General features: G+C 69.4%; 93 protein-coding genes and 2 pseudogenes (2 of these 95 running past the window's edge). 40 read left to right on the top strand and 55 right to left on the bottom strand.

The genetic code is table 11. The features are described 5' to 3' along the window. Positions 1–721: the 3' portion of a tripartite tricarboxylate transporter substrate-binding protein gene (locus BO996_RS05955; protein WP_012203083.1), read on the top strand. The gene continues 269 nt to the left of window position 1, outside the view; 721 of the gene's 990 nt are visible here — the last part of the coding sequence; its start codon lies off the left edge, out of view; it ends in the stop codon at positions 719–721. A gap of 108 nt (positions 722–829) precedes the next feature. Here the strand turns inward: BO996_RS05955 and BO996_RS05950 are convergent, their stop codons facing one another. Together BO996_RS05950 and BO996_RS05945 are read right to left on the bottom strand one after the other, a co-directional pair. Then, on the bottom strand, positions 830–1345 hold the full coding sequence (locus tag BO996_RS05950; protein WP_071954259.1) for a hypothetical protein: 516 nt from the start codon (positions 1343–1345) through the stop codon (positions 830–832). A 64-nt stretch (positions 1346–1409) separates the two neighbouring features. Then, positions 1410–2312, bottom strand: coding sequence for a LysR family transcriptional regulator (locus BO996_RS05945; RefSeq protein WP_071954258.1), 903 nt, complete (start codon positions 2310–2312; stop codon positions 1410–1412). A gap of 148 nt (positions 2313–2460) precedes the next feature. Between BO996_RS05945 and BO996_RS05940 the strand changes: the two genes are divergently transcribed. Next, complete coding sequence (locus BO996_RS05940; RefSeq protein ID WP_071954257.1) at positions 2461–3444, top strand: aldo/keto reductase; 984 nt, start codon at positions 2461–2463, stop codon at positions 3442–3444. Positions 3445–3464: 20 nt separating this feature from the next. Here the strand turns inward: BO996_RS05940 and BO996_RS05935 are convergent, their stop codons facing one another. Genes BO996_RS05935 through BO996_RS05925 form a run of 3 tightly spaced genes read right to left on the bottom strand, consistent with a single transcriptional unit; the run spans position 3465 to position 5789 of the window. Further along, the gene (locus BO996_RS05935; protein ID WP_013804357.1) at positions 3465–3794 is read right to left on the bottom strand and encodes a DUF1840 domain-containing protein; all 330 of its coding nucleotides are present in this window, start codon (positions 3792–3794) and stop codon (positions 3465–3467) included. Positions 3795–3827: 33 nt separating this feature from the next. Further along, positions 3828–5156, bottom strand: coding sequence for a class I SAM-dependent methyltransferase (locus tag BO996_RS05930; RefSeq protein ID WP_071954256.1), 1329 nt, complete (start codon positions 5154–5156; stop codon positions 3828–3830). Between the two features lie 24 nt (positions 5157–5180). Next, positions 5181–5789, bottom strand: a complete 609-nt coding sequence (locus tag BO996_RS05925) for a hypothetical protein (protein ID WP_043825798.1) — start codon at positions 5787–5789, stop codon at positions 5181–5183. Positions 5790–5811: 22 nt separating this feature from the next. Between BO996_RS05925 and BO996_RS05920 the strand changes: the two genes are divergently transcribed. After that, complete coding sequence (locus tag BO996_RS05920; RefSeq protein ID WP_071954255.1) at positions 5812–7083, top strand: aminopeptidase; 1272 nt, start codon at positions 5812–5814, stop codon at positions 7081–7083. On the opposite strand, the gene BO996_RS05915 is transcribed toward BO996_RS05920, so the two are convergent. Continuing rightward, positions 7035–8462 (bottom strand): ATP-binding protein, encoded by a 1428-nt coding sequence (locus tag BO996_RS05915; RefSeq protein ID WP_071954254.1) that lies wholly within the window; start codon positions 8460–8462, stop codon positions 7035–7037. The genes BO996_RS05920 and BO996_RS05915 overlap by 49 nt on opposite strands. Continuing rightward, positions 8455–9129: a response regulator gene (locus tag BO996_RS05910; protein ID WP_013804362.1), complete on the bottom strand. Its 675-nt coding sequence runs from the start codon at positions 9127–9129 to the stop codon at positions 8455–8457. The genes BO996_RS05915 and BO996_RS05910 overlap by 8 nt, the downstream gene beginning before the upstream one ends. Positions 9130–9264: 135 nt before the next feature. Between BO996_RS05910 and BO996_RS05905 the strand changes: the two genes are divergently transcribed. Then, positions 9265–11022, top strand: a complete 1758-nt coding sequence (locus BO996_RS05905) for a phosphoethanolamine transferase (protein WP_063327381.1) — start codon at positions 9265–9267, stop codon at positions 11020–11022. 30 nt (positions 11023–11052) lie between these two features. Here BO996_RS05905 and BO996_RS05900 read toward each other — a convergent pair whose 3' ends face one another. The 6 genes from BO996_RS05900 to BO996_RS05875 form a co-directional block, all read right to left on the bottom strand. Next, positions 11053–11538: a nucleoside deaminase gene (locus tag BO996_RS05900; RefSeq protein WP_071954253.1), complete on the bottom strand. Its 486-nt coding sequence runs from the start codon at positions 11536–11538 to the stop codon at positions 11053–11055. Between the two features lie 14 nt (positions 11539–11552). Beyond that, on the bottom strand, positions 11553–12320 hold the full coding sequence (locus BO996_RS05895; RefSeq protein ID WP_012203071.1) for an ABC transporter permease: 768 nt from the start codon (positions 12318–12320) through the stop codon (positions 11553–11555). Positions 12321–12336: 16 nt separating this feature from the next. Beyond that, positions 12337–13179 (bottom strand): ABC transporter ATP-binding protein, encoded by an 843-nt coding sequence (locus BO996_RS05890; protein WP_012203070.1) that lies wholly within the window; start codon positions 13177–13179, stop codon positions 12337–12339. Between the two features lie 68 nt (positions 13180–13247). After that, positions 13248–14285, bottom strand: a complete 1038-nt coding sequence (locus tag BO996_RS05885) for an ABC transporter substrate-binding protein (RefSeq protein ID WP_071954252.1) — start codon at positions 14283–14285, stop codon at positions 13248–13250. 55 nt (positions 14286–14340) lie between these two features. Next, positions 14341–14856 (bottom strand): nucleoside deaminase, encoded by a 516-nt coding sequence (locus tag BO996_RS05880; RefSeq protein ID WP_071954251.1) that lies wholly within the window; start codon positions 14854–14856, stop codon positions 14341–14343. Between the two features lie 10 nt (positions 14857–14866). Then, positions 14867–15895, bottom strand: a complete 1029-nt coding sequence (locus BO996_RS05875; protein ID WP_071954250.1) for an ABC transporter substrate-binding protein — start codon at positions 15893–15895, stop codon at positions 14867–14869. A 597-nt stretch (positions 15896–16492) separates the two neighbouring features. On the opposite strand from BO996_RS05875, the gene BO996_RS05870 reads away from it, so the two are divergent. Beyond that, positions 16493–17515 carry an isopenicillin N synthase family dioxygenase gene (locus BO996_RS05870; RefSeq protein ID WP_071954249.1) on the top strand — a complete coding sequence of 341 codons (1023 nt, stop codon included), beginning with the start codon at positions 16493–16495 and terminating at the stop codon, positions 17513–17515. An 82-nt stretch (positions 17516–17597) separates the two neighbouring features. Here the strand turns inward: BO996_RS05870 and BO996_RS05865 are convergent, their stop codons facing one another. From BO996_RS05865 to BO996_RS05850, 4 genes are all read right to left on the bottom strand, one after another. Next, positions 17598–17852 carry an acyl-CoA-binding protein gene (locus BO996_RS05865; RefSeq protein WP_012203065.1) on the bottom strand — a complete coding sequence of 85 codons (255 nt, stop codon included), beginning with the start codon at positions 17850–17852 and terminating at the stop codon, positions 17598–17600. Between the two features lie 137 nt (positions 17853–17989). Beyond that, positions 17990–18769, bottom strand: coding sequence for an ABC transporter ATP-binding protein (locus tag BO996_RS05860; protein WP_071954248.1), 780 nt, complete (start codon positions 18767–18769; stop codon positions 17990–17992). A 61-nt stretch (positions 18770–18830) separates the two neighbouring features. Then, complete coding sequence (locus BO996_RS05855; RefSeq protein WP_013804369.1) at positions 18831–20039, bottom strand: M20 aminoacylase family protein; 1209 nt, start codon at positions 20037–20039, stop codon at positions 18831–18833. A 26-nt stretch (positions 20040–20065) separates the two neighbouring features. Next, positions 20066–21223, bottom strand: a complete 1158-nt coding sequence (locus BO996_RS05850) for an ABC transporter substrate-binding protein (protein WP_013804370.1) — start codon at positions 21221–21223, stop codon at positions 20066–20068. Positions 21224–21420: 197 nt separating this feature from the next. Here BO996_RS05850 and BO996_RS05845 point away from each other — a divergent pair, with 197 nt between their 5' ends. After that, entirely contained in the window at positions 21421–23499 is a 2079-nt protein-coding gene (locus BO996_RS05845; RefSeq protein WP_071954247.1) for a molybdopterin-containing oxidoreductase family protein, read from the top strand. A 90-nt stretch (positions 23500–23589) separates the two neighbouring features. After that, positions 23590–25347 (top strand): ABC1 kinase family protein, encoded by a 1758-nt coding sequence (locus BO996_RS05840; RefSeq protein WP_043825833.1) that lies wholly within the window; start codon positions 23590–23592, stop codon positions 25345–25347. A 180-nt stretch (positions 25348–25527) separates the two neighbouring features. Here BO996_RS05840 and BO996_RS05835 read toward each other — a convergent pair whose 3' ends face one another. From BO996_RS05835 to BO996_RS05825, 3 genes are all read right to left on the bottom strand, one after another. Further along, positions 25528–26502, bottom strand: a complete 975-nt coding sequence (locus BO996_RS05835) for a Bug family tripartite tricarboxylate transporter substrate binding protein (protein ID WP_071954246.1) — start codon at positions 26500–26502, stop codon at positions 25528–25530. A gap of 82 nt (positions 26503–26584) precedes the next feature. Next, complete coding sequence (locus BO996_RS05830; protein ID WP_071954245.1) at positions 26585–27598, bottom strand: TraB/GumN family protein; 1014 nt, start codon at positions 27596–27598, stop codon at positions 26585–26587. Then, positions 27595–28617 (bottom strand): fumarylacetoacetate hydrolase family protein, encoded by a 1023-nt coding sequence (locus BO996_RS05825; protein ID WP_034390060.1) that lies wholly within the window; start codon positions 28615–28617, stop codon positions 27595–27597. Before BO996_RS05825 ends, BO996_RS05830 begins: the two co-directional genes overlap by 4 nt. Positions 28618–28743: 126 nt before the next feature. On the opposite strand from BO996_RS05825, the gene BO996_RS05820 reads away from it, so the two are divergent. The 8 genes from BO996_RS05820 (at position 28744) to BO996_RS05785 (ending at position 38380) form a co-directional block, all read left to right on the top strand. Beyond that, entirely contained in the window at positions 28744–29523 is a 780-nt protein-coding gene (locus tag BO996_RS05820) for an IclR family transcriptional regulator (protein WP_071954244.1), read from the top strand. Positions 29524–29690: 167 nt separating this feature from the next. Continuing rightward, positions 29691–30842, top strand: coding sequence for a DUF3108 domain-containing protein (locus BO996_RS05815; RefSeq protein ID WP_198041271.1), 1152 nt, complete (start codon positions 29691–29693; stop codon positions 30840–30842). A gap of 205 nt (positions 30843–31047) precedes the next feature. After that, complete coding sequence (locus tag BO996_RS05810; protein ID WP_012203054.1) at positions 31048–31341, top strand: BTH_I0359 family protein; 294 nt, start codon at positions 31048–31050, stop codon at positions 31339–31341. A gap of 244 nt (positions 31342–31585) precedes the next feature. Further along, the gene (locus BO996_RS05805; RefSeq protein ID WP_071954243.1) at positions 31586–33034 is read left to right on the top strand and encodes an MFS transporter; all 1449 of its coding nucleotides are present in this window, start codon (positions 31586–31588) and stop codon (positions 33032–33034) included. A gap of 13 nt (positions 33035–33047) precedes the next feature. Next, positions 33048–34589, top strand: coding sequence for an FGGY family carbohydrate kinase (locus BO996_RS05800; protein WP_071954242.1), 1542 nt, complete (start codon positions 33048–33050; stop codon positions 34587–34589). Further along, positions 34586–36268: a glycerol-3-phosphate dehydrogenase/oxidase gene (locus tag BO996_RS05795; RefSeq protein ID WP_071954241.1), complete on the top strand. Its 1683-nt coding sequence runs from the start codon at positions 34586–34588 to the stop codon at positions 36266–36268. Before BO996_RS05800 ends, BO996_RS05795 begins: the two co-directional genes overlap by 4 nt. Next, positions 36262–37812, top strand: coding sequence for an FAD-binding oxidoreductase (locus tag BO996_RS05790; protein ID WP_071954240.1), 1551 nt, complete (start codon positions 36262–36264; stop codon positions 37810–37812). The genes BO996_RS05795 and BO996_RS05790 overlap by 7 nt, the downstream gene beginning before the upstream one ends. A 1-nt stretch (position 37813) precedes the next feature. Then, positions 37814–38380: a glycerol-3-phosphate responsive antiterminator gene (locus BO996_RS05785; protein WP_012203049.1), complete on the top strand. Its 567-nt coding sequence runs from the start codon at positions 37814–37816 to the stop codon at positions 38378–38380. A gap of 8 nt (positions 38381–38388) precedes the next feature. Here BO996_RS05785 and BO996_RS05780 read toward each other — a convergent pair whose 3' ends face one another. The 15 genes and pseudogenes from BO996_RS05780 to BO996_RS05710 all read right to left on the bottom strand — a co-directional run bounded on the left by BO996_RS05780 (position 38389) and on the right by BO996_RS05710 (position 58410). Beyond that, the gene (locus BO996_RS05780) at positions 38389–39483 is read right to left on the bottom strand and encodes an AbrB family transcriptional regulator (RefSeq protein WP_034390043.1); all 1095 of its coding nucleotides are present in this window, start codon (positions 39481–39483) and stop codon (positions 38389–38391) included. 72 nt (positions 39484–39555) lie between these two features. After that, positions 39556–40122 (bottom strand): hemerythrin domain-containing protein, encoded by a 567-nt coding sequence (locus tag BO996_RS05775; protein WP_071957035.1) that lies wholly within the window; start codon positions 40120–40122, stop codon positions 39556–39558. A 101-nt stretch (positions 40123–40223) separates the two neighbouring features. Then, positions 40224–41086 (bottom strand): annotated as a pseudogene (locus BO996_RS05770) (nucleotidyl transferase AbiEii/AbiGii toxin family protein). Further along, positions 41074–41889: a type IV toxin-antitoxin system AbiEi family antitoxin gene (locus BO996_RS05765; RefSeq protein WP_269667646.1), complete on the bottom strand. Its 816-nt coding sequence runs from the start codon at positions 41887–41889 to the stop codon at positions 41074–41076. Before BO996_RS05765 ends, BO996_RS05770 begins: the two are co-directional and overlap by 13 nt. Positions 41890–41969: 80 nt before the next feature. Next, on the bottom strand, positions 41970–42137 hold the full coding sequence (locus BO996_RS29925; RefSeq protein ID WP_269667645.1) for a hypothetical protein: 168 nt from the start codon (positions 42135–42137) through the stop codon (positions 41970–41972). A 146-nt stretch (positions 42138–42283) separates the two neighbouring features. Next, positions 42284–45877, bottom strand: coding sequence for an LAGLIDADG family homing endonuclease (locus BO996_RS05755; RefSeq protein WP_071954237.1), 3594 nt, complete (start codon positions 45875–45877; stop codon positions 42284–42286). Between the two features lie 55 nt (positions 45878–45932). Next, positions 45933–46610 (bottom strand): carbonic anhydrase, encoded by a 678-nt coding sequence (locus tag BO996_RS05750; protein ID WP_034390039.1) that lies wholly within the window; start codon positions 46608–46610, stop codon positions 45933–45935. Positions 46611–46625: 15 nt separating this feature from the next. Beyond that, positions 46626–47447 (bottom strand): peptidylprolyl isomerase, encoded by an 822-nt coding sequence (locus tag BO996_RS05745; RefSeq protein WP_017405246.1) that lies wholly within the window; start codon positions 47445–47447, stop codon positions 46626–46628. A gap of 94 nt (positions 47448–47541) precedes the next feature. After that, positions 47542–48279 carry a respiratory nitrate reductase subunit gamma gene (gene narI / locus BO996_RS05740; RefSeq protein ID WP_071954236.1) on the bottom strand — a complete coding sequence of 246 codons (738 nt, stop codon included), beginning with the start codon at positions 48277–48279 and terminating at the stop codon, positions 47542–47544. After that, positions 48276–48989 (bottom strand): nitrate reductase molybdenum cofactor assembly chaperone, encoded by a 714-nt coding sequence (narJ, locus tag BO996_RS05735; protein ID WP_071954235.1) that lies wholly within the window; start codon positions 48987–48989, stop codon positions 48276–48278. The genes narI and narJ overlap by 4 nt, the downstream gene beginning before the upstream one ends. 11 nt (positions 48990–49000) lie before the next feature. Next, positions 49001–50542 carry a nitrate reductase subunit beta gene (gene narH / locus BO996_RS05730; RefSeq protein ID WP_012203041.1) on the bottom strand — a complete coding sequence of 514 codons (1542 nt, stop codon included), beginning with the start codon at positions 50540–50542 and terminating at the stop codon, positions 49001–49003. An 18-nt stretch (positions 50543–50560) separates the two neighbouring features. Continuing rightward, positions 50561–54424, bottom strand: coding sequence for a nitrate reductase subunit alpha (locus BO996_RS05725; RefSeq protein ID WP_071954234.1), 3864 nt, complete (start codon positions 54422–54424; stop codon positions 50561–50563). A gap of 67 nt (positions 54425–54491) precedes the next feature. Next, a complete protein-coding gene (locus BO996_RS05720; RefSeq protein WP_071954233.1) occupies positions 54492–55952 on the bottom strand; it encodes an MFS transporter in 1461 nt (486 codons plus the stop codon). 16 nt (positions 55953–55968) lie between these two features. Further along, entirely contained in the window at positions 55969–57291 is a 1323-nt protein-coding gene (locus BO996_RS05715) for an MFS transporter (RefSeq protein ID WP_012203038.1), read from the bottom strand. Positions 57292–57447: 156 nt separating this feature from the next. Then, entirely contained in the window at positions 57448–58410 is a 963-nt protein-coding gene (locus BO996_RS05710) for a helix-turn-helix transcriptional regulator (protein WP_071954232.1), read from the bottom strand. 130 nt (positions 58411–58540) lie between these two features. On the opposite strand from BO996_RS05710, the gene BO996_RS05705 reads away from it, so the two are divergent. Genes BO996_RS05705 through BO996_RS05695 form a run of 3 tightly spaced genes read left to right on the top strand, consistent with a single transcriptional unit; the run spans position 58541 to position 62867 of the window. Further along, positions 58541–60535 carry a TonB-dependent receptor gene (locus BO996_RS05705; RefSeq protein WP_071954231.1) on the top strand — a complete coding sequence of 665 codons (1995 nt, stop codon included), beginning with the start codon at positions 58541–58543 and terminating at the stop codon, positions 60533–60535. Between the two features lie 26 nt (positions 60536–60561). Beyond that, positions 60562–61629, top strand: coding sequence for a class I SAM-dependent methyltransferase (locus tag BO996_RS05700; RefSeq protein WP_071954230.1), 1068 nt, complete (start codon positions 60562–60564; stop codon positions 61627–61629). Then, positions 61626–62867 carry an MFS transporter gene (locus tag BO996_RS05695; protein WP_071954229.1) on the top strand — a complete coding sequence of 414 codons (1242 nt, stop codon included), beginning with the start codon at positions 61626–61628 and terminating at the stop codon, positions 62865–62867. The genes BO996_RS05700 and BO996_RS05695 overlap by 4 nt, the downstream gene beginning before the upstream one ends. A gap of 4 nt (positions 62868–62871) precedes the next feature. Here the strand turns inward: BO996_RS05695 and BO996_RS05690 are convergent, their stop codons facing one another. Together BO996_RS05690 and BO996_RS05685 are read right to left on the bottom strand one after the other, a co-directional pair. After that, positions 62872–63543, bottom strand: coding sequence for a response regulator (locus tag BO996_RS05690; protein WP_012203037.1), 672 nt, complete (start codon positions 63541–63543; stop codon positions 62872–62874). 28 nt (positions 63544–63571) lie between these two features. Continuing rightward, positions 63572–65470, bottom strand: a complete 1899-nt coding sequence (locus tag BO996_RS05685; protein WP_071957034.1) for a type IV pili methyl-accepting chemotaxis transducer N-terminal domain-containing protein — start codon at positions 65468–65470, stop codon at positions 63572–63574. A gap of 161 nt (positions 65471–65631) precedes the next feature. On the opposite strand from BO996_RS05685, the gene BO996_RS05680 reads away from it, so the two are divergent. Beyond that, positions 65632–66507: a ChaN family lipoprotein gene (locus BO996_RS05680; RefSeq protein ID WP_071954228.1), complete on the top strand. Its 876-nt coding sequence runs from the start codon at positions 65632–65634 to the stop codon at positions 66505–66507. A gap of 51 nt (positions 66508–66558) precedes the next feature. Here BO996_RS05680 and BO996_RS05675 read toward each other — a convergent pair whose 3' ends face one another. Next, positions 66559–66816, bottom strand: coding sequence for a DUF3297 family protein (locus tag BO996_RS05675; RefSeq protein ID WP_013804396.1), 258 nt, complete (start codon positions 66814–66816; stop codon positions 66559–66561). A gap of 121 nt (positions 66817–66937) precedes the next feature. On the opposite strand from BO996_RS05675, the gene BO996_RS05670 reads away from it, so the two are divergent. Beyond that, entirely contained in the window at positions 66938–68242 is a 1305-nt protein-coding gene (locus BO996_RS05670) for a DUF445 domain-containing protein (protein ID WP_081816128.1), read from the top strand. A 166-nt stretch (positions 68243–68408) separates the two neighbouring features. On the opposite strand, the gene BO996_RS28900 is transcribed toward BO996_RS05670, so the two are convergent. After that, positions 68409–68576 (bottom strand): hypothetical protein, encoded by a 168-nt coding sequence (locus BO996_RS28900; RefSeq protein ID WP_156517036.1) that lies wholly within the window; start codon positions 68574–68576, stop codon positions 68409–68411. Here BO996_RS28900 and BO996_RS05665 point away from each other — a divergent pair. Then, the gene (locus BO996_RS05665) at positions 68575–70602 is read left to right on the top strand and encodes a ligand-gated channel protein (RefSeq protein WP_071954227.1); all 2028 of its coding nucleotides are present in this window, start codon (positions 68575–68577) and stop codon (positions 70600–70602) included. The two genes, BO996_RS28900 and BO996_RS05665, sit on opposite strands and share 2 nt — an antisense overlap. A 121-nt stretch (positions 70603–70723) precedes the next feature. Beyond that, positions 70724–71668: a siderophore ABC transporter substrate-binding protein gene (locus BO996_RS05660; protein ID WP_071954226.1), complete on the top strand. Its 945-nt coding sequence runs from the start codon at positions 70724–70726 to the stop codon at positions 71666–71668. On the opposite strand, the gene BO996_RS05655 is transcribed toward BO996_RS05660, so the two are convergent. Both BO996_RS05655 and BO996_RS05650 read right to left on the bottom strand, forming a co-directional pair. Beyond that, the gene (locus tag BO996_RS05655) at positions 71644–72645 is read right to left on the bottom strand and encodes an arsenic resistance protein (RefSeq protein ID WP_071954225.1); all 1002 of its coding nucleotides are present in this window, start codon (positions 72643–72645) and stop codon (positions 71644–71646) included. The genes BO996_RS05660 and BO996_RS05655 overlap by 25 nt on opposite strands. Before the next feature lie 114 nt (positions 72646–72759). Beyond that, on the bottom strand, positions 72760–74442 hold the full coding sequence (locus BO996_RS05650) for a sigma-54 interaction domain-containing protein (protein ID WP_071957033.1): 1683 nt from the start codon (positions 74440–74442) through the stop codon (positions 72760–72762). Between the two features lie 222 nt (positions 74443–74664). Here BO996_RS05650 and BO996_RS05645 point away from each other — a divergent pair, with 222 nt between their 5' ends. From BO996_RS05645 to BO996_RS05620, 6 genes are read left to right on the top strand one after another with little or no spacing between them, the layout of a single operon-like run. Then, the gene (locus tag BO996_RS05645; RefSeq protein ID WP_012203030.1) at positions 74665–76212 is read left to right on the top strand and encodes an acyl-CoA carboxylase subunit beta; all 1548 of its coding nucleotides are present in this window, start codon (positions 74665–74667) and stop codon (positions 76210–76212) included. Positions 76213–76240: 28 nt separating this feature from the next. Beyond that, positions 76241–77260 (top strand): tripartite tricarboxylate transporter substrate binding protein, encoded by a 1020-nt coding sequence (locus tag BO996_RS05640; protein WP_016451976.1) that lies wholly within the window; start codon positions 76241–76243, stop codon positions 77258–77260. Between the two features lie 10 nt (positions 77261–77270). Continuing rightward, the gene (locus tag BO996_RS05635) at positions 77271–79379 is read left to right on the top strand and encodes an acetate--CoA ligase family protein (protein WP_071954224.1); all 2109 of its coding nucleotides are present in this window, start codon (positions 77271–77273) and stop codon (positions 79377–79379) included. Beyond that, positions 79376–80737: an acetyl-CoA carboxylase biotin carboxylase subunit gene (locus tag BO996_RS05630; protein WP_071954223.1), complete on the top strand. Its 1362-nt coding sequence runs from the start codon at positions 79376–79378 to the stop codon at positions 80735–80737. Before BO996_RS05635 ends, BO996_RS05630 begins: the two co-directional genes overlap by 4 nt. 11 nt (positions 80738–80748) lie before the next feature. Continuing rightward, positions 80749–80973 carry an acetyl-CoA carboxylase biotin carboxyl carrier protein subunit gene (locus BO996_RS05625; protein WP_012203026.1) on the top strand — a complete coding sequence of 75 codons (225 nt, stop codon included), beginning with the start codon at positions 80749–80751 and terminating at the stop codon, positions 80971–80973. After that, positions 80970–81407, top strand: a complete 438-nt coding sequence (locus BO996_RS05620; protein WP_013804406.1) for a PaaI family thioesterase — start codon at positions 80970–80972, stop codon at positions 81405–81407. The genes BO996_RS05625 and BO996_RS05620 overlap by 4 nt, the downstream gene beginning before the upstream one ends. A gap of 7 nt (positions 81408–81414) precedes the next feature. On the opposite strand, the gene BO996_RS05615 is transcribed toward BO996_RS05620, so the two are convergent. The 3 genes from BO996_RS05615 to BO996_RS05605 are packed head-to-tail and all read right to left on the bottom strand — an operon-like array spanning position 81415 to position 83947. Next, positions 81415–81843, bottom strand: coding sequence for a hypothetical protein (locus BO996_RS05615; protein ID WP_013804407.1), 429 nt, complete (start codon positions 81841–81843; stop codon positions 81415–81417). A 35-nt stretch (positions 81844–81878) separates the two neighbouring features. Further along, a complete protein-coding gene (locus tag BO996_RS05610) occupies positions 81879–83261 on the bottom strand; it encodes a heavy metal sensor histidine kinase (RefSeq protein WP_071954222.1) in 1383 nt (460 codons plus the stop codon). Next, a complete protein-coding gene (locus tag BO996_RS05605) occupies positions 83258–83947 on the bottom strand; it encodes a heavy metal response regulator transcription factor (RefSeq protein ID WP_169807217.1) in 690 nt (229 codons plus the stop codon). The genes BO996_RS05610 and BO996_RS05605 overlap by 4 nt, the downstream gene beginning before the upstream one ends. Before the next feature lie 152 nt (positions 83948–84099). On the opposite strand from BO996_RS05605, the gene BO996_RS05600 reads away from it, so the two are divergent. From BO996_RS05600 to BO996_RS05570, 7 genes are all read left to right on the top strand, one after another. After that, entirely contained in the window at positions 84100–84516 is a 417-nt protein-coding gene (locus tag BO996_RS05600; protein ID WP_232240467.1) for a hypothetical protein, read from the top strand. Between the two features lie 167 nt (positions 84517–84683). Further along, on the top strand, positions 84684–86018 hold the full coding sequence (locus BO996_RS05595; RefSeq protein ID WP_071954221.1) for a TolC family protein: 1335 nt from the start codon (positions 84684–84686) through the stop codon (positions 86016–86018). Between the two features lie 30 nt (positions 86019–86048). Beyond that, on the top strand, positions 86049–87419 hold the full coding sequence (locus BO996_RS05590; RefSeq protein WP_071954220.1) for an efflux RND transporter periplasmic adaptor subunit: 1371 nt from the start codon (positions 86049–86051) through the stop codon (positions 87417–87419). 23 nt (positions 87420–87442) lie between these two features. Continuing rightward, the gene (locus BO996_RS05585; protein WP_043820374.1) at positions 87443–90616 is read left to right on the top strand and encodes an efflux RND transporter permease subunit; all 3174 of its coding nucleotides are present in this window, start codon (positions 87443–87445) and stop codon (positions 90614–90616) included. A 228-nt stretch (positions 90617–90844) separates the two neighbouring features. Continuing rightward, positions 90845–92368, top strand: coding sequence for a purine-cytosine permease family protein (locus BO996_RS05580; protein ID WP_071954219.1), 1524 nt, complete (start codon positions 90845–90847; stop codon positions 92366–92368). Then, positions 92365–93117, top strand: coding sequence for a carbon-nitrogen hydrolase family protein (locus BO996_RS05575; protein WP_071954218.1), 753 nt, complete (start codon positions 92365–92367; stop codon positions 93115–93117). The genes BO996_RS05580 and BO996_RS05575 overlap by 4 nt, the downstream gene beginning before the upstream one ends. 186 nt (positions 93118–93303) lie before the next feature. Next, positions 93304–93654 (top strand): DUF4148 domain-containing protein, encoded by a 351-nt coding sequence (locus tag BO996_RS05570; RefSeq protein ID WP_012203017.1) that lies wholly within the window; start codon positions 93304–93306, stop codon positions 93652–93654. 62 nt (positions 93655–93716) lie between these two features. On the opposite strand, the gene BO996_RS05565 is transcribed toward BO996_RS05570, so the two are convergent. Then, the gene (locus BO996_RS05565; RefSeq protein ID WP_063327414.1) at positions 93717–94139 is read right to left on the bottom strand and encodes a hypothetical protein; all 423 of its coding nucleotides are present in this window, start codon (positions 94137–94139) and stop codon (positions 93717–93719) included. 118 nt (positions 94140–94257) lie between these two features. On the opposite strand from BO996_RS05565, the gene BO996_RS05560 reads away from it, so the two are divergent. Next, the gene (locus BO996_RS05560) at positions 94258–95280 is read left to right on the top strand and encodes a hypothetical protein (RefSeq protein ID WP_071954217.1); all 1023 of its coding nucleotides are present in this window, start codon (positions 94258–94260) and stop codon (positions 95278–95280) included. A gap of 76 nt (positions 95281–95356) precedes the next feature. On the opposite strand, the gene BO996_RS05555 is transcribed toward BO996_RS05560, so the two are convergent. From BO996_RS05555 to purU, 3 genes are all read right to left on the bottom strand, one after another. Continuing rightward, entirely contained in the window at positions 95357–96868 is a 1512-nt protein-coding gene (locus BO996_RS05555) for an FAD-linked oxidase C-terminal domain-containing protein (protein WP_013804417.1), read from the bottom strand. 142 nt (positions 96869–97010) lie between these two features. Continuing rightward, positions 97011–97934, bottom strand: a complete 924-nt coding sequence (locus BO996_RS05550; protein WP_012203013.1) for a LysR substrate-binding domain-containing protein — start codon at positions 97932–97934, stop codon at positions 97011–97013. Positions 97935–97953: 19 nt separating this feature from the next. Beyond that, on the bottom strand, positions 97954–98802 hold the full coding sequence (gene purU, locus BO996_RS05545; RefSeq protein WP_013804418.1) for a formyltetrahydrofolate deformylase: 849 nt from the start codon (positions 98800–98802) through the stop codon (positions 97954–97956). 73 nt (positions 98803–98875) lie between these two features. Between purU and BO996_RS05540 the strand changes: the two genes are divergently transcribed. Next, positions 98876–100831: a putative bifunctional diguanylate cyclase/phosphodiesterase gene (locus tag BO996_RS05540; RefSeq protein ID WP_180318231.1), complete on the top strand. Its 1956-nt coding sequence runs from the start codon at positions 98876–98878 to the stop codon at positions 100829–100831. A 79-nt stretch (positions 100832–100910) separates the two neighbouring features. Here the strand turns inward: BO996_RS05540 and hmpA are convergent, their stop codons facing one another. Beyond that, positions 100911–102137, bottom strand: a complete 1227-nt coding sequence (gene hmpA / locus BO996_RS05535) for an NO-inducible flavohemoprotein (protein WP_071954216.1) — start codon at positions 102135–102137, stop codon at positions 100911–100913. A 120-nt stretch (positions 102138–102257) separates the two neighbouring features. Here hmpA and norR point away from each other — a divergent pair. Further along, positions 102258–103840 (top strand): annotated as a pseudogene (norR, locus tag BO996_RS05530) (nitric oxide reductase transcriptional regulator NorR). On the opposite strand, the gene BO996_RS05525 reads toward norR, so the two are convergent. The 5 genes from BO996_RS05525 to BO996_RS05505 all read right to left on the bottom strand — a co-directional run bounded on the left by BO996_RS05525 (position 103824) and on the right by BO996_RS05505 (position 111567). Continuing rightward, positions 103824–104744 carry a DMT family transporter gene (locus BO996_RS05525; RefSeq protein WP_034389992.1) on the bottom strand — a complete coding sequence of 307 codons (921 nt, stop codon included), beginning with the start codon at positions 104742–104744 and terminating at the stop codon, positions 103824–103826. The pseudogene norR and the gene BO996_RS05525 sit on opposite strands and share 17 nt — an antisense overlap. Before the next feature lie 88 nt (positions 104745–104832). After that, entirely contained in the window at positions 104833–105252 is a 420-nt protein-coding gene (locus tag BO996_RS05520) for an FKBP-type peptidyl-prolyl cis-trans isomerase (RefSeq protein WP_071954215.1), read from the bottom strand. 33 nt (positions 105253–105285) lie between these two features. Next, positions 105286–106428 (bottom strand): pyridoxal-phosphate-dependent aminotransferase family protein, encoded by a 1143-nt coding sequence (locus BO996_RS05515; protein WP_071954214.1) that lies wholly within the window; start codon positions 106426–106428, stop codon positions 105286–105288. A 100-nt stretch (positions 106429–106528) separates the two neighbouring features. After that, a complete protein-coding gene (locus tag BO996_RS05510) occupies positions 106529–109822 on the bottom strand; it encodes a carboxyl transferase domain-containing protein (protein ID WP_071954213.1) in 3294 nt (1097 codons plus the stop codon). 146 nt (positions 109823–109968) lie between these two features. Further along, entirely contained in the window at positions 109969–111567 is a 1599-nt protein-coding gene (locus tag BO996_RS05505; RefSeq protein WP_071954212.1) for an AMP-binding protein, read from the bottom strand. Between the two features lie 159 nt (positions 111568–111726). On the opposite strand from BO996_RS05505, the gene BO996_RS05500 reads away from it, so the two are divergent. Next, positions 111727–112449, top strand: coding sequence for a TetR/AcrR family transcriptional regulator (locus BO996_RS05500; protein ID WP_013804427.1), 723 nt, complete (start codon positions 111727–111729; stop codon positions 112447–112449). A gap of 26 nt (positions 112450–112475) precedes the next feature. Further along, positions 112476–113759: a branched-chain amino acid ABC transporter substrate-binding protein gene (locus BO996_RS05495; protein WP_071954211.1), complete on the top strand. Its 1284-nt coding sequence runs from the start codon at positions 112476–112478 to the stop codon at positions 113757–113759. Positions 113760–113797: 38 nt separating this feature from the next. On the opposite strand, the gene BO996_RS05490 is transcribed toward BO996_RS05495, so the two are convergent. After that, positions 113798–114003 carry the 3' portion of a YggS family pyridoxal phosphate-dependent enzyme gene (locus BO996_RS05490; RefSeq protein ID WP_071954210.1) on the bottom strand. It continues 520 nt past the right edge of the window, so 206 of the gene's 726 nt are visible here — the last part of the coding sequence; the start codon falls outside the window, past its right edge — the gene reads right to left on this strand; the stop codon is at positions 113798–113800.

Genomic DNA, 114003 nt, shown 5'->3' with positions numbered 1-114003 from the left:
GCTGCTGATCAACCACATCGGCATGTCCACGATCCCGTCGCTGTACCGCAAGCTGTCGTTCAACGTGCTCAACGACTTCGAGTACGCCGGCATCATCAACGACGTGCCCATGACCCTGATCGGCCGCCCCAGCCTGCCGGCCAAGAACTTCGCCGAGGTCAAGGACTGGATCGGCAAGAACCAGGGCAAGGTCAACCTGGCCAATGCCGGCATCGGTTCCGCCTCCCACCTGTGCGGCCTGATGCTGCAGGCGTCCATGAAGACGGAAATGACGCCCGTGCCCTACAAGGGCGCCGCCCCCGCGATTGCCGACCTGATCGGCAACCAGGTGGACCTGCTGTGCGACCAGACCACCAACACCACGGGCCAGATCACGGCCAAGAAGGTGCAGGCCTATGCCGTCACCACGCCCAAGCGCCTGACCATGCCCGCGCTCAAGGACCTGCCGACGCTGGCCGAAGTGGGCGTGCCCGACTTCCAGGTCACCATCTGGCACGGCCTGTACGCACCCAAGGGCACGCCGGCCGACATCGTCAAGAAGGTCAACGAGGCCATGAAGGCCGCCCTGAAGGACCCCGAGTTCATCAAGCGCCAGGAAGCCCTGGGCGCCGTGATCGCCAGCGACGGCCGCATCGAGCCCGAAGGCCACAAGAAGTTCGTCCAGGCCGAAATCGAGAAGTGGGGCAAGGTCATCAAGGCAGCCGGCACCTACGCCGACTGATCCCGAGGACCACCACCGCGACGGATCGCCCGGTTGCAACCACGATCAAGCCCGGCTTCGGCCGGGCTTTTTCGTTGGCGGGAGCCGCGCGACAGCAGCGGTGCAGTCTCAGGGCGCCGGCCCGCGCAGCGCCATCACGGCCTGCCAGCTGCCGCCGCGCTGGCTTGCGTTGTAGAGGTTGCTCTGCGTGTTGCCGGGACCTTCGTAGTAGCTGCCGCGCAGCAGGCATTGCGATCCCGAGGCCGTGCAGTGCACGAGTTCGACGCCGAACATCAGCGCCGGCCGTCCGCTGGCCCGGTCCAGCACCTGCTCGCCGCCCTTGCCCACGTCGCAGGCCGAAGCCGGCCGCACCTGGCTCTGGCCGCTGAGCAAGGCCAGCGTGCCCGCATCGGGGTCCAGCAGCGCCCAGCCCCGGCCGTTGCCTATGCAGTAGGCCGCCGCCTTGGGGCCGAGGTTGGAGGCGTTGTCCAGAAACAGCAGCGAATACACGGCAGCCGCCGCTCCCGGGGGCGCCTGCGGGCCGGTGGGCGCCTTGGGCCTGTCGGCACAGGCGGCCAGTGCCAGCGTGGCGGCCAGCGCGCCCAGCCAGGGCAGGAATCGGGAGGAATGACGGAGGCGGTGCATGGAAGTCCTTTCTTTCTCGCAATCTGCGTGCGTGTTTAACACGGCGCGCGGCCCCTGCTGCGGCTCAGGCCGGGCCTTCGAGTTCGGCATGCCGCCGCTCGAACAGTTCAATGAGGTGATCGGCCACGGCACGCACGCGCCGCGAATGGGCAAGGTCGGCATGCATGGCAAGCCAGATCGGCTGGTCGGCGCCCAGCTGCGGCTCCACGCAGACCAGCCCCGCCTGCCGCGCCAGGAAATGCGGCAGCACGGCCAGGCCCAGGCCGGCCTGGGCCGCGGCCAGCTGCGCGGACAGGGTATTGGTCTCCAGCCGGCAGGGCCGCCCGTGCAGGGCGCGCGCCATCCAGCGTGCGGCGGGCAGGTGGGCATGGCTGTCGTCCCAGCCGATGAAGGCATCGCCCTCGAACGGGTCCGAGCCGTGGGTGCCCGCGCTTCCGTTTTCGCCTGCGCGGCCTTGCACATAGCCGGCCGATCCGTACAGGCCGAAGCCCAGCGTGCCCAGGCGCCGTATCGTGAGGTGGCCGGCCTCGGGCTGGGTCATGCGCACGGCCAGGTCGGCGTCGCGCCGATGCAGGTTCAGCGTCTGCACGCCGCTGACCAGCTGCACGCGCAGACCCGGGTGGCGGGCGAACAGAGGGACCAGCGAGGGCGCGATCAGCGGGTTGGCCAGGTTCTCGGCCGTGGCCAGCCGCACCACGCCCGCCACCTGTGCCTGGCTTTGCGCGGCATCGCCCAGGGCCTGGGCCGCCTGCTCCAGCGCCTCGGCCGGGGCCAGCAGCGCCTGGCCGTCGGCCGTGAGCCGATAGCCGCTCTGGTGGCGGCTGAACAGCGGCATGGACAGCGCGGACTCCAGCCGGTCCAGCCGGCGCGAGACCGTGGCCACGCCCAGCCCCAGCGCGGCCGAGGCACCGCTCAGGCTGCCGGCGCGGGCAATGGCCAGGAAGATGCGGGCGTCGTCCCACTGCAATGGAATGCTCCTTTGTTTTCGGGAATGTTTTTCGGGAATTTTTTCGGGAATGCTTTCCGAAAATGGAAGATCAAAGCGCGATTTTGTCAGTAGGCAAGGCCGCTTCGGAAAACCATACTGGCCCCTTGTTTCAGCAAGAGGATATGCAATGCAACAACGCAAACTTGGCCACGATCTGCAGGTGTCCGCCCTGGGCCTGGGCTGCATGGGCATGAGCGAGTTCTATGGTCCGCGCGACGACGCTCTGGCGCTGCAGGCGCTGGACCACGCCGTGGAGTCCGGCATCGATTTCCTGGACACGGCCGATGTCTACGGGCCGCACCACAACGAGGAGCTGATCGGCCGCTTCCTGGCCACGCGCCGGCCGCGCGTGAAGATCGCCACCAAGTTCGGCATCGTGCGCAAGGCCGGCGAGTACCGGCGCAGCATCGACAACAGCGCGCAGTACGCACGGCAAAGCTGCGAGGATTCGCTGCGGCGCCTGGGCGTGGAGCGCATCGACCTGTACTACGTGCACCGCGTCGATGCCACGCGCCCCATCGAAGAGACCATGCAAGGCCTGGCGCAGCTGGTGCAGGAGGGCAAGATCGCCCGCATCGGCCTGTGCGAGGTCAGCGCGGCCACGCTGCGCCGTGCCCATGCCGTGCACCCGGTGGCGGCGGTGCAGACCGAGTATTCGCTGTGGACGCGCGAGGTGGAGGACGAGGTGCTGCCCGCCTGCCGCGAGCTGGGCGTGGGGCTGGTGGCCTATTCGCCGCTGGGGCGCGGCTTTCTCACGGGGCGCTTTCATGGCGGCACGGCCTTCGAGCAGGGTGATTTCCGCGCCAGCCTGCCGCGCTTTCAGCCTGGCAACATCGACACCAACCAGGCCCTGGTGGGCGCCGTATCGGCCCTGGCGCAGCGCAAGGGCAGCACGCCCGCGCAGATCGCCCTCGCCTGGCTGCTGGCCCAGGGGCCGGACGTGGTGCCCATTCCGGGCACCCGGCGCATCGCCCATCTGCAGGACAACCTGGGCGCGCTGTCCGTGGCACTGACCCCCGCCGAGCTGGACGAGCTGCAGCGCGCCAGCGACGAGCTGCCCGTGGCCGGGCAGCGCTATACGGAGGAAGGCATGAAGGGCATCAACGCCTGAAGGGGCAGCGGGAGGCGCCGCTACCAGGTAACGTCGCTGTTCTCGGCGGCGCTGCGTCGCAGCATGTCGATCATGGGCGCGGCGCGCTGGCGCAGGCTGACGGCGTCGCGCGCGCCCGCTGCGGCGCTGTCCTGCTCGCCGTCCTGGGACTCGTCTTCATGGCTGGCCTTGCGGCGGGCGTCGTCGTCGGCGACGGCGGCCTCCAGCGCCTCGATGGCGGCGGGAATCTGCTGCACCGTGATGATGCCGCTGGCGCCGGGCGTCTTGCCGACGATCTCCAGGACCTGGCGGCCGTTGGATTCGAGCATGATGACGTCGGCCGTGGCACGGGACTTGAACTTGTAGAGCATGGCTATCCTTTTTCTGTGTGGCGTGTCATGCACTCAGCGGTACATGTACTCGCGGTTGAAAGCATAGTCCGATTGAGCCCCCACCATGGGTCCCGACTGGAGCCGTCCATCGGGATGCGTGCACAGCATCTGGTGCAGGGCGATCCAGCCGCGCTCGAATCCCATGGCGCAACCCGCCAGATAGAGCCGGTAGGCGCGCAGCACCTTGGCGGCACCTTCGGCATCGGCATGCTGCTCAAGGATACGCTGCGCCTGCGGCAGCCGGGCTTCCAGTGCGTCGGACCAGTTCCACAGCGTGCGTGCGTAGTGGGGCCGCAGGTTCTCCGTGTCCACCATTTCCAGCCCGCTGTGGCCCATGTCGTGCAGCACGCGGCTCACATGCATCAGCTCGCCGCCGGGGAAGATATAGCGGTCGATGAACTCGCCCATGCCCGCGCCCAGCTCGGTGTTGTCCACGCCGCCCGCCGTGATGCCGTGGATCAGCGCCATGCCGCCCGGGCGTAGCAGCCGGTGCACGGTCTGGAAGTACTCGGGCAGCTGGGCCTGGCCCACATGCTCGAACATGCCCACCGAGCCTATCTTGTCGAAGGGCTGGCCGGGCGCCAGCGCGCGGTAGTCCAGCAGTTGCATGTCCACCTTGCCCTGCAGGCCGCGCTCGGCAATCAGCTGCTGCACGTAGCGGTGCTGGTTGTGCGAGAGCGTGATGCCCGTGGCCGTGACGCCGTAGTGCTCGGCCGCCCACACCAGCAGCGCGCCCCAGCCCGCGCCGATGTCCAGGAAGCGCTCGCCGGGCCGCAGGTCCAGCTTGCGGCAGATGTGGTCCAGCTTGGCCTCCTGGGCCTGGGCCAGCGTCATCTGCGGGTCGCGGAAGTAGGCGCAGGAATAGACGCGGCGCGGGTCCAGCCACAGGCCGTAGAAGTCGTCGGAGATGTCGTAGTGGAACTGGATCTGCTGGGCATCGCGCGCCAGCGTGTGCGCGGCCATGGAGCGCATGCGGGCCATGGCATGCCCCCACCAGTGCGATGTGCCGCGCACCGGATCGGACTGCAGCAGGCTGGCGGCCACCGCCATCACGTCGCGCATGCGGCCGTCGATGCGCACCAGCCCTTCCACGATGGCACCGCCCAGTGTCCCTATCTGCCCGGCCGCCAGGCTGGCCATGGCCGACATGGTCTGGAAATGCAGCACCACCTGCGCATCCGCAGGACCAGCGCGCTGGCCGGAGGGCAGGATCACGGCCACGGGGACAGGGAGAGACGCCAGCCGCGCCTCGATGGAGCTCAGCACTTGTGTCATGGCGTTCATTTTTGACAGCAAGGCGCACTGCGTCAATCGCAGCCTGGGCTGTGCATGGCGGGGCATGGCGCCCCGCCACAGCGGGAGTGATCAGGCGATCAGCTGCCTGTAGTCGCGCCGTGTCTGATCCGTCACCGAAGCAAGCACTTGCTCGAAGGGTGTCTTGTGCCGTGCGACCAGCCGCAGGGATGCCACGGCGCGCGATTTGCAAAACCAATGACAGGTGTACTGCATGAGCAACAGCTCGGCCGTCATCGTGAAGGCGCGCGCACGACGTTCGTCCTCGTTGCGGCTGTCGGCCACGCGCACGGAGGCAATGCCGCGCGCATGCAGCTGCATGGCGTCGCGCAGATCGAAGGACGACGAGGGAAAGAGCCGGTCCAGATAGGGCAGCGCCACGGGCAGCGTGCTCACGCGCGTGAGCTGCGGATCGGCCGTGGCCATCTCCTTGGCAAAGCGCTGGAACTGCTCGGCCAGGTTGGCCTCGGTGTTGTCCAGCACGGTCCAGATCTGGGCACGGCGCTGCTCGTCGCTCTCACCCAGGACGCGCAGATAGCCTTCGATCAGGCCGCCCATCAGCTTCTCGATCTGGAATCGCCCCAGATACTGGGCCAGCAGCAGGGTATGCCGGCGCTGTTGCTGCGTCTTGAGCAGGTAGATTGCGATGAAGACAATGATCGCCAGCGTGAAGAAGTCCATGAAAGCAGCAAGGGGGCCAAGGGTGCGAGAAGGCTTGAGTGTAGTCAGGCGCGGCCTGCCCGCGATTTTGGTGGGCATAGGCCTGCTTCTGGGCGGCTGTGCCAGCCGGGGGGCCGGTGGCGACGGACTGGGCTATTACTGGCAAAGCCTGCGCGGGCAAATGCACCTGCTGCAGGCCAGCCGCCCGATTGACGACTGGCTGCAGGACGAGAGCCTTGCGCCCGCACTGCGCGAGCGCCTGCTGTCGGCCCGGCGCATGCGCGCCTTTGCCGTGGAGCGCCTGGGCCTGCCCGACAACGCCAGCTACCGCCGCTATGCCGATCTGCAGCGGCCGTTTGCCGTATGGAACGTGGTGGCCGCGCCGCCCGACAGCCTGGAGCTGCACCGCTGGTGCTTTCCGGTGGCCGGCTGCGTGGGCTACCGGGGCTACTTTGCCGAGGCCGACGCCATGGCCCAGGCAAGGCAACTGGCCGACCAGGGCCTGGAGTCCGGCAGCTACGGCGTGCCCGCCTATTCCACGCTGGGCTACCTGAACTGGCTGGGCGGCGATCCGTTGCTCAACACCTTCATCGGCTGGGGCGAGGGCGAGTTCGCCGGCCTGCTGTTCCACGAACTGGCCCACCAGGTGGTCTATGTGGCCGGCGACACGGCCTTCAACGAATCCTTTGCCACCACCGTGGAGCGCCTGGGCACGCCGCTGTGGCTGGCCACCGAGGCCGGCCCCGCCGCCCGCGCACGCTGGGATGCAGGCCAGCTGCGGCGCGCGCAGTGGCGGGCGCTGACCGGCCACACGCGCCAGGCGCTGCAGCAGCTCTACCAGGACCCGCAGCAGCGCGGCCCCGCCATGCCGCAGGCCAAGGCGCAGATCTACCAGCAGTTCCGCAGCGACTACGCTGCGCTGCGCGCGCAATGGCGCAGCGCCGATGCCGCTCTGCTGACCACCGATGCACAGCGCCAGCTCTACGACCGCAACCAGGCGCGGCTGGACCAGTGGGTGGCCGATGCCAACAACGCCAGCTTTGGCGCGCTGGCCGCCTACGACGACTGGGTGCCTGCCTTCACCGCGCTGTGGAAAAAGGCGCAGACCCAGGCGCCGGCCCAGGCCGGCGGCGAGGCCGCCCAGGGCTGGCAGCGTTTCTATGCCGAGGTAGAGAAACTGGCCGCCCTGCCTGCCTTGCAGCGCAACACAAGGCTGTGCGGTCTCATGCCCGCCGATGCGCTCCTGCCGCCTGCCTGCGCCCCGGATCAGGCCGGGGCGTCGGAATCCGCGGACGGATCGCGCCCCGGCAACTGAATGCGTGCCAGCAGGCCGCTGGAGCTGCCAGGCGGTGGTGACTGCAGCTCCAGGCTGCCGCCATGCTGGGCCACGATCATGGACACGATGGACAGGCCCAGGCCGTAGCCCGGCGACGCCAGCTCCCGCACGGTGCCCTGGGGCAGGCGCAGGTCGTCCACATGGCGCACATGGCGCTCGCGCGCGGTGCTCAGCGCCGCCGCATCCATGCCCGGCCCCTCGTCGCGCACCTGGACGGTGTGGCTGTCGCAGACTTCGAGCAGCACCTCCGAGCCATCGCTGTAGCGCAGCGCGTTCTCCACCAGGTTGCGCAAGGCGATGGCCAGCGTGTCCACGTCGCCCGCCACCGGCCCGCAGGGCTGCTCGGGCAGCACCACGTCCAGCCGCAGCTGGGTGGATTCGTCCTGCTGCCAGAACTCGGAGGCCACCATGCTGGCCAGCGCGTCCAGCCGCACCTCGTCCTGCGCCAGCGCCGAGCCCGAGGCCGCGCGCGACAGCTGCAGCAGCTTTTCCGTGCGCTGGCGCAGCCGCTCCAGCGCCTCATAGGCCGCGCGCACATCGGTGTTGTCCACGCCCCTGTCCAGGGCCGTCTGCAGGCGCAGCGTGGCCACGGCCAGCGGCGTGCGCAGCTCGTGGGCCGCATTGGCAGCCATGGAGCGCTCCACCTGCAGCGCATGCGACAGGCGCTGCATCAGGTGGTTGATGCCCCGGCCCAGCCGCCACAGCTCGCGCGGCATGGCGTCAAGGTCCAGCGGCTCCAGGTTGGAGCCGCCGCGCTCACTCAGCTGCAGCTGCATGTCGCGCAGCACGCGCAGGCGCCGCCGCGCGGTCACGCGCAGCGCCCAGCCCATGAGGGCGAGCATGACCAGCATCACCGCGCCCAGCGCCAGCAGCGCCCGCTGCAACGCCTCGCTGCGCTCGACCATGGGATCGGCCAGCATCAGGAACAGCGGCTGCCGGGGATGGGCCACCACATAGATGCGCCAGCCCTCGCGCTCGTAGAAGCCCTCGCGCATGGGCACGGCAAAGGCCGCCACGGGGGCGGCCTGGGTGCGCAGCAGCACGTTGCCGCGGCCGTCCTGCAGCTGGTAGACCAGATCCTCGGCCTCGTCGCCCGGCTGCGAGGCCACATGCGGGCGCTGCACGCCCTCTCGCGAGTGGTCTTCCTGTTCCAGCTGGTGCACGGCCACCTCCAGCAGGCGGTGGCCGCTGTCGATCATTTCCTGGTCGAAGTTGTGGTGCACGATGTGGCTGACATACCAGGCCAGCGCCAGCACGCAGGCCAGCCAGACGGCGGCCAGGGCCAGTGTCAGCTCGCGGGCCAGCTGGTCGGCCAGACGGGGCGGCAGCGCCAGGCTGTAGCGCTGCTGCTCATCCATGCTCAAGGGCCAGGCGGTAGCCGGTACCGCGCACGGTCAGGATGCGGTCGCGCCCGAGCTTGCGGCGCAGCCGGCTGATGAATACTTCCAGCGTGTTGCTGTCGGCCTCGGCATCGAAGCCGTAGAGCGCATCGAGCAGATGCTCGCGCGCGTGCACACGCTGCGGCTGGGCCGTGAGCACGCGCAGCAGCGCCCATTCCTTGGGCGTGAGCAGCAGGGTGCGGCCGGCATCGCGCACCATTTCGCGGGCCAGGTCGATCTCCAGCGTGCCCATGCGCAGCACGGCGTCCTGCCCGGCCTGCATGCCGCCGCCGCGCCGGCTCACGGCGCGCAGGCGGGCCAGCAGTTCCTCGGGGTCGTAGGGCTTGACCAGATAGTCGTCGGCCCCCGCGTCCAGCCCGCGGATGCGGTCGCTGACCTGGTCGCGGGCCGTCAGCACGATGGTGACGGGAGGCTGCTCCAGCCGGCGCAGCGTGGGCATGAGCGCCAGGCCGTCGCCGTCGGACAGGTGCAGGTCCAGCAGCACGGCCGCGTAGCTGGCACCGGCCAGGCAGGCGCGCGCCTGGGCCAGAGAAGGCACGCTGTCGATCAGAAAGGCCTTGGAGCGCAGATAGCTGCCCACCGCCTGGGCCAGCGCCTCATCGTCTTCGACCAGCAGGATTCGCATGGGAGGCTGGGCCTTCGCACATCAGGGTGTGCACCGGGTACGGGCGCAACAGAGGGGACGGGAGGGGTTCAAGCTGAACGGAGTCTGAACGCGGGGTTCAGATGTTCTTAAGCTGCGAATTCTACGCTCGCGGCCATGTCAGAACGCCTGCTCGCCCGCCCCCCCTTTGCCGGCTCCTCCGGCACCGGCCAAGCCCCGGCCCCATCCTCTGCCCAGCCTGCCCCCGCCAGCCTCCCGGCACGGCTGCGCACGGCCTGGAGCGCCCCGCGCTCGCCCCAGGCCGTGGCCCTGGTGCTGGCGCTGTGGCTGCTGGCCACCGCGAACTGGGCGCTGTGGCTGCGCCTGCCCCACCTGGAAGGCTATGACGGCAGCCTGGCCACCCTGGTGCTGCGCCTGCTGCCGCTGGGCCTGGGCGGCATCCTGCTGCTGCTGTCGCTGACGGCCTGGCCGCGCGGCATGAAGCCGCTGTGGATCGCCCTGCCCTGGATTGCCGGCTCGGCCCAGTACTTCATGACCGCCTACGGCACGGTGATGGACGGCGGCATGATCAACAACATCCTGCAGACCGACCTGCGCGAAAGCAGCGACCTGTTCAACCCCCAGTTGCTGCTGCAGCTGCTGCTGGTGGCCGGCCTGCCCACGGCCTGGCTGCTGCGGCTGCGCATCATCCGCCCGCGCCGCAGCACGCAGACGGTGCTGCGCACGCTGGGGCTGCTGGCCGCCTCGGTGGTGCTGCTGGCGGCATCGGTCTTTGTCTCGTACCGCGAGCTGGCCCCCGTGATCCGCAACAACCTGTGGATGCGCCACATGCTCAACCCCGTGAGCCCCGTGCTGGCCTCGCTGGATGCGGTGCTCAAGCCCATCCTGCGGCCCAAGCGCCCGTTTGCCAGCATTGCGGCCGGCGCCACGCTGGGCGCCACCTATGCGGCCGAGCGCAAGCCGCCGCTGTTCGTCATCGTGGTGGGCGAGACGGCGCGCGCCGCCAACTGGGGCCTGAACGGCTATGCCCGCGACACCACGCCCGAGCTGGCCAGGCGCAAGGTGCTCAACTGGAGCAACGTGACCTCCTGCGGCACCAGCACGCGCGAATCCGTGCCCTGCATGTTCTCGCACCTGGGCCGCACGGGCTTCTACAAGAGCAAGGTGGACTACGACAACCTGGTGGACGTGCTGTACAACGCCGGCCTGGCCGTGCTGTGGGTGGACAACCAGGCTGGCTGCAAGGGCGTGTGCGAACGCATTCCCAACGCCAGCACGGCTGACCGCCTGAACACGCCCGACGGCAAGGCCCTGTGCTCCAGCGACGGCGAATGCCTGGACGGCATCCTGCTCAGCGGCATCGACGAACGCATCGCCGCCCTGCCGCGCGAGCGCCGCGAGCGCGGCGTGGTGCTGGTCATGCACGAGATGGGCAGCCACGGGCCGGCCTACTACAAGCGCTCCACGCCCGAGACCAAGGTCTTCCAGCCCGAATGCCTGACCAATGCGCTGTCCAGCTGCACGCGCGAGCAGGTGGTCAACGTCTACGACAACTCCATCCGCTACAACGACCATTTCCTGTCGCAGACCATCGACTGGCTGGCAAGCCAGCAGTCGCGCTACCAGACCGGCATGGTCTACATGTCGGACCATGGCGAGTCGCTGGGCGAGATGGGCATCTACCTGCACGGCATGCCCTACGCCATGGCGCCCGACGAGCAAAAGCACATTCCCATGATTGCCTGGCTGGGCAACCTGGGCGAGCGCACCGGCGTGTCCGAGCGCTGCGTGCGCGGCCAGCTGGACGCGCCGCTGTCGCACGACAACCTCTACCACACCACCCTGGGCCTGCTGGACGTGACCAGCCCCACCTACCAGAAGCCCCTGGACGCGCTGGCCGGCTGCCGCAGTTGAGCGGGCGCGGGGCGCAGCCGCCGTTGCCGTTCAGCGCTGCTGCCAGAAGCCCCGGTGCGGCTCCAGCATCTCCTCGTGCAGCGCAGGCACCGGGCCGATGACCTGCACGGCGCGCTGCCCGCGCGCAAAGACCTCGCGGCAAGGCAGGGACAGCGTGGGGTTCTCGGGATGGTCGCCCGTCAGCGCCAGCAGCGCCGTTTCCTCGGCGCCGTAGAGCACACGGCCTATGCCGGCCCAGTAGATGGTTCCGGCGCACATGGCGCAGGGCTCGAAGGTGGTGACCAGGGTGCACTGCGCCAGGTAGGCGCCCGGATAGTTGGCGGCCGCCGTGCGCGCCAGCGTGGACTCCGCATGGTTCACCGTGTCGATGTTGCCCTGCTCGGCCAGCACGGTCTCGCCGTCGGGCGCCAGCAGCAGCGCGCCAAAGGGGTGGCGGCCCATGGCCATGGCCCGCTCGGCCACGGCGCCTGCGCGGCGCAGCTGGCGGGCCGCCTGTTCGTCGGTCAGGGGCGTCATGGCCGGATTCTCCATCACTCGCCCTGCGAGCCGCGCCGGGCCCAGCCGGTGGTGCGCTTTTCGATGGCGCTGAACAGCTCGTACATCACCATGGCCATGGCGCCCACCACGATCAGGCCGGCAAAGGCCAGGCCCATCTGCATGGACGAGCCGGCCGACACCAGCAGGTAGCCGATGCCTTCGTTGGCCGCCGTCATCTCGCTGACCGTGGTGCCCACGAAGGCCAGGGTGATCGCCACCTTCAGCGAGCCGTAGAAGTAGGGCATGGAGCGCGGCAGGCCGACCTTGATCAGCACGTCCCAGCGCCGGGCGCCCAGCACGCGCAGCACATCCTCCAGCTCGGGCTCCAGCGTGGCCAGGCCCGTGGCGATGTTGACCATGATGGGAAAGAAGCTGATCAGGAAGGCCGTGAGGATGGCCGGTCCCGCGCCGATGCCGAACCAGACCACCAGGATGGGCACGAAGGCCGCCTTGGGCAGCGCGTTGAAGGCCGTCATCAGCGGATAGAACGCCGCATAGGCCAGGCGCGAGGAGCCGATCAGAAAGCCCAGCAGCACGCCCACCACGATGGCGATGCCGAAGCCCGCCATGGTCACCCAGTAGGTGCGCCAGGCGTGGGCGGCGATGATGCCGCTGAACTCGGCCAGCTGCCGGCCGATGGCCCAGGGGCTGGGGAAGATGAATTCCGAGACCTCGAAGGCCGAGCAGATGACCTGCCACAGCAGGATGACCGCCAGCAGCAGCACCCAGGGCGCCCAGCGTTCCGCGTATTTCTTGTGCATGTGAATCTCCCCCGTTCTATTGTTGGATGGCCGCGCCGGTCTTGCGCATGGCGCCGATGTGGCCGCGCAGCTCGTGCACGATGTCGGTGAATTCGCGCGTGTAGGTCAGCTCCAGCTCGCGCGGGCGCGGCAGCTCGATGTCGCGGCGCACCACGAAGCGGCCCGGGCTCTTGCTCATCACGTACACGGTGTCGGCCAGGAAGACGCTCTCGCGCAGGTCGTGCGTGACCAGGATGACGTTGAAGCGCTGCTCGGCCTGCAGGTCGCGCAGCACGCACCACAGCTCCTCGCGCGTGAAGGCGTCCAGCGCGCCGAAGGGTTCGTCCAGCAGCAGCATCTGGGGCTCGTGGATCAGCGCGCGGCAGATGCTGGCGCGCTGCTGCATGCCGCCCGACAGCTGCCAGGGGTACTTGTCCTCGTAGCCGCCCAGGCCCACCTTCTGCAGCAGTGCGCGCGCACGCGCCTCGTACTCCTTGCGCTTTTGGCGGAACAGCGAGCGGTGCGGCTCCACGATCTCCAGCGGCAGCAGCACGTTGTCCACCGTGGTGCGCCAGGGCAGCAGCGACGGCGCCTGGAAGGCCATGCCCGAGATCTTCAGCGGCCCCGTCACGCGCTCGCCGTTGACCATGACACGGCCCATGGAGGGCATCTTCAGCCCCGTGGTCAGCTTCATGAAGGTGGACTTGCCGCAGCCCGAGGGGCCGACGATGGCGATGAACTCGCCGCGCCGCACCTGCAGGTCGATGGCCTCGACCGCGAAGTGGTTGGCGCGCAGCAGCTCCTCGTTGTAGGCAAGCCAGACGTCGCGGAACTCGACGAAGAAGGCGTCGTCATCGCCGTGGGATGTGGAGGAATTCATGGCAGGCAGCAGGCAAGGGCCGGCGCGTCGCCCGCTGGCGCACGCGCACGGTGTCAATCACTTTGTCGTCACTTCTTGGGCAGGATGTTCAGCTCGGCCGCAGACGGCAGGAAGCTGCCGTTCCAGACCTCGGACGGGTTCACGCGCGTCTTGGTGGCATAGACATCGGAGACCTGCGACGCCATCAGCGACAGGCGTGTGGGCACGACCTGGCCAAAGCCTTCGGCACGCGCGTCGGCGCTGTTGACCACGGTGTCGATGGCCAGTTGCAGGCGGCGCGTCTCCAGCTGGGTGTTGACGATGCCGTCGCGCTCCTTCACGTAGGCAATGGCCGCGCCCGGGTTGGCGATGACTTCCTTGGCCCCCTTGGCGAAGGCCTGCAGGAAGGCCTTGATGGCGGCCGGGTTCTCCTTGATCAGCTTCGGGCTGGCGATGATGGCGTTGCCGTACAGCTTCACGCCGAAGTCCGCATAGGGCATGACCACCACGTCGGCGGCCTTGATGCCGCGCGCCTCCAGGTTCAGCAGCGAGGTGAAGGTGAAGCCCGTGATGGCATCCACATCACCGCGCACCAGCATGGTCTCGCGCAGCGGCGGGTCCATGGCCGTCCACTGCACGGTGCCGACCTGGTTGGCCTTGGCGAACAGCGGGAAGGCGCGGCGGCCCGCATCGAACACGGGCGCGCCCAGCTTCTTGCCGGTGAGGTCGGCCGTCTTGGCGATGCCGCTTTTCTTGAGCGCCATCACCGAGGCCGGCGTGTTGTTGTAGACCATCATCACGGCCACGGGCTTGTTGGGCATGTCCGGGTTGTTGGCCTGGAACTCCATCAGCGCCGCGATGTCGGCAAAGCCCAGGTCATAGGCGCCCGAGGCCACGCGCTGCACCACGCCGCCCGAGCCGCTGCCGGCATCGACCGTGACATCCAGGCCCGCGTCCTTGAAGTAGCCCTTGGCCACCGGCTGCAGGAAGAAGGCGGCCGGCCCCTCGAAGCGCCAGTCCAGCTGGAACTTCAGCGGCGTGGCCGCGTGGGCCTGTGTCTGGGCCGTTGCCAGGCCCGCGCTGGCGGACAGGGCCAGGACGGTGTGCAGGAACAGTCGTTTTTGCATGGTGGGCTTCCTCTCTGATGGTCAAAAGAAACGGTGGGGACGGAACGGGGCCGGGTCAGCTTTTCCAGGCGCCCTGGTGCGATGCGGCGGCCTCGCCGATCAGCGCCGGGCCTATGCATTCGATGGCGTGGGACGAGGCGGCGAACACATCGCGGCAGGACAGCTCGGCATCCTTCTGGTCCAGGCGCTCGCCGCGGAATTCGCGCAGGCGCACGGCATCTATGCCGTAGACCACGCGGCCGATGGCCGACCAGAAGATGGCGCCCGCGCACATCACGCAGGGCTCGGCCGATGAATACAAGGTGGCTGCGGACAGCGCCTCGCGGTCATGCAGGGGGCTGGCCAGGCGGATGGCCGACAGCTCGGCATGGGCCGTGCAGTCGCCGCTCTCGCCATTGGCGTTGGAGGCCTCGGCCAGCACGCGGCCATCGGCGGCCACGATGAGCGCGCCGAACGGGCGGTTGCCGCGTTGGCGCGCGCGGTCGGCCATGGCGATGGCGCGGCGCAGGTACCGGCCGTCGCGCTCGTCGAGCGAGGCCTCAAGGGGCAGTGAAACGGTGGCGTGGTCCATGTGCGCTCCCTCAGGCCTTGGCCATGCGCGCGGCCAGCGGCGGCAGCAGGCTGCGGTTGAACAGCGCATCGGCCGACACGGGTGCCTTCAGGCCGAAGGCCTGGCTGACCTGCTCGGCCTGGCGGGCCAGCAGCTGCGGGTCGATGTCGCCCAGGCCGTGGCGCTGCGTATCGGGCGCGGCCAGGTACTGCGAGGTGATGGCCCAGCGCGCCAGTTCCAGCTTTTCATCCAGGATGGGCTCGCGCTGGCGCACGGCGGCCACGGCCAGCGCGGGCTGGGCCAGGCATTCGATGAGGGCGCGGTTGCTGGCGCGCAGGAATCCCGCCACCACGCCGGGCTGCTCGGCCACCAGCGCGCTGGAAGCCAGGATGGCATTGCCGTACAGCTGCACGCCCGCATCGGTATAGCGCAGCACCGACAGCTCCTCGGGCTTGATGCGTGCGAACAGCGACACGGCCGAGTCATGGAAATAGGTGGCCGCATCCACATCGCCGCGCACCACCACGTTGTCGCGCGCCGAGAACTCCGTCGTGGTCCAGGCGAACAGGTCGGCCGGCAGGTTCTGGCGCTGCGCGACCAGGGGCCAGACGCGGCGCGTGGACTCCACGGCGGCGGCGGCCACCTTCTTGCCCTTGAGGCTGGCGAACTCGCCCGTGATGCCCCGGTCCTTGCGGCCGATGATGGCGAACGGCGCGCGGTTGTAGTACTGGTAGACGGCCTGCACGCGCGCCGCGCCCGCGTTCTGCGCCTGGAACTCGATCAGCGAGCTGATGTCGCCCAGGCCCAGCTGGTAGGCGCCGCTGGCCACCCGCGTGATGGATGCCACCGAGCCCGAGCCCACGTCGATGCTCACGTCCAGCCCCTCGTCGCGGTAGTAGCCCTTTTGCAGCGCCACGAAAAAGGGCGCGGTCTGCGAGGTCACGCGAAAGTCCAGCGTGAACTTCAGCGGTGTCAGCGCCTTGCCCTGGGCGAAGGCACCGGGCATCACGGCACTGGCAGCGGGAAGGGCGGCGGCGGCAAGGAAATGGCGGCGTTGCATGGTGGAACTCTCAGTCGCTATCAACATGGGGACCGGCCGCTGGCATGGGGCCGGGCGGCTGGCGTGACATGAGCAATTTCCGGGCAACGCGCACTGGGCGCGTGCTGAACGCTTCTACTCAGTGATGCTTGTATGCAAAGTGCGTACCACCCCCTGAGTCGCTTCGCGCCTTCCCCCTCTCTCGCTGCGCGGGAGGGGGACGACACCCTCGGTGCGGGGCGGCCCTTCCTCGGTGTCACTGGGCTGGGCCGCGCCGGTTTTCGACGCGGCGGGCATGCATCAGATTGGTGCCAGACGGTTCCGATGCGGCGCGTGCACCAAGCTGCCCGGCCCTCTTGCACCACGATGGAACGCAGGTGGCCTTGAACAGGCCTGCGCGGGCTGGCGCGCTGTTTGCTTGGGTGGTTGGCAAGAGTAGAAGCGTTCAGCTTGCCGGTCTGTGCCGGCGCGGGTCATTGCTCTTGAAGCGGGTGCGGGAGCGGCGTGGCTGCGACCTGTGCCCTGTCAGCCACTTCAAGAGCGACGGGCGGGATCGGTGTCTTTTTGCGCCGGCCGCCGCGTGCCTTGCCACTGCCTTTGCGGCAAAGGAAACAGACCATGAACATGCTTGCCAACTCCACCCTGCCTTCGGCACCGGCTTCAGATTACGCGCTGGGTGAACTCGCCAAGGAGGCCCGCATGGGCGGCCAGGGGCAGGAGACGCGCGCTCGGGAGGTGCGGGTGATCGATATCTCCGACTTTGACCGCCGCAAGGCCGAGATCGCCGATGCGATCTGGCAGGCCTCGGTGGAGATCGGCTTCTTCCAGGTGTCGGGCCACGGCATTCCCCAGCCCGATATCGATGCGGCCTTCGGGCGTGCCGAGCAGTTGTTCGCCCTGCCGCGCGAGGTGAAGGCGCAGTGGCCGCTGTCGCGCAATGCGGGCTGGGAGCACAAGGCGCAGATCCGGCCTTCCACGCGCACGCCCGACCAGAAGGAGTCCTACCAGATGACGCGCCCGCGCATGGCCGGTCTGTGGCCCACGGAGCAGGAGCTGCCGGGCTTTCAGCAGGCCACGCTGGGCTTCGAGCGCCAGTGCTGGCAGGTGGGCATGCAGCTGCTGTCGTGCTTTGCGCACAAGCTGGGCTTTGATGCGGACTTCTTCACGCGCGCCCACGACCCTTCGGTGCCCGCCTACCAGAGCACGCTGCGCATGCTGCATTACTTCGCGGTCGATCCCGCGCTCAAGGACGAGCTGGGCCTGTGGCGCGCAGGCGCCCACACCGACTTCGACTGCCTGACCCTGCTGTTCCAGCGCGCAGGCCAGGGCGGCCTGCAGGTGCTGCCGGGCAAGGAGATGGAAGGCCAGCAATGGACGCCCGTGGACCCTGTGGAAGGCGTGATCACCTGCAACATCGGCGACATGCTCACGCGATGGAGCGACGACCAGCTGCCCAGCAACTTCCACCGCGTGCGCAATCCCCTGCCCCATGAATACCAGGGCGCGCGCTACAGCCTGGCCTTCTTCTGCCAGGCCAACGAGGACGCGGTGATCGAAGGGCCGCAAAAGAAGTACCCGCCGATCACGGGCGCGGAGTACCTGCGCCAGCGCATCAGCGCGAACTTTTCCAACAAGTACTGAGCCCGGCCGGGACCGTGGCCGGAAACGACAAGGCCCCGGAGTCCGGGGCCTTGTCTGTGTCTGCGATCGGTGGTGGTGTTGATCAGCGCAGCGATTCGATCAGGTCGATGTACTGCTGCTTGGCGTCGTCGGCCGAGGTGTCCTTGAGCTTTTCCCAGGCGTCCCACTTGGCGCGGCCGACCATGTCGGTGAAGCTGGGCTTCTTGGCCTCGTTGTCGCCTTCGGTGGCCTGCTTGTACAGCGCGTAGAGCTTGAGCAGCGTGGCGTTGTCGGGGCGCTCGCTGATCGAGGTGGAGTTCTTGACGGCGGCCTCGAAGGCGGCATTCAGATCGGACATGGCGGGTCTCCTGGTGGGCGGTTCGTGTAGCGGCACAGTGTAGCCAAAAAAGCAGGAATTTAGAACGATCGTGCTTTTTTCTCAGTCAACCGCACCGAGACCGGCCACGCCGCCCCTATGGCGCTCCCATGCCGCTCCTACGCTGCGCTGCACAGGTGCTCGGCCACGGGCCATCGGTCGGCCTCGCAAGGCGTGGGGGCCGGCGGCTGGCCCCGGGCGCTGCCCGGTTGCAGGATGCGGCCGTGCTCCATCACGACCACGCGGTCGGCGACGGCGAAGGCCTGCTGGTGGTCCTGGGTCGCATAGACGGCCGTACAACCCAGGCTGCGCAGCAGCCGGGGAATTTCCTCGCACAGGCGCTCGCGCAGATTGCAGTCGAGGCCGGACAGGGGTTCGTCCAGCAGCACCAGGCGCGGGCGCTCCACCACGGCGCAGGCCAGCGCTGCACGCTGCTGCTGGCCGCCCGACAGGCTGCCGGGAAGGCGCTCGCCCATGCCCTGCAGCCCGACCAGGCCCAGGGTCTGCTGCACCCGCTCGTGGATCTGCGCGCGAGGCAGGCCGCGCATTTCCAGCGCGAAGGCCACGTTGGCCTGCAGGCTCATATGGGGCCAGAGCGCATGGTCCTGGAGCACCAGGCCCAGCTCGCGCCGCTCGGGCGGCAGGGACTGCGAGGCGCTGGCCACGCACTGCCCGCCCATCCAGACTTCGCCGCGGCTGGGCTGCTCCAGCCCGGCCAGGATCCTGAGCAGGGTGGTCTTGCCGCAGCCCGAAGGACCCAGCAGGGCCAGCACCTCGCCGGGGGCGATCTGCAGGCTGATGTCCTGGAGCACGGCACGCTCGCCGTGGATGCGCTTGAGCTGCCGGGCTTGGACGGCCACGCCCTGCGCGGCGGCCGTGGAGGATTCGATGGAGGTCACAGGGACCGCATGCTAGGTGCGGTGTGTGACATGCCGGTGTCGGCCGGACCCTGCAAGGGCCTCAGCGCGTGGGCTCGCTCAGCCAGCGCTGGGCCAGCTTCACCCAGAACGTGGCGCCCTGCGGGATCAGCTGGTCGTTGAAGTCGTAGCTGGGGTTGTGCAGCGTGCAGGGACCGCCGCCGTGGCCGATGGCGCGGTGGTCGCCGTCGCCATTGGCGATGAAGCAGTAGGCGCCGGGCTTTTCCAGCAGCATGAAGGCGAAGTCCTCGGCGCCCATCGAGGGCTCCTGGGGCAGCACATTGGCCTCGCCCACGACCTCGGCCATGACGCGGCGCGCGAACTCGGCCTCGGGCGCGGAGTTGATGGTGGGCGGGTAGTTGCGCACGAACTCGAACTCGCAGCGCGTGTCATGCGCGGCGCAGATGCTCTCGGCCAGGGTCTTCATGCGCCGCTCGATCAGGTCCAGCACCTCCAGCGTGAAGGTACGCACCGTGCCCTGCAGCTCCACGCTGTCGGGCACCACGTTCGTGGCCTCGCCCGCATGGACCATGGTGACCGAGACCACGCCCGCCTCGATGGGCTTGACGTTGCGGCTGACGATGGTCTGCAGGCCCAGGATCAGCTGGGCCGCCACGGGCAGCGGGTCGATCACCATGTGCGGCATGGCCGCGTGGCCGCCCTTGCCGCGCACGACGATGCGGAACTCGTTGCTGGACGCCATGGCCGGGCCCGGGCCCACGGCCATGGTGCCGGCCTTCATGCCCGGCCAGTTGTGCATGCCGAACACGGCCTGCATGGGGAACTGGGTGAACAGGCCGCCCTCGACCATCTCGCGCGCGCCGCCGCCGCCCTCTTCGGCCGGCTGGAAGATCAGGTGCACCGTGCCCTCGAAGCTGTCGCGGTGCGCGGCCAGGTACTGCGCGGCGGCGAGCAGCATGGCGACATGGCCGTCATGCCCGCAGGCATGCATTTTTCCGGCGTGGCGGCTGGCGTGCTCGAAGGTGTTGAACTCCTGCATGGGCAGGGCGTCCATGTCGGCGCGCAGCCCGACGGCGCGGCCGCTGGCGCCGCCGTCACGGCCGTGGATGGTGCCCACCACGCCCGTGCGGCCCAGGCCGCGGTGCACGGCAATGCCCCATCCCTCCAATTGCCGGGCCACGAGGTCGGCGGTGCGGATCTCCTCGAAGCACAGTTCGGGATGGGCATGTATGTCGCGGCGCAGCGCGGTGATCTCGGGCGCGCGGTCCAGCAGTTCCTGCAGCAAGGCCATGGGGTTCTCCTTCTAGAGCTGCAAGCCTACACCCGGACCTTGCCGTCGCCGGTCAGCATGGACAACTCCACGAAGCGCGGCTTGCCGGACTGCGGCTTGAAGACCAGCGGGAAGCCGGCCACCTGCTGGCCGTGCATGGCGTCGAGCGCGGCCACCAGGCCGTCGCGCGTGGGCTTGCCCGAGGCCGAGGCCTGGCGCAGCGCATCGGCGAACACGCGCGCCGCCAGATAGCCTTCCATGCTGGAATAGTTGGGCGTCAGCTTGCCGCCGCCCTTCTGGATGGCCGCCAGGAAATCGCGCGTGATCTGGCGCGAGGTCTGGAAAGGCGAGGGCACCACCTGGGTGACCACCACGCCTTCGGCATCCTTGCCCAGCGTCTCCGACAAAGCCTGGGCACCCACGAAGGACACGTTGTAGAACTGCCCGCCAAAGCCCGCCTGGCGCGCCGCGCGCACAAAGGCCGCGCTGGCCGAGTAGGTGACGATCTGCACGATCACATCGGCGCCCAGCGGCACCAGCGTCTTGACGGCCGCCGCCACATTGTTCGAGTTGCGCTCCACCGTGGCCGCGCCCACGGGCTCCAGCCCCTTGGCGGCCAGCGCCGCCTTGACACCGGCCAGGCCCGACTCGCCATAGGCATCGTTCTGGTGCAGCACGGCCACCTTCTTGAGACCCAGGCCCGTGAGGTGGCGCACCATCAGCGCCGTCTCGTCGGCATAGGATGCGCGCACATTGAAGACCAGGTGGGCCAGCTGGGGCTGGCGCAGCGCGTCGGCGCCCGTCAACGGTGCGAACAGGGGCACGCGCGCCTTTTGCAGCAGCGGCAGCGCGGCCATGCTGGTGGAGGTGCCCACGTAGCCGAACAGGGCGAACACGTCGTCGGAAAGGAAGCGCTGGGTATTGGCCGCGCAGCGCTCGGGCTCGTAGCCGTCGTCCATCACGCGCAGTTCGATGTTGCGCCGGGCAATGCCCCCCTGCGCGTTGAGCTGCTCGAAGTACAGCTTGGCGCCTTCATGGAAGGGCTGGCCGATCTGCGCTGCAGACCCGGTCAACGGGCAGGACTGGCCCAGCACGATGGTGCCACCCGCGTCCTGGGCGCGCACTGCGCCGGTCCAGGTGGCGGCGGCAGCCGTGCTGGCTGCGATGAACTGTCTGCGGCTGAACGCCGTCTTGGGTCGGAGCATGAACTTGCCTGTTTTTGTCGCTGGAATCGGCGCCGTTGCTGCGTGCAGCCGGCTGCAAGGGTCCGCATAATAAAGACAAGCGGCGATTGCGGCATGCAAGACCGGCACCGCCCCTTGCCCGTGACGGCCTTTTCCCGTTTTCCCGGCTTTCACGGTTTTTTCGCAAAGTACCCACCCTGTCCGAGACCGCTGCCACCATGTCCTCCGCCACGCCCCCACTCCAGGCCACCTCACAGGTGCTGGGCGCCTGCCCCCATGACTGCCCCGATACCTGCTCGCTGGTGACCACGGTCGAAGACGGCATCGCCAAAAGAGTCCAGGGCAACCCCGACCATCCGCACACGGGCGGCGTGCTCTGCGCCAAGGTCAGCAAATACACCGAGCGCAGCTACCACCCCGAGCGCGTGCTCACCCCGCTGCGCCGCGTGGGCCCCAAGGGTTCCGGGCAGTTCGAGCCCGTGGGCTGGGACGAGGCGCTGGCCGACATCGCCGCGCGCCTGCAGTCCCTGGCGGCGCGCGATCCCGAAACCATCCTGCCCTATAGCTACGCAGGCACCATGGGCCTGGTGCAGGGTGAGAGCATGGACCGGCGCTTCTTCCACCAGCTCGGCGCCTCGCTGCTGGACCGCACCATCTGCTCCAGCGCCGGGGGCGAGGCCCTGAACCTGACCTATGGCGGCAAGCTGGGCATGCGCGTGGAGCATTTCACCGAAAGCCGGCTCATCCTCATCTGGGGCAGCAACAGCATCGGCAGCAGCCTGCATTTCTGGCGCTATGCGCTGGAGGCCAAGCGCAACGGCGCACGCCTGGTGTGCATCGACCCGCGCAAGACCGAGACCGCCGACAAATGCCACGAGCACCTGCAGCTGCTGCCCGGCACCGATGCCGCCCTGGCACTGGCCCTGATGCACGAGCTGATCACGCACGGCTGGCTGGACCATGACTACATTGCGCGCCACACGCTGGGCTGGGAGGAACTCAAGGCCCGCGCCCTGCAGTGGCCGCCCGAGCGCGCGGCCCAGGTCTGCGGCCTGCCCGTGGAGCAGATCCGCCAGCTGGCGCGCGACTACGGCACCACCACGCCCGCCGCCATCCGCCTGAACTACGGCGTGCAGCGCGCGCGCGGCGGCGGCAATGCCGTGCGCGCCATCGCCTGCCTGCCGGCCCTGGTGGGCGCCTGGCGCCACCGTGCGGGCGGCCTGCTGCTGTCCGCCTCGGGCGCCCTGCCCGCGCAGCGCGCCCGACTGCAGATGCCGCATCTGCTGGGCGAGCGCCGCCCGCGCACCATCAACATGAGCACCATCGGCGACGCCTTGCTGCACAAAGGCGGCAACGGCTTCGGACCGCGCGTGGATGCCATCGTGGTCTACAACAGCAATCCCGTGGCCGTGGCGCCCGAGTCGGCCAAGGTCGTGGCCGGCTTTGCGCGCGAGGACCTGTTCACCGTCGTGCTGGAGCAGTTCATGACCGACACGGCCGACCTGGCCGACTACGTGCTGCCGGCCACCACGCAGATCGAACACTGGGACATCCACGGCAGCTACGGCCATACCGACGTGCTGCTCAACCGCCCCGCCATCGCGCCGCTGGGCCAGGCGCGCAGCAACGGCCAGATCTTCCGCGACCTGGCCGCGCACATGGCGCGGCATGACGACGCCTTTGCCGCCGCCCATTTCCAGACGGGAGACGAGCAACTGTGCCGCGAAGCCTTCGAGGGGCGCGGCGTGGACTTCAACGAGCTGCTGGACAAGGGCTTTGCCACCCTGGCCCTGCCCGAGGCCCCCTTTGCGGAGGGCGGCTTCGCCACGCCCTCGGGCCGCTGCGAGTTCACCAGCGCCGAGCTGGCGCGGCGCGGCATGGACCCGCTGCCTGACTACCTGCCCAACTACGAAACCGCCGAAACGGATGCGCGCTACCCGCTGGCCATGATCTCGCCGCCGGCACGCAACTTTCTCAACAGCAGCTTCGTCAACGTCAAGAGCCTGCGCACCATGGAAGGCCGCCCGCTGGTGGAGCTGCACCCCGACGACGCCGCCCCGCGCGGCGTGGCCGAGGGCGACCGCGTGCGCGTCTTCAACGACCGGGGCAGCTACGAATGCCACGCCACCCTCAACGGCCGCGCGCGCCGTGGCGTGGTCAACGGCCTGGGCATCTGGTGGCGCAAGCATGGCGACAACGGCACCAACGTCAACGAGCTCACCCACCAGCGCCTGACCGACCTGGGCCGCGCGCCCAGCTTCTACGACTGCGCGGTGCAGGTGCAGCGGCTGGCCTGAGCCCCGCCCCGAAGGCGGGCGATTCCTGCGCAATGGCGTCTGGCGCATCGGCACAATGGACCGCATTGCCACCACCGACAGGAGATGCCCATGCTGCAAACCGCCGTGGTCGCCGTGCGCGACCGTGCCCGGCTGCAGGAGATCGTCGGCGTGCTGCTGCGCTTCGGGCTGGCCGACCTGGTCGACACGCTGGGCCTGGCCCGCTTCGCGCCGCGCGGCAGCCAGCCCCATCCCGAGCATCCGCTGGATGCCAGCCGCCCCGAGCGCCTGCGCATGGCCCTCGAACACCTGGGTCCCAGCTTCGTCAAGCTGGGCCAGATCATGGCCACGCGCTCGGACCTGCTCGCGCCCGAATGGACGGCCGCCCTGCAGCAACTGCACAGCCACGCCGCCCCGCTGCCCTGGGAGACGGCCCAGCCGCTGATCGAGCAGTCGCTGGGCCTGCCCGTGGAGCAGGTGTTCACGCATTTCGACCCCGTGCCGCTGGCCTCGGCCTCCATGGCCCAGGTGTACCGCGCGCGGCTGCCTGCGGCTGAAGACCGGGATGACCGGCAAGACCAGGAGGACGGCAGCGGCAGCGACAGCACCCCTGCGGCCAGCGCTGCCGACATCGAAGTCGTGGTCAAGGTCCAGCGCCCCGGGCTGCGCCCCCAGATCGAAGCCGACCTGCGCCTGCTCGAGCACCTGGCGCTGCTGGCCCAGGAACAATGGCCGCAGCTGGCACGCTACCGCCCGCGCGAGGTCACGCGCCAGCTGGGCCAGGCGCTGCGCGAGGAACTGGATTTCACCGTCGAAGCCCACAACGGCGACGCCGTGGCGCGGCACTTCGCGGCCCAGCCCGAGATCGTCGTGCCGGCCATCCACTGGGCATTGAGCGGGCCGCGCCTGCTGGTGCAGGACTTCGTGCCGGGCGTGCCAGCCTCGGCCGTGGGTGCGGACCCCGCGCTGGACGGCCCGCTGCTGGCGCGCCGTGGCGCCTGCGCGTTCCTGCAGATGGTGCTGCGCGACGGCCTGTTCCACGCCGACCCGCACCCCGGCAACCTGCTGGCCCTGCCCGGCAACCGCGTGGGCTTCATCGACTTCGGCATGGTCGGGCGGCTGTCGCCCCAGCGCCGCCGCCAGGTGCTGGGCCTGATGCGCGCCCTGGTCGAGGGCCAGGGCCGCAGCCTCTCGGGCGTGCTGCTGGAATGGGCTGCCGAAAGCGAAATGCCCGGCCGCGCCCCGCCCTCGGCCGCGCGCATCGAGGCCGCCGTGGACCGCTTCGTGACCCGCCATGGCCCCGGCGCCAGCAACGGCCGCCTGGTCATGTCCCGCGCACTGCAGGACTTCATGGCCCTGGCCCGCGAAACCGGCGTGGCCCTGCCCGCCGACATGGCCCTGCTGCTCAAGGCCCTGATCACGGCCGACCAGGTACTGCTGCAGCTGGACCCGCAATTCGACGTGGTGCAGACGGCCACGCCCCTGGTCAAGGCCCAGTTGCTGCAGCGCTACTCCCTGCGCAGCCTGGCGCGCCAGCGCCGCGCCGCCATGGCGCAGTGGCTGGAACTGGCCGACGACGCGCCGCACACCCTGCGGCTGGTGATGCAAAGACTGCGCTCGGGCCGGCTGCAGGCCGACCTGGACATACGCCACATCGACCGGCTTTCACTGGCACTGGAACGCGCCGCCACCCGCCTGGCCCTGGCCGTGGTCTCCGGCGCCTTCATCCTGGGCCTGGCCCCCGGCCTGCTGACCATGGGCCCGCGCCTGTGGGGCATCCCCCTCTTCGCCGCCCTGGGCGTGGCCGGCGCCGCCGCCAGCCTGGCCGTTCTTTTCACCACCATGCGCAGGCAGAAGGCGCTGGATTGATGGCTGCCAGGGGCTGAGCACCCAGCTTCCATGAATGCGGGGTGCAAGTGCAGCGGCTGACGGCCCAAAAAAACGCCAACTTATCCATAGATATCGGTTTCAACCCGGAAACCAAACATCTATGAATAAATTGGCGTATTGCCTGCCCTCAAGCAGAGCGCAGGCTCAGGCAGTGCCAGCTCAGTCCAGCTTCACGCCAGCGCTCTTGATGATGGCGCCCCAGCGCTTGGACTCCGCGCGCGACATGGCCAGGAACTGCTCGGGCGTGCCGGGCAGCGCCTCCATGCCGAAGTCCTGCATGCGCTTGACCACGGCGGGGTTGGCCAGCGCCTTGTTGAGCTCGGCGTTCAGGCGCTGCACCACGGCGGGGGGCATCTTGGCCGGGCCCAGGATGCCCTGGAAGGCATAGACCTCGGTATCGGGCACGCCGACCTCGGCCAGCGTGGGCAGCTCGGGCAGGCTGGGCACGCGCTTGCCCGTGCCGATGGCCAGGGCGCGCACCTTGCCCGACTGGATCACGGGCAGGCCAGAGGCCAGGTCCAGGAACATGCAGGGCACCTGGCCGCCCATCACGTCGGCCAGCGCAGGCGCCGCGCCACGGTAGGGAATGTGCGTCAGGAAGGTGCCCGTGCGGTTCTTGAACATCTCCATGGCCAGGTGGTGGGGCGAGCCGTTGCCGGGCGAGGCGTAGTTGACCTGGCCCGGATGCGCCTTCACGTAGGCCAGGAATTCCTTGAAGGTCTTGGCCTCGAAGTTCGGGTTCACCACCAGAGCCATCGGGAAGCGGCTGATGCCGCCGATGTAGGTGAAGTCCTTTTCGGGGTTGAAGGACAGCTTGCTGAACAGGTGCTCGTTGTAGGCCAGCACGGCGTTGTCGGCCGACATGATGGTGTAGCCGTCGGGCTTGGCCGTGGCCACGATCTGGGCGCCGATGTTGGTGGAGGCGCCGGGGCGGTTGTCCACCACGATGGTCTGGTTCAGCGTCTGGCGCATGGCCTCGGCCACGGTGCGCGCCAGCACGTCGGTGCCGCCGCCGGGCGGATAGGGCACGACCCAGCGGATGTTGCTGGCGGGCCAGTCCTGCGCCTGTGCAAAAGGCGCGGCCATGCCGGCGGATGTGGCCGCCACGGCGGCCAGGAATTGTCTACGGTCCATGGTTGTCTCCTGTGGGGATGGGTGTGGATGGGTCCTGGCCGCGCCCTGTTGCTCTTGTTCATGGAGGCGGCGGCCGTGTGTTTCAGGGCGGGCTGGCTGCGGGGAACTCCACGCGCTGCACCTTGAAGCCCTGGGCCGCCAGCAGCGCCGGCAGGCCGCGCGTGCCCACCATGTGCAGGGCGCCCACGGCGGCGAACACGCTGCGGCCGGAACGGATCTGCCGCGCCACTTCGCGCGCCAGGCCGGGGTTGCGGCCATAGACCATGCGGTCGTAGTCGGCGCGCTCGGCGGCATTGGCCATGCAGTCGCACCAGTCGGGCAGGCTCTCCAGCAGGTGGATGCGGCCATCGGCCCAGACGCTTGCGATCAGGCCCAGCTTCTGGGAGGCGATGCCGCTTTCCAGCTGGCGCAGGCCGGACTCCACCGTCTCGGCCACGCGCGCGGGGTCGTCCGAGACCAGCTCGCGCAGTTGCAGCTCGGGCGTCTCCAGCGACAGCACGGGCTTGCCCAGGGCCAGCGCCACGCCGGCCAGCGAGAAATCGATGCCATAGGACGCATCCAGCCCCTCGCTGCGGCCGGCCAGCGACAACAGGGAGATCACCTGGGCGTCGGGGCGCAGCAGGGCCAGCTCGGGGCCGGCGCAGGCCAGGCGCCTTTGCTCCTCAAGCCGGCGCTGGAGGTCGCCACGCAGCGGCGGCGCATCGGGCCGCGCCTGCATGCCTGCGAACAAGACCTTCATGACCTCGGGATCGAGGATGTTCAGCTCCAGCGCCAGGCTGTCGGAGGCGCGCAGCGCGTCCGCCACCGTGGGGCCGGGCACGCTCCAGTCGAGCTTGGCCGCGTGCATGGTCCCGTAGAGCCAGCTGGTGCGGCCCCGGTGCTCGATGCGCCACAGCAGTCCACGGTCCTGCGCCTTGCGCTGCATGGCGCGGATCTCGTCCGGGCTGGGCATGCGCGCCTCGGGCGGGCAGGTGACGGGGTCCGCGGCCGGGGGCGCCGCGAATGCCCCCGCCAGCGGCGACAGCGCCAGCGCGGCCAGGCCGGCGCGCAGCGACCTGCCCGCCAGGCGCCACCAGGGTGCGCAGACGCGGCTCATTCGGCAGGCTCGACGATGTTCTGGTCGATGGCGCCGAAGATGCTCTGGCCGTCCTTGCCCTTCATCTCGATGCGGATGGTGTCGCCAAAGCGCATGAACTCGGTCTTGGGCGCGCCGTCCTGGATGGTCTCTATGCAGCGCTTCTCCGCAATGCAGCTGTAGCCCTTGGGCCACTCCATGCGCCGGTTCTTGCCCTTGCCGCTTTCCACGCCCTTGTTGCTCACGGTGCCGCTGCCCACGATGGAGCCGGCGCGCACATTGCGCGTCTTGCAGATGTGGGCGATGAGCTGGCCGAAATGAAAGCTCATGTCCTCGCCCGCATCGCACATGCCGACCTTGCGGCCGTTCCAGGTGGACTGCAGCGTCAGGTGCAGGCGGCCGCCCTTCCAGGCGTCGCCCAGCTCGTCCAGCGTCACGGCCACGGGGCTGAAGGACGTGGCGGGCTTGGACTGGAAGAAGCCGAAGCCCTTGGACAGCTCATTGGGGATCAGGTTGCGCAGGCTCACGTCGTTGGCCAGCATGACCAGGCGCACGCCGCCCAGCGCACGCTCGGGCGTGGCGCCCATGGGCACGTCTGCGGTGATGACGGCGATCTCGGCCTCGAAGTCGATGCCCATGGACTCGCTGGGCACCACCACATCGTCGCAGGGGCCCAGGAAATCGTCGCTGCCGCCCTGGTACATCAGCGGGTCGGTGTAGAAATTGGCGGGCACCTCGGCGCCGCGCGCCTGGCGCACCAGCTCCACATGGTTGATGTAGGCCGAGCCATCGGCCCATTGGTAAGCACGCGGCAGCGGCGCCATGCACTGGCGCGGATCGAAGGCAAAGGCATGGACCGCCTTGCCGCTGTTGAGCAGGTGGTACAGGTCCTGCAGCTGGGGCGCCATGTAGCTCCAGTCGTCGAGCACCTGCTGCAGGCGGCTCGCTATGCCGGTCGCATAATGGGCCTGGCTCAGGTCGCGTGACACCACGACCAGTTGCCCGTCCCGCGATCCGTCCTTGTATGTGGCAAGTTTCATGCTGCTCCCCCGTGCCGCCGCCGCGCGCCACGGCATCCGGGCAGCGGCCTGGATACCCATGGCGACGCAGCCACGAATTACGATAAGTTAAATTGATTTAACTAAACAAAACCAAATTCTATTGCAATGGACAAGGAACGCGCAGGGATTCAATCGGTCGAGGTCGGTTTTACATTGCTGGAGGCGCTGACGCGCGCCCGGGGCCCGCAGATGCTCAAGGACCTGGCGTCCGACGCCGGCATGAGCGCCGCCAAGGCGCACCGCTACCTCGTGAGCTTCCAGCGCATCGGCCTGGTCACCCAGGACGCGCGCACCTCCCGCTACGACCTGGGCCCGGCCTCGCTCAAGCTGGGCCTGGCCTCGCTGGCGCGGATGGACCCCGTGCGGCTGGCGCGCGAACGCATGCCCGCGCTCATGGAGCGCATCCACCACACGGCGGCCATCGCCGTCTGGGGCAACCACGGGCCGACCATCGTGCACTGGGAGGAAAGCGCCCAGTCGGTCACCGCCAACCTGCGCCTGGGCGACGTCATGCCCATGCTGGCCTCGGCCACCGGGCGCTGCTTCGCGGCCTGGCTGCCGCGCGAGGTCACGGCCCCGCTGCTGGAGCCCGAAGTGGACAAGGCCCGCCGCATCCAGCGCAAGGACCTGCCGCTCACCCCCGAGGCCATAGACGCCATGCTGGCCGAGGTGCGCGAGCGCGGCACCGCCCGCGTGGTCGATACCGTGCTGCCCGGCATCGTGGCCTTTTGCACGCCGGTCTTCGACTCCTCGGGCCATATCGTGCTGGGCCTGACCACGCTGGGCTCGATCGCCACTTTCGACCCCGAATACGGCGGCGCCATCGATGCGCCCCTGCGCGAAGCCTGCGTCCAGCTGTCCCAGGACCTGGGCTGGAATGCCTGAGATGAAGCTACACCCCCTGAGCCGCTTCGCGCCTTCCCCCTGGAAGGGGGACGACAGCCTCGCTGCGGGGCGGCGCGGCCGGCGTAGGCCCTTGCTCGCTGTCCCTGGCCTTGGGCCGCGCCGGTTTCATGGGCTGTGGGTGGCGCGCAGCACTATGGATAACTGACATGAGCCTACGCCAGCGCGCCCTGCCCGCCCTCACCGCCGTGGTGCTGGGCGTGCACGCCCTGGCCCTGCTGGGCCTGCCGCTGTGGAGCCAGGTGTCAGCGCCGCGCACCGAGGTGGCGGCCATGCAGACGCGGGCGCTGTCCCTGCCCGAGCCACCCGCCCCCCCGCCTGCAGCGCCCGTACCCGCACCGAAGGCGCCTGCGCCCAAGCCGCAGCAGCCTCGCCCCAAGGTCCAGCGCCCGGCACCCGCCGCATCCGTGGCCGAGCCGTTGGACACGCCCATCCGCGAAACCGTGGAGCCCTTGCCGATGGCCGCAGCGCCGGAGCCTGCCGCATCGGACGCATCGGAAACCGCTGCTGCCGACAGCGGGGCACCCCCGGCCACGCCGCCGGCGCCGCCCGCTCCCAAGCCCGAACCCGAAACACCACCCACACCCTCGGCCGGCCCGGCCCAGGGCATGGCCATCACCTCGCCCGATGGCACGCCGCTGGCCTCCGACGCCCCCGTTCCCGTGCAACTGCCCGATCCCGCGCGGCTGTCGTTCGCCGTCACCGGCCAGGCCAAGCGCTTCAACTACTCGGCCAGTGCCGAGCTGGTCTGGCGCCATGCCAACGGCCAGTACCAGGCCAGCCAGGAAGTCAGCCTGTTCCTGCTGGGCTCGCGCTCGCAGACCAGCGCGGGCCGCATCACCGACAGGGGCCTGGAGCCCAGCCGCTTCAACGACAAGGCACGCAAGGAGCAATCGGCGCAACTGGCGTTCGACCAGAACCTGGCGCACTTCAGCACGGGCGCGCCCGATGCCGCCATCGCGCCCGGCGCGCAGGACCGGCTCAGCGTGTTCCTGCAACTGTCGGCCCTGCTGGCGGCGGCGCCGCAGCGCTACCCTGCGGGCACGCAGATCAGCTTCATCACCGTCAGCGCACGGCGCGCCGACCGCTGGACCTTCCGCGTGGGCGAGACCGAGACGCTGGACCTGCCCTCGGGCAGCACGCAGGCGCTGCGGCTGGACAAGATCGCGGCGGCCGGCGATGACCAGCAGGCCTCGCTGTGGCTGGCGCCGTCCATGCAATACCTGCCCGTGCGCATCCGGCTGGCGCAGGACAACGGCGACTTCGCCGACCTGCAGCTCAAGGGCCGCCAGGCACCCTGATCGCGGGTAGGCCGGCACTTGCAGGCACCGCTGCCGCCCGCCTACCACAGCGCGGCCTGCGGCGCACGCCGCCGCGCATGCCAATCCGTGGAATACTGCATGCAAGTGCCTGTGATAGATCGGGACCCCCACGGTTCTTGAAATCCGGCGCTTCGCAGCCATGTAGGCTGTGCGACGCCCGGCAACGGGCCAGAAAGGGAACACCATGCAAATGCTTTACGACTCCGAATCTTTTGTGGTGCTCCATCTGCGTCCCGACATGGATCCGGATGCAACGGCTGGCAATGAGGCAGTCGATACCGCCCGCCAACTGCCACGCCACGGCTTCGAGATCGTGGACAAGCGCTCGGGCAAGGAGGTCTACCTGGACGGCTCCTGGGCCGAGATGTTCCAAAAGCAGATCATTGCCTGGCAGCTCGACGCCCCCACCGAGGAAGAGGTGGAAGACGCGCTGGATCGCTACGCCGGCCTGGCCCAGCAGCCCGTCGTGGTCCACTGACAACAGCACACAGCGCACGGCCCCCTGAAGGGGCCGCGTGCCAAGCCCGCCGCAGATTCTCTGCGGCGGGCTTTTTCTTTGGGCGCGGCCATTGCAAGGACCCTGGTGCTTTCACCGATCCGCAGCGAGCGCCTCCTGCCTAGAATCCTGAGCGCAGGTTCAAGATTTGAAGACCATCTGTGAGATGGTCTTGTCACGCCTGTGTGGTGTGCGCCGGCCTCTTGCAGACAACCAGGAGGCAGCGATGCAAACCACAGGCCACAGCATTCGTGGCGTTCAGGATGTCATCTCGTACATCGACGCACGCCAGGGCATTTCAGGCCGCGCCGGCACCATCTGGTGGCTGGCACTCGGCGGCCTTTTCCTCGACGCCTTTTCCAACTCCGCGCTCAGCGTGGGCCTGGGGCCCATGACGCGCGACCAGCAGCTCACGCCGGCCGAGGTGGCCTGGATGACGTCGCTGGCCTCCTGGGTGTCCATCGCCTTCAACCCCATCGGCGGCTGGATGGCCGACCGCTGGGGCCGCATGCGCCCCCTGGTCATCGCCAAGGTGCTGGCCGTGGCCGGCGCGCTGCTGGTCAGCATGGCGCCCGACTACGCCACCATCCTCTTCGGCCGCTTCTTCGTGGGCGCGGCCTATGGCATCGACTTCGCCATCGCCATGGCGGTGCTGGCCGAGTTCACGCCCGCCCGCCTCAAGAGCCGGCTCAATGTCTGGCAGGGCATGTGGTACATGGCCGTGTGCAGCAACCTGGTGCTGGCGCTGTGGTTCCACTCCTGGGACGTGGGCGATTCGCTGTGGCGCTACTCGGTCGCGGCCACGGCCGTGTTCGGCGTGTTCATCCTGGGCATGCAGGCCGCGCTGCTGGTGGAAAGCCCGACCTGGCTGGCACGCAAGGAGCGGCTGGACGACGCGGCCCGCGCCATGACGCGCATCTATGGCCAGACCTTCAGGGCAGCGCCCCTTGCCGAGCGCCTGCCCGTGCTCAACCCGGCCCGGCGCGGCCTGGCCAATGTGCTGCTGATCTTTCGCGGCATCTACCTGCCGCGCACGCTGCTGGCGGCCACGGTGCAGATAGGCCAGTCCATCCAGTACTTTGCCGTGGGCTGGTACCTGCCGCTGATCAGCGCCTCGCTGTTCGGCAAGGACTTCCGCGAGGCCACGCTGGGCGCGCTGGTGTTCAACGTGTTCGGCATCGTCGGCGGCTTCCTGTCGCCCGTCATCGGGCGCCGGCTGGGCCTGCGGCGGGCCTCGGCCTTCGGCTTTGCGCTGGTGTTCCTGATGCTGCTGGTGCTGGGCCTGTTCAACGGCCGCATGCCCATCTGGCTGGCCGTGGCCGTGCCCTCGCTGTTCATCCTCTTTCACTCGGGCGGGCCCGGCGCCAACGGCAAGAGCCTGTCCACGCTGTCGTTCCGCAGCGAGCTGCGCGCGGGCGCCAATGGCGTGATCGGCGCGCTGGGCGCCATGGGCGCGGCGCTGGGGCTGCTGGTGTTCCCGCTGTTCCGCCAGCAGTACGGGCTGGAGAACACCTTCCTCATCCTGTCCGTGGTGCCGCTGCTGGCCAGCATCGTCTGCTTTTCCATCCGCTGGGACCCCACGCGCACCACCGTGAACCCCGACGACGAGCCCGGCGCGCCCCAGTTCGCGGAAGACGCCGCCCCGCCCGTCAAGGTCGCTCAAACCACCGCCTGAAAGAGACCACCCCATGCACCATGAAGCCGTGATCCTTTGCATAGACGAAGGCACCTCGGGCACGCGCGCCGCCGTCGTGGGACGCGACGGGCAGGTGTCCGCCCAGGACTATCTGCCGCTGGAAATCCACTGCCCGCGCCCCGGCGTGGTCGAGCAGGACGCCGACCTGCTGCTGGAGCGCACGCTGGACGTGTGCCGCCGCGCCATCGCCCGCGCCCAGGGCAGCGGCCAGCAGATCGTGGCCCTGGCCATTGCCAACCAGCGCTGCTCGGCCGTGCTCTGGGATACTGTCACGGGCCGGTCGCTGGCCCCCATCATGGTCTGGCAGGACTCGCGCCACCGCGACGAACTGGCCCTGCTGGCCGGCGACTGGGATGCCCGGCTGATCCGCCACGCGGGCCGGCCCGTGGGCGTGCGTTCGCCCTACCTGTGGGCCGCGCGCAAGCTGCGTGAGGATGCGGCCGTGGCCCGTGCCTGGCAGCAGCGCCGCCTGGCCTTCGGCACCATCGACTCCTGGCTGCTGTGGCATCTGTCGGATGCGCGCGCCGTGGTCACCACGCCCACCAATGTGACCTCGGGCAACGCCTATGCATTGGGCGATCACCGTTATCTGCAGGACTGGCTGGACGCGCTGGAGTTTCCCGCCGAGCTGCTGCCCCGCCTGTGCGAGGACGTGCAGGACTTCGGCCGCACGCGCACCGAGCTGCTGGGCCTGGCCGTGCCCATCCTGGCCTGCGCGGGCGACCAGCATGCGGCCGCCGTGGGCCTGGGCTGCCTGGAGCGGGGCCAGGCGCTGTGCGTGCATGGCACGGGCAGCTTCGTCGATGTGCTCACGGGAACAAAGCTGCCCGCGCATGACGCGGCCCATGAAAGCTCGCTGACCATGACCGCGCGGCGCATGGGCGGTGTCTCGCGCTATGCCATCGAGACCTATGTGCCCACCACGGGCTCGGCGCTCAACTGGATCTGCGAGAAGCTGCAGTGGTTCGACAACCCGCAGCAGATCAGCACCCTGGCCCGCGAGGCCGAGACGCCGGCCGACCTGGTCTTCATCCCCGCGCTCACCGGCCTGCGCCTGCCCGCCATGGAGCCGGGCGCGCGGGCCTCGATCTCGGGCGTGTCCATGGCCACCTCGCGGCCGCAGCTGGCGCGCTCCATCCTCGAAGGCATTGCGCATTCCGTGGCCTCCTGCGTGCAGGCGGACGAGGCGGCCTCGGGCACCGAGGTGGGCGAGCTGCTGGTGGGCGGAGGACTGTCGGGCAGCGATGTGCTGCTGCAGATCCAGGCCGACCTGGGCGGCCTGCCCGTGCGACGCCTGGCCGATACCGACAAGGCCAGCCTGCGCGGCATCGCCTTCATGGCCGGCAGCGCGGGCCTGCTGTGGGACGGGCTGGAGCAGGCCTGCGCCACGCTGCGCACCGAAGCGGTCTTCACCCCGCGCATGGCGGCCGACGAACGCGGCGAGCGCCGCCGCATCTGGCGCGCCCGCGTGGGCGACGAACTGGCCCGCGCCCGAGCCCCCGGGCGCAGCGCCGCCCTGGAGGGCTGCGCATGATGCAATGGCCCTTTGGCAAGGAACGCAGGGACAGCGCCGCACTGACCCAGACCGCGCCGCTGCAGCTGCAGCGCGCGGACCAGCTGGCGCGGCTGGGTGACGAGGCCTTCGACCTGCTGGTCATCGGCGGCGGCATCACCGGCGCCTATGCAGCGCTGGACGCCAGCCTGCGCGGCCTGCGCGTGGCGCTGGTGGAGAAGGACGACTTCGCCTCGGGCACCTCGTCCAAGTCCTCCAAGATGGTGCACGGCGGCCTGCGCTACATCGAGCAGGGCAACCTGGGACTGGTGCGACACTCGCTGCTGGAGCGCCAGCGCCTGCGCCGCAATGCGCGGCATCTGGTGCAGCGCCTGCCCTTCCTGTTTCCCGTGATGGAGCGCGACGGCGTCTTCGACGCCCGCCTGGCCAAGGCCTTCGGCAGCCTGCTGTGGACCTATGACCTGGCCGGCGGCTGGCGCGAAGGCATCCTGCACCGCAAGCTCGGCAAGGCCGAGGTGCTGTCGCACTGCCCGAGCTTTCGCGAAGAGCAGCTCCTGGGCGGCTACATGTACTTCGACGCGCGCGTGGACGATGCGCGGCTCACGCTGGCCGTGGCGCGCACCGCGGCCTTCCATGGCGCGGCCGTGCTCAACCACTGCCAGGCCACCGCCGTCACGCGCAACGCCCACGGCCGCGTGGATGGCGCCATCGTCCAGGCCGATGGCCGCGAGATCACGGTGCGCGCGCGCAGCGTGGTCATGGCCACGGGCGTGTGGCTGCGCGACTGGGATGGCCGCAAGCCCGGCCAGGAGCCCCGGCTGCACGTGCGCCCCGCCAAGGGCGTGCACGTGGCCATTCCCTGGCTGCGCATACGCAACGACTGCACCGTCACCATCCCCGTGCCGGGCCGCAGCCGGCGCGCCACCATCACGCGCTGGGGCGATGTCTCCTACCTGGGCACCACCGACGAGGACTACGCAGGCGGCCTGGACGATGTGCACTGCACGCGCACCGAGCTGGACTTCCTGCTCGAGGGCGCCCGATCGGCGCTCAAGGTGGACCTCTCGCCCGAGGACGTGGTCGGCTCCATCGCAGGCTGCCGCCCCCTGGTTGGCCCGCCCGGCGGCAAGACCGTGGAGATGAAGCGCAACCACGAAATCCATGTGGCGGCCGACGGCCTGGTCACCATCGTGGGCGGAAAGCTCACCACCTCGCGCCACATGGCCGAGCAGACCGTGGACGCCGTCGAGAAACTGCTGGGCCGGCGCACGCGCTGCACCACCACCTCGGCCTTTGTGCTGGGCGCGGCTGGTTACGACGCCCAGGCCATCACGGCCACGGGCGGCCTCTCGGCCCACCTGGGCGAGCGCTATGGCACGGAGGCGCGCTTCGTCAGCGACCTGCTGGCCGCACGCCCCGAACTGGCCCGGCCCATCGTGCAGGGCCTGCCCCATACAGAGGCCGAAGTCCTCTACGCCGTGCGCCACGAAATGGCGGCCAGCGTGGACGACGTGCTCTCGCGCCGCCTGCGCGCCCGCCTCATGGCGCGCGATGCCTCGGCCCACGCCGCGCAGCGCGTGGGCGACATCCTGGCCGATGAACTGGGACTGACACCCGCGCAGGTCGCGCAACAGGTCCACGACTACCGCCGCGCCGTGGAGCGCGAAAAACAGATTTTGATGGGAGACATCCAATGCTGAGCAAAGACGCAATCGCCCGCGGCTACAACCGCCGCAACTACGTGGTGGGCGCCCCCACGACACCGGGCTGGGCGGCGCAGGCCGCACCCGCAGCCGACCGCCCTGCCTCCGAAGGTCCTGCCTGCGGCCTGCAGCACGAACCCGTGGCCGTGCCCGAGGCCGCGCTCGCCGCGCTGCGCGCCGCCTGCGACCGCGTGCAGACCGAGCGCGCCGACATCGTCGCCGGCACGCGCGACTGGTGGGCCCGCACCATGGTGGCCGAGACCTCGGGCCACCCGGCCACGCCGCAGGCCGTCATCGCCCATGCATCCACCGTGGAGCAGGTGCAGGCCGTGATGCGCATTGCCGATTCGCACGCCATTCCCGTCACCGTCTCGGCCGGGCGCAGCAACGTCACGGGCGCGGCCCTGCCCCTGCGCGGCGGCATCGTGCTGGACCTGTGCGAACTCAATCGCTTCATCGCCATGGACGAGCAAAGCCAGATCGTCGAGGTCGAGGCCGGCATGTTCGGCGACGTGTTCGAGGAAACCATCCAGCGCCGCCACGGCATGACCATGGGCCACTGGCCCTCGTCCTTCGGCATCAGCACCGTGGGCGGCTGGGTGGCCTGCCGGGGCGCGGGCCAGCTGTCCACGCGCTACGGAAAGATCGAGGACATGGTCCACGGCATGGACGTGGTGCTGGCAGATGGCCGCCTGGTCACCGTGGGCGGCTACGCGCGCGCGGCCATCGGCCCGGACCTGCAGCAGCTGTTCATCGGCTCGGAAGGCACGCTGGGCGTGATCGTGCGCATCCGCTTCAAGCTGCACCGCCTGCCCGAACACGGCCGCGCCATCGCCTATGGCTTCGCCAGCTTTGCCCAGGGCCTGGAGGCCTGCCGCCAGATCCTGCAGCAAGGCGCCAACCCCGCCGCGCTGCGGCTGTATGACGCGCTGGAAAGCGGCGTGCAATTCGGCCGCAGCGACCTCAACGTGCTGCTGATCGCCGACGAAGGCGCGCCCGAGATCGTCGATGCCGTCATGGCCATCTGCGAACGTGTGTGTGCACCCTTGGGTGAACGGCTGGACGGCGCCGCCACCCTGGAGCGCTGGCTGGACACGCGCTACCTGACCGGCAAGAGCGCCGAGGGCTTCAAGAAAGGCCCGGGCTTCGTCGCCGACACGCTGGAGATGTGCGGCCCCTGGAAAGACCTGCCGGCCATCTACGAGGAAGTGGTCGCCGCCCTGCAGGCCATCCCCGGCACCCTGGCCGGCTCGGCCCACCAGTCGCATGCCTATGTGGATGGCGCCTGCCTGTACTTTTCGCTGCGCGGCGAGGTGGCCGTGGACCAGCGCGCCCAGTGGTACCGCGCGGCCTGGGACGCGGCCAACGCCGTGCTGCTGCGCCACGGCGCCACGCTCAGCCACCACCACGGCGTGGGCCTGCTGCGCGCGCCCTACATGCGGCAATCGCTGGGCCCGGCCTTTGCCCTGCTGGAGGCCACCAAGCGCATGCTGGACCCCAAGAACCTGCTCAACCCCGGCAAGCTGGGGCTGGACCTCTGACATGGGCCGCCCGGACAACTCCCTGGGCGCGCGGCTGGCGCGCCGCCCCGTCATCGCCACCCTGTACGGGGCCGAGCAGATGGACGCGCTGCTGGCCAGCCAGGCCGAAGTCGCCATCGTCGCCAACATCGAACTGCGCCGCCTGCGCTCTGTGATCTCCACCATCACCGGGGCGGGCAAGATCGCCATCGTCAACATCGACAGCTGCGACGGCATCTCGCCCGACAAGGGCGGCGTGGACTACCTTGTGGACCTGGGCGCCAGCAGCCTGCTGTCCACGCGCGTGGCCACCATCCAGCGCGCCAACAAGGCCGGGCTGCTGACCATGCAAAAGGTCTTCGTCACCGACCGCTCCACCTGGCCGCGCAGCATCAAGGCCGTGGAGCAGAGCGACCCCAACCTCGTGCAGATCATGCCCGCCCCCATGCTGGCCCACATCACCGAGGCCGAGCGCCGCATCCTGCCGCCCCTGGTGGCCTCGGGCTTCGTCTGCAGCCAGGAGCAGGTCCAGCAGGCGCTGGCCGGTGGGGCGATTGCGGTGTCTACCAGCGACAGTGGGCTGTGGTGAGGTGGGCCCTAGGCCGTGCGCGACGCGGCCGGCCCGCGCGCCTCCACCCAGCGGAACAGCGGCGCCACCAGCAGCAGCACGGCGATCAGCCGGCAGACCTGGAAGGCCGTGACCACGGGCACGCCCAGCTGCAGCACCTTGGCGGTGATGGCCATCTCGGTGATGCCGCCCGGCGAGGTGCCCAGCAGCAGCGTGACCCAGGGCAAGTCCACGGCCAGGTGCAGCAGCCAGGCAAAGCCCGCGCAGATCGCCATGAGCCCCACGGTGCCCACGGCCACGGAACCCAGCCAGCGCGGCGCGGTGTGCAGGAATTCGCGCTTGAAGCGCACGCCCAGGCTGATGCCGATCACCAGCTGCGCCGCATTGACCAGGGCCTGGGGCACGGCCGACAGTTCCTGGCCGCACATGGTCAGCAGCATGGACACCAGCAGCGCGCCCAGGAACCAGGGGTTGGCCCGCTTGAGCCGGTCCATGGCCCAGGCGCCCAGTCCCGTGAGCACGGCCAGCAGCGCCAGCCCCGGCCATTCGACGATGCGGATGCTGGGCGGCGTCAGCCCCTCCAGCCCATGCAGGCCGCTCCACTGCAGCGCAAACGGAATGCTCACGGTGACGATGACCAGGCGCAGGCTGTGGCTGGCCGCCACCAGGTCGGTGCGCGCGTTCTCGCGCTCGGCCAGCAGCGTCATTTCAGAGGCCGCGCCAATGGCGCCCGCGAAGTAGGTGGTGGCGCGCATCTCGCCAGCCGGTATCTGCGGCATACGCGGCGCATGCACGCGGTACAGCCAGGCGCCGAAGCCCCAGCCCAGCAGCAGCGCCCAGACGATGGCCACGGCAATCGCCCACCACAGCCCCGCGATCAACTGCACCACGGCCGGCGTGAAATACAGGCCCAGCGAGGCGCCGATGATCCACTGCCCGCCGTTGCGCAGCCGGCCCGCGCTGGCCGTGGGCGCGCCCAGGATGGAGGCCAGCGAAGTGGCGATCAGCGGCCCCAGCATCCAGGGCAGCGGCGTACGCAGCCACAGGCACAGCTGGGCGGCGGCAAAGGCGCCCAGCAGGGTCAGTGCGATGCGAAGCAGGAAAATGTGGCGGCGCTCGGGCATGGCAGGCGAGGCAGGGGCAGGTCCAAAGCCTGCGAGTATCGCCGCGCCGGCTCCCGCGCGCTGCCGGCGGCGCTATCTCCGTGACAGGTCAGCGCCGCGCCGCACGGCCATCTCACGGCCCATGGCCGCCTGCGTTGCCTCTGGCAGCAGGCCGCGCGCCTGCGGGTAGGCCAGCCGCTCTTCATTCTCGACATGGCTGGCATAGCAGGCCGCGAAGCGTTCGAACACCGACTCGTCAGCCGCGCCAAAGCCCTGGGACCGCCCCTCGGCCATGTCCAGCAGCGGCTGGCGCGCCAGCGCCCAGTCGGCGCTCATCAGGCCGTGCTCGCGCTGCAGGCGCAGCACCAGGGCCACGGTCTGCGCATCGCCCTGCTCCAGCAGCGGCGGGAAGACATGCAGCTCCTCGTCCTCATGGTGCAGCGGCGCCGCCTGATCGAAGTAGCGCAGGATGTCGCGCGCCGCCTGGCGTGCGCTGTCGTCGCAACCTTTGGTCTGGAGATGCACGCGCAGCCGGGCCAGCAGCGCCAGCATGCGCAGCACGCGCTCGTGGCAGGCTTCGAGCATTTCGAAGGGCTGGTCGAAGCCCGTGCCGGGCGCGCGCCAGCCGGGCACGGCATCGCCCTGCGGACGTTGACTCATCAGCTGCATATGCAAGTCCTTGGATGAAAAACTCTTGGCTTCCATTGCTCACCATAAGCCGCAAGCGGGCACTGAACGAACGGTGCCTGCAGGCGTCTTGCTCATAGACCTAGCGCGCGCAACCATGCATGTACCTGTCCAAAGGCGTCAAGCTGCCACTGGTCCGCAGAGCGTTCCCCCAGCGTCCTGCTTTCCTCAACGAACTGCCGGACGCAGGTGGGTCCGAATCCATCGGGAGAATCAAACTTCCCGGCAATGAATCGGTATCCGGCGAGACCCTCCGGGTGATCAAGCAATGGCCGGCAGGCTGCAGCCAGCGCGTCAATGCCGCCAGGGTAGTTACGGACGCAGTAGTAGATGTCGTAGGCGTCCTTGTGCTTGTAGCGGCCATGGATTGCATGACCTTTCATTGCCAGCAGTGCCGGAATGGAGCAGACGGCCACCTCGACCCGGTTCGTCCCGCCGTTGGGCATCGCTCCAGAGATCGGAATGAACTCGCAGAATCTCAGCGCCAACTCGGCGCCGCTGGCCCGCTGCACAGCAAAGTTGTCCACCAGCGGTGGATCGTTCTTCACGGTCACAGCGTCTCGCGGCCTCAGAAAGTCCACGATGACGTCGATCAGCGGGCCTCCATCGCGGGCATCGATCTGCCGCACGAGTTGAAAGCGCCGCAGGCTCTCGCGCTGCTCGTAACCATGACTTTTCAGTGACTCTATGAGGTGGGCATACTCGCCGCCCCCAATGCTGCGGCATCCAGGCTCAGATCGACGTCCAGCGTCCCCACATGGCGCATGTCATTCTGATTCAGGAGCAGCCAAGGCACCGCACCACCCACGACGGCATACCTGCCTTTGTAGCTGCCCAGGATTTGGCCGATCTCGATCAGGACGGATTTGACGGCCGTCGTCGTACGGTCGTCGTAGTCATTTGCGGATTGAGGCTCGCCAGCGGTCATCCCTGCCATTGCAGCCTTTCCCGACGCAGATGCTCAGCCGCTTCGCGGCCACGCTCACCCGACACGTACAGATCCAGATAGGTCTGGACTGGACTCGTGCAATGAATACCGCCTGCTGCTTCGACCGAGTCATTGAACAGGGCAAGGTCGTCAAGGACGGTGACCACCACGTTCTCACCCCGGCCTGCTGGCGAAAGACTCAGGAACTGGCGCAGTCGGTCTGCCCCTTCTTCGTCGGCATAGAAGTAATGCGTCCCGGTGCGTGCATAGGGCGCCAGCCAGTTGGCCGCCGAGAACGAGGAAAGAATGGCGAGCCCGTCATCCGCCAATGTCGGTCCCAACTTCCGAACCGCGTCCTCGAACAAGGCCCCATGCAGGGTCGTGTAGAAAGCTCGGCGGTCCGCGCCAGGGGGCGCATAGTCGTCGCGCCATGCATCAAGCAGCCCGTCGGGATTGGAGAGGAAGACCCCGTCTTCGGACACTTCAGCCCATCCCCTGTCCAGCAGGCTATTGCGCACATTGCTGACATGTCCGACGCTGACAAGCGATGCCTCGGCCAAATCCGCTACCCGCCAACTTTTCGATGGATCTCGCAGCATGGTACGAAGCACCGAAGCGGACTTGGGCTTGAACAGCGAGCGCAACTGTCGCCGCTCCGCTGGCGGCTTGCCTTCCACAGTGCGCATCATGAAGAAGCCGGGAAACACGATGCGCGCGTTTCCCTCGAAGTCAAGGTAGCCGACCCCGTTTTCCGTGCACAGCGCGCGGGCGTCTTCGGAGAGATAGGGCGCGATGAAAACAGGCGTGACCAAGTCCGAGCCCTGCTGTCTGCCAACGTACGTTTTGAGCTGCAGCAACGCCTTCGGCACATACCGGGGCTGCCCGCTTGACTCTACTTCGCCCACAAGAACGTGGCGTCGCCCCCGAAATCGACATGGCAGACCAGGTCCACCGACACGTCCTGGATATCGTTGCCGGCCTCGATACCGAGCACCGTGAGCCCGGGCGCTTCTCCCAAGGCTGCACGCAGCGCATCCACGGCGCGTTGCTCGATATTCACTGGATCAGCAGTTTTCAACATTCGCTGAAAATAGCACTTTTGGTGAAAATTTCAACCGGATTTCAATGAAATGGCTGCATTCAGCAATTGCTGAACACAGCAAAACTACTGAACGCCATTTTTTGAAAACCACAGCGAACTGCCCTTCACCCGCAACTCCCCAGATGGCCGCAGGCCGTGCAGTACTCGCAGCCGTCCTTGCGGATCACGGCATGGGCGCCGCATTCCTCGCATTTGCGGCCGGCCATGACCATGGGGTCGGTGGCCAGAGCTTCGGGCTCGGGCAGCGGCGATGGCGCGGGCGGCGCGCCGCTGCCGCGCCGGGCCAGGATGTTCTGCACCGCATAGGCGATGGCGGCCACCTCGGAGTCGTGCCACATGGGCACGCGCGTGCCGTCGTCGCGCTGGTGGGTGCCCAGGCGCACGGGGCCCCGATCCCAGGCCACCTTGCGCATGTCGCTGAGGGCGCGCTCCAGGAAGCCGCCGCGCGCGGCCAGTGACAGCAGGCGCATGCTGGAGGTCACCCATTGCTGGGATTCGCCGCTCTGGCCCACGGGCATGAAGAATTCGATGGCGCGGTCCACCGTGCGGCCATCGGGCAGGACCACGGGCAGGAAGGAGACGACCAGGTACAGGCGCTTGGGGCCTTGCTGGGTCCAGTACTCGATCTTCTCGGCCACGGCGTCCAGCGCGCCCTGCGGGCGGCTTTCTATCACGGTGCGCAGCGGGTCGGGTGCGGAAGCCGCTGCTCCTGCCGGCGCGGGGGAGGCCGGCTTTTCAGCAGATTCGGGCGCATGGGTTTCGAGCACGGCGCCCAGGATGGTGTTGGGCCGGTAGGTGGCCAGGCCTTTGAGGCCGGCCTTCCAGGCCTGGCGGTACAGGTCCTTGAAGTCCTCATAGGGATAGTCGGCGGCCACGTTGACGGTCTTGGAGATCGCCGTGTCCACGAAGGGTTGCACGGCCTGCATCATGGCGATGTGGCCGGCCGCAGGCATCTGCAGCGCGCTGACGAAGTAGTCGGGCAGCTGCTGCACGTCGCCGCCCAGCGAGCGGTACAGGCGCCAGGCATGGTCCTCGACCGCGTACTCGGCGCTGCCACCATCGGCCGTGCGTTTCTTGCGCTTGTAGGTCCAGGAGAACGGCGGCTCTATGCCGTTGGAGGCGTTGTCGGCAAAGGCCAGGCTGACCGTGCCCGTGGGCGCGATGGACAGCAGGTGGCTGTTGCGTATGCCGTGCTGGCGTATGCGCTGGCGCAGCGCATCGGGCAGGCGGCTGGCGAAGGTGCCTTCGGCCAGGTAGCCATCGGCGTCGAACTTGGGGAAGGCCCCCTTCTCGCGCGCCAGCTCCACCGAGGCGCCGTAGGCCGCATCGCGCATGCGCTCGGCAATGCGCGCGGCCATGGCCCGGCCCTCGGGCGCGTCGTAGCGCAGGCGCAGCATGGCCAGCGCATTGCCCATGCCCGTGAAGCCCACGCCGATGCGCCGCTTGGCCTCGCTTTCCTCGCGCTGCTGCGGCAGCGGCCACCAGGTCAGCTCCAGCACGTTGTCCAGCGCACGCACCTGCACGGCCACGGCGCGCTCGAAGGCCTCGAAGTCGAACACAGGCTCGCCGGCGAAGCCGAACGGATGACGCACGAAACGCGTGAGGATGACGGGGCCGAGGTCGCAGCAGCCGTAGGAGGGAAGCGGCTGTTCGCCGCAGTTGTGCACATATAGGCCATTGGCGTCGAAGGCGTGGCAGTCCGCCACCGTGACGTCATAGACCATTTCCTCGCCGTCGCTCTCCAACGCCTGGACGGTGGCAGTGAAGCGCTCACGGTTCGGGGTGCGCAGGTACTGGGCCAGGGCCTGCTCCAGCCGTTCGGCCTTGTCGGTGTCCGCAAGGCCTATGCGGTCGGCGAAGATGCCAAGGTTGTCGCCGCTGATGACCAGTTCATGCTGTGCCTGGGTTGCATAGTCGCGCTGGCCGCCTTTGCCGTCGGGCATGGCGCGCAGTTGGGCTGGCCGACGGTTCTCATAAATCGTCGAAGCCATGCCCTGGCGCAGCAGCATGCGCTGCACGGTACGCAGCAACTCAGAATCGCTCTGGGACAGGCGCAGGCTCACGCCCTTGTCCTGTGTGCCCTGGACCGATCCATCGGCATCAAACAGGCCGCGCAGCAGCCCTGCGGAAAATGCAGAAGAGGCCGCTTCCATGGACTTGGTGATGCACTTGCGCCCTGGCTCCATCCCCATGCCAAGCGCCAGATCGCGCAATGCGGCACTGGCCATGCGCGCCTCGCCACGTCCCGCCACTGGCCGCTGGAATCCACGGAAATCCGCGCGGTGGCGCAAGCTGGCTGCTGCAGCCTCGGCGGCCTGCATGATGCCTGCCGCGCCCGTGGCGGCATAGGCCACAGCACTGCCGGCGTTGCCTGCGACCTGGCGCAGCTCGGGCGCCCATACGCTGATCACGGCCTTGTCGGCCTTGAGGGTTCCATCGCCTATCAGCAGGCCCAACAGGTAGCCTTCGGCCTCGGTGCCCTGCCCATCCCAGCCTTGAAGCGCACGGTGGTTGTGCAGCAGTACCTCATCGCCTGCCTGCAGTTGGGCAGCCGGAGTCCATTCAGCCTGCAACGCATAGCGCGTGCGGCGAGCGACACGCCGCACCAGATGGTCTGCGGTCAGGCGCAGCACCTGGCCCTCGCGTGTGGTCAGCCGCAGCACCGGCTTGCGGCCGGTGGCAAAGAAGCCCGCACTTTCGGTGGCGTAAACCTGGCCGTCGACCACGGCGCCAAATGTCTTTCCGACGAGGTCTGCAACCTGGGCTGGTCCCGACTCGGTGAGCACCCAGGTATCTGCCGTGACGCAAGGATTCGTCGCCGCGATCTCCTCGCAGTAGCGCAGGTTGTTGTCGTCGTTGATGTGGTCCAGGAAGAGGATGCCGGGCTCGGCGAAGTCGTAGGCCGAGCGCATGATGGTGTCCCACAGCGTGCGGGCGGGCAGGGTCTGGTAGACCCACTGGCCGTCGGCGCGCTGGTGGGCACCCTGCTCCAGCAGGGCGGTGCCGGGGCGGGCGCGGTGCACCAGGTGCCAGGGCTGGTCTTCGGCCACGGCCTGCATGAAGGCGTCGCTGACGCCGACCGAGACGTTGAAGTTGTTCCAGCGGCCCGGCGTGCGCTTGGCGGTGATGAATTCGAGCACGTCGGGGTGGTCGATGCGCAGCACGCCCATCTGGGCGCCGCGCCGCGCGCCCGCGCTTTCCACGGTGGCGCAGGACTGGTCGAAGACGTTGATGTAGCTGCACGGGCCCGAGGCCAGCGAGGCGGTGGCGCGCACCTCGGCGCCGCGGGGGCGGATGCGCGAGAAGTCGTAGCCCACGCCGCCGCCGCGGCGCATGGTTTCGGCGGCTTCGCGCAGGGCTTCGTAGATGCCGGGGTAGCCGCCGTCGTCCACGCCCTGGATGCAGTCGCCCACAGGCTGCACGAAGCAGTTGATCAGCGTGGCCTGCAGGTCGGTGCCGGCCGCGCTCATGATGCGCCCCGCGCCTATGGCGCCGGCCTGCAGGTTGGCCAGGAACAGGGCCTCGCATTCGGCGCGGCGCGCCTCGGGCTCGACCGAGGCCAGGGCGCGGGCCACGCGGGCGTAGAGCTCGCCCACGCCGGTCTCGCCGTTCTTGAGGTATTTCTCGCGCAGCACATCGAGGCTGATGGGCTGCAGATCCGCCGCGTCCTGCGCGCGGCCCAGGTTTTCGCGATGCATTGGCATGGCTCCCGTGTTGACTTGCCTGCCGCCGTCCCTGGCACTTGCTCGGGCCTCAGTCGACAAGCACTTGTCCATCATGCTCCACGTAGGGCGGGTACGGCCCGGTGCCGCTGTGCGGAGCTTGAGATGCCGCAACAAAGCGGCCGGTCTGGACATCGAAGACATGGACTTCGCCGTCTTCGATGACATAGTGCCATCCGTGCAGGCTGAGCTGCCCGGCCTCTACCCGCGATCGCACCATGGGATAGTCCATCAACCGTTCGAGCTGCAGCACGACGGCGCGCTGCTCGGTGCGGCGCAGCGCCTCGGGGCCGGCCTGCACGGGCAGCACGGCCTCGCGGCCCAGGTCCAGCCAGCGCTGCAGGTTGCGCGCCTCGGGCGAGACTTCTCCATACAGGGCCTTGATGGCCCCGCAGTGGCTGTGGCCGCAGACCACGATGCGGCTGACCTGCAGGTTGAGCACGGCGAATTCAATGGCCGCCGCCGTGCCGTGGTGGCCGTGCGATCCGTCATACGGCGGCACGAAGGCGCCCACGTTGCGCACCAGGAACAGCTCGCCCGGCGGCGCCCCCGTGAGCAGGTAGGGCACGAGGCGCGAGTCCGAGCAGCCGATGAACAGCGTGGTCGGGTGCTGGCCCTCTTCAACCAGGGTGCGGAACTGCGCGCGGTACTGCGGGAAGGCGTGCTCGTGGAAGCGCCGCAGGCGCAGCAGCAGTTCGTCGTCGGGCATGGGCACTTCCCCCTGCTATTGCACCAGCGGCGAGTCGGCCGCAGCGATGCGCACGCCCACCACTTCGGACTGGCCGGCCAGCAGTTGCAGGTACTGGTGGAGCGCGCTCACCCAGGTCTGCTGGTGCAGGGCCTGGGCGACGGCCGGGCGCGCCTGCTGCCAGTCGGGCAGAACGCCCGCCTCGCGCGCGCAGACCTCGACCACGTGCAGGCCGAAGCGGCTGTGCACCAGGCGCGGCAGCACGCCGATTTCCTGGGAGGCAAAGACATCGCGCGCGAATTCGGGTGCGCAGTCGCTGCGGCCCAGCCAGCCCAGTTCGCCGCCGTGCTGGCCGCTGGGGCAGTTGGACCATTGGCGCGCGGCCTCGGCAAAGCGCAGGCCGCCGTCGTCGGCGCAGCGCAGCTCGATCAGCAGAGCCTCGGCCCGCTGGGTGAGGGCGCGCACGTCCACGCCGGGCGTGACGGCAAACAGCACGTGGCGCAGCCGCACGCGCTCGCCCTGGGCGAAGCGCGCGGGGTTGGCATCGAAGTGGCGGCGGCAGGCGTCCTCGCCGGGCTCGGGCAGGTGCAGCGATTGCTCCAGCAGCTGTTCTATGGCCTGGGAGGCGCGCTCGCTGATGACGCCGTCGTCGCCGGCCGCATCATCGGCGCCCAGCAGGCCTTCGCGCTGGGCCGCCTGGCGCAGCAGCTCGGTGCAGGCGCGCTGGCGCAGTTCGCGCTCGGGCGGGCGCTGTCCGGGTGCGTGCAGCGGCGTGTTGTTGATGCGGGCCACCTCGGCACCGGCCTCGCCCACGGGCTGGAAGGCCGGCACTTCGGGAATCGCCGGAAGATCCCCCATCGGGGCAGAAGAAGTAGAAGAAGAAGGGGATGAAGACGCGCAGCCGCAGTGGCCGCCGCCCGATCCGTTGCATCCATGTTCCATGTCGATCTCCTCAATGGCCGGGCTTGGCGTCACGGCGTGCCGACGATGCGGGCAGGCCCAGGCGGCGCGAGCGCACCAGCTGGTAGGGGCGCAGCAGGTAGACCAGGGTGCCGAAGCCGCTCCAGACGTGGACCAGGCGCGTGAACGGGAAGACCAGGAAGATGCTCATGCCCAGGAACATGTGGGCCTTGAACACCCAGCCGGCCTCGGCCAGCAGTTCGGCCGCGCCGCCACGGAAGGTGACGATGCGCTGCGCCCATTCGGCCAGGGCCATCATCATGGAGCCGTCCATGTGCTTTGCCGACAGCGGAATGGTGGCCAGGCCCAGCAGCAGCTGCAGCCACAGCAGCCAGAGGATGGCGATGTCGCTGAACCTGGAGTTGGCGCGGATGCGCACGTCCGACAGCCGGCGGTGCAGCAAGATGGTGAGGCCGATGAAGCCCAGCGTGCCCGCGATGCCGCCGCTGACCATGGCCAGCAGCTGCTTGGCGCCTGCGGCCATGAAGGGCTCGTAGACGAAGTGCGGCGTGAGCATGCCCACGGTATGGCCGAAGAACAGGAACAGCACGCCGATGTGGAACAGGTTGCTGCCCCAGCGCAGGCTGCCGCTGCGCAGCAGCTGCGATGAATCGCTCTTCCAGGTGTACTGGTCGCGGTCGAAGCGCAGCCAGCTGCCGATGAAGAACACGGCCAGGCAGATGTAGGGGTAGAGGCCGAAGAGCAGGTGGTCTATCCAGGAGGGGGTCATGTCAGGCTCCTTTGGCGGGGTCCTTGGGCTTGGGGCGCCGCCGTGCGGCGCACGAAATGCACGGGCTGCTCGGCGCCGGGACGGGATTTGCCCTGGCTGCTGCAGCCGTCGAAGGCGGCGGGTTCGGCCCAGGCCTCGTCCATGGCGGGCTCGGGGCGGATTTCCACGCGCTCGGCCCTGTGGCCGGTGATCTCCAGCACGGCCGCGATCACGCTGGCATAGGGGCTGGCGCGCCGCGCCAGCGCCGTGAACAGGGCGTTGAGGATGTGGGCCATCTCGCCCAGGAATTCACGTGCGATGGCCGGCGGCTGGGTGGAGGCGAACTCCAGCACCACGGCCAGGTGGTCGGGCAGTTCGTCGGCATCGAAGGCCAGGCCCGCGCGCTCGTAGGTCTGCTGCAGGTCGATCAGCGCCGGGCCCCGGTCGGCCGAGTCGCCGTGCACATGCTCGAACAGATGCAGCGAGGTCTGGTGGCCCCGGTCGAAGGTGTCCACGTAGCGGGCCTCGGCCTCGAAGGGGTCCATGGCCTGCAGCTGCTCGGCCAGCTGCTGCAACTCGCGCAGCCGCGCGGGCGCCACGGATTGCTCCAGGCGCAGGGCGTCGATCAGGCCCGGCAGCAGGGCGCGCAGCTCGGCGCCCGGGTAGCCGATGAGGCAGGCCAGCGCGCGCAGCGTCAGGCGCACGGGGGTGGAGGTGTTGTGATTGAACATGGCGGCAGTCCTCACATTTGCGCGCGGATGGGGATGGTGCGCGGCTTCTTGCCGCCGAACAGGCTGGCGTCGGTGCTGCCGTCGGAGCAGCCGTTGCCGAACGAGAAGCCGCAGCCGCCGCGCAAATCGAACGCGCTTTCGGCGTATTCGCGGTGGGCCGAGGGGATGACGAAGCGGTCCTCGTAGTTGGCGATCGCCATGGTCTGGTACATGTCCTCGACCTCGTCCACCGTCAGTCCCGCGTACTGGAGCACGGCCAGGTTCTGTTCCTGGTCCACGTGCTTGCTGCGCTGGTACGCGCGCATGGCCAGCATGCGCTCCAGCGCGCGCACCACGGGCGTGGTGTCGCCGGCGGTGAGCAGGTTGGCCAGGTACTGCACGGGGATGCGCAGCTGCGAGACATCGGGCAGGTCGCCATTGATGGGGCTGCGGCCGACACTGTCGAGATGCCCGGCGTTCGCCGCCGAGGTGATGGGCGACAGCGGCGGCACATACCAGACCATGGGCAGGGTACGGTACTCGGGGTGCAGCGGCAGGGCCACCTTCCAGTCCACGGCCATCTTGTAGACGGGGCTGGACTGGGCGGCCTCGATCCAGGCGTCGGGGATGCCGTCGATGCGGGCCTGGCGGATGACCTCGGGATCATTGGGGTCCAGGAAGATGTCCAGCTGCGCCTGGTAGAGGTCGCGGTCGCGCTCCACGCTGGCCGCCTCCTCGATGCGGTCGGCGTCGTACAGCAGCACGCCCAGGTAGCGGATGCGGCCCACGCAGGTTTCGGAGCAGACGGTGGGCTGGCCGGCCTCGATGCGCGGGTAGCAGAAGATGCATTTCTCGGCCTTGCCGCTTTGCCAGTTGTAGTAGATCTTCTTGTAGGGGCAGCCCGAGACGCACATGCGCCAGCCGCGGCACTTGTCCTGGTCGATGAGGACGATGCCGTCCTCCTCGCGCTTGTAGATCGAGCCCGAGGGGCAGGACGCCACGCAGGCCGGGTTCAGGCAGTGCTCGCACAGGCGCGGCAGGTACATCATGAAGGTGTTCTCGAACTGGCCGTAGATGTCCTTCTGGATCTGCTCGAAGTTCACGTCATGGCTGCGCTTGCTGAATTCGCCGCCCAGGATTTCCTCCCAGTTCGGACCCCATTCGATCTTCTCCATGCGCTGGCCCGAGATCAGGCTGCGCGCGCGCGCCGTGGGCGCGGCCTTGCTTTCCCTGGCCGACTGCAGGTGCTCGTAGTCGTAGGTGAAGGGTTCGTAGTAGTCGTCGATCTGGGGCAGGTTGGGGTTGGCGAAGATGCGCATCAACAGGCTCCACTTGCCGCCCTGGCGGGGCGCGATGGAGCCGTCCGTGCGGCGCATCCAGCCGCCGTTCCACTTGGCCTGGTTTTCCCACTCGCGCGGGTAGCCGATGCCGGGCTTGGTCTCGACGTTGTTGAACCAGGCGTATTCGACGCCCGGGCGGCTGGTCCAGACGTTCTTGCAGGTGACGGAGCAGGTGTGGCAGCCGATGCACTTGTCCAGGTTCAGCACCATGCCGATCTGTGCGCGGATTTTCATCGTGTTTCTCCTTATTGTTCAGGCATGGGCAGCTGCGCCGGCCGGAGCTTCGTCATCCAGCCAGTCGATGCGGCGCATCTTTCGGACCAGGACGAACTCGTCGCGGTTGGTGCCGATGGTTCCGTAGTAGTTGAAGCCGTAGCTGTACTGCGCGTAGCCGCCGATCATGTGGGTGGGCTTGAGCACGATGCGCGTGACCGAGTTGTGGATGCCGCCGCGTGTGCCGGTGATCTCCGAGCCCGGCGTGTTGATGGTCTTCTCCTGCGCGTGGTACATCATCACCATGCCCGGCTTGACGCGCTGGCTGACCACGGCCCGCGCCGCGATGGCGCCGTTGGCGTTGTACAGCTCCACCCAGTCGTTGTCGGCGATGCCGGCGCTCTTGGCGTCGTCCTCGCTGAGCCAGACGATGGGGCCGCCACGCGCCAGCGTGAGCATCATCAGGTTGTCGCCATAGGTGGAGTGGATGCCCCACTTCTGGTGCGGCGTGATGAAGTTCAGCGCGATCTCGGGGTGGCCATTGGGCTTTTGGCCCTGCACTTCCTGCAGCGCCTTCATGTGCACGGGCGGGCGGTAGCTGACGAAGCCTTCGCCGAAGTCGCGCATCCACGGATGGTCCTGGTAGAACTGCTGGCGGCCGGTGAGGGTGCGCCATGGGATCAGCTCATGCACGTTGGTGTAGCAGGCGTTGTAGCTGACCTTCTCGCTTTCCAGGCCCGACCAGGTGGGCGAGCTGATGATCTTGCGCGGCTGGGCCTGGATGTCGCGAAAGCGGATCTTCTCGTCCTCGCGGTGCAGGGCCAGGTGGGCGTGCTCGCGCCCCGTCTGCTTCGACAGCGCCTCCCAGGCCTTGACGGCCACGTGGCCGTTGGTCTCGGGCGCCAGCATCATCACCACCTCGGTGGCGTCGATGTCGGTGACGATGCGCGGGCGGCCCTGGCTCACGCCTTCCTCGCGCACCAGGCCGTTGAGCTCGCCCAGCTGCTCCACCTCGGTCTCGGTGTTCCAGCCGATGCCCTTGCCGCCGTTGCCCAGCCTGTCCATCAGCGGGCCCAGGGCCGTGAAGCGCTTGTAGAGGTTGGGATAGTCGCGCTCGACCACGGCAATCTGCGGCGCGGTCTTGCCGGGGATCAGGGCGCACTCGCCCTTCTTCCAGTCGCGCACGCCATCGGGCTGGGCCAGCTCGGCGGGGGTGTCGTGCATCAGCGGCGTCAGCACCACATCCTTTTCCACGCCCAGGTGGCCCACGCAGACCTCGCTGAAGGACTTGGCGAAGCCCTTGTAGATCTCCCAGTCGCTCCTGGCCTGCCATGCCGGGTCCACGGCCGCCGACAGCGGATGGATGAAGGGGTGCATGTCGCTGGTGTTGAGGTCGTTCTTCTCATACCAGGTGGCCGTGGGCAGGACGATGTCCGAGTACAGGCAGGTGGTGCTCATGCGGAAGTCCAGCGTGACCAGCAGGTCCAGCTTGCCTTCGGGCGCCTTGTCGTGCCAGCGCACTTCCTGCGGCTTGGCCGAATGGCCGGCGCCGGGCCGCCCCAAGCCGGCCGCCCCCTGGGGGGAGGCGCGCAGCGCATCGGGGGGGTCTTGTTCTCCAAGGTCTTTTCCTTGCACGCCATGGGTGGTGCCCAGCAGGTGCTTGAGGAAGTACTCATGGCCCTTGCCCGAGCTGCCCAGGATGTTGGAGCGCCACACGAACATGTTGCGCGGCCAGTTGGCCGGGTGGTCGGGGTCCTCGCAGCTCATGGACAGCGAGCCGTCCTGCAGGGACTGCACCACGTGGTCCTTCACGTCCAGGCCCTGGGCCTGGGCGTCGCGCACCAGCTGCAGCGGGTTGGCCTGCAGCTGCGGTGCGCTGGGCAGCCAGCCCATTCGCTCGGCGCGCACGTTGTAGTCGATCATGGCGCCGCCGTACTGGCTGCGGTCGGCCAGCGGGGACAGCACCTCTTCCACACCCAGCTTCTCGTAGCGCCACTGGTCGGTGTGGGCGTAGAAGAAGCTGGTGGAGTTCATCTGGCGCGGCGGGCGCAGCCAGTCCAGCGCAAAGGCCAGCGCGGTCCAGCCGGTCTGCGGGCGCAGCTTTTCCTGGCCCACGTAGTGCGCCCAGCCGCCGCCGCTCTGGCCTATGCAGCCGCACAGCATCAGCATGTTGATGATGCCGCGGTAGTTCATGTCGCAGTGGTACCAGTGGTTCATGGCCGCGCCGATGATGACCATGGACTTGCCGCGCGTCTTCTCGGCGTTGTCGGCGAACTGGCGCGCAATGGCGATCACCTGGTCACGCGGCACGCCGGTGATCTTTTCCTGCCAGGCCGGGGTGTAGGGCGCATCGGCGTCATAGCCGCCATCAGCGCCCTCGGTGACCTCACCCTCCAGGCCACGGTGGATGCCGTAGTTGCCCGCCAGCAGGTCGAACACGGTGGCCACCATGGCCTCCTCGCCGTCCAGCACCATGCGCGAGACGGGCACGCGGCGCAGCAGCACATCAGTGCCCTGCTCGTTGGCGTCGAAGCCCGGCGACTGCAGGCCGCCGAAGTAGGGGAAGGCCACGTCGGCCACTTCACTGTCCACGCCCTGGCCGTCCAGCACCGAGAGCTTGAGCTGCACGTCGTTGCCCGTGCGCGCCTCCTTGGATTCGAGGTTCCACAGGCCCTCGTCGGCGCGGCCGGCCTCGCCCCAGCGAAAGCCGATGGAGCCGTTGGGCAGGGCCACGCCGCCGTCCTCGCCGTAGGCCACGGTCTTCCACTCGGGGTTGCTGTCCTGGCCCAGGTGGCCGTCGAAGTCGCTGGCGCGCACATAGCGCTCGGGCACCAGGGCCGTGCGGCCGTCGGGCAGTTGCTGGCGCTTGAGGCGGATCAGCAGCGGCAGGTCGGTGTAGCGGCGCGCATAGTCCTCGAAATAGTCCGGGCGGCCGCGCTCGCCGAAGTAGAACTCCTTGAGGATGACGTGGCCCATGGCCATGGCCACGGCGGCATCCGTGCCCTGCTTGGGGTGCATCCACAGGTCGGCCAGCTTGGCGACCTCGGAGTAGTCGGGCGTGACGGCCACGACCTTGGCGCCCTTGTAGCGGACCTCGGTGAAGAAGTGGGCGTCGGGGGTGCGCGTCTGGGGCACGTTGGAGCCCCAGGCGATGATGAAGTTGGAGTTGTACCAGTCCGCGCTCTCTGGCACGTCGGTCTGCTCGCCCCAGGTCTGGGGGCTGGCCGGCGGCAGGTCGCAGTACCAGTCGTAGAAGCTCATGCACACGCCGCCGATCAGGCTCAGGTAGCGGCTGCCTGCGGCATACGAGATCATGGACATGGCCGGAATCGGCGAGAAGCCGATGATGCGGTCCGGCCCGTGCTTCTTGATGGTGTAGACGTTGGCCGCCGCGATCATGCGGTTGACCTCGTCCCAGCTGCTGCGCACGAAGCCGCCCAGGCCGCGCTGCTTTTGCCACTCGCTGCGCGCATCCGCGTTCTCGACGATGGCGGCCCAGGCATCGACCGGGCTCCTGGCCACGGCCAGGGCAGCGCGCCAGTGCTTGAGCAGCCGGCCGCGCACCATGGGGTATTTGACGCGGTTGGCGCTGTACAGGTACCAGCTGTAGCTGGCGCCGCGCGCGCAGCCGCGCGGCTCGTGGTTGGGCAGGTCGGCGCGCGTGCGCGGGTAGTCGGTCTGCTGGGTCTCCCAGGTCACGATGCCGCCCTTGACGTAGATCTTCCACGAGCACGAGCCCGTGCAGTTCACGCCGTGCGTGGAGCGCACCACCTTGTCATGCGCCCAGCGGTCGCGGTAGGCGTCTTCCCAGGTGCGGTCCTCGCCCGTCACCTGGCCATGGCCGTTGGAGAATTCCTGCCGGGGCAGGGAGAAGTAGGAAAGCTTGTCCAGAAAATGGCTCATCGCGGGACTCCTTGTTGTTCGTTGCGGTGCGCTGCTGTTCGGCGCAGTAGTGCCTGCGGCCCGGGTCTCAGCAGGGCATCTCGGCGTTACTGCGCGCGTAGTACCACCAGGTCACGCCCACGCACAGCACATAGAAGGCGGCAAACACCCACAGCGCCAGCTCGGGCCCGCCCGTGGCGGCGATGGAGCTGCCGTAGCTCTTGGGGATGAAGAAGCCGCCGTAGGCTCCCAGCGCGCCCGCAAAGCCCAGGGCGGCCGCGCCTTCGGTATTGCCCTCCTTGAGGGCATGGGCCTGCGCTTCCTCGCTGGGATGGGCGCCGAGCTCGCGCTGCTTGAGCGCCAGGAAAATCGCCGGGATCATGCTGAAGGTCGATCCGTTGCCGATGCCCGTGGTCAGGAACAGCACCAGGAACATCAGGAAGAAGCCCATGAAGCTGCCCTCGGCGGGGCCGAAGCCCAGCGCGTAGCCGCCGCTGCCCTTGGGCAGGAAATACAGCACGCCCACCACGGCCACGGCCATGACGAGGAAGTTCCAGAACGTCACGCGCGCGCCGCCCGCCTTGTCGGCCAGCCAGCCGCCAAAGGGCCGCGACAGCGCGCCCAGCAGCGGGCCCAGCCAGGCATAGGCCAGCGGGTTGACCGCCGGGAACTGGCTCTTGATCAGCAGCGGAAAGCCGGCGGCAAAGCCGATGAACGAGCCGAAGGTGCCCAGGTACAGCAGGCACATCACCCAGTTGTGCTTGCGCCGGAAGATGGCGGCCTGGGCCGCGAAGCTGGCCTTGGCATCGGCGATGTCGTTCATGCCGAACCAGGCGGCCAGCGAGGCGATGGCGATCCACGGCACCCAGATGAAGGCCGCGTTCTGCGCCCAGACCCGGGTGGTCTCGCCGGCCTTGGTGATGGTCTGCGCATCGCCGCCGAAGACGCCGAAGATGCCGGCCGTGATCACCAGCGGGCTCAGGAACTGCACCACCGACACGCCCAGGTTGCCCAGGCCCGCGTTCACGCCCAGGGCCGAGCCCTTGCGCTCCTTGGGAAAGAAGAAGCTGATGTTGGCCATGCTGGAGCTGAAGTTGCCCCCGCCCAGGCCGCACAGCAGGGCCAGGATCAGCATGGTCGGATAGCCGGTGCTGGCATCCTGCACGGCGTAGCCGATGCCGATGGCCGGAATCAGCAGCGAGGCCGTGGACAGCGCCGTCCAGCGGCGCCCGCCCATCAGCGGCACCATGAAGGAATAGAAGATGCGCAGCGTGGCGCCCGACAGCGCGGGTGCGGCCGCCAGCCAGAACAGCTGGTTGGTGGAGTAGGTGAAGCCCAGCGCGGGCAGGTTCACGGCCACCACGCTCCAGACCTGCCAGATGGCAAAGGCCAGGAACAGGGCGGGCACCGAGATCCAGAGATTGATCCTGGCGATGGCCTCGCCCTCGCGCTCCCAGAACTGTTTGTCCTCGGGGCGCCAGAGGGTCAGCACGCTGCCGGGGCGGCTGCGCGCGGATGCCTTTGCGGCGGACTTGGTGTTCGCATGCATGTGCAACTCCTGCGGTTCAGCGCGCGGCCGGCTGCACATCGCTGTGGCCGCCGTGGCTGTTGAGCACGTCGGTGCGGCGCACCTCGGTGAAATACATCCAGATCAGCGACACCCAGACCACGCCGTACAGCAGCATGAAGGCGCTGGAGCGGATGCCCGTCCAGTCCAGCAGCACGCCGAACAGGATGGGCAGGATGAAGCCGCCCATGCCGCCGGCCAGGCCCACGATGCCGCTGATGGCGCCGATGTTTCCGGGGTAGTCGTCGCTGATGTACTTGAAGACGCTGGCCTTGCCGAAGGCCATGGCAATGCCCAGCACGAACATCAGCGCGGTGAAGGCATAGACGTTCAGGCCCAGGTGAAAGCGGGTGCTGCCCTCGGTGGTGAGCACCGTGAAATCCGTCTGCGGATAGGACAGCAGGAACAGGCAGATCCAGCACACCCAGAGCACCCACCAGGTCACGCTGTGCGCGCCGTACTTGTCCGACAGCCAGCCGCCGATGGCGCGCAGCACGCCGCCCGGCAGCGAAAAGCAGGCCGCCAGCAGCGCCGCCACGCGGATGTCCAGGCCGTACTCGCCCACGTAGTACTGCACCATCCACAGGCTCAGCGCCACATAGCCGCCGAAGACGATGCTGTAGTACTGGCAGTACTTGAGCACGCGCGGATCCTTGAGCGCCTTCAACTGGTCGCTGAAGCGCACGTTGCTGGGCACCAGGTGGGCCGGGTCGCTGTGGCTGAACAGCCAGAACAGCACCAGCGCGCCCAGCATGATGGCCGCATAGGCATGCGGCACGGCGGCCCAGCCGAAGGCCACCAGGATCACCGGCGCCACGAACTTGTTGACCGCCGCGCCCGAGTTGCCCGCGCCATAGATGCCCATGGCCATGCCCTGGCGCTCCTTGGGAAACCAGCGTGCCACATAGGGCGTGCCCACCGAGAACGAGCCGCCCGCCAGGCCCACGAACAGGCCGATGGTCAGGAAGTGCCAGTACTCGGTGGCATAGCCCATCACCCAGATCGCGGGCACGGTGACGGCCATCAGCACCGCCATCACGATGCGCCCGCCGAAGCGGTCGGTCCAGATGCCCAGCGGCACGCGCACCAGCGAGCCCGTGAGCACGGGCATGGCCGTGAGCAGGCCGAACTGCGTGGCGTTCAGATCCAGCATCTTCTTGATGGGGATGCCGATGATGCCGAACATCATCCAGACCATGAAGCAGACCGTGAAGGCCAGGGTGCTGACGGCCAGGACCGACCAGGCCTGGCGGTCGTGGCGTGTGCCTGTGCTGGTGCTCTTGCGGGGGTCGCCCTGTGCGGTGGGCGCTGTGTTTGCCATTTTGTTTTCCTCGTGGGGGCTATGGCATCCATGGTCCCGCGCGAGGGCCGCGCCGCACATCCGCCAGCCGTACGCTCGGACAAGGCGGAAGAACTAGGAGCGCGCAGGCGGGCCTAGTTCCAAAGAACTATCGGGGACAAAAAGGCTTGACGCAGATCAGGAGCGGCGGCCAAAAACGGACTTCGGGCTGCGCCCGTAGAACCGCGCAAATGCCGCACTGAAGTTCGACGGATGGGCATAGCCCACCTGCCAGCCGGCCTGGGCGACCTGGCAGCCGGTCTCCAGCAGCGCCCAGGCGCGGCGCATGCGCAGCTCCAGCAGCAGGGCCTGGGGCGTGGTGCCGAAGACCGCGCGAAAGCCCTGCTTGAGCCGGTGCTCGCCCAGGCCCACGGCGGCGCTCAGGTAGGCCAGGGTCAGCGCGCGGTCCATCTGGGTGGACAGCAGTTCGCGCGCCTGCTCCAGCCGGGCCAGTTCGTCGGCCGACCAGCGCGGTGCCGCCTTGGCCGGCTGCGGCGCAGGCGCGAGGTGGCGCAGCTCCAGCGCGGCCAGGCTCAGCATGGCGATGTGGCGGTCCAGCGCATCGGTGGGCTGGTGTCCGGGTGGTTGGGCCAGGCGCCGCGCCAGCGCCAGGCTGGCCGGCAGGCTGGCGCGGTGGTCCAAGGGCCGCACGCCGGCCGCGCCGTCCACCTGGGTCAGGCGCTGCGAGAGTTCAGGCCCCAGATAGCGGTCGAGCGCCGCGCCCGACAGCAGCAGGCGCAGCTGGCGCACGGTCTGGCCGGCCGCATAGCGGCGCTCGCCCTGGCTGCCGCGAAAGGCTGCCAGCGTGGTCTGCCCCGCGCCGAAGCGCAGTGCCGCGCCGCCACGCGCCACAAAGCCCGATTCGCCCGCCAGCCCCAGCGTGATGACCAGGGTGCGGCCCTGGTCCGAGGCATCGGCCTGCACGCTGTCCTCCACCAGGTCGCGCAGCGGGCAGTAGTGCGAGCGCGCCAGCACGATGCCGTCGCCCAGCGTGAAGCGCTCCGCATGGCAGTCGCCCAGCTCGGCGGGCAGGGCATGCCGCGTCCAGCCCGGCGCACAGGGCTGGGGCAAGGCAAGCGAGGAAGGGATGCGGGAGGTCATGGGAGAGGAATGGATGCGCGCTTCGCATAGGAAATGCTCCGGCGCGCATACGTTTTCAAATGATAGCGATTCTCATCTTCCCTAGCATCGGTCTCCAACGAGATTCCCTTTTGGAGAGGACGAGAAAACCATGGCATTCCCCCTTCGCTGGCCGGCCGCGCTGGCCCTGGCCCCCTTCACGGTGGCGGCCCAGGGCCAGGCGCCCGAAGCCGCCCTGCCCGAGATCACGGTCACGGTGAACAAGCAGGCCGAGAGCCTGGACGCCGTGCCCGCCAGCGTCTCCGTCTTCGAGGGCGCGGCGCTGGAGGCGGCTGGCGTGCGCGGGCTGGACGCTCTGTCCGCCCAGGTGCCGGGCTTTGTGTTCCAGGCCTTCGGCCAGTCGGGCGTGCAGCCGCCCGTGATGCGCGGGCTGACGGCCAACTTCGTGTCGTTCTCCTCGTCCACGCTGCTGCTGGTCGATGGCGTGCCCACGCTGATGGCCCAGGGCTTCGAGCACAACCTGCAGGGCGTGGACCGCGTGGAGGTGCTGCGCGGCCCGCAATCGACCTTGTACGGCCGCAATGCCGAAGCGGGCGTGGTCAGCATCGTCACGCGCCAGCCCGGCGACACGCCCTATGCATCGATCAGCGCCGAGGCCGGCAACCACGGCCAGCGCGCGGGCAGCTTCGAGCTGGGCCGCGCACTGGTGCCGGGCCAGCTCTACATCGGCCTGTCGGGCGAGTGGCGCGCGCAGGACGGTTTCATACGCCAGCAGGCGACGGGAGCGCGCGTGGACGACCGCGAGCGCGCCAGCGGCCGCCTGGCCCTGCGCTGGACGCCCACGGCCGAGACCGAGGCCACGCTGCGCTACGCCCAGCAGCGCTGGGACGACGGCGCCGCGCAATGGGGCAGCATTGCCGCGCCGCGCGCCACGGTGAACTCGGGCACGGACAGCTGGAACCGCTCGCGCGGGCAGACGCTGTCGCTCGATGTCTCGCACCGCTTTGCCTCGGGGCTGCGGCTGCGCTCCATCACCGCACGCAATGTCTTCGACGACCGCGTGCTGCAGGACACGGACTTCCAGCGCGCCGACCTGCTCCACGTGCGGCGCGACTACCGCCTGGCCACGACCTCGCAGGAACTGCGCCTGGAGGGCGAGGCCGCAGGCCTGTGGAACGCGCGCTGGCTGGCCGGCCTGTACCTGGACCGCGACGACCATGACCTGCGTTACGAGCAAAAGCTGCCCGCCGCGCTGATGCGGCCCACGGCCGGGCTCAAGGGCAGCACGGCGGCGCTGTTCACGCACTGGACCGTCCCGCTGTCCGAGCGCTGGACGCTGGCGGCCGGCGCGCGCGTGGAGCGCAACCGCGTGGAACTGGCCCCCGTGGGCGCGGCGGCGCGCAGCGACGACTGGTCGCGCTTGAGCCCCAAGCTCTCGCTGCAATACCAGTGGTCGCCCAAGGGCCAGGTCTACACCAGCCTCAGCGAGGGCTACCGCGCGGGCGGCTTCAACGTGTTCTCTCCGGCCATGGGCTATGCGGCCTACGAGCCAGAGACCGTGCGCGCCTGGGAGATCGGCGCCAAGGGCCGGCTGCTGGGGCAGCGCCTGCGTTATGCGGCCTCGGTCTACACCCAGCAGGTGCGCGACATGCAGGTGCAGCAGATGGGCCTGCCGGGCGTGGTCTACATCACCAATGCGGCGCGGGCGCGCTCCACGGGTGCGGACTTCGAGCTGGACTATGTGTTCGGCGGCGGCTGGCAGCTGCAGACCGCCCTGGGCCTGAACCGCACGCGCTTCGGCAGCTTCCGCGACGGCGCCGCCGTCTATGACGGCCACCGCAACCCGTTTGCGCCCGACATGACGGCCCATGTGGCGCTGCGCTACGACGCGCCCGGCCGCTGGTGGGCGCAGGCTGCCGTGCAGGGCACGGGCAAGGTCTACCTGGACGCCGCCAACGCCTACCGCCGCCCCGGCTACGGGCTGCTCAACCTGTCGGCCGGCTATGCCCAGGGGTCCTGGGAAATCGCCGCCTACCTGCGCAATGCCGCCAACCGCCGCTACGACGCCGTGGGCTACCTCAACGGCCAGGTCGTGGTCTACAGCCCGCCGCGCGAGTTCGGCGTGCGGCTGACCTGGCGCATGTGACTCCCTTTCGTGAAAAGGACCTTCCGATGAATACACCCCGCTGTGAATCCCCTACCCACACCCCCTCTCACGCCCTGCAGCCGCTGTGGGACCTGGCCGCCGCCCAGGTCCAGGCCGAGGCCCTGGTGCTGGCGCTCGAATCGGGCGCCCTGGACCGGCTGGCCACGCCCCAGACGCCGGCCGAGCTGGCCCTGGCCCAGGGCTGGAATGAGGCCAATACCTCCCACTGGCTGGAATTGCTGTGGAGCATGGGCCTGCTGCGGCGCGGCCAGCACGAGCCCGTGAGCTACCTGCTGGCCACCGATGCGCTGCGCTACCTGCACAGCGCATCGCCCGAGTCCTGCGGCGCGGCCTGGCTGTTCCGCCTGCGCTCGCTGCGCCACTCCGCCACGCTGCTGCGCGGCCTGGTCGAGCACGGCCCTGCCGGGGACGGCTCGGCCTGCAGCGCCCCCTTGGCCACGGGCAATGCCGAAGGCTGGGCCGCCGCCGCGCGCGCCCAGATCGGCCAGGAGCAGCGCGCCGTCAGCGTGCCTGCCGCGCTGAACCTGCTACAGCAGGTTCCCGAGGCCGGCGCTATGCGCCGCATGCTGGACCTGGGCGGCGGCCCCGGCTGGATCGCGCTGGCCCTGCTGCGCCGGCAGCCCGCGCTGCAGGCCAGCGTCTTCGACTGGCCCGAGGCCGTGGCCGTGGCGGCGGACAACGCCCGCCAGTCCCGCCTGTCCGACCGCTTCACCGCGCTGGGCGGCAATCTGGCCACGGACGGCATAGGCAGCGGCTACGACCTGGTCTGGTGCTCGTCCGTGCTGCACTTCGTGCCCGATGCGGCAGCCGTGGTCGCCAAGGTGTTCGACGCGCTGGCGCCCGGCGGCGTCTTCGTCTGCGCCCATGCCGAGGTGGATGAGACGCCCGAAGCCGCCCTGCGCACCCTGCCCTACTACCTGCCCATGCGCCTGCTGGGCCGCAGCGTGACCCGGCGCGGCGAGCTGCAGGCGCTGCTGGCGCAGGCCGGGTTCGAGCGCATCGAACGCATCGAGTCGCGCGAGTTTCCGATGGCGCCGCTGGCCGTGCTCATTGCCCGCAAGGCCGCGCCATGAAGGCCGCAGCTCCCCGCCCTGTCTGGCTGCTCCAGGCCCTGTTCGGCTGGCTGCACCTGGCGCTCACCGCCCCCAGCGTCTACCTCTGGCTGGGCCTGCCCCTGGTCATGCGCCAGCATGGCTGGTCGGGCGCGGCCATCGGCCTGTTCCAGCTGGCAGGGCTGCCCGCGCTGATCAAGTTCGCGCTGGCCGCGCCCGTGGAAGCGCGCAGCGCGAACGGCCAGCCGCGCTACCGCGCCTGGGCGCTGGCCCTGTGCCTGGCTTATGCGGCCGTGCTGCTGGCCCTGGGCTGGCAGCAGTTGCTGGCCGAGCGCCTGTGGCTGTTCGGCCTGGCCTTCGCGGCCGCGCTGGCCGCCACCTGGGCCGACATTCCCGTCAGCGCCCTGGCCATCCGCCTGCTGCCCGCGTCCGAGCGCATGCGCGCCGGGGGCGTGCGCGCAGCGGCGCTGTCGCTGGGCGCCATCGTGGGCGGCGGGATGATGCTGCTCATGCAGGCGAAATGGGGCTGGCGCGCGCCCTTCCTCTGCCTGGCCGGCGCGCTGGCCCTGGGCGCCCTGCTGCTGGCCTGGGTGGTGCGCCATGAGCCCGGGGATGCGCCCTCGCCTGTGCTGCTGCCTGCGCCCAAAGCTGGACTGGCCGCCATGGTCCGCGGCTATGGCGCCCAGCCCGGCGCCTGGCGCTGGACCCTGGTGCTGGTCAGCTACTTCCCCTTCATCGGCGCGGCCTGGTTCTACCTCAAGCCGCTGATGCTGGACCATGGCTTCGCGCCGGCCCAGGCTGCCCTGCTGGCCGGCATGGGCGGCGGCGTGGTGGCCGCGCTGGCGGGCGCGGCCTCGCCCCTGCTCACGCGTCGCCTGGGCACCCGGCGCGCCCTGCCCCTGTATGCGGGCTGCAACGTGGCGGCGCTGGCGCTGCTGGCGGCCGTCATCGCAGCCGGCGCCCCGCCCCCGGGCCTGGTCGCGGCCGTGGCCTGCGTGGCAGCGGCCATGGGCGCCTCCTCGGCCTGCGTCTTCGGACTGATGATGCAATTCGCCCGCCCGCGCTGGCAGGCCTTCGACTACGGCCTGCAGGCCAGCCTGTTCGCCGCCAGCCGCATGCTGGTGCCGCTGGCGGCCGGCGTGGCGCTGGACGCCATGGGCGCGGCGGCCATGCTCACCGGGCTGACCGTGGCGGCCGCGCTGGCCTGGGTGTGGGCGCTGCGGTGTGCTGGGGATGGTTGGGCTTCAGCCACAGCGTAGGCCGCTAATCCCGCTGCCGCTCCGACGCATACACCGCCGCCTGCACGCGCGAGCTCAGGCCCAGCTTGCGCAGGATGTGTTGCACATGGATCTTGACCGTGGTCTCGGCAATGTCCAGCGTGCGGGCGATTTCCTTGTTGCTGGCGCCTCGGGCGATCTGGACCAGCACCTCTTCCTCGCGCGGGGACAGCGGCGAGGCCGGGGCCTCGTCCGGCTCGGGCGCCTGGGGCTCGGGCGCGCCCTGGGACTGGAAGGCGGCCACCAGCTTGCCCATCATCTCGGGGCTGACCACGGGCTCGCCGCGCGCGGCGCGGCGCAGGGCTTCGGACAGCAGGTCGCCGTCGATGGTCTTGAGCAGATAGCCCTGGGCGCCGTTGCGCAGCGCGGCCGCCAGGTCCTGGCCGTCCTCGCTCACGGTGAGCATGACGACGCGGCTGCCGGGCGATGCGGCCCGCAGGCCCGCGATGGCATCGACGCCCAGCACGCCGGGCAGGTGGTTGTCCAGCAGGATGACCTGGGGCGCCAGCGCGGGCACCAGGCGCAGGGCCTCGCCCGCGTCGCCGGCCTCGCCGACCACGCGTAGGCCTGCGTCCTGGGCGATAAGGGCGATCAGGCCGCGGCGGAACAGCGTGTGATCGTCGATGACGAAGACGGAGATGGGGCTGGAGAAGGACATGGGGCGGTCTTTTTCTTGCGGGAGCGTGTCACGCGTTCGAGGGGAGGGCCTGCGCTGGCGCGCCGGCCGAGGCCGACGGCGGCAGCTCGATCAGCACGCGCGTGCCCTCGCCGGGGCGCGAATGGACATGGACCAGCGCCTGCGCCAGCAGGGCGCGCTCGCGCATGATGCCCAGGCCCACATGCAGCGAGTCCGGCGCAACGGCGGCGGGGACGAAGCCGCAGCCGTCGTCGCAGACTTCGAAGCGCCAGGGGTGGCGCCCCACGCGCAGCTCCACATGCCTGGCACCCGCGTGCTTGCGCACGTTGGACAGCGCCTCCTGCACCATGTGCAGCACCTGGATCTGCACGTCGGGCGCCAGCGGCAGGCCCTGGCCCGACATGCTCAGCGAGGTGGCAATGCCCGTCTGGTGCTCGAACTTGGACAGCGTGGCGCGCAGCGCGGCCTCGATGTCCTCGGCGCTGGTGCGCGTGCGGAAATGCACCAGCAGCTCGCGCACGTCGGCATAGCATTCGCACACGCCCACTTCCAGCTCGCCCAGGCTGCGGTCGCGCGCCTCGTCACGGCCCTTGGCCACGGCGTCGCGCAGCAGCTGGGTCTGTATCTTGAGAAAGGCCAGCGACTGGGCAATGGAGTCATGCAGCTCGCGCGCGATCAGGCCGCGCTCCTCGGCCACGGCGGCCTCGCGCTCCAGCGCCGTGGCGCGCAGGCTTTCCATGGCGCTGGCCAGGTGGCGCGCCATGGCGGACAGCAGGTCGCGCATGTCGTCCGTGAGCACCACGGTGGAGCGAAAGAACAGGTTGACCTCGCCCAGCAGGCGCTGCTGCAGTTGCACGGGGATGCTGACCACGGTCTCGAAGCCGGCCTCGCGGCAGTGCGGCAGCTGCAGGTCGCTGGACGGCGTGATGGGGATCACGCGCAGCCGCGCCTGCTCGCGCGGCTGGCCGCACAGGCAGGCGCCCGTGTGCAGGCAGTGCTCCTGCACCGACATGGACTGGGGCAGGCCGTCGCCGGCCAGCAGCACGTAGCGCTCGTTGGCCTCGTCGGACCAGCGCACCGTGGCCGCATCGGCCTGGGCCGCCAGGCGGACCTGGCGCACAAAGCCTTCGGCCAGGGACTGCAGGCTGGCGGCCTCCGACGCCTGCACGCTGACCGCGTACAGCGCCTGCAGCTGCTGGTGCTGCACGTTGAGGCTGGCGGTCTTCTCGCGCACCTTGTCTTCCAGCTCGGCGTGCGAGCTCTGCAGCGACTGGGCCATGAGGTTGAAGCCGGCCGCCAGCTGGCCGAACTCGTCGTCCACCTCCACGCTCATGCGCGTGTCCAGGTGTCCGCGGCGCATGCGCTCCAGCGCCGAGCGCAGCTGGCCCACGGGATGCAGCACCAGCCAGTAGCTGGTGGCCATGAAACTCACGGCTGCGATGATGGCCAGCGCCATCAGACACATCTGAAACAGGTGCAGGATGGCCGTCCAGCGCGAGAGCCGGTCCTCGATGGCCTCGACAAAGCCGTCCACCTCGCGCACGAAGGCATCGGCGCTGCCCATGATGGCCTGCGCATCGACATGGTCCTCGGCCTGCCACTGCGTGCGCAGCGCACTCCAGTCGCCGCGTATGCGCTCGTAGCGCGCGCTGACCGCATCGCTCCAGGGCACGAACAGCGGCCGCGACATGTCGCCGCTGCGCAGCAGGTCCAGGCTGGCGTCGAACTGCCGTGCGCGCTCCTGCCACTGCGCAGGCGCCTCGTTCTGGCGCGCCATGGCCATGCGCACCATGCTCATGCGCAGCCGCCCGGCCTCGTTCACCGCCGCCGCGCCGCCCTCCAGCTGCCAGGCCACCCACAGCGTGAAACCGATCGATGCCACGGCCGCGAGCAGGCAGGCCGCGCCCATGAGCAGCAGCTTGGTCGAAAGCGAGGGCTTGCCATGCATGGCTGCACTGTAGCCACGGCACATTTGCGCGTCTTGACCTGAATCAAGCGCCACCCGTTTGCGCCGTGCCCCCGCCCCGATTCCTAGGATCCTTTCAACTGCCCCCAATGCCCACAGGGCCTATGGCGTCCCCGGGCGAGGCCAGTGATTAGCATGGGGCCATGCAAGTCCGCTCCCACCTCCGCCCCTTCATCCGCACCCCGCGCCTTGCCGGCCTGGCTGCGGCCGCATTGCTGGCGGCAGCCCTTGCAGGCTGCGCCAGCTCCTCCGCCCCGGCGCGGGACTGGACGCAGCAGTTGCAGCGCTGGTCCGACGCGCCCATCGTGCTGCTGGGCGAGCAGCACGATGCGGTCGCCCACCAGGCCTGGCAGCAGGCCACGGTGGAGCAGTTGGCAAAACAGGAGCGCCTGGCCGCGCTGGTGATCGAGATGGCGCCGCGCACGGGCTCCACGGCCAGCCTGGCGCGCGATGCCTCCGAGGACGCGGTGCAGCAGGCCCTGCAATGGCAGGACGCGGCCTGGCCCTGGCCGCGCTACCGCGGCGTGGTCATGGCCGCCGTGCGCGCGGGCGTGCCCGTGCTGGGTGGCAACCTGCCGCGCGCCGACATGAAGCAGGCCATGCGCAACGAGAACCTGGACACCCACCTGCCGCCCGAGGGCTGGCAGCGCCAGCTCGACGCCATCCGCGAAGGCCACTGCGGCCTGCTGCCCGACACCCAGCTGGCGCCCATGGCCCGCATCCAGCTGGCCCGCGATGCCAGCATGGCCGAGGTGGCCAGGGCCGCAGTCAAGCCCGGCAAGACCGTGCTGCTGGTGGCCGGGCGCGGCCACGTGCTGCGCGGCGTGGGCATTCCCACCTGGCTGCCCGAGGCCGCAGGCGCCAAGGTGGCCGTGGCGCAGGCGGGGGAGACATCGGTGGCGCAGGCCTCGGATGTGGATTGGCTGCAGAAGACGGATGCCCTGCCCGCCAAGGACCACTGCGCCGAGCTGCGGGAGAAGTTCAGAAATCCGCCGGCGCCACGGGCCGATGCGGGCTGAAGCCCGCTGATTCCTGAAGAGGTTGCGGCCGGCCTTGCGACCGGCCGGAAATCAGCGGTAGAAAGCTTCCACGGCGCCCTTGAGCTTGATCAGCAGGGGCTTTCCCTTGCGGTCCACCGTCTTGCCGGCCGGCACCTTGATCCATCCCTCGCTCACGCAGTATTCCTCCACATCGAAGCGCTCGTTGCCGTTGAAGCGGATGCCGATGTCGTGCTCGAACACGGCGGCCACATGGTGCGGGCTGCGCGGGTCGATGGACAGGTGGTCGGGCAGTGCGGGGCGATCGGCGGGTGCGTTGGCGTCGGTCATGGTCTTGTTCTCGCAAGAGGGTTCTGAAGAAAGCCGGTATTGTCCGCGCAATTCGCAGGCAGGCGCTGGCTGACAGGCTTTGGCGGCAGGCATCGTCATGCGGATGGCGGACGGGCGTCGTATGCTGCGCTCCATGCTGTCGCCAGAGCAACGTCAAACACTGAAGTCGGCCAAGCGCCTGCCGCTGGCGCTGCTGCTGTTCGTGGCGCTGGGCTTCGTGGCCTCGTCCGTGGCGGCGGGGCACTGGCAGCAGGTGCCGCTGTGGCTGGCCTGCATCAAGGCCGTGACCGAGGCCTCGCTGGTCGGCGCGCTGGCCGACTGGTTTGCGGTGTCGGCGCTGTTCCGGCGCATTCCGCTGCCCCTGGTCGGGCGCCATACGGCCATCATCCCGCGCAACAAGGACCGCATCGGCGAGAACCTGGCGAATTTCGTGCGCGACAAGTTCCTGGACGGCCCTTCGCTGGTGGCGCTGATCGAGCGCCATGATCCCGCCCGCGTGCTGGCCGGCTGGCTGACCACGCCGGCCAACAGCACCCTGCTGGGGCGGCAGGTGGCGCGGCTGGCGCTGGCGGCGCTGGAGATGGTGCAGGACCGGCAGGTGGAGCGCTTTCTGACACAGGCATTCAAGGCCTTGCTGGCCCAGGTGGACCTGCCCCGCGCGGCGGCGGATCTGTTGTCGGGCCTGACCAAGGACGGCCGCCACCAGGCCGTGCTGGACGATGTGCTGGCCCGCGTCAGCGGCGTGCTGCGCGAGGCCGAGACCCATGTGCTGATCGCCCAGACCATCGTGCTGTGGCTCAAGCGCGAGCATCCGCTCAAGGAAAAGATGCTGCCCACGGACTGGCTCAGCGACAAGGGCGCCAGCGCCATTGCGGGCGCGCTCGACAGCCTGCTGCAGGACATCGCCAGCAACCCCGAGCACCACATGCGCAAGGCCTTCGACGCCTCCGTGGACCGGCTGGTCACGCGGCTGCAGTCCGACCCCGCCATGTCCGAGCGCGCCGAGCGGCTGCGCCACTACCTGCTGCACGACGAGAAGCTGGCCGGCTACCTGCGGGCGCTGTGGCTGGGCCTGCGCGCCAAGCTGCAGGCGGACCTGGCCAACGAGCATTCGCAGGTGGCGCGCAAGACCGCCGCCATGGGCCGCTGGCTGGGCCAGTCGCTGGCGCACGACGAGGCGCTGCGCAGTTCCATGAACGAGCGCCTCAAGCGCTGGGCCCAGGCGCTGGCGCCCGATGTCTCGCAGTTCCTGGCCCAGCACATCGCCGATACCGTGCGGCGCTGGGATGCGCGCGAGCTGTCCGAGCTGATCGAGCTGCACATCGGCAAGGATCTGCAGTACATCCGCATCAACGGCACCGTGGTCGGCGGTGCCGTGGGGCTGGTGCTGTTCCTGGTCTCCAATGCGGGGCGGCTGTGGTCCTGATCTTCGTATCAGGATGTTGCCTGCGGGCCACATCGGGCCAACTTTACAAAGCTGCCGTGCTCGCCGGAACGCCGTGAATCGGGCCGGGCGCTGAACGCGCCCGGGCACTGGCGGCCCTGCATGTCATTGATGAACAAGGCAACATTCAGCATCCTGAATGAATTGCTCACAGATCGGCCCGCTTGTAAAGAAAAACAGCAGCTGCGCTGCCGTCGGCCAGGCCGTTGTCGACGGGAAAATAAAATAAGAACGATTCGCACTCATCAAAAACAACAGAGCGGATGCGCACCCCGGTCGTTCGACCGTCCGTGATTCTTCTTGCGAGCTTTCCCATGCACAACTGCACAGCCCCCGCGGCGGGCCGTGGCTTTGCCCTGTCCGCCCTTTGCACCTCCCTGCGTGCTTCGTTTCCCTCCACCGCCGTTCCCCTGCGCCGCACCGCGCTGGGCGCCTGCCTGGGCCTGCTGGCCTCGGGCAGCGCGCTGGCCCAGGCAGCAGGCGGGGCGACGCTGGAAACCCTGGTCGTGACGGCCAGCGGCTTCGAGCAGGAGATCAGCCAGGCGCCGGCCTCGATCTCGGTGATCACGCGCCAGGAACTGGAGCAGGGCGCCTACCGCAACCTGCACGATGCCCTGCGCGATGTGCCCGGCGTGATCCTCACGCCCTCGGACAACAACTCCAACGACATCTCGTTGCGCGGCATGGGCGCCAACTACACCCTGATCCTGGTCGACGGCAAGCGCATGAGCACGCGCGAGACCCAGACCAACGGCAGCACCGGCACGGACCAGAGCTGGATTCCGCCGCTGGAGGCCATCGAGCGCATCGAGGTGGTGCGCGGCCCCATGTCCTCGCTGTACGGCTCGGACGCCATGGGCGGCGTGATCAACGTCATCACGCGCAAGGTGGCGAAGAACTGGCATGGCTCGGTGCGTGCCGACGCCACGCTGCAGGAGCGCTCCACCTCGGGCGATGCCTACCAGACCAACTTCTACCTGTCAGGCCCGATCAAGACCGACCTGCTGGGCCTGAGCCTGTACGGCAACTACAGCAAGCGCGACCAGGACCGCATCTACCAGGGCTACAACAAGAGCGACAACCGTTCGCTGAACCTGCGCCTGGCGCTGACCCCCAGCAAGGACCACGACCTGATCGCCGAGATCGGCACTTCGCGCCAGCACTTCGTTTCGTCGCCTGGCATGACCCTGCTGCCCACCGATGCGCCCAGCGACCGCAAGTTCGAGCGCGAGAACTACTCGCTGCAGCACAAGGGCCGCTGGGGCTGGGCTTCCTCCGACACCTATCTGCAGCGCGAGGAAACGCGCAACCTGTCGCGCGACATGACCATCAGGAACACGGTGTTCAACAGCAGCTGGGTGGCGCCGCTGGGCCGCCAGCACCTGCTGACCACGGGCGTGTACTACAACCAGCAGGACCTGCGCGACACGACGACCAATACGCTGCCGGGCTCGGCGCGCACCACGGCCGATCGCACGCAGTACGCCTGGTTCGCCGAGGACGAGTGGCGCCTGCGCGAGAACTTCGCCCTGACCGGCGGCCTGCGCTACGACCATGACAGCAAGGGCGGGTCGCAATGGAGCCCGCGCCTGTATGGCGTGTGGAACCTCGACGCGCAATGGACCGTCAAGGGCGGCGTGTCCACCGGCTTTCGCGCGCCCTCGTTGCGCCAGACCCTGGGCGACTGGGGCCAGTCCAGCCGCGGCGGCAACATCTACGGCAACCCCGACCTGAAGCCCGAAACCTCGCTGAGCAAGGAACTGGGCGTGCTCTACAACAACGGCGCCGGCCTGTCGGCAGGCCTGACGGTGTTCGACAACGAGTTCAACGACAAGATCACGCGCATCGCCTGTCCCGAGTGCGGGCCGGCCAATTCCTCGGGCAACACGCCCACCACCAACGTCAATATCGACAAGGCCATCACGCGCGGCATCGAAGCCACGTTCAAGGCCCCGCTGGCGCGCACGCTGGACCTGAGCAGCAGCTACACCTTCACCAAGTCCGAGCAAAAGAGCGGCGAGTTCGCGGGGCAGCCGCTGAGCCAGCTGCCGCGCCACATGCTCAACCTGGCGCTGAACTGGAAGCCTTCGCAGCAATGGGCGGGCTGGGCCAAGCTGTCCTACCGGGGCAAGGAAAGCCAGCCCACGGGCGGCCGTTCGGCGCGCACCTGGGTGGCCGGCAGCTATGCCATGTTCGACATGGGCGGCTCCTACAACTACAGCAAGGACGTGACCTTCTACGCAGGCATCTACAACCTGTTCGACAAGGACGTGTACTACGAGGACTACGCCACGGTGCAGGACGGCCGGCGCTACTGGATCGGCATGAACGTGAAGTTCTAGGCATCCCGGCCGCAAGGGCGGCCGCTGCCCGTGGCCTGCGGATCAGGCCGCGCCGCTTCCCGGCGCGGCACCCGCCTCCGGAGGCCGGAACTCCATTCATTTTTTCCTGGGATCCTTTGCCATGACCTTCGATATCACGCGCCGCGCGGCGGCGCTGGCCTTGCCGGCCTTGTTCCTGGGGACTGCGGTGGCGGCACCGCTGTCCGTGCGGCATGCCGGGGGAATGACCAGCCTGCCCGGCGCACCCCGGCGCGCGGTGGTTTATGACCTGGGGGCGCTGGATGCACTGCATGCGCTGGGCGTGCCCGCGTCGGCGGTCGCAGGCGTGCCCCGGGCGCAGCTGCCCCAGTATCTGGACAGCTTCGCGCAGCGGCCTGCGGCGGGCGGGCTGTTCGAGCCCGACTACGAGGCGCTGAGCCGGCTGGCGCCCGACCTGATCATCGTGGGCGGGCGCTCGGCCGGCAAGGCCGAGGTGCTGGGACGCATCGCGCCCACGCTGGACCTGAGCGTCAGCGGCAAGCACATGCTGGCCGATATCGAACGCAACATCGCCACGCTGGCGCTGCTGTTCGGCCGCCAGGCGCAGGGCCGTGCGCTGGTGCAGCGCATCCACGCCGAGCTGCAGGGCCTGCGTGCCCAGGCCTCGCAGGCCGCGCCGGGCCTGCTGCTGATGGCCGTGAACGACAAGCTCCTGCCGCAGGCGCCGGGATCGCGTTTCGGCTTTCTGTTCGATGTGTTCGGCGCGCGCTCGGCGCTATCGGCTGCGCAACTGCCAGCCCGCGGCACCGCCTACGGCTTCGATGATGTGGCGCGGCTGGACCCCGAGTGGATCTACGTCATCGACCGCAACACGGCCACGGGCCAGGCGGCAGGCGGCGGCGAGATCTTGGCTTCGCGCAAGGTGTTCGACAACGCGCAGATCCACGCCACGGCGGCCGGCCGCAAGGGGCAGGTCGTCTTCCTTGATCCCAAGGGCTGGTACCTGATGGGCAGCGCCGGGCCGACGGCGCTGCTGGACAACATGGCGCAACTGCGCCAGGCCTATGGCGCGGCGTCATCGCGTTGACCGCGGGCCAGGGCCGGCTCCCGGTCCCGGCCCCACAGCGCAATCACGCGCACATAGGCCAGCTCGGCCAGCAGCTCCACCAGCGTCTGCGTGACGATGACGGCCGGCAGCACGGGAATGGCGCCAGGCACGGCCAGGGCCAGCGGCAGCACGACCAGCGAATTGCGCGTGCCCGCGCTGAACGCGACGGCGCGGCCTGCGGGCGCAGGCAGTCGGAAGACACGCGCCACCAGCCAGCCCAGCGCGGGCGCCGCCACCGCGAAGGCCGCGTAGACGGGCACCATGCTCCAGGCCGCGTGCGTGGCCGGGCCCAGCTGGGGCAGCACGGAGGCGATCACCACGAACAGCACCAGGGCGGTGGCCGGCACGGGCAGCAGGCCCAGCCATGCCGAGGCGCTGGCGCCGCGCCGGCTGCGGGCCGCCCACAGCTGCGTGGCAGCGGCCAGGGCCAGCGGCACGGCGATCAGCCACACGAACGCATGCAGAAAAGGCCCCGCCTGCACCAGCCGCGCCGCATCGTCTCCCAGGAAAAGGCCCAGGTAGCCGGGCAGGGCCAGCATCTGCGCGATCAGCAGGGCCGGCGTGGCCGCCAGCAGCAGGCGCGCGTCGGCACGTCCCAGGTGGGAGAAGGTGACCACGTAGTCGATACAGGGCGCCAGCAGCACCAGCAGCGCGCCCAGGCGCAGCAGGGGGTCGGCGGGCAGGAACTGCAGCAGGGCCCAGACCAGCACCGGCACCATGATGAAGTTGGCCACCATCAGCGCGGCCAGGAAGCGCACCTGGCCGAAGGCGCGCCGCAGCTCGGCCACGGGCACCTGCAAGAAGGTCACGTACAGCATCAGCGCCAGCGCGGGGTTGATGGCACGCTCCGGCACGCCCGTGCCGGGCAGCGCCCAGGCGGCGGCCGCGGCCAGGGCCACGGCGGCGAAGTAGATGGGGATCTGGCGCTGTTCGAGCGCGTCTCGGGTGTCTTGCATTCGGGGCGCCGGGTGCGGCAGAGGCGGCAGGGACGGCAGGGGGTACGGGGTGCCTAGTATGGCAACGGTGCGGCCAGCCGCTGTCTCGAATTCCCTGCCCTCGGCCCGACAGGCTCAGCCGGGCGATGCCGCGCCCAGCACCTTGTAGAGGTAGGAGCGCGAGATGCCCAGCTCCTGCGCGGCCAGCTTCTTGTTGCCGCCGCAGCGTGCGATGGCGTCGAGGATGGCGTTGCGCTCCTGGTCCTTGAGCGGGGCCACGGCGCCGGTGGAGGGCATGCCGGGCTCGGCAACGGGCAAAGGTCGTGCGCCGGCCAGCGGGTCTTCGTGGCGCGCGAAGTTGTCCACGCCCAGCAGCTGGCCGTCGCAGAACACCAGGGCCTCTTCCACGCGCTGGCGCAGCTGGCGCACATTGCCGGGCCAGGCCTGGCGGGCCAGGTAGGGCATGACACCGGGCGCGATGCGCGGCAGCGCAATGCCGTTGCGCTCGCAGAACGACTGGGCAAAGCGCTGCACCAGGGCCGGGATGTCCTCCAGGCGCTGGCGCAGGGCCGGCACATGCAGCACCACGCCGCTGAGGCGGTAGAACAGGTCCAGCCGGAAGCGCCCGCTGTCGATGAGGCCGCGCAGGTCGCGGTGCGTGGCGGCCAAGATGCGGAAGTTCACCTGCCGGCCGCTGTGCGCGCCCAGGCGCTGCACCTGGCGGTCCTCCAGCACGCGCAGCAGCTTGACCTGGATTTCCATGGGAATGTCGGCCACCTCGTCCAGGAAGAGCGTGCCGCCCTCGGCCTGCTCCAGCTTGCCTGGCTGGCCCTGCCGGCGCCCGCCCGTGAAGGCGCCGGCCTCGTAGCCGAACAGCTCGGACTCGATCAGCGTGGCCGGCAGCGCCGCGAGGTTGAGGCTGACCAGGGGCGCGTCGGCATCGCGCCCGCGCGCATGCAGGGCCTGGGCCACCAGCTCCTTGCCGCTGCCGCTCTCGCCCAGGATGAGCACGGGCACGTCCAGCCGCGCCACGGCGTCGATCTCGCGTGCCAGCCTTTGCATGGGGGCGCTGGCGCCCACCATCTGCGCCGTGGGCGTGCCGCCGCGCAGCTGGCTCAGTTCGCGCTTGTAGTGCTGCACCTCGTCATGCAGCTGGTTCAGCCGCTGCTGCATGCGGTTGAGCGCCTCCACGCCGCTGAAGCTGACCTGGCCCACGGCGCCCACCACGGCGCCGCCCTCGTAGACCGGCATGCGGTTGACGATGCGGCTCACGCCAGGCCCCAGTTGCTGCAGGTCGCCGATCTCGGCCCGGCCGCTGCGCACCACGTGGGGCAGGCGCGAGTTGGGGATCACGTCCTCGGCGCGCCGGCCTGCGGCCGTGCCGGGCGCCAGGCCGAAGAACTTCTCGTGCACGGGGCTGATGTAGCGCATCAGCCCTTCATGGTCGGCCACCGTGATCGCCTGGTACGGGTTGGTCAGGAACATGTTGAGGATGGCGAAGGCGAAGGGCACGCTGGCCACCATGTCGAACAGCGCCGCCGCCTCGTCGGCCGGGCGCAGCAGGGCGACCTCGCCCTCGGCATCGGCCAGCACCACGGCCACATGGCGGGCCACCGTGCCGCGCGGGCCCGGTGTTTCCACGTGCAGCAACTGGCCATGGCCGATGGGGTTGTGCCCGTCGCCGTGCGCGCGGGCCAGGGCCTCGGTGACGGCTGCATGCAGCAGCGGCTCCTGCGCCAGGCCCAGCCGCGCCACGGGCTCGGGCGAGTCGCGTCGCCACACGAGAACGCCGAATCGGTGGTCGGGGGAGCTGGGCATGGGCATGGCGGGCAGTGGCTGGGGTGAACGCACTCTAGCGGCGCGCAGGCCACGGGTCTGTCCCCGTGGTGTCTCCATTGAAGACAGTGCTCAACCCGTGTCTTCGAGGCTGTCCTTGATGTGGACACGCGCAGGTCGACTGTGGAAAAAATCCTTTGAATTCAACGCGCTGCGTTCTGGCACGCCTTGTGCATCTCTACAGGCACAAGGAGACACGACGACATGAGCTGGCAACCCGAAGTGGACGAGATCGCATACCGCCGCGCACTGGCGGCCAAACTGGGCGGAGAGGACAAGGTGGCGCGGCACAAGGCCGCCGGCAAGCTCACGGTGCGCGAGCGCATCGATGCCTGCACGGACGCGCAGTCCTTCGTGGAGGTGGGCTCGCTCACCGGCTCGGGCCAGTACGACGGCCTGGGCAGGCTGACGGACTTCACGCCCTCCAACCTCATCATGGGCCGGGCGCGCGTGGGCGGGCGGCCCGTGGTCGTGGTGGGCGACGATTTCACGGTGCGCGGCGGCGCCAACGACGGCGCCGTGGGCGACAAGCTGATCTTTGCCGAGAAGATGGCGCACGACCTGCGCCTGCCCATGGTGCGCCTGGTGGACGGCACGGGCGGCGGCGGCTCGGTGCGCAACATCGAGACCAAGGGCTACACCAGCGTGCCCACCATGAAGGTCTGGAGCCAGGTGGTGCAGAACCTGTCCACCGTGCCCGTGGTCTCGCTGGCCCTGGGCTCGGTGGCCGGCATGGGCGCGGCGCGCGTGGCCTCCAGCCATTACTCGGTGATGGTCAAGGAGACCGCCCAGCTGTTCAATGCCGGCCCGCCCGTGGTGGCGCGCATCGGCCAGAACGTGACCAAGAACGAGCTGGGCGGCAGCCAGGTGCACACGCGCAACGGCGTGGTCGATGACGAGGTGGCCACCGAGCAGGAGGCCTTCGAGCGCGTGCGCCGCTTCCTGTCCTACCTGCCATCGTCGGTGTACGAGCTGCCTGCGCGCACCGCGCCGCAGGACGATCCGCGGCGGCGCGACGAATGGCTGCTGTCGGCCATTCCGCGTGATGGCCGCAAGGTCTACAAGATCCGGCCCATCGTCGAATGCCTGGTCGATGAGGGCTCCTTCCTGGAGACGGGCCGCCACTGGGGCCGGGCCATCGTCACCGGGCTGGCGCGCATCGACGGCTGGCCCGTGGCCGTGGTGGCCAGCGACCCGTACTTCTACGGCGGCGGCTGGGACGGCCCCTCGGCCGAGAAGTTCACGCGCTTCGTGGACATGGCCCAGACCTTCCACCTGCCCGTGGTCAACCTGGTGGACATCGCGGGCTTCCAGATCGGCGTGGAGGCCGAGAAGGCCGGCGTCATGCGCTACGGCGTGCGCGCCCTGGCCGCCGTCTACCAGGCCACCGTGCCCTGGTGCAGCATCCTCATCCGCCGCGCCTACGGCGTGGCGGCGGCCGGCCACCAGCACATGGGCCGCTTCAACTTCCGCTATGCCTGGCCCTCGGCCAACTGGGGCTCGCTGCCCATCGAGGGCGGGCTGGAGGTGGCCTACAAGGCCGAGATCGAAGGCGCCGACGACCCCGTGCAAAAGCGCGCCGAGATCGAGCAACGCGTGCGCAGCCTGACCTCGCCCTTCCGCACGGCCGAGGCCTTCGGCATCGACGAGGTGATCGATCCGCGCGACACGCGCGCCCTGCTCAGCGAATTCGTGGAACTGGCCGCGCCGCTGCGCGAGGCCGGAGCGCCGCAGTTCGGCCTGCGGCCCTGAACGCATAAAAACCCAAGGAGACAAAGCAATGGCAACCAGACAACCGCGCGCGCCCTCGCGCCGCACCGCCCTGGCCCTGTGCCTGGCGCCGTGCCTGACCATCTGCGCCGCGACGGCGGCCCAGGCCCAGGCCCCCCAGGAGGACAAATGGCCCACGCGCCCCGTGCGCATCGTGGTCGGCTTTCCTGCAGGCTCGTTCACCGACACCATTGCACGCGCGCTGTCCGAGCCGCTGAGCAAGTCGCTGGGCCAGCCCGTGGTGGTGGAGAACAAGCCCGGCGCCAACGGCGCCATCGGCGTGGGCGAGGTGGCGCGCGCCGCGCCCGACGGCTACACCCTGCTGGTCACCAACTCCAGCAGCATCACCATCAACCCCCAGATCTACAAGAAGATCACCTACCGCGCCAAGGACTTCGCGCCCATCACCATGGTGCTGGATGCGCCCTTCATCCTCACCGTCAACCCCGAGTGGGCGCAGAAGCACCAGATCCGCTCGGCCAAGGATGTGATCGCCTTCGCCAAGGGCCATCCCGACAAGCTCAGCTACGGCTCGGCCGGCCCCGGCAACATCGCCCACCTGGCCTATGCGGCCTGGAGCAACCGCACGGGCGTGAAGACCACCCATGTGCCCTACAAGAGCGCATCGCAGGCGCAGATGGCCGTGCTCAGCGGCGAGCTGGACACGCAGTTCGACACCTGGAGCGCGCTGCCACACATCGCCAGCGGCAAGCTCGTGGCGCTGGCCGTCACCGCGCCCCGGCGCATGCAGCAGCTGCCCGAGGTGCCCACCATGGCCGAGGCCGGCTATGCCGATTTCGACGTCACCTTCTGGGCCGGCCTGCTGGCGCCTGCGGGCACGCCGCCGGCCATCGTCAACCGGCTCTACGAGGCCTCCAGGGGCGTGCTGCAGGACGCCCGCATCCGCGCCGTGCTCAGCAGCCAGGGCGAGCCCGTGATGATGCCGCCCGCGCCGTTCGGCCAGCGCATCGCCAAGGAAGTGGCCGACTGGGGCCAAGTCATCCAGCGCGAAGCCTTGTCTTTGGATTGATGAGGTACGCATGTCTCTGTTGCAAGCACTGAACCCCCGCTCCGTCGCCATCCTTGGCGCCTCCGACAACCCCATCAAGGCCGGTGGCCGGCCCATCGATTACCTGCGGCGCCATGGTTTCGCAGGCCGCATCCTGCCCGTCAATCCCAAGCGTGCCGAGGTCCAGGGCCTGGCCGCCTACCCCTCGCTGCGCGCGCTGCCCGAGGCGCCCGATGCCGTGGTCATCAGCCTGCCCGGAGAGGACGTGGCCGCCGCCATCGACGACTGCGTGGCCGTGGGCGCGCGCCTGGCCGTGATCTATTCCTCGGGCTTTGCGGAGCTGGGCGAGGAGGGCCGCCGGCAGCAGGCCGACCTGGTGACGCGGGCGCGCCAGGCGCCAGGCGGCGGGCTGCGCCTGTTCGGCCCCAATTGCCAGGGCGTGGCCAACTTCGCCACGGGCGCCATCCTCAACTTCTCGACCATGATCAACGAGAACGCGCCGGCCGACGGCCCCGTGGCCATCGTCAGCCAGAGCGGCGCGGGTGCGGCCATTCTCTACGGCGGCCTGCGCCGCGCGGGCATCGGCGTGCGCTACATGCTGTCCACGGGCAACGAGGCCGATGTCTGCGCAGCCGAAGCCGTGCGCGCCGTGGTCGAGGACGAAGGCATCCGCCTGGTCGTGCTCTACATCGAGACGCTGCGGCAAAGCGCCTGGCTGGCCGAGGCCGCGCGGCTTGCCCATGCGCGCGGCGTCACCATCCTGGCCGTGAAGGCCGGCCGCACGCGCGCAGGCCAGGCCACGGCCAGCTCGCACACGGGCGCGCTGGCGGCCGAGGACGCGCTGGCCGATGCCTTCCTGCGCCAGCACGGCATACCGCGCCTGGCCGACTTCCGCGAGCTGATCGACTACGCGCCGCTGTTCCTGTCCCAGCCTGCGCCGCGCGGTCGCCGCGTGGTCAGCATCAGCAATTCGGGCGCCACCTGCGTGCTGTCGGCCGACGCGGCCGAGGAATACGGACTGGCCCTGGAGCCGTTCGATGCCGCCACGCTGGACGGCCTGTCCCAGGCCCTGCCGTCCTATGTCACGGCGCGCAATCCCATCGACATGACCACGGCCCTGCTGGGCAGGCCGCAGACCTTCGGCGACACGCTGCGGGCCTTGTCGGGCAGCGGTGCGGCGGACCTCGTTCACGTGGGCTTCCCTATCGGCGGCGAGGGCTATGACTTTGCCGACTTCGCGGGCCAGGCCAGCCGCTTTGCGCGCGACACCGGCGTGCCCATTGCGGTCAGCGTCAACCAGGACTGGGTGGCCCAGGCCTTCCAGGACCAGGGCGTGCCCACCTTCTGGAGCGAACGCGCCGCCATGCGCGGCCTGGCGCTGCTGGCCGAGCAGGCCGGTGGCAGGCAGGCACAGGCGCCGTCTGCCGAGGCATCGGTGCCGGCGGCGGCCTCCCGCTCCCTCACGCTGGACGAGCCCTCCAGCCTGTCCGAACTCGCCCGCGCCGGCCTGCCGGTGATGCGCCATCTGGTCTGCAGGAGCGAGGACGAGGTGCGTGCCGCCATCGAGTCCCTGCCACGGCCCCTGGTGGCCAAGGGCGTGTCCGCCGATCTCTCGCACAAGTCCGAGCATGGCCTGGTGCGGCTCAACATCCGCGAGGCGGAGCAGGCGCTGCAGGCCTTTGGCGACTTCGCCGCCACGCTGGCCCGCCTGGGCGCGGCCGATGGCGGCCTGCTGCTGGGCGCCCAGCACAGGGCCGACTTCGAGCTGGCGCTGGGGGCCCATGTCGATGCCGAGTTCGGCGTGGTGGTCATGGTCGGCCAGGGCGGCGTGCTGGTGGAGGCGCTCAGGGACGTGCAGTTCCTCGTGGCTCCCTTCAGTGCGCGGCAGGCGCAGGATGCCCTTGCGCGCCTGTCCATCGCCCCGGCCTTTGCGGCCGTGCGCGGCATGCCGGCCGTGGAGCTGGAGGCCGTGGCCGCCATGATGGTGCGGCTGGGCGACTGGATGCTGGCCCAGGGCGGGCGCGTGCAGTCGGTCGACGCCAATCCCGTGCTCGTGGCACGCGGCGCACAGGCGCCAGTGATCGTCGATGCGGTGGTGGCCGTGGCCGCTGCGCCAGCTGCGACCTCGGAGGCGGCATGAGCGGCGCCCCGCACCCCATCCGCCGCGTGCTGGTCGCCAACCGGGGCGCCGTGGCCGCGCGCGTGATCCGCACGCTGCGGCGCATGGGCCTTGAATCCGTGGCCGTGTACTCCGAGGCCGATGCCGGCCTGCCCTATGTGCGCGCGGCCGACCAGGCCGTGTGCATAGGCCCTGCGCCCGCCGCGCAAAGCTATCTGGACCAGGCGCGGCTGCTGCAGGTGGCGCGCGAGACCGGCGCCGATGCCGTGCACCCGGGCTACGGCTTTCTCTCCGAGAACGCGGAGTTCGCCGAGGCCGTGCAGCGCCAGGGCCTGTGCTTCATCGGCCCCTCGCCGCACTGGATACGCACGCTGGGCCACAAGACCCAGGCGCGGGCCTTCATGGCCGCCCAGGGCATGCCGCAGGCGGCCAGCTCGGCCGTGCTGCACAGCCTGCAGGAGGCGCAGGCGGAGGCGGCGCGCATCGGCTTTCCCGTGCTGGTCAAGCCCGCAGGCGGGGGCGGCGGCATCGGCATGCTGCCCGCGCACGATGCACCTCAACTGGAGGCCGCCTGGTCCAAGGCCAGCGGCATTGCCGCCAAGTACTTCGGCACGGCCGAGCTGTACCTGGAAAAGCTGATCGAGGCGCCGCGCCACATCGAGTTCCAGGTGCTGGCCGACCGCCATGGCGAGGTGCGCGTGCTGTTCGAGCGCGACTGCTCGGTGCAGCGCCGCCACCAGAAGGTGGTGGAAGAGGCCCGCCCCGCAGGCATTCCCGCGCAGGCCCTGGCCGACATGCGGCAACTGCTGGCCGGCCTGCTGGCGCGCACGGGCTATGACGTGATCGGCACCGTGGAGATGCTCTACACGCCGCAGCACGGCTTTGTCTTCCTGGAGATGAACACGCGGCTGCAGGTCGAGCATGCGGTGACCGAGGAGATCACGGGCATCGACATCGTCGAGGCACAGATCCGCCTGGCCGCCGGCGAGCGCATGCGGGAGGTGCTGCCCGCCGAACCCGTGGCCCGCGGCCATGCCATCGAGGCGCGCATCTATGCCGAAGACCCCGTGCGCTTCCTGCCCTCGCCGGGGCGCCTGGACCGCTTCGAGATGCCCCAGGGCGAAGGCCTGCGCGTGGAGACCGGCTATGCCCAGGGCTGCAGCGTCACGCCCTTCTACGACCCCATGGTCGCCAAGCTCGTGGCCCATGGCAGCGACCGCGCCCAGGCCATCGCACGGCTGCGCCAGGCACTGGCGCAGACCCGCATCGAGGGCGTGAAGACCAATATCCCCTTCATCGAACGCATCCTGGGCCACGCCGATTTCCTGGACCTGCGCATCGACACCGGCATCGCCCAGCGCGTGCTGGCCCACCTTTGAAAGCCCTACCCATGACCACCACCCCGAACATGATCACAAGCCCCATCGCCGGCCTCGTGGCCGCTGTGGAAGCCGCCGAAGGCGGCACCGTCGCCCTGGGCGACACACTCATCATCGTGGAGTCCATGAAGATGGAGATTCCCGTGGAAAGCGAGGTGGCAGGCGTCGTGCGCCGCATGCTCGTGGCCGTGGGCGAGCCGGTGGCCGAAGGCCAGGCGATTGCGGAGATCGGATGAACGCCGTTGGAATCTCCACCGCCCCGGACCTGGAGGCCGCCGCGCTGGCGCGCGGCTACTTCGGCATCGACGTGCCCTTCATGTCCCATATCGGCCTGGAGCCCGTGAGCCTGGCGCCCGGCCTGGCGCGCACGCGGCTGCCCATGCATCCGCACCTGGCCAACAGCCGGGGGCATGGCCATGGCGGCGCGCTGATGAGCGCGCTGGACTTCACGCTGAGCGCGGCCGCGCGCTCGTCCAACCCCCTGGGGCTGGGCGTGGTGACCATCGAGATGAGCACGCATTTCCTGGCCTCGGCCACCACCGACCTGCTGATCGAGGCCCGCGTGCTGCGCGCAGGCGCGCGCACCGTGTTCTGCGAGGGCAATGTGCTGGACAGCGCGGGCCAGGCCGTGTGCACGGCGCGGGCCGTGTTCAAGCTGATCGCGCTGTAGCCTGGCTTCAGGCGCCGTCGCCTTCGGGCGCCGGCGGCAGCAGGTGCTGGCCGATCTGCTGCCAGGCCTTGGCCGCGTCATGCTGGCCGCCGAACATGTGGCAGCTGGCGGCCGTCATGGCCAGGCGGCCGTTTTCGGGTTCCAGGTCGAACGCCAGCTCGCATTGCGCGGCGGCGTTGCGCCACATCACCACGGCGTCTGGCGATTCTTCCTTTTGCAGCGCATGGGCTTCGGCCATCCAGGCCTGGGCCAGGCGAAACGCGCCCTCGGCCTGGTCGGGGTCGGCCTTGTGGGCCAGGTAGAACTGCTTGCCGGCCTGCTGCCACAGCGCCCTGGCCTGGGCGAAATCCTGGGTGGCGGCCCGCTGTGCCTGGGCCACCAGGGCATTGCCTTCGGCCAGCAGCGTTGCGTAGGAGGAGGGGGCGTCTTGCGTCATGGGGCGCCATTGTGCCGCCGCTCCGGTGCCTGTGTTCAGGCCGGGGAATCGCGCGGCGGGCTCGGGCTGTCGGGCAGTTCCAGGCCGATGCGCGTGAAGCCGCCTTCGGACTCGGCAAAGCAGCGCCCGCCATGCATGCGCGCGATGGCGGCCACGATGGCCAGGCCCAGGCCATGGTTGCGGTCGGCCTGGCTGCGCGCGGCGTCGGCCCGGTAGAAGCGGTCGAACAGGCGCGGCAGGTCGGCGGGGGCTATGGTCGGGCCCCGGTTGAGCACCGCCAGCGCCACATCACCGGCGCCACCGTGGTGGGCACAGGGCCGTGCGCCTATCTGCACGGTGATGGTGGAGCCGCGCTGTGCATAGCGTGTGGCATTGCCCAGCAGGTTGGACAGCGCCCGGCGCAGCAGCCGCGCATCGACCTCGGCGGCCGCGTCGCCCTGGACGACGACCTGCAGGTCGGCCTCCTGCAGCGCGGCCTCATGGAAGTCGATGACCTCGTAGGCCAGCGCAGCCAGGCTGGCCCAGGGCGCCAGGCGCGCGCCCTGGCCCCGGTCGGCCTGCGAGAGAAACAGCATGTCGGCCACGATGCCGGCCATACGCCGCAGGTCCTCCAGGTTGGAAGCCAGCACCTCGCGCAGCTCGGCCTCGCTGCGCGGCTTGCGCAGGGCCAGCTCGCAGCTGCTGATCAGCGTGGTCAGCGGCGTGTTCAGCTCATGGGCCACGTCGGCGTTGAAGGCCTCCATCTGCCGGTAGGCCACGGCCAGCCGTTCCAGCAGGGCGTTGAATTGCGCGATCAGCGGGCGCAGTTCCTGCGGCTGGCCGCTGTCGTCCAGGCGCCGCTGCAGGTCCTGGGCCGACAGCTGGCGCGTCTGCTCGGTCAGTTCGCGCAGCGGCGCCAGGCCCAGGCGCACCAGCCAGATGCCGGTCAACGACACCAGCAGCGCGCCGCCCACGGCGGCCAGGGCCAGCGTCCAGGCCAGCAGGGACAGCTGCCGGTCATCGTCGGCGCGGTCCAGGGTGAGCTGGGCCTGTGCATGCTGGCCACTGTCGGCCAGCACCACCTCGAAGCTGCGCTGCAGCGTGCGGCCCGGCGTCTTGGGAATGCGCAGGCGCTCGTAGATCACGCGGCCCTGCAGGTCGGTGATGCGCAGCGACATCTCGTCCAGGCCCGTGAGAAAGTCGTCCAGCATGTGGGCCAGACCGGCCTCGTTGTGGGCGCTGCGGCTTTCCGTCATCAGGTGCAGCACGGCCTGCTGCTTGAGGTCCAGCGTCTCGTGCTGGTGCTGCTCCAGCGTCATCGATGCCACCCCGTAGACGGCCGCGCACACCAGGCCCAGGCCCAACATGGTCTGCAGCGCCAGCCAGCGCGACAGGCGCCGGCCCAGGTGAGGAATGTCGGCGGGGGCCTTGGCGTTCACGGTGCGCGCGACTCCAGCACATAGCCCATGCCGCGCACCGTGTGCAGCAGCGGCTGCTCGAAGGGCTGGTCCAGCTTCAGGCGCAGGCGGCGCACCGCCACCTCGACCACATTGGTCTCGCTGTCGAAATTCATGTCCCAGACCTGGGAGGCCAGCTCGGTGCGCGACAGCACCTCGCCCTGGCGGCGCAGCAGCAGGCTCAGCAGGTTGAACTCCTTGGCCGTGAGGTCCAGGCGCTGGCCGGCGCGCGTGGCGCGTCGGCGGATCAGGTCCAGCTCCAGGTCGGCCATGCGCAGCATGGTGGCCTCGGCCGCCGGATGCGCCGTGCCGACACTGCGGCGCAGCAGCACATGCATGCGCGCCACCAGTTCGGAGAAGGCAAAGGGCTTGACCAGGTAGTCGTCGGCGCCGCCCTGCAGGCCGCGCACGCGGTCCTCCACCTGGCCGCGCGCCGTCAGCATCAGCACCGGTGTCTGGCGCGACTGGCGCAGCGCCGCCAGCACGGCTAGGCCGTCGATGCCGGGCAGCATGCCGTCGAGCACGATGAGGTCGTAGGCCAGCTCGGTGGCCAGGTGCAGGCCGTCGATGCCGTCGTGCGCGACATCGACCACGAACCCTTCCTCGGTCAGGCCCTTGCGGAGGTAGTCCGCCAGCTTGATTTCGTCTTCGATGACCAGGACTTTCATGCCGAGCATTGTCGGGGAAGGGCATGGTTTGCCAAGATGACAAATTTGTCATGTGCCCGACAGCCACAGGTCGCCGCACGGCCCTAGACTCGCCGGCTTGGGGGAGTCGTGGTTGTGGGCAAACGCCATGCACGACAATCCCCACCTGCCCCATGCCCTCCTCCATGACCCGGCCCCGTCTCGCCGCCCTCGCCGTTCTCGTGATCGCGCTGCTGTTCCAGTGGAGCTGGATGGCGGCCGCTGCGCTGTGCCGGCACGACGGGCATGAGACCCGGCACTTCGGCCACCATGTCCACGGCGTGAGCCTGCATGGCATGGGCGCCGAGCGCCATGCCAACGCAGATCCGGGCGCTGGCGCCGAACCGGGGCAACCGGCAAAGAAGGCGGACCAGGGCCAGCCGTCGTCGCTCAGCGTCGATTGCTCCATGTGCCATGCCTGGGTGGCCGTCGCCACCCACTACGCCAAGGCCGCGCCGGTGGCGCCTCCCCCCATGCCATTCGCCGAGCCGCTGCGCCGCCATGCCTCGGCCGTGCTGCTGCGCCCCGATCGGCCCCGCTGGCAGGGCTGACGCCCCCTGCAGCCGCCGGCCGGGCATGGCCCTGTTTCTGCCCCGGACCGGCATTCCCCTGAAATCCCCTCGCGCTCAGCGGCCATGGGCCGTGCGCGCCCGCCGCAGCGGCCTGACCGGCTGATGAACGATCAGGCCTGACCTGCGCGCGGGCAAGGAGTCCGTGTATGTCTTTGCCTTCGTCCTTTCCGTCGAGGACGGCTTCCCACGCACCATGGAGCGCCTGGCCCGGGCCGCGCGCCCTGCTGGTGATGGCCGTGCTGACCGCTTGCGGCGCCGTGCAGGCGGGCGAGCCTGCCGATGCGGCTGCGCCATCTGCAGCCGCTGTTTCCGAGTCCACACCGGCCGGCCCGCCGCTGGACCTGCAGCAGGCCCTGGCCCTGGCCCTGGACGGCAACCCCGGCCTGCGTGCTGCCCGCCGTGCGCTGGAGGCCAGCGATGGCGCCGTGCTGCAAAGCCGTGCCCGGCCCAACCCCGAACTGGCTTGGTCGCAGGAGGACACGCGCCGCAGCACCCGCACACTGACCGTGCAGCTGAACCAGACCCTGGAAGTGGGCGGCAAGCGCGAGGCCCGCATGCGCGTGGCCGAGCGCGGGCGCGACCTGGCGCAGGCCGAGCTGGCGGGGGCCGAGGCTGCGCTGCGCGCCGACGTGGGCACGGCCTTCTTCGGCGTGCTGGCTGCGCAGCAGCGCGTGGTCCTGGCCGGGCAGACGCTGGAGATCGCCAGCAGCGCGCGCGAGGCCGCAGCCCGGCGCGTGGCGGCCGGCAAGGTGGCGCCGCTGGAGGAAACCCGGGCCCGCGTGGCCGAATCCGGCGCCCGCCTGGAGCAGGCCCAGGCCCGCTCGGGCCTGCGCGTGGCGCGCGGCCAGCTGCAGGCGCTGTGGGGCGAGCGAGTGCGCCCCTTCGGCCAGGCCGAGGGCGCGGTGGACGCCCTGCCCCAGCTGCCTGAGCTGGCAGCCCTGCAGCAGCGCATCGAACAGGCGCCCGCCGTGCTGCGTGCGCGCCAGGCGCTGGAGCAAAGCCGCGCCACGGCCGACCTGGAGCGTGCGCGGCGCCTGCCCGATCCCACCGTCAGCCTGGGCGTCAAGCGCGCCACCGAGGTCGGGCGCAACCAGCTCGTGGTCGGCGTCTCCGTGCCCCTGCCCGTGCTCGACAGCAACCGGGGCAACCAGCTGCAGGCCCTGCGCCTGGCCGACCAGGCCGAGGAGCAGTTGCTGGCCACGCGCGTTCAGCTGCAGGCCCAGCTGTTCGAGGCGCGCGAGCTGCTGCAGGCCAGCCGCGAGCAGGCGCGCCAGCTGGCCGAGGAGGTGCTGCCCACGGCGCGCACGGCCTACGAGCTGGCCTCGCGCGGCTTTGCGCTGGGCAAGTTCGGCTACCTCGACGTGCTGGACGCACAACGCACCTGGTCCGAGGCGCGCAGCCAGTACCTGGACCAGCTGCTGGCCACCCACCGCGCCGCCGCCGACATCGACCGCCTGCTGGGCACCGAATCCGGCCTCTGATTCCGATAGCAACCTGATTGCATCCAGACCATGAACACCAAGCCCTCCTCCTCCCCCCTCGGACCGCGCCGCACCCTCGTGGCCATTGCCGTCATCCTGGCCCTGGGCGCGCTGGCCGCCACGCTGATCCTGCGCAGCGGCACGCCGGGCGCTGCCAAGGCCGACAGCCATGGCCACGGCCACAGCGAGGCCGCAGGCCATGCCGATGGCGAGCACCACGGTGCAGCCGCAGCCGATGGCCACAAGCACGATGAAGGCCATGCCGACGATGAACACCATGAAGATTCCAAGGCGGAAAAAGCCGAGGCCAAGCCTGCCGCCCAACCTGCCGCCAAACCGGCTGCAGAAGCCGGCCATGGCGACGACGAAGGCCTGATCGCCATGGACGCCCAGCGCATGCAGGCGGCCGGCGTGCGCCTGGCCGAGGCCGGTCCGGCCACCGTGCGTTCCGTGCTGCAACTGCCCGGGGAGATCCGCTTCAACGAAGACCGCACGGCCCACGTCGTGCCGCGCGTGGCCGGCATTGCCGAGAGCGTTCCCGCCAACCTGGGCCAGAACGTGAAGAAGGGCCAGCTGCTGGCCGTGCTCAGCAGCGCCGCCGTGTCCGAGCAGCGCAGCGAACTGCTGGCCGCCAGCAAGCGCCTGGAGCTGGCCCGCACCACCTACGCACGTGAAAAGCAGCTGTGGGAGGAGAAGGTCTCGGCCGAGCAGGACTACCTGCAGGCGCGCCAGGCGCTGCGCGAGGCCGAGATCGCCGTCTCCAACGCCCAGCAGAAGCTGGCCGCCACGGGCGCCGGTGCCGGCGGTGGTGCGGGCGGGCTCAACCGCTTCGAGCTGCGCGCGCCGTTTGACGGCGTGATCGTGGAAAAGCACCTGTCCGTGGGCGAGGCCGTGCAGGACACCACCCAGGTCTTCACCATCTCCGACCTGCGCAGCGTCTGGGCCGAGATGCGCGTGGCCGCGCCCGACCTGCCCGCCGTGCGCGTGGGCGAGAAGGCCACGGTGCGCGCCACGGCCTTCGACTCCTCGGCCACGGGCGAGGTGGCCTATGTGGGCGCCCTGATCGGCCAGGACACGCGCACGGCCCCCGCGCGCATCACCCTGCCCAACCCTGATGGCGTGTGGCGCCCGGGCCTGTTCGTGAACGTGGAGCTGACGGCATCGTCCCGGCAGGCGCCGCTGGCCGTGGCCACGCAGGCACTGCAGAAGATGGAGCAGCAGACCGTGGTCTTCGTGCCCGTGCAGGGGGGCTTTCGCGCCCAGCCGGTGCGCGTGGGCCGCGCCGACGGCAAGACCACCGAGGTGCTGGAAGGCCTGAAGCCCGGCCAATCCTACGTGGCCGAGGGCAGCTTCATGCTCAAGGCCGAGCTGGGCAAGGCCACGGCCGAGCACTCCCATTGATGCGGGCATGAACGGAGAACTCCATGTTTGAACGCATCATCCGATTTGCCATAGAGCAGCGCTGGCTGGTCCTGCTGGCCGTGCTGGCCATGGCGGGCCTGGGCATCTACAACTACCAGCGCCTGCCGATCGACGCCGTGCCCGACATCACCAATGTCCAGGTGCAGATCAACACCCAGGCCAGCGGCTACTCGCCGCTGGAGACCGAGCAGCGCGTCACCTATCCCATAGAGACGGTGATGGCCGGCCTGCCCCACCTGGAGCAGACGCGCTCGCTGTCGCGCTACGGCCTGTCCCAGGTCACCGTGGTGTTCAAGGACGGCACGGACATCTACTTCGCACGGCAGCTGGTGGGCGAGCGCATACAGCAGGCGCGCGACAGCCTGCCTGCCGGCATCACGCCCACACTGGGCCCCATCTCCACGGGCCTGGGCGAGATCTACCTGTGGACCGTGGAAGCCGAGGACGATGCGAAAAAGCCCGACGGCACGCCCTACACACCCATGGACCTGCGCGAGATCCAGGACTGGGTCATCAAGCCGCAGCTGCGCAACGTGCCCGGCGTGACCGAGATCAACTCCATCGGCGGCTACGCCAAGGAGTACCTGGTGGCGCCAGCGCCCGAGAAGCTGGCGGCCTACGGCTTCACGCTGGCCGACATCGTCACCGCCCTGCAGCGCAACAACAGCAACGTGGGGGCGGGCTATATCGAGCGCCAGGGCGAGCAGTACCTGATCCGCGCGCCAGGCCAGGTGGGCGGCATCGCCGACATCCGCGAGGTCATCGTGGGCTCGGCCCAGGGCCAGCCCATCCGCATCCGCGACCTGGCCGAGGTCGGCCTGGGCCAGGAGCTGCGCACGGGCGCGGCCACCGACAACGGCCGCGAGGTGGTGCTGGGAACGGTGTTCATGCTGATCGGTGAGAACAGCCGCACCGTCTCGCGCGCCGTGGACCAGCGCATGGCCGAGATCAACCGGGGCCTGCCCCCGGGCGTCAAGGCCATCACCGTCTACGACCGCACCAACCTGGTGGACAAGGCCATCGCCACGGTCAAGAAAAACCTGGTGGAGGGCGCGGCCCTGGTGGTGGTCATCCTCTTCCTGTTCCTGGGCAACCTGCGCGCGGCGCTGATCACGGCGCTGATCATCCCGCTGTCCATGCTGTTCACCTTCACGGGCATGGTGCACTACAAGGTCAGCGCCAACCTCATGAGCCTGGGGGCGCTGGACTTCGGCATCATCATCGACGGCGCCGTGGTCATCGTGGAGAACTGCGTGCGCCGCCTGGCCCATGCGCAGGAGGCGCGAGGACGGTCGCTGACGCGCAGCGAACGCTTCCATGAAGTCTTCGCCGCCGCGAAGGAAGCGCGCCGCCCGCTGCTGTTCGGCCAGCTCATCATCATGGTGGTCTACCTGCCCATCTTCGCGCTCACGGGCGTGGAGGGGAAGATGTTCCATCCCATGGCGCTGACGGTGGTCATTGCGCTGGCCGGCGCCATGCTGCTGTCCATCACCTTCATCCCGGCGGCGATTGCGCTGTTCATGGGCGACAAGGTGGCCGAGAAGGAAAACCGCCTCATGGGCTGGGCGCGCCGCGGCTATGCGCCCGTGCTGGCGCGCGTCATGGCCGCGCCCGCCGTGGTGCTCACGGCCGCCGCCGTGGCCGTGGCGCTGAGCCTGCTGCTGGCCACGCGCCTGGGCAGCGAGTTCGCGCCCAACCTCAACGAGGGGGACTTCGCCATCCAGGCGCTGCGCATCCCCGGCACCAGCCTTACGCAGTCGCTGGAAATGCAGATGCAGATCGAGAAGGCGCTCAAGAAGGAGTTCCCCGAGATCGACCGCGTGTTCGCGCGCACCGGCACGGCCGAGATCGCCTCCGACCCCATGCCGCCCAACATCTCCGACGGCTACATCATGCTGAAAGCCCGCAGCGAGTGGCCCGACCCGGCGCGCCCGCGCGATGAGCTGCTGGCCGCCGTGCAGGCGTCGGTGGACCGCATCCCTGGCAACAACTACGAGTTCTCCCAGCCCATCCAGCTGCGCTTCAACGAGCTGATCTCGGGCGTGCGCAGCGACGTGGCCGTGAAGATCTTCGGCGACGACATGGCCGTGCTGGAGAAAAGCGCCCAGACCGTGGCCGGCATGCTGCAGCAGATTTCGGGCGCCTCCGAGGTCAAGATCGAGCAGACCACGGGCCTGCCCATGCTCACCGTGCAGATCGACCGCGAAAAGGCCTCGCGCTACGGCCTGAACATGGGCGATGTGCAGGACGCCATCAGCACCGCCATGGGCGGCACCGAGGCCGGCACGGTATTCCAGGGCGACCGGCGCTTCGACATCCAGGTGCGCCTGCCGGACGCCGTGCGCAACGACCTGCAGGCCCTGAGCCGCCTGCCCATCGCCCTGCCGCGCGGGGCGGACGGGCGCATCGGCTTCGTGCCGCTGTCGGCCGTGGCCACGTTCGAGACCGCGCCCGGCCCCAACCAGGTCAGCCGCGAAGACGGCAAGCGCCGCATCGTGGTCAGCGCCAATGTGCGCGGGCGCGACATGGGCTCCTTCGTGGGCGAGGCACAGCAAAAGCTGCAAGGCCTGTCGCTGCCGCCCGGCTACTGGACGCGCTGGGGCGGCACCTTCGAGAACCTGGAGTCGGCCACGCGCCGCCTGCAGATCGTCGTGCCCGTGGCCCTGCTCATGGTCTTCGTGCTGCTGTTCGCCATGTTCGGCAATGTGCGCGACGGGCTGGTGGTCTTCACGGGCATTCCGTTCGCGCTCACGGGCGGCATCCTGGCGCTGTGGCTGCGCGACATACCGCTGTCCATCTCGGCGGCGGTGGGCTTCATCGCGCTGTCGGGCGTGGCCGTGCTCAACGGCCTGGTCATGATCTCCTGGATCAGAACCTTGCGCGAACAGGGCGCCAGCGTGCCCGACGCCGTGACCGAGGGCGCGCTCACCCGGCTGCGCCCCGTGCTGATGACGGCCCTTGTCGCCTCGCTGGGCTTCGTGCCCATGGCCATTGCCACGGGCACGGGCGCCGAGGTGCAGCGGCCGCTGGCCACGGTGGTGATCGGCGGCATCCTGTCGTCCACGCTGCTGACCTTGCTGGTGCTGCCGCTGCTGTACCGGCTGGTACACCGCAACGACCCGTCGGAGGCGGACGCCGCAGGCACAGTGCCCACGGCATCGGCACCAGCCGCGTAGCACGCCACCCACGCCACCCACGCCCCCCCATGCCGCCTGGCAGGCCCTGTGGCAGCCAGGCGGCGCGGGCTTTTTTCATGCCCGGCCGCCTTGGCACCAGGGGCTGGCCGGCTGGCCAAACATCTTTTCCAGTCGATGTGAACGTCGCGCATCAGGCATGGAGCGGCGGCAGGCTCCTACCTAGAATTTGTCCCACAACAGCAAGGACAACGGGAGGGAGACAAGGCCATGAACAGCCCCGCCAGCGGACAGCACGGCCGTGCCCGCATCGCCGTGGAGAGCCGGTCCATCGACTGCATTCCCGACAGCGAGCGCCACGCGCGGCTCGCCGACCAGGGGCCGTTCTGGTTCCTGGGCAACTTCCACTTCTTCACGCTTTCCATCGGCTTCGTCGGCCCGTCGCTGGGGCTCTCGGCGCCCTGGAGCGCCCTGGCCGGGACGCTGGGCATCATGTTCGGCACGCTGTTCATGGCGCTGCACGGCGCGCAGGGGCCGCAGCTGGGGCTGCCGCAGATGATCCAGTCGCGCGCGCAGTTCGGCTTTCGCGGCGTCACCCTGCCGCTGTGCGCCACGCTGCTGGTGTTCACGGGGTTCAACGTCGTCAACGTCTCGCTCATCATGCAGGGCATGCAGGCCGTGTTCGGCCTGCCGCCAGCGCCCACGGCCTGCGTGGCCGTGGCGGTGGGCGCCGTGCTGGCGGTCTGCGGCCACGATGTGATGCACAGGGCCTTCCGCTGCGCGCTGATGCTGGCGCTGCCGCTGTATGCGCTGGCCACGCTGGCGTTGCTGGCAGGCATGGGCGAGCCCGCCTTGCACGTTCGGCCGGAGCCATTGCCAGGATTCGCATGGAGCGCCTTTGCCGCGCAGTTCACCATCGCGGCCAGCTACAACATCTCCTATGCGCCCTATGTGTCCGACTATTCGCGCTACCTGCCGCGCCATACCGCGCCCCGCCGTCTGATCGCGGCCATCTTCCTGGGCGCCTCGCTGTCCGGGGCCTGGATGATCGGGCTGGGCGCGTGGATGGCGCAGCGGCTGCAGGCCGGCGACGCGCTGGCGGCGCTGGGACGGATCGGCACCGACCTGTTCCCGGTCGCGGACCGGCTGCTGCCTGCCCTGGCCGTCGTGGCCTTCGTGCCCATCATCGCCCTCAACACCTACAGCGCGGCGCTGACCGTGCTCACGGCGGCGGATTCGCTGGGCGGCCTGCGCCCCACACGCAGCGCACGCGGTGCACGCGAAGCACTCGGCACACTCGGTGCACGCATCGGTGCCATCGCCGCCATCAGCGCCGCCATCCTCGCGTGCGTGCTGTCCATCCAGGGCAGCGGCGTGGCATTGCTGCATTCCTTCCTGGCGCTGCTGCTGTACTTCCTGGTGCCGTGGACGGCGGTCAACCTCGTGGACTACTTCCTGGTGCGCAAGGGCCGCTACGCCATCGCCGATTTCTTCACGCCACAGGGCATCTACGGCGCCTGGGGCTGGCGCGGCATCTGCGCCTATCTGGGCGGCTTTGCGGCCATGGTGCCCTTCTTCCACATCCACGACGCCACGGACGGCCATGCGGTCTTCATCGGCTGGGCTGCGCAGCGGCTCGGCGGCGTGGACTTCGCCTGGCTGCCGGGCATTCTCGTAGCCGGCAGCCTTTACTGGGTGCTGGCCCGCAACCTGGATCTGCAGGCCGAGGAGGCCGCCAGTTGCCAGCCGCGGCAGGACAGCCACCCTTTGCATCTCAAGGAGCGCACACCATGACGGAGCACCGCATCCGCATCATCCAGCCCCGTCTGCGTGACGGCGACATTGCCGGCAACCTGGCGATGACGCTGAAGACGATCAGGGCCAGCGCGGGGCAGGCCGACCTGCTGGTCTTTCCCGAAACCTGCATCAGCGGATTTCCCCGGCCGGACAACGTGGCGCAGCTGGCCGAGCCGCTGGACGGCCCCTCGGCCACTGCGCTGCGCGAGGCCGCGCGGCAAGCCGGCGTGGCCGTCGCCATCGGCCTGGCCGAAGCAGACCGGGGCCGTCACTTCAACGCAGGCCTGCTGATCGATGCCGATGGCCAGGTGCTGCTGCACTACCGCAAGACCATGCTCTACGACTCGGACCACGGGGTCTTCGAGGCCGGGGATCGCCAGCCCGTCTGCACATGGCGCGGCCTGCGAGTGGGACTGCTGATCTGCTTCGACATCGAGTTTCCGGTACCGGCCCGCGCCCTGGGCGTGCAGGGCGTGGACCTGATCGTGCTGATGGACGGGATGATGCACCCCTACGGCCACATCCATCGCCACGCCGTGCCCGTGCGCGCCATGGACAACCAGTGCTACATCGCCATGGCCAACCGCGCCGGTCCCGGCGACAGCTACGCCTTCTGCGGCGAAAGCCAGTTCGCCGATCCCTTCGGCCAGACGCTGGCGCGCATCGCGGGCGATGCCGAGGGTCTGCTGGACGTGCGCCTGGACCCTCTGGCGACCGGCCGCGCGCGTGCGCAGTACCGGGGGTGACGAGCGCCGAGGCGCCGCAGTGTCTCGGTCATCGCGGTCATCTGTGTCGGTTGTATGACAGCAATGTCACCATCCTGTGGGGCTGGTGTGGGCACGTGATTTCTACATTGGAGTCCTCTCCTCGGCGTTCCGCATCGCGGGGCGTGGGGAGAACGAATTACCAACGTGCCTGAAAGGAATCACATCATGTCGCAACGCCGCTTCACCCCCGCCACCCTCATCGCCGGCCTGGCCGCATCGGCAGCGCTGCTGCTGCCCGGCATGGCATCGGCGGCCGGATACATCCACCCGGCCAACAACGAGGCGGGCGCCGTCGTCCACCCCGAGCATTTCAAGAGCAGCAAGACACGCGCCCAGGTGATTGCCGACGCCGAGGCAGCCGTGCGCCAGGGCGGCACCTCGCGCTTCAATGCCAGCGTCTATCCGGCTCCCGCACCGCAGACCGGCGCGGGCAAGACACGCCAGGAAGTGATCAATGAACTGATCAACGAAACGCCCGCCCAGCGCGATGCACGCCAGCGTGCCATGGGTGGCTGATGCGCAGGCGGGGCCCGTGCCCCGCAGGTGCCGGATCAATGCAAACCCGACGCGCCGCCTGGCTACGAGCCTGCGGCGCGTTCCGCTTCCTCGGCATCATGGGCGCGCGCAATGGCCAGGATCACGTCGCGCGCCAGCCGGCGCTTGGGCACGGGAAGGCGCAGGTAGATCTTGAACAGCTCGTTGTCCTCATAGCCCAGGCCTGCGGACCAGGTGCTCTTGGGCTCGCGCACCTCGCGAACCTGCTGCGGCGAGCGCAGGAACTCCTCCAGCGGCACCTGCAGCCAGTCGGCCAGCGCAGCGAGTTTCTTGGCGTTGGGCATGGTCTTGCCGACCAGCCAAAGGCGCACGCCGTGCTGGGACATGGGCTTGCCCCAGAAACGGGAATTGAACTCGTGCTCCAGCACGGCAGGCCTGGCTTCATAGCCCTGGGCCTGCATTGAATCACGTAATTTTTGAGCAAACCGCTGCTTTGCATCCTGCATGCGCGAACGCTATGGGATTGGTCTGATTGAGATGTGAGTATTGATAAAAATCACATCTCTTTTTGATTGATAGTTAATATCAACCATCGATCTGGAAATCACATGCACGGGGGAGCAAATGCGTTGGCAACGAGTGTGGCTGCTGCCCTCGAGCCTTGTACTGGTGCTGGGCGGTTGCGGCGGTGACGACGGTGATGTCCTGGCGGTCCAGGCCGCGTCCTGGGGCGGTGCATCGGGGGTCTCGATAGGCCAGATGCTCCAGGAGAGGAACGCATGCGCGCGCAGTGCATGGCGCAGCGTGGGCGATGGAAGCGGCGGGCGCATCGTCGAGTACACCTGCGAGAGATCAGGCACGCATGGATACCTGCAGCTGCGTCTGCGCCAGGATGCCGAGCAGCTGCAGCAAGCGGCCGATGGCGAGCAGGCGCGGTTCGAGGCCCGGCTGCGTGGCGGCTGGCGCGAATTGCTGATGCTGGAGCGCCAGCGCCAGGAGATGCTGGGCCGCCATCGGCTTGAGGCGCAGCAGGACGCGGAACGCATGCGCCTGCACCTGGAAGACCTGCGCATGCTGGAGGAAATGACAGACTGCCGCAGCTTCCGTCCGCAAGGGCTGGGCGCCGAAGCAGCTCCGCAGCGGCTGGTGCTGGCCGCCGACGCGTGCGTGCGTTCCGGGCGCCCCGCCGAGCCGGTCTACGCATGCGAACGCAAGCAGACGCTGGAGCGCATGCGCGCAGCCCTGCCACGCTACGACGAGGCACGGCTGGGGCGCGAGGCGGCTCTGCGGGCACTGGAGCGCACGCTAGAGCAGCAGGAGGCGGCACTGCGCAGACTGGAGGAGGACCGACCCGAGACAGGGGAGCGCATCCGCAGATCCCTGGCCGAGCGGCTGGAGGCGATGCGCCTGCGGCTGAACCAGGTCGGCCGTGTGCGCGAACTCACGCGCTGGGGCGTGGCCGGTGCGCGCGTGGTCTACCTGGACACCGCCTTGGCGATGGAATGCGGCTTGCGCACCCTGTCCCATGCCGTACCACTGGAGGCCATGATCGAAGACCTCGCGGAGGACCTGGCCGTGCCCCGGCAGGAAGCTGCGCTGGCCCGCGCGCTCGATGGGCTGTGGCTGCGCTGCCTGCAGCAGCCGTGACCAGCGGGTTGCATGCCTCTCGTTGCACAGTGCTCTTTGCACGGAGCCGGTTGCACCGCGCCCGTTGCACGTCGCCTCAGAATCTCGGCAGGTCCGGGTGTGAGATCTGGCCGCCGCGCACCAGCATCTTTCCGTACTCGGCGCAGCGGTTGAGCGTGGGAATCACCTTGCCGGGGTTGAGCAGGGCCTGCGGGTCGAAGGCGGCCTTGAGCGCGAACATCTGGTCGTTCTCGGCCGTGGTGAACTGGGTGCACATGGAGTTGAGCTTTTCCACACCCACGCCATGCTCGCCCGTGACCGTGCCGCCCATGGCCACGCTGGTCTCCAGGATGTCGGCGCCGAACAGCTCGCAGCGGTGCAGCTCGTCGGGGTCGTTGGCATCGAACAGGATCAGCGGGTGCAGGTTGCCGTCGCCCGCGTGGAAGACGTTGGCGCAGCGCAGGCCGTATTTCTTTTCCATCTCCTGGATGGCCAGCAGGATGTCGGCCAGGCGCTTGCGCGGGATGGTGGAGTCCATGCACATGTAGTCGGGGCTGATGCGCCCGCTGGCAGGAAAGGCGTTCTTGCGCCCGCTCCAGAAGCGCAGGCGCTCGGCCTCGCTTTCGCTCACCGTGATGGCCGTGGCCCCGGCGCCGCGCAGCACCTCGCTCATGTGGGCGATCTCTTCCTCGACTTCCTCGGGCGTGCCGTCGCTCTCGCACAGCAGGATGGCCTCGGCCGTGAGGTCGTAGCCGGCCTTGACGAAGTCCTCGACGGCGGCCGTCATGGGCTTGTCCATCATCTCCAGCCCGGCCGGGATGATGCCGGCCGCGATCACGGCGGCCACGGCGTCGCCGGCCTTGCGCACGTCGTCGAAGCTGGCCATGATGCAGCGCGCCAGCTGGGGCTTGGGGATCAGGCGCACGGTGACTTCGGTGGTCACGGCCAGCATGCCCTCGCTGCCGACCAGGATGGCCAGCAGGTCGAAGCCCGGCGTGTCCAGTGCCGTGGAGCCGAACTCCACCGGCTCGCCCTCCACGGTGAAGCCGCGCACCTTGAGCACGTTGTGCACCGTCAGCCCGTACTTGAGGCAGTGCACGCCGCCCGAATTCTCGGCCACGTTGCCGCCGATGGTGCAGGCGATCTGGCTGCTGGGATCGGGCGCGTAGTACAGGCCGAAGGGCGCGGCGGCCTCGCTGATGGCCAGGTTGCGCACGCCGCACTGCACCACGGCCGTGCGGCTGGCCGCATCGACCTGGAGGATCTTGTTGAACTTGGCCAGCGACAGCGTCACGCCCATGGGATGGGGCAAGGCACCGCCCGACAGCCCGGTGCCCGCGCCGCGTGCGATCACGGGCACCTGGATGGCGTGGCAGGCTCGCAGCACGGCCTGGACCTGGGCCTCGGTCTCGGGCAGGCAGACCACCAGCGGGCGCTGGCGGTAGGCCGTGAGGCCGTCGCATTCATAGGGCGTGGTGTCCTCGGCATTCCACAGCAGGGCGTGGGCGGGCACATGGCGGGCCAGCGCGGCCACGACCTCGGCCTGGCGCCGTGCGCGCTCGGAGACTGTGGGCTGCTGGTGGGCCGCATCGGCGGCGGCCGACGCCATGGCGCCGGGAGCGGGGCTGGCTGGGGAGCTGGCGGGAGTCATGGAGCCTGACTTTAGGCGATGCCGCCGTCTTTGTGCAGCGGGGCTGCGCTGATGTTTATTGCAACGGCGCGTGAAATCCGTGAAATCAGTTATGGGCGCCTCAGCAGGCCATCGCCCTCTTCAACCATTCAGCAAAGGCCGCGCATTCCCAGCGGTCCATGGTGCCGGTACGCCAGCACAGGTAGTGGGCATGGGGGCTGGCCGTGTCCACGTCGAACAGGCGCACCAGGGTGCCGTTGTCCAGCCAGGGCGCGCCCAGCTTGTGGCGCACCAGGGCGATGCCCATGCCGGCCGAGGCCGCGTCGCACATCAGGCCGATGTCGTTGAACTGCGAGCCCTCGTGCGGCTCGGGCCAGTCCAGGCCGGTGGCGCCGAACCAGGTGCGCCAGGGCTCCAGCGGGCTGCGCAGCAGGGGCATGCCTTCCAGGTCCTGGGGCTGCTCGAAGGGGCCGTGCTCGCGGATGAAGGCCGGCGAGGCGAGCGGCGTGACCACGTCGCGCGCCAGCTCGATGTGCTCCACATCGGCATAGTGGCCGGGGCCGAAGCGCACCATCAGGTCGGCATCCTCGGCCACCACGTCCAGCAGCGGGATGGAGACCTGCAGGGCGATGTCGATCTCGGGATAGGTTTCCGTGAACTGGCGCAGGCGCGGGATCAGGATCACGCGCGCAAAGGTGGGCGTGACCGCAAGCTTGAGCCTGCGGCGGCCCGGTGCCGTCACCTCGCCCGGAAAGCGCTGCAGCGCGCCCAGGCCCTCGCGCACGTGGGACAGGTAGGCGCTGCCTTCGGTGGTGAGCGAAAAGTCCGAGCGGCCGAACAGCCGCGTGCCCAGGATCTGCTCGAGCTGGCGCACGCGGTGGCTGACGGCGCTGGGCGTGACGCACAGCTCCTCGGCCGTCTGCGTCACGCTGCGCAGCCGCGCCAGCGCCTCGAAAGTGAGCAGGCACTGTATGGGCGGAATGCGGCGGGCGCCGCTGCCGGGCGGGGCAAAGCCGCTGCCGGCGGCAAGGGTCACGTTCGCCATGGGCGGCCGGGAACCGGCTTCAGCGGAAGACCACGGTCTTGTGGCCGTTGAGGATGACGCGGTGCTCGCTGTGCCACTTGACGGCGCGGGCCAGCACCTGGCTCTCGGTGTCGCGGCCGCGGGCCGTGAGGTCCTCCACGGTGTCGGTGTGGTCGGCGCGGGCCACGTCCTGCTCGATGATCGGACCTTCGTCCAGGTCGGCCGTCACATAGTGGGCCGTGGCGCCGATCAGCTTCACGCCGCGGTCATGGGCCTGGTAGTAGGGCTTGGCGCCCTTGAAGCTGGGCAGGAAGCTGTGGTGGATGTTGATCGCGCGGCCTGCCAGCTTGGTGCACAGGTCGTTGGACAGCACCTGCATGTAGCGCGCCAGCACCACGAGCTCGGCGCCTTCGGCCTCGATGATCTCGAACTGCTTTGCCTCGGCCTGGGCCTTGGTGGCAGCCGTGACGGGGATGTGGTGGAAGGGGATGTTGTAGCTGGCCGCCAGCTGGTAGAACTCGCGGTGGTTGCTGATGATGGCGCGGATGTCCACCGGCAGCAGGCCGCTCTTCCAGCGAAACAGCAGGTCGTTGAGGCAGTGGCCTTCCTTGCTGACCATGAGCACGGTCTTCATGGCTTCGGCCTTGGTGTGCAGGCGCCACTTCATCTGGTACTGGCCGCCCAGGTCGGCCAGGGCCGCCCTCAGAGCCGCGGGATCGCAGCCGTTGCAGGCAAATTGCACGCGCATGAAGAACAGTCCGGTGGCCGGGTCGTTATACTGCGCGGCCTCTTCGATGTTGCCGCCTTGCTCGAGCAGAAAGCCCGAGACGGCATGTACCAGACCGAGCCGGTCGGGGCACGAAAGGGTAAGAATATAGGCTTGGGTCATAGCGGCGCAATTGTCGCAGCATGGACACGACCCTGCGCAAGTCACACGTTCTGGGAACGTTCTGAGGAACCACATGCAAGATCAGGGAGAGCAGCCCCGAATACCGCTCTGGGGCGCAATGACCCTGTACGTGTGCGCAGGTCTGCTGTGGCTCTGGGGCGTGGAATGGCTGCTGGCGCACCTGCAGATTCCGCCCGAGGCGGCGGCGCAGCGGCGCATGCTGTCCTCGGTGACCCTGGTGCTGGTCACGGCCGTGGGCGGCGGCTGGCTGCTGTGGCGCATGCGCCGTGGAGAGCGCACTGCCCATGCCGCGATGGCCGCCGGGCGGGAGGCCGACGAACGCCAGCGCCTGGCCACCGCCGTGGTGGACAACACCATGGAGGGCGTGGTCGTCACCGACGCGCGCAGCCGCATCCTCTCGGTCAACAGCGCCTTCACGCGGCTGCTGGGCTATACCGAGCAGGAAATGCTGGGCAAGACCCCGCGCATGTTCAAGTCCGGCCGCCATGACAAGGCCTTCTACGAGGCCATGTGGGACAGCATGCAGGCCACGGGCCACTGGCAGGGCGAGATCTGGAACCGCCGCAAGAACGGCGAGGTCTTCCCCGAGCGCATGTCGCTCAGCGCCGTCAAGGACGCACAGGGCAAGGTCACGCACTACGTGTGCATGTTCACCGACATCTCGGCCGAGAAGGCGCGCGAGGCCCAGCTCGAATTCCTGGCCCACCGCGACATGCTCACCGGCCTGCCCAACAGCGTGCGCTTCACAGCGCTGCTGGAAGACGCCGTGGCCGAGGCGGCCGCCGAGCAGGGCACGCTGGCCGTGATGCTGCTGAACATCGATCGCTTCAAGGACGTCAACGACAGCTACGGCCACGCCATTGGCGACCAGGTGCTGCGCCACATCGCCGCCCGCGTGCACGACTCCCTGGGACCCCAGGACCTCATAGGTCGCATGGCCGGTGACGAACTGGCCGTGCTGTGCAAGGGCATGAGCGAGCGCGGCGACGCCATCGCCCGTGCACGGCAACTGATCGCGGCGGCCGGCCAGCCCTGGAGCTCGCCGGACGGCCTGTCCGTCATGGCCGGCGTCAGCGTGGGCATCTGCATGTATCCCTCCCACGCCGGCAATGCCCAGGACCTGCTGCAGGGCGCGCATGCCGCCGTCTACGGCGCCAAGTCGCGCAGCGGCCGTGCCTGGTGCTTCTTCGAGGAAGACATGACCTCGGCCGCGCGCGAGCGCCTGGCCATGGAGGCACGGCTGCGGCAGGCCATAGACCTGGGCCACCTGCGCCTGTACTTCCAGCCCCAGATCGACCTGGCCACGGGCCGCCTGGTGGGCGCCGAGGCCCTGGTGCGCTGGCTGGACCCGGACGAGGGCCTCATCTCCCCGGCACGCTTCATTCCCGTGGCCGAAAGCTCGGGCGTCATCGGCGCGTTGGGCCTGTGGGTGCTGCGCGAGGCCTGCGCCCAGGGCCAGCGCTGGCGCGATCAGGGCCTGCCCGAGATGACCATCGCGGTCAACGTCTCGCTGCACCAGTTCCTGCTGACCGACATCGCCGGCGCCACCGCCGACGCGCTGGCCGCCACGGGCTTCGCCCCGCACTGCCTGGAGCTGGAAATCACCGAAAGCGCCCTGGCCGAGCGCCCCGAGGAGGCCCTGGCCGTCATGCGCCGCCTGCGCGCCCAGGGCCTGCGGCTGGCCATCGACGACTTCGGCACCGGCTATTCCTCGCTGGCCCACCTCAAGCGCTTTCCGCTGGACCTGCTCAAGATCGACCAGGGCTTCATCCGCGATATCCCGCACAGCGCGGACGACATGGCCATCAGCGGATCGGTGATCGCGCTGGGGCATGCCATGGGGCTCAAGGTTCTGGCCGAGGGCGTGGAGACGGCCGAGCAACTGGCATTCCTGCGCGGCAAGGGGTGCGACTTCTTCCAGGGCTATCTGTGCAGCAAGCCCTTGCCCGCACAGGCGTTTGGGGAGTGGGTGTCGGACAACCAGGGCATGTGGGCCGTGCAGGGCTGATCGCCCGATGCACGGCGGGCCAAGGCCCGGCCCCTGCTCCACCACTCAGGCCAGGGGACCCGAGCGGATCGACGGCAAATCAGGCCAACGCCTCCGCCGGCCCAAAGAATTCATAGCGGACCTGCCCTTCCGGCACCCCCAACACCCGCAATGATTCCTTCACCGACCGCATGAACGGCCGGGGCCCCAGGAAATACACATCGGCATCCACTGAAGGCAGCCACTCACCCAACTGCCGGGCGGTCAGCAGTCCCTGCGCATCGGCCTTATCGCCCTCCTCCACCCGGTCATAGCAGTAGTACCGGCTGAGCTGCGGATGCTCCGCGGCCAGCGCATCCACACGTTCACGGAAGGCGTGAACACCGCGCTCACGCGCGCAGTGGATGAAGACCACGGGACGCTTGCTGGGCAAGGCCGCATCCAGCATGGGCAGGGTCGGCGTGATGCCCACGCCGCCGCTGATCAGCACCAGCGGACGCTCGCCGGGCTGCAGCGTGAAGTGGCCTGCGGGCGGGAACAGCTGCAGCGTGTCGCCGACGTGGACCCGGTCGTGCAGGAAGCTGGAGACCTTGCCGCCTGCCTCGCGCTTGACGCTGATGCGCAGGCTGCGGCCATCGGCGGGCGCGGACAGCGAGTAGTTGCGCCGCTGCTCCTGGCCGTCCACCACCAGGCGCAGGCCGATGTACTGGCCGGGCTGGTGGGCGATGACGGGGCCGCCATCGGCCGGCACCAGGTAGAACGAGGTGATCTCGGCGCTTTCCGCCACCTTGTCCTCGACCACGAAGGCACGCTCGCCGCGCCAGCCGCCCTCGGCCGCCGCCGTGCGGTCATAGGCCTGGCGTTCGGCGCCGATCAGGATGTCGGCCAGCTGCTGGTAGGCGGCGCCCCAGGCATTGATGACCTCGTCGGTGGCGATCTCGGCGCCCAGCACTTCGCGGATGGCGCGCAGCAGGCAGGTGCCGACGATGGGGTAGTGCTCGGGCTGCACCTGCAGAGCCACATGCTTGTTGATGATCTGCGCGGGCAGATCGCCCAGGGCTTCGAGCCGGTCGATGTGCCTGGCGTACATGAGCACGCTATAGGCCAGGGCACGCGGCTGGGCACCGCTTTGCTGGTGGGCCATGTTGAACAGGGCGCGCACCTCGGGGTACTCGCCCAGCATGGTCTGGTAGAAGTGGGTGATCAAAGCCTCGCCGCCGGTTTCAAGCAGCGGGACGGTGGATTGGACGATGGCACGTTGGCGGTCGGTCAGCACAAGAAACTCCTTGGGTACGGGGACGGGCATGCCCGGTGCGATGCCGGGCATGCCTTGACAAAGGCAAGTGCCGTGCCAGGACTGCAGCCCTTGCAGAACAAGGGTTTGGCGTTTCATGCGTCAATATGACCTTCGTCAAAACGAGTCTTTTTGACAGCGATCGCAGTCTTTATGACCACATCCACCGCCCTGCATGCCCTGACCCCTCTGGTGGCCGACCTGGCCCAGGACCTGCCCGAGCGCGAGCGCTTTCGCCGCCTGCTGGCAGCCCTGCGCGCCGTGCTGCCGGCCGATGCCGCCGCCCTGCTGCGGCTGGAGGGCGAGTGGCTGCGGCCCGTGGCCATCGATGGCCTGGTGCCCGATGCGCTGGGCCGGCGCTTTCGCATTGCCGAGCACCCGCGCTTCGCCCAGCTGCTGGCGGCGGGCCAGGCCATGCGCTTTGCGCCCGACAGCCCGCTGCCCGATCCCTATGACGGCCTGGTGGCCCAGGGCCACGGGCCGCTGGAGGTGCACGACTGCATGGGCTGCGTGCTGCAGACGGGCGGCCTGCCCTGGGGCCTTCTCACGCTGGACGCGCTGGACCCGGGGCGCTTTGCCGACCCGGCCGCGCTGGCGGCGCTGCAGGCCTTCAGCAACCTGGCGGCGGCCACCGTGACCACGGCCGAGCGGCTGCGCCGGTTGGCGCGCAGTGCGCGCGCCCTGCCCGCGCCCGGCGCCGCCCCGGGGGCGAGTCATCGCGTCCGCTGATCGGCCAGAGCCCGGCCATGCGCGCGCTGCAAAAGGACATCGCCCTGGTCGCGGCCAGCGACCTCAACGTGCTGATCACGGGCGAGACCGGCACGGGCAAGGAACTGGTGGCCCAGGCCGTGCATGCGCAGTCGGCGCGTGCAGGCCGGGCGCTGGTCAGCATCAACTGCGCAGCCCTGCCCGACAACCTGGTCGAAAGCGAGCTGTTCGGCCATGTGCGCGGCGCCTTCACGGGTGCGCTGTCCGAGCGCAGCGGCAAGTTCGAGCAGGCCGACCAGGGCACGCTGTTCCTGGACGAGGTGGGCGAGCTGTCCCTGCCCGTGCAGGCCAAGCTGCTGCGCGTGCTGCAAAGCGGCCAGCTGCAGCGCCTGGGCTCGGACCGCGAGCACCATGTGGACGTGCGCGTGATCGCCGCCACCAACCGCGACCTGGCCGCCGAGGTGGCGGCAGGCCGCATGCGCGCCGATTTCTTCCACCGCCTGAGCGTCTACCCGCTGCGCGTGCCCGCGCTGCGCGAGCGCGACAGCGACGTGCTGATGCTGGCCGGCTTCTTCCTCGAGGAAAACCGTTCGCGCCTGGGCCTGGGCGGACTGCGCCTGCACCCCGCTGCGCAATCGGCCTTGCTGGCCCAGGACTGGCCCGGCAATGTCCGGGAACTGGAGCACCTCATCAGCCGCGGCGTGCTGCGGGCGCTGAGCCGTGCGCCCTCCGCCGCTCCAGCCGGTGGCCGGGCTCGCATGGTCACGCTGGGCCAGGCCGATCTCTGGGATGACGCTCAGCCCCCGGCGACGGCCAGCCCGTCCCTGCCCCTCCCACAGGTCGCATCGCCCGGCGCCAGCTCCCAAGGCCTGCGCGAAGCCGTGGAGAGCTACGAGCGCCATCTGATCGACGCCAGCCTGCAGCGCCACCACGGCAGCTGGGCCGCCGCCGCACGCGAACTGCAGATGGACCGCGCCAACCTACAGCGGCTGGCGCGGCGGCTGGGACTGGTCAGGCAGGACGCCTGAGCGACTTCAGCCACCCATACCCGCTCACCAGCAGCACCCCGGCCAGCACCATCAGTGCCCCGGCCAGGAAGTTGGGCTCGATGGGCTCGCTGAGCAGCCAGGCCCCGAAGACCACGCCGAAGATGGGCGTCATGAAAGAGAACACGCCCAGGCGCGAGGCCAGGTATTGCGTGAGCAGCCAGAACCAGACCAGGAAGCTCACGAAGCAGACCAGCACGGACTGGAAGGCCAGGCCGGCCCAGGCCAGCGGCGTGGGCTCGAAGCGGGTCTGGCCCAGCAGGAAGGCGGCGGGCAGCAGCAGCGCAAAGCCCGTGGCCAGCTGGTAGAGCAGGGTCTGCGCGGCGGGCAGCGATGCCAGCCGCGTGGTGCGGATGGCCACCGTGGTGGCGCCCCAGGCCACGCCGGCGGCCAGCGCCAGCAGGTCGCCCAGCAGCATGGCGGCGCCTGCTGCCTTCGAAGGCTTGCCGCCGCCCAGGAAGGCCAGCGCTATGCCGGCAAAGGCCAGTGCGATGCCCAGCCATTGCAGCGGCGCCAGGCGCTCCGAGGGCAGCTTCCAGTGCAGGCCCAGCGCCGCGAACACGGGGGCGGAATACAGGAAGACCACCACATGGGCGGCCGAGGTGTGGTTGATGCTCTCGCCCACCAGCAGGAATTCCAGCGCAAACAGCGTGCCCACGGCCAGGCCCGGGCGCCAGCTGCCGTCGCCCCACTGCACGCGCATGCCGCGCCAGCGCATGAACAGCCACACCAGCACGGCGCCCACGCCCGAGCGCAGCGCGATCTGCAGCGTGGGCGCAATGGCGTCGGCCGTGGCCTTGAGCAGGATCTGCTGCAGGCTCCAGATCAGGCACAGCATGAGCATCAGCGCGGCGGCGCGCGCGTCCAGCGGTTTGCGTGAATCCACGGCATATCCCTTTCAACGACCGTAAAAAAGCCGGCCCGCAGGCCGGCTTTGCATCAAGCGGGGGCTGGCCCGGCCAGCGGGCCGGCCATCACTTGATGCCCAGCAGTTCCACCTCGAAGTTCAGCGTGGCGTTGGGCGGGATCACGCTGCCCGCGCCACGGCTGCCGTAGGCGATGGAGGGCGGGCAGGTCAGCTTGGCCTTGCCGCCGACCTTCATCTTCTGCACGCCTTCGGTCCAGCAGGGAATCACGCCGGTCAAGGGGAACTCGATGGGCTGGCCACGCGTGATGGAGCTGTCGAAGTCCTTGCCCGTGTCGGGGAAGTAGCCGCGGTAGTGCACGCGCACCGTGTCGCTGGCCTTGGGGCTGGCGCCCGTGCCTTCCTTGAGGCTTTCATAGACCAGGCCGCTGGCCGTGGTGACGGGCTCGGCCGCATGGGCCGTCACGCCGGTGAATGCGGCGAGCATCAGGCCGCAGGAGGCGGCCAGGGTGGTGAGGGTCTTTTTCATCAGGGTTCTTTCAATGCAATGTTTGCAGCGGGTTCACGCCTTGGCGGGGACACCGATGTCGTCAAGGGCCTTGGCGATGTGGCCGACGGTGCGGTCCACGTTGTGCCATTTTTCCAGGCCGAACAGGCCGATGCGGAAGGTCTTGAAGTCCGGGCCTTCCTCGCACTGCAGGGGCACGCCCGAGGCGGTCTGCAGGCCGGCTTCCATGAACTTCTTGCCGCTCTGGATGCCGGGGTCGGTGGTGTAGCTGACGACCACGCCGGGGGCCTTCCAGCCTTCGGCCGCCACGCTGGGAAAGCCGCGCGATTCCAGCAGGGCACGCACCTTGGCGCCCAGGGCGATCTGCTCGTCGCGCACCTTGGCGAAGCCGTAGGCACGCGTCTCCAGCATCACGTCGCGCAGGCGGACCAGGGCGTCGGTGGGCATGGTGGTGTGGTAGGCGTGCTGGCCTTTTTCGTAGCCCTCGGCGATCTGCATCCACTTCTTGAGGTCGCAGGAGAAGCTGGAGCTTTGCGTGTGCTCGATGGCTTCGCGCGCGCGCTGCGAGAGCATGACCATGGCGCAGCACGGCGAGCTGCTCCAGCCCTTTTGCGGCGCGCTGATCAGCACGTCCACGCCGGTCTTTTCCATGTCCACCCACATGGCGCCCGAGGCCACGCAGTCCAGCACGAAGAGCGCGCCCACCTCGTGCGCGGCATCGGCCAGGGTGCGCAGGTAGCTGTCGCTCAGCAGGATGCCGCTGGCCGTCTCCACATGGGGGGCGAACACGACCTTGGGTTTTTCAGTGCGGATGGCGGCGGCCACGTCCTCGGCCGCGCAGGGCGCCCAGGGGTCCTGGCTGCCCGGTCCCTGGCGGCGCGCCTTGCAGACCACGGCGCCGCCGCCCAGGCCGCCTTCCTCGAAGATCTGGGTCCAGCGGTAGCTGAACCAGCCGTTGCGCACGATGAGCACCTTTTCGCGGTTGGCGAACTGGCGCGCCACGGCCTCCATGCCGAAGGTGCCGCTGCCCGGCACCAGCACGGCCGTGTGGGCGTGGTAGACCTCCTGCAGCGTGGTGAGGATGTCCTGCATCACGCCCGCGAAGCGCTTGGACATGTGGTTGAGCGCGCGGTCGGTGTAGACCACCGAGAATTCGAGCAGGCCGTCGGGATCGATATCGGGCAGAAGTCCGGGCATGGGGAGTCTCCAGAGGCAGCGGGGCCTGCACTGCAGGCCCGCCATCATGTTCGTCGGAAAGGCGGCCAGCTTAGCATGCCGTCCGTGGCGTTTTCAGGGCCTACCAGGTGTCCACGAAGCCGGCTTGGGCAGGCGCAACGCGCGCCCCTGCCAGGCCGCGCGACAGCCAGGCGCGCGTGTCGGCGGGGTCGATGACGGCGTCGATCTCCAGCGTGCCGGCCATGTGCATGGCCTCGCCGTGGGCGTACTGCTGGGCCAGCAGCCGGTCGAACAGGGCGTTGCGTTCGGCGCCCTCGGGCAGGGCCTGCAGTTCCTTGCGAAAGCCCAGGCGCACGGCGCCTTCCAGACCCATGGCACCGAACTCGCCCGTGGGCCAGGCCACGTTGAACACCGGCGCATGGAAGCTGCCGGCCGTCATGCCCATGGCCCCCAGGCCGTAGCCCTTGCGCAGCACCACGCTGAAATACGGCACGCGCAGCTTGGCCGCCGTGACGAACAGGCGGCTGACATGGCGCACCTGGGCCGTCTTCTCGATCTCGGGGCCGACCATGAAGCCGGGCGTGTCCACCAGGCTCACGATGGGCAGGCCATGGGCATTGCACAGCTGCATGAAGCGCGCGGCCTTGTCGGCCGCATCGGCGTCGATGGCGCCGCCCAGGTGGGACGGGTTGTTGGCCATCAGCCCCACGGGCCGGCCTTCGAGGCGCGCCAGCGCCGTGTGGATGCCTGCGCCAAAGCCCGTGCGCAGCATCAGCAGGCTGCCTTCGTCCACCAGATGCGCCATGGCCGCACGGGTGTCATAGGCACGCAGCCGGTTCTCGGGCACCACATGCCGCAGGGCGCGCGTGTCGGGCGCGGTCCACTCCGTGGTGCGGCCCTGAAAGAAGGACAGGTAGTGGCGCGCGGCGGCCACGGCTTCGGCCTCGTCCTCGACCAGCACGTCGATCACGCCATTGGCATGCTGCACGCTGCTGGGACCGATCTGCTCGGGCCGGAAGACGCCCAGCCCGCCGCCCTCGATCATGGCCGGCCCGCCCATGCCGATGCAGCTGGCGCGCGTGGCGATGATCACGTCGCTGCAGCCCAGCAGGGCCGCGTTGCCCGCGAAGCAGCGGCCATGGGTGATGCCGATCACGGGCACCTGGCCCGACAGCGCCGCATAGGCCGCAAAGGTGTGCACATGCAGGCCCGCGACCACGGGCGTGTCGGTATCACCGGGCCGCCCGCCGCCGCCTTCGGCGAACAGCACCACGGGCAGCTTCTGGGCCAGCGCAATGCCCAGCATGCGGTCGGTCTTGGCATGGTTGCGCGCGCCCTGGGTGCCTGCCAGCACGGTGGCGTCATAGGACATGACGACGGCGCGCGACCGCTCCTGGCCGAACTGCGCGCCGTTGATGGAGCCCATGCCCGTGACCATGCCGTCGGCCGGCGTGTTGGCGATCAGGTCGTCCATGCTGCGCCGGCGCGTCTGCGCGGCAATGGCCAGCGCACCGTATTCGATGAAGCTGCCTGCGTCGCAGAGGTCGGCGATGTTCTCGCGCGCGCTGCGGCTGCCCTGGGCATGGCGTTTGGCCATGGCCTCGGGCCGGGCAGCATCGCGCGTGAAGGCATGGCGGTCGATGACGCGGCGCAGGTCGGCGCGGATGTGGTCCGGGTCCTGTGCGGACTGCTGCGCGCGTGCGCCGGCCTGCACGCCTTCGGCGGCGGCCAGCACCAGCAGGGGCTGGTCCTGGGCCACATAGGCACCGGCCTCGGCCAGCAGTTGGGTGATGGTGCCGGCCTGCGGCGCCAGCAGCACATGCTCCATCTTCATGGCTTCGAGCACGCCCAGCTCGGCGCCTGCAGCCACGGCATCGCCCACGGCCACGCTCCACTGCACGATGCGCGCGGGCATGGGGGCCGTGATGGCGCCTTCGGGGACGGGCGCGCCAGCAGCCTCGGCCGCCGCCGGAACCTCGGCGCCCACAGCCGTGCGGCGCGCGCCTTCGGCCAACACCTGGGCGTCCGCCACCAACTCGGGAAGGGCCTCTTCAAGCCAGCGTGTGTGCACGGCCTGCGATGCCATCTCGGGCCGCCGGGCCAGCGCCTGCAGCAGCGGCAGGTTGGTGGCCAGCCCGTCGATGCAGCATTCGTCCAGTGCGCGACGTGCGCGGCGAAGCACGTCTTCAAAGCGCGGCCCGCTGCTGTGCACGATGAGCTTGGCCAGCAGCGTGTCGTAGTGCGGCGAGGGGCTGGCGCCCGCCACCGCATGCGTGTCGATGCGGATGCCGGGGCCGGCCGGCCACTGCAGTGCGCCTATGCGCCCGCTACCGGGGCGCGACTGGCCTGCGGCATCCAGCGTCTCGGCATTGATGCGCCATTGCATGGCATAGCCGCGCGGCGCGGGCGGCGTCCTGGCATCCAGGCCCAGCTCTCCAAGGTGATCGCCGGCCGCCACGCGGATCTGGGCCTGCACCAGGTCGATGCCGAAGACCTCCTCGGTGATGGTGTGCTCGACCTGCAGGCGCGGGTTGGCCTCGATGAAGACATAGGGCAGGGAGTCGGAGGCGGCATCGACCAGGAATTCGAAGGTGCCCAGGCTCTCGTAGCCGATCTCGGCGGCCATGCGCAGCGCGTCGCGCGTGATGCGCTCGCGCAGCGGCTGCGCCAGGCTGGGGCTGGGCGCGATCTCCACCAGCTTCTGGAAGCGCCGCTGCAGCGTGCATTCGCGCTCGCCCAGCGCGATGGGGCCTGCGCCGCCGTCGCCCAGGATCTGCACCTCGATATGGCGCGCGCCCGTCATCAGCCGCTCCACATAGACGCCGTCCACGCCGAAGGCGGCTCGCGCCTCGCTGCGGCAGCGCTCATAGGCGGCAGGCAGGTCCTCGGCGCGCGCCACGGCACGCATGCCGCGCCCGCCGCCGCCGCCGATGGCCTTGACCATGATGCCGCTGGCGCCCCCGGCCTGCTGCGCCTCGAAGAAGGCCTGGGCCTGTTCCAGCGTGACAGCCTCGCTGCTGCCGGGCATCAGCGGCACGCCGCAGCGGCGCGCCAGATCGCGTGCGCGGGCCTTGTCGCCCAGCAGCGCCAGGTGCTCCGGCGCGGGGCCGATGAAGCGCAGGCCCGCATCGGCGCAGGCCTGCGCAAAGCCCGCGTTCTCGCTGAGAAAGCCGTAGCCCGGATGGATGCCGTCGCAGCCGTGCTCGCGCGCAATGCGCAGCAGGTGGGCGCCGTCCAGGTAGGCCGAGGGGCCGCTGGCATCCAGGGACACGGCTGCATCGGCAGCGGATACATGGGGCGCCTGCGCATCGTCTGCAGCAAAGACCGCCAGGCTCGGCACACCCAGCTCGCGCAGCGCGCGCACGATACGCAGCGCGATCTCGCCGCGGTTGGCAATCAGGATCTTCTGGAACATGGGTAAAAGGTCCGGTATCAATGGTCAACAGCGTTTGCAACTGGCGCCCTCAAATGCAAGGGGCACCGAGGAAGGGCCGCCCCGCACCGAAGGTGTCGTCCCCCTCCCCCGCGAAGCGGGTAGAGAGGGGGAAGGCGCGAAGCGACTCAGGGGGTGTCTTTCAACATCCTGCGCAGCACCTTGCCCGCTCCGGTGGCAGGCAGCGCCTCGATGAAACGCACCTCGCGCGGCGCCTTGTAGCTGGCCATGTTCTCGCGCGACCACTGCACCAGGTCCTCGGCCGCGATCTGCTGGCCCGGCCGCGTGACGATGAAGGCGCGCACGACCTCGCCCTTTTGCGGGTCGGGCACGCCGATCACGGCGGCCTGGGCCACGGCCGGATGCTTGATGAGGATGGCCTCCACCTCCTCGGGGAAGACGCTGTAGCCCGAGACCTTGATCATTTCCTTGAAGCGGCCGATAAAGGTCAGGTAGCCATCGGCGTCGATGCGGCCCATGTCGCCCGTGTGGACCCAGCCGTTCTTCAGGGTCCTGGCCGTGGCCTCGGGCTTGTTCCAGTAGCCCTTGAAGTTGCCGGGGCCGCGGATGGTGATCTCGCCCACTTCGCCGGCCGGCAGCGGCTCGCCGGTCTCGGGGTCGATGATGCGCACCTCGTTGCCCGGCAGCGGCTTGCCGTGCGTGCCCCAGCGGATGGCGTCGCCCGGCATGGAGGTGTCCATGGTGTGGGTCTCGCTCAGGCCATAGGCCGCCTCGCTGGAGATGCAGTTCGGGGTGAAGCGCTTCCACTGCCGCGCCAGCTCCTCGGTGTAGGCGATGCCGAAGCTGGTCACGGTGTTGCGGCGCAGCGCGGAAAAGTCCATGGCCTCCACGCCCGGCAGCTGCATCACGGCCACGTTCATGGGCGCGATGCTGTACCACCAGGTCACGCGGTAGCGCTCCAGGGCCTGGGCCACGGCCAGCGGGTCGAAGCGGTGCAGCAGCACGCAGGTGGCGCCGCTGTGCACGGGCATGTTCACGCCCATGGACATGCCGGCAATGTGATAGAGCGGCGCCACGGCCAGCAGCATGTCCCCGGCGTTCACGCCCGTGGCGCTGGAGGCGCCGGCCGTCTTGCTGGCCGCGTTGCCGTAGCTGAGCATGGCGCCCTTGGGCAGGCCCGTGGTGCCCGAGGTATAGGTCATCAGCGAGACATCGTCCATGGCGACATCGACGGGCACGGGCTTGGCGCCGCTGTGCATGACATCCCAGAACGATTCCACGCCCTCGGGCAGCGGCTGCACGGGGGCCTGCAGTTCGGGCGGCAGCGCCAGCGTGGCCGATTCAGGAAGCCAGTCGCCATAGCGCACGGCCAGCACATGCCTGAGCGCCGTGCTGGCGCGCACCTTGTCCACCACGGGCAGCAGCACATCGGCCGCGACGATCACGCGGGCCTTGAGGTCATCGAGCTGGTACTGCAGCTCATGCTCCTTGTTCAGCGGCCCGCAGGGGCAGACGATGGCGCCGATCTTCTGGATGCCGTAGTGCGCCACGATGTACTGCGGGCAGTTGTTCATGAACAGCGCCACGGGCTCGCCCCGGCCCACGCCCAGCGCCTGCAGCCGCGCGGCAAAGGCGTCGCTGGCCGCATCCACCTCGGCCCAGCTGATGTGGCGGCCATACCAGATGTAGGCGTCGCGGCCGGGGTGGTTGCGCGCATTGCGGCGCAGGGCCTCATGCAGGGGAATGAGGGTCTCGGAATCCGCCATGCTTGTCTCCTGGGTGTCTGGCCATCCCGGAACCAGTCCTAAGGGATAGCCTTGATTTGTTTTGGGGTCCAGCGGCTTGCCAATATATACCCGCTGGTAGAACATTGCTACCCATCGGTATAACCATCGCAGCCACCGACGCGACACGAGATTTCCCGCATGCCCAAGCCCCCTGTCACCCCGCGCGGCCGCCAGCGCCTTCCCACGGCCGGCTCCGATGAAAAGCGCGAACGCATCCTCAAGGCGGCCGAGGCCCTGTTCGACCGCAACGGCTACGCCAACACCACGATGGAGCAGATCGTCCAGGCCCTGGGCGTGACCAAGCCCTTCGTCTACTACTACTTCCGCAACAAGCAGGAGATCTTCGAGACCCTGTGCTGGGCGCCCACCGAGGCCTGCTTCACGGTGCTGGACTTCGCGGCCGACGATGCGCGCGCCGCGCACGAGAAGGCCGTGGACGGCCTGCAGCGCCTGATCGCGGCCACCATTGCCCACTATCCGGCGGCCTTCTTTCCGTACCGCGAGCCCCAGGCCTTCAGCCCTGCGTACATGAAGGCCTCGCGCACGCTGGCGCGCCAGTTCTACCGCCAGTTCTGCGCGCTGCTCGAAGAAGGCCGCGCCAGCGGCCACCTGGACTTTCGCGAGACACGCATCACCGCCCAGGCCGCCTGCAGCCTGCCGGGCTTTCTCTACAACTGGTACCGCCCCGGCGGCCGCCTGGGCACGGCCGAGATGGTGGCCGAGCTGACCGAGCTGGCCAGCCGCGTGCTGGGCCTGCGCACGGCGCCAGCCACCGCGCCCGAAGCCATTGCCGCATCCCCCGCGAAAAAGACGCCTGCACGGCGCAGCCGGCCCCGCGCCGAGCCGCCCGGCAAGGACTGACGACCATTCCTTCGAGGAGACAAGACATGCCGATCCGCCGCCATTGCATCCGACGATATTCCCAACCATCCATCGTTCTCGCCGCCGCCCTGCTGTGCAGCACGGCCGCCCACGCCCAGGGAACCGACACGTTCAAGATCGCCTTCATCGACCCGCTGTCAGGCCCCTTCGTCAGCACGGGCGAGCTGATGCGCGACCACGTGCAGTACGCGGTCGAGGATGTGAACGCCAAGGGCGGGCTGTTCAACGGCGCGAAGCTGCAGCTGCTGCAGTTCGACAGCAAGCTCTCGGCCCAGGAAAGCCAGGCCGCGCTGCAGGCGGCCATAGACCAGGGCGCGCGCGTGGTGGTGACGGGAGGTTCGGGCTCGTCGGTGGTGGCGGCGCTGGTGCAGGCGGCATCGCGCCACAACCAGCGCAATCCGGGCAAGGAGGTGCTGGTGCTCAACCACTCCTCCATCGACCCCGAGCTGACGGGCAAGGCCTGCAGCTTCTGGCACTTCATGTTCGATGCCAACACCGCCATGCGCATGCAGGCGATTGCCAGCTACATCAAGACCCAGCCGGGCATCCGCAAGGTCTACCTGCTCAACCAGGACTACGCCCACGGCAAGCAGTGGGCGGCGTACGGGCGCCAGATGGTGAGCGCGGCCCGGCCCGATATCCAGTTCACGGGCGAGATGCTCCACCCCATAGGCCGGGTCAAGGACTTCGCGCCCTATGTGGCCAAGATCAAGGAAACGGGTGCGGACTCGGTGATCACGGGCAACTGGGGCCAGGACCTGACCCTGCTGCTCAAGTCCGCCGCCGACTCGGGCTATGACCTGCGCTACTTCAACCACAGCGCAGGCGGCATGCCGGGCACGGTGACATCCTTCGCCCAGACCCGCATCGGCCAGCTGACCTGGGTGGCCGAATGGCACCCGGGCCAGGCCGGCCGCCCGCTGGCCGACGCCCGCGCCCAGGAATACAAGGCCCGCATGGGCAAGGACTTCCTGGCACCGCGCATGGACCTGGTGCCGCGCATGCTGGCCGCCGCCATGGCCAAGGCACAGTCCACCGAACCCGTGAAGATCGCGCTGGCCCTGGAGGATTTGCAGATGGACACCGTGGTCGGCCCCGTGCGCATGCGCGGCAAGGACCACCAGCTGCTGCTGCCCCAGGTGGTCAACACCATCGCGCCCGTGGACGGCAAGCTGGTCAAGGCCGGCTGGGAAGGCACGAACTACGGCTTTCGCACCGATGCCGTCTACACGCCCGAGCAGGTGGAATTGCCCACGGACTGCCAGATGAAGCGGCCAGGCGGGCGCTGAGGCGGCCTTCCCCGCCAGCCAAGCCAGCTACGCCCCGCTCAGCGCGGGGCGTAGTTGCGTTGGCCAAAGATACCGCTGCCCACGCGCACCATCGTGCTGCCTGCGGCCACGGCCGCTTCCAGGTCGCCGGTCATTCCCATGGAAACCGTGTCGAAGCGCTCCAGCCCCGGCAGGCCGCTGGCGCGGATCTGTTCGAAGACGGCCGTGGCGCGCGCATGCACCTCGCGCTGGGCCTCGAAGCCCG

The organism is Delftia sp. HK171 (assembly GCF_001886655.1).
Lineage (GTDB): Bacteria > Pseudomonadota > Gammaproteobacteria > Burkholderiales > Burkholderiaceae_C > Comamonas > Comamonas acidovorans.
Note: the sequence above shows the minus strand (reverse complement) of the source record. Positions and strands in the feature narration are given on the sequence as shown.

What these genes read in the sequence shown, in the direction of transcription:
- BO996_RS05950 (WP_071954259.1), bottom strand. Translation starts at nt 1,345, where the DNA reads ATGCACCGCCTCCGTCATTCCTCCCGATTCCTGCCCTGGCTGGGCGCG.
- BO996_RS05940 (WP_071954257.1), top strand. Translation starts at nt 2,461, where the DNA reads ATGCAACAACGCAAACTTGGCCACGATCTGCAGGTGTCCGCCCTGGGC.
- BO996_RS05935 (WP_013804357.1), bottom strand. Translation starts at nt 3,794, where the DNA reads ATGCTCTACAAGTTCAAGTCCCGTGCCACGGCCGACGTCATCATGCTC.
- BO996_RS05930 (WP_071954256.1), bottom strand. Translation starts at nt 5,156, where the DNA reads ATGCCCCGCCATGCACAGCCCAGGCTGCGATTGACGCAGTGCGCCTTG.
- BO996_RS05925 (WP_043825798.1), bottom strand. Translation starts at nt 5,789, where the DNA reads ATGGACTTCTTCACGCTGGCGATCATTGTCTTCATCGCAATCTACCTG.
- BO996_RS05915 (WP_071954254.1), bottom strand. Translation starts at nt 8,462, where the DNA reads ATGGATGAGCAGCAGCGCTACAGCCTGGCGCTGCCGCCCCGTCTGGCC.
- BO996_RS05910 (WP_013804362.1), bottom strand. Translation starts at nt 9,129, where the DNA reads ATGCGAATCCTGCTGGTCGAAGACGATGAGGCGCTGGCCCAGGCGGTG.
- BO996_RS05905 (WP_063327381.1), top strand. Translation starts at nt 9,265, where the DNA reads ATGTCAGAACGCCTGCTCGCCCGCCCCCCCTTTGCCGGCTCCTCCGGC.
- BO996_RS05900 (WP_071954253.1), bottom strand. Translation starts at nt 11,538, where the DNA reads ATGACGCCCCTGACCGACGAACAGGCGGCCCGCCAGCTGCGCCGCGCA.
- BO996_RS05895 (WP_012203071.1), bottom strand. Translation starts at nt 12,320, where the DNA reads ATGCACAAGAAATACGCGGAACGCTGGGCGCCCTGGGTGCTGCTGCTG.
- BO996_RS05890 (WP_012203070.1), bottom strand. Translation starts at nt 13,179, where the DNA reads ATGAATTCCTCCACATCCCACGGCGATGACGACGCCTTCTTCGTCGAG.
- BO996_RS05885 (WP_071954252.1), bottom strand. Translation starts at nt 14,285, where the DNA reads ATGCAAAAACGACTGTTCCTGCACACCGTCCTGGCCCTGTCCGCCAGC.
- BO996_RS05880 (WP_071954251.1), bottom strand. Translation starts at nt 14,856, where the DNA reads ATGGACCACGCCACCGTTTCACTGCCCCTTGAGGCCTCGCTCGACGAG.
- BO996_RS05875 (WP_071954250.1), bottom strand. Translation starts at nt 15,895, where the DNA reads ATGCAACGCCGCCATTTCCTTGCCGCCGCCGCCCTTCCCGCTGCCAGT.
- BO996_RS05870 (WP_071954249.1), top strand. Translation starts at nt 16,493, where the DNA reads ATGAACATGCTTGCCAACTCCACCCTGCCTTCGGCACCGGCTTCAGAT.
- BO996_RS05865 (WP_012203065.1), bottom strand. Translation starts at nt 17,852, where the DNA reads ATGTCCGATCTGAATGCCGCCTTCGAGGCCGCCGTCAAGAACTCCACC.
- BO996_RS05855 (WP_013804369.1), bottom strand. Translation starts at nt 20,039, where the DNA reads ATGGCCTTGCTGCAGGAACTGCTGGACCGCGCGCCCGAGATCACCGCG.
- BO996_RS05850 (WP_013804370.1), bottom strand. Translation starts at nt 21,223, where the DNA reads ATGCTCCGACCCAAGACGGCGTTCAGCCGCAGACAGTTCATCGCAGCC.
- BO996_RS05845 (WP_071954247.1), top strand. Translation starts at nt 21,421, where the DNA reads ATGTCCTCCGCCACGCCCCCACTCCAGGCCACCTCACAGGTGCTGGGC.
- BO996_RS05840 (WP_043825833.1), top strand. Translation starts at nt 23,590, where the DNA reads ATGCTGCAAACCGCCGTGGTCGCCGTGCGCGACCGTGCCCGGCTGCAG.
- BO996_RS05835 (WP_071954246.1), bottom strand. Translation starts at nt 26,502, where the DNA reads ATGGACCGTAGACAATTCCTGGCCGCCGTGGCGGCCACATCCGCCGGC.
- BO996_RS05830 (WP_071954245.1), bottom strand. Translation starts at nt 27,598, where the DNA reads ATGAGCCGCGTCTGCGCACCCTGGTGGCGCCTGGCGGGCAGGTCGCTG.
- BO996_RS05825 (WP_034390060.1), bottom strand. Translation starts at nt 28,617, where the DNA reads ATGAAACTTGCCACATACAAGGACGGATCGCGGGACGGGCAACTGGTC.
- BO996_RS05820 (WP_071954244.1), top strand. Translation starts at nt 28,744, where the DNA reads ATGGACAAGGAACGCGCAGGGATTCAATCGGTCGAGGTCGGTTTTACA.
- BO996_RS05815 (WP_198041271.1), top strand. Translation starts at nt 29,691, where the DNA reads ATGAGCCTACGCCAGCGCGCCCTGCCCGCCCTCACCGCCGTGGTGCTG.
- BO996_RS05810 (WP_012203054.1), top strand. Translation starts at nt 31,048, where the DNA reads ATGCAAATGCTTTACGACTCCGAATCTTTTGTGGTGCTCCATCTGCGT.
- BO996_RS05805 (WP_071954243.1), top strand. Translation starts at nt 31,586, where the DNA reads ATGCAAACCACAGGCCACAGCATTCGTGGCGTTCAGGATGTCATCTCG.
- BO996_RS05800 (WP_071954242.1), top strand. Translation starts at nt 33,048, where the DNA reads ATGCACCATGAAGCCGTGATCCTTTGCATAGACGAAGGCACCTCGGGC.
- BO996_RS05795 (WP_071954241.1), top strand. Translation starts at nt 34,586, where the DNA reads ATGATGCAATGGCCCTTTGGCAAGGAACGCAGGGACAGCGCCGCACTG.
- BO996_RS05790 (WP_071954240.1), top strand. Translation starts at nt 36,262, where the DNA reads ATGCTGAGCAAAGACGCAATCGCCCGCGGCTACAACCGCCGCAACTAC.
- BO996_RS05785 (WP_012203049.1), top strand. Translation starts at nt 37,814, where the DNA reads ATGGGCCGCCCGGACAACTCCCTGGGCGCGCGGCTGGCGCGCCGCCCC.
- BO996_RS05780 (WP_034390043.1), bottom strand. Translation starts at nt 39,483, where the DNA reads ATGCCCGAGCGCCGCCACATTTTCCTGCTTCGCATCGCACTGACCCTG.
- BO996_RS05775 (WP_071957035.1), bottom strand. Translation starts at nt 40,122, where the DNA reads ATGAGTCAACGTCCGCAGGGCGATGCCGTGCCCGGCTGGCGCGCGCCC.
- BO996_RS05755 (WP_071954237.1), bottom strand. Translation starts at nt 45,877, where the DNA reads ATGCATCGCGAAAACCTGGGCCGCGCGCAGGACGCGGCGGATCTGCAG.
- BO996_RS05750 (WP_034390039.1), bottom strand. Translation starts at nt 46,610, where the DNA reads ATGCCCGACGACGAACTGCTGCTGCGCCTGCGGCGCTTCCACGAGCAC.
- BO996_RS05745 (WP_017405246.1), bottom strand. Translation starts at nt 47,447, where the DNA reads ATGGGGGATCTTCCGGCGATTCCCGAAGTGCCGGCCTTCCAGCCCGTG.
- narI (WP_071954236.1), bottom strand. Translation starts at nt 48,279, where the DNA reads ATGACCCCCTCCTGGATAGACCACCTGCTCTTCGGCCTCTACCCCTAC.
- narJ (WP_071954235.1), bottom strand. Translation starts at nt 48,989, where the DNA reads ATGTTCAATCACAACACCTCCACCCCCGTGCGCCTGACGCTGCGCGCG.
- narH (WP_012203041.1), bottom strand. Translation starts at nt 50,542, where the DNA reads ATGAAAATCCGCGCACAGATCGGCATGGTGCTGAACCTGGACAAGTGC.
- BO996_RS05725 (WP_071954234.1), bottom strand. Translation starts at nt 54,424, where the DNA reads ATGAGCCATTTTCTGGACAAGCTTTCCTACTTCTCCCTGCCCCGGCAG.
- BO996_RS05720 (WP_071954233.1), bottom strand. Translation starts at nt 55,952, where the DNA reads ATGCATGCGAACACCAAGTCCGCCGCAAAGGCATCCGCGCGCAGCCGC.
- BO996_RS05715 (WP_012203038.1), bottom strand. Translation starts at nt 57,291, where the DNA reads ATGGCAAACACAGCGCCCACCGCACAGGGCGACCCCCGCAAGAGCACC.
- BO996_RS05710 (WP_071954232.1), bottom strand. Translation starts at nt 58,410, where the DNA reads ATGACCTCCCGCATCCCTTCCTCGCTTGCCTTGCCCCAGCCCTGTGCG.
- BO996_RS05705 (WP_071954231.1), top strand. Translation starts at nt 58,541, where the DNA reads ATGGCATTCCCCCTTCGCTGGCCGGCCGCGCTGGCCCTGGCCCCCTTC.
- BO996_RS05700 (WP_071954230.1), top strand. Translation starts at nt 60,562, where the DNA reads ATGAATACACCCCGCTGTGAATCCCCTACCCACACCCCCTCTCACGCC.
- BO996_RS05695 (WP_071954229.1), top strand. Translation starts at nt 61,626, where the DNA reads ATGAAGGCCGCAGCTCCCCGCCCTGTCTGGCTGCTCCAGGCCCTGTTC.
- BO996_RS05690 (WP_012203037.1), bottom strand. Translation starts at nt 63,543, where the DNA reads ATGTCCTTCTCCAGCCCCATCTCCGTCTTCGTCATCGACGATCACACG.
- BO996_RS05685 (WP_071957034.1), bottom strand. Translation starts at nt 65,470, where the DNA reads ATGCATGGCAAGCCCTCGCTTTCGACCAAGCTGCTGCTCATGGGCGCG.
- BO996_RS05680 (WP_071954228.1), top strand. Translation starts at nt 65,632, where the DNA reads ATGCAAGTCCGCTCCCACCTCCGCCCCTTCATCCGCACCCCGCGCCTT.
- BO996_RS05675 (WP_013804396.1), bottom strand. Translation starts at nt 66,816, where the DNA reads ATGACCGACGCCAACGCACCCGCCGATCGCCCCGCACTGCCCGACCAC.
- BO996_RS05670 (WP_081816128.1), top strand. Translation starts at nt 66,938, where the DNA reads ATGCTGCGCTCCATGCTGTCGCCAGAGCAACGTCAAACACTGAAGTCG.
- BO996_RS05665 (WP_071954227.1), top strand. Translation starts at nt 68,575, where the DNA reads ATGCACAACTGCACAGCCCCCGCGGCGGGCCGTGGCTTTGCCCTGTCC.
- BO996_RS28900 (WP_156517036.1), bottom strand. Translation starts at nt 68,576, where the DNA reads ATGGGAAAGCTCGCAAGAAGAATCACGGACGGTCGAACGACCGGGGTG.
- BO996_RS05660 (WP_071954226.1), top strand. Translation starts at nt 70,724, where the DNA reads ATGACCTTCGATATCACGCGCCGCGCGGCGGCGCTGGCCTTGCCGGCC.
- BO996_RS05655 (WP_071954225.1), bottom strand. Translation starts at nt 72,645, where the DNA reads ATGCAAGACACCCGAGACGCGCTCGAACAGCGCCAGATCCCCATCTAC.
- BO996_RS05650 (WP_071957033.1), bottom strand. Translation starts at nt 74,442, where the DNA reads ATGCCCAGCTCCCCCGACCACCGATTCGGCGTTCTCGTGTGGCGACGC.
- BO996_RS05645 (WP_012203030.1), top strand. Translation starts at nt 74,665, where the DNA reads ATGAGCTGGCAACCCGAAGTGGACGAGATCGCATACCGCCGCGCACTG.
- BO996_RS05640 (WP_016451976.1), top strand. Translation starts at nt 76,241, where the DNA reads ATGGCAACCAGACAACCGCGCGCGCCCTCGCGCCGCACCGCCCTGGCC.
- BO996_RS05635 (WP_071954224.1), top strand. Translation starts at nt 77,271, where the DNA reads ATGTCTCTGTTGCAAGCACTGAACCCCCGCTCCGTCGCCATCCTTGGC.
- BO996_RS05630 (WP_071954223.1), top strand. Translation starts at nt 79,376, where the DNA reads ATGAGCGGCGCCCCGCACCCCATCCGCCGCGTGCTGGTCGCCAACCGG.
- BO996_RS05625 (WP_012203026.1), top strand. Translation starts at nt 80,749, where the DNA reads ATGACCACCACCCCGAACATGATCACAAGCCCCATCGCCGGCCTCGTG.
- BO996_RS05620 (WP_013804406.1), top strand. Translation starts at nt 80,970, where the DNA reads ATGAACGCCGTTGGAATCTCCACCGCCCCGGACCTGGAGGCCGCCGCG.
- BO996_RS05615 (WP_013804407.1), bottom strand. Translation starts at nt 81,843, where the DNA reads ATGACGCAAGACGCCCCCTCCTCCTACGCAACGCTGCTGGCCGAAGGC.
- BO996_RS05605 (WP_169807217.1), bottom strand. Translation starts at nt 83,947, where the DNA reads ATGAAAGTCCTGGTCATCGAAGACGAAATCAAGCTGGCGGACTACCTC.
- BO996_RS05600 (WP_232240467.1), top strand. Translation starts at nt 84,100, where the DNA reads ATGCCCTCCTCCATGACCCGGCCCCGTCTCGCCGCCCTCGCCGTTCTC.
- BO996_RS05595 (WP_071954221.1), top strand. Translation starts at nt 84,684, where the DNA reads ATGTCTTTGCCTTCGTCCTTTCCGTCGAGGACGGCTTCCCACGCACCA.
- BO996_RS05590 (WP_071954220.1), top strand. Translation starts at nt 86,049, where the DNA reads ATGAACACCAAGCCCTCCTCCTCCCCCCTCGGACCGCGCCGCACCCTC.
- BO996_RS05585 (WP_043820374.1), top strand. Translation starts at nt 87,443, where the DNA reads ATGTTTGAACGCATCATCCGATTTGCCATAGAGCAGCGCTGGCTGGTC.
- BO996_RS05580 (WP_071954219.1), top strand. Translation starts at nt 90,845, where the DNA reads ATGAACAGCCCCGCCAGCGGACAGCACGGCCGTGCCCGCATCGCCGTG.
- BO996_RS05575 (WP_071954218.1), top strand. Translation starts at nt 92,365, where the DNA reads ATGACGGAGCACCGCATCCGCATCATCCAGCCCCGTCTGCGTGACGGC.
- BO996_RS05570 (WP_012203017.1), top strand. Translation starts at nt 93,304, where the DNA reads ATGTCGCAACGCCGCTTCACCCCCGCCACCCTCATCGCCGGCCTGGCC.
- BO996_RS05565 (WP_063327414.1), bottom strand. Translation starts at nt 94,139, where the DNA reads ATGCAGGATGCAAAGCAGCGGTTTGCTCAAAAATTACGTGATTCAATG.
- BO996_RS05560 (WP_071954217.1), top strand. Translation starts at nt 94,258, where the DNA reads ATGCGTTGGCAACGAGTGTGGCTGCTGCCCTCGAGCCTTGTACTGGTG.
- BO996_RS05555 (WP_013804417.1), bottom strand. Translation starts at nt 96,868, where the DNA reads ATGGCGTCGGCCGCCGCCGATGCGGCCCACCAGCAGCCCACAGTCTCC.
- BO996_RS05550 (WP_012203013.1), bottom strand. Translation starts at nt 97,934, where the DNA reads ATGGCGAACGTGACCCTTGCCGCCGGCAGCGGCTTTGCCCCGCCCGGC.
- purU (WP_013804418.1), bottom strand. Translation starts at nt 98,802, where the DNA reads ATGACCCAAGCCTATATTCTTACCCTTTCGTGCCCCGACCGGCTCGGT.
- BO996_RS05540 (WP_180318231.1), top strand. Translation starts at nt 98,876, where the DNA reads ATGCAAGATCAGGGAGAGCAGCCCCGAATACCGCTCTGGGGCGCAATG.
- hmpA (WP_071954216.1), bottom strand. Translation starts at nt 102,137, where the DNA reads ATGCCCGGCATCGCACCGGGCATGCCCGTCCCCGTACCCAAGGAGTTT.
- BO996_RS05520 (WP_071954215.1), bottom strand. Translation starts at nt 105,252, where the DNA reads ATGAAAAAGACCCTCACCACCCTGGCCGCCTCCTGCGGCCTGATGCTC.
- BO996_RS05515 (WP_071954214.1), bottom strand. Translation starts at nt 106,428, where the DNA reads ATGCCCGGACTTCTGCCCGATATCGATCCCGACGGCCTGCTCGAATTC.
- BO996_RS05510 (WP_071954213.1), bottom strand. Translation starts at nt 109,822, where the DNA reads ATGTTCCAGAAGATCCTGATTGCCAACCGCGGCGAGATCGCGCTGCGT.
- BO996_RS05505 (WP_071954212.1), bottom strand. Translation starts at nt 111,567, where the DNA reads ATGGCGGATTCCGAGACCCTCATTCCCCTGCATGAGGCCCTGCGCCGC.
- BO996_RS05500 (WP_013804427.1), top strand. Translation starts at nt 111,727, where the DNA reads ATGCCCAAGCCCCCTGTCACCCCGCGCGGCCGCCAGCGCCTTCCCACG.
- BO996_RS05495 (WP_071954211.1), top strand. Translation starts at nt 112,476, where the DNA reads ATGCCGATCCGCCGCCATTGCATCCGACGATATTCCCAACCATCCATC.